The sequence below is a fragment of the Xenorhabdus sp. KJ12.1 genome (assembly GCF_963876495.1).
GTDB classification, from domain to species: domain Bacteria; phylum Pseudomonadota; class Gammaproteobacteria; order Enterobacterales; family Enterobacteriaceae; genus Xenorhabdus; species Xenorhabdus stockiae.
Genome location: NZ_CAWNQH010000046.1, coordinates 1 through 115,343, shown reverse-complemented (window position 1 = coordinate 115,343; position 115,343 = coordinate 1). Strand labels below are relative to the sequence as shown.

General features: G+C 41.8%; 76 protein-coding genes and 3 pseudogenes (1 of these 79 running past the window's edge). 50 read left to right on the top strand and 29 right to left on the bottom strand.

Annotated features, from left to right (window positions below):
* Positions 1–975, top strand: partial view of a murein biosynthesis integral membrane protein MurJ gene (gene murJ / locus AACS92_RS04655; protein WP_099110177.1) — the 3' portion only. 564 nt of this gene lie to the left of the window's left edge; only the last 975 of its 1,539 coding nucleotides appear in the window; its start codon lies off the left edge, out of view; the stop codon is at positions 973–975.
* Between the two features lie 64 nt (positions 976–1,039).
* On the opposite strand, the gene argS is transcribed toward murJ, so the two are convergent.
* On the bottom strand, positions 1,040–2,770 hold the full coding sequence (gene argS, locus AACS92_RS04650) for an arginine--tRNA ligase (protein WP_099110176.1): 1,731 nt from the start codon (positions 2,768–2,770) through the stop codon (positions 1,040–1,042).
* Between the two features lie 230 nt (positions 2,771–3,000).
* The gene (locus AACS92_RS21835; protein WP_369800389.1) at positions 3,001–3,183 is read right to left on the bottom strand and encodes a DUF4180 domain-containing protein; all 183 of its coding nucleotides are present in this window, start codon (positions 3,181–3,183) and stop codon (positions 3,001–3,003) included.
* A 552-nt stretch (positions 3,184–3,735) separates the two neighbouring features.
* Here AACS92_RS21835 and cutC point away from each other — a divergent pair.
* Positions 3,736–4,482 (top strand): copper homeostasis protein CutC, encoded by a 747-nt coding sequence (gene cutC / locus AACS92_RS04645; RefSeq protein ID WP_099110175.1) that lies wholly within the window; start codon positions 3,736–3,738, stop codon positions 4,480–4,482.
* A gap of 85 nt (positions 4,483–4,567) precedes the next feature.
* Here cutC and cmoB read toward each other — a convergent pair whose 3' ends face one another.
* The 3 genes from cmoB to AACS92_RS04630 all read right to left on the bottom strand — a co-directional run bounded on the left by cmoB (position 4,568) and on the right by AACS92_RS04630 (position 6,863).
* The gene (gene cmoB / locus AACS92_RS04640) at positions 4,568–5,539 is read right to left on the bottom strand and encodes a tRNA 5-methoxyuridine(34)/uridine 5-oxyacetic acid(34) synthase CmoB (RefSeq protein WP_099110174.1); all 972 of its coding nucleotides are present in this window, start codon (positions 5,537–5,539) and stop codon (positions 4,568–4,570) included.
* Complete coding sequence (cmoA, locus tag AACS92_RS04635) at positions 5,539–6,294, bottom strand: carboxy-S-adenosyl-L-methionine synthase CmoA (protein WP_099110173.1); 756 nt, start codon at positions 6,292–6,294, stop codon at positions 5,539–5,541. Before cmoA ends, cmoB begins: the two co-directional genes overlap by 1 nt.
* Before the next feature lie 170 nt (positions 6,295–6,464).
* The gene (locus AACS92_RS04630) at positions 6,465–6,863 is read right to left on the bottom strand and encodes an MAPEG family protein (protein WP_099110172.1); all 399 of its coding nucleotides are present in this window, start codon (positions 6,861–6,863) and stop codon (positions 6,465–6,467) included.
* Between the two features lie 265 nt (positions 6,864–7,128).
* Between AACS92_RS04630 and aspS the strand changes: the two genes are divergently transcribed.
* From aspS to AACS92_RS04595, 7 genes are all read left to right on the top strand, one after another.
* Entirely contained in the window at positions 7,129–8,898 is a 1,770-nt protein-coding gene (gene aspS / locus AACS92_RS04625) for an aspartate--tRNA ligase (RefSeq protein ID WP_099110171.1), read from the top strand.
* Positions 8,898–9,332: a dihydroneopterin triphosphate diphosphatase gene (gene nudB / locus AACS92_RS04620; RefSeq protein WP_099110170.1), complete on the top strand. Its 435-nt coding sequence runs from the start codon at positions 8,898–8,900 to the stop codon at positions 9,330–9,332. The genes aspS and nudB overlap by 1 nt, the downstream gene beginning before the upstream one ends.
* A 90-nt stretch (positions 9,333–9,422) precedes the next feature.
* Entirely contained in the window at positions 9,423–10,166 is a 744-nt protein-coding gene (locus tag AACS92_RS04615; protein ID WP_099110169.1) for a YebC/PmpR family DNA-binding transcriptional regulator, read from the top strand.
* A 149-nt stretch (positions 10,167–10,315) separates the two neighbouring features.
* Entirely contained in the window at positions 10,316–10,837 is a 522-nt protein-coding gene (ruvC, locus tag AACS92_RS04610; protein WP_099110168.1) for a crossover junction endodeoxyribonuclease RuvC, read from the top strand.
* A 91-nt stretch (positions 10,838–10,928) separates the two neighbouring features.
* Positions 10,929–11,546: a Holliday junction branch migration protein RuvA gene (ruvA, locus tag AACS92_RS04605; RefSeq protein ID WP_099110167.1), complete on the top strand. Its 618-nt coding sequence runs from the start codon at positions 10,929–10,931 to the stop codon at positions 11,544–11,546.
* Positions 11,547–11,562: 16 nt separating this feature from the next.
* Entirely contained in the window at positions 11,563–12,570 is a 1,008-nt protein-coding gene (gene ruvB, locus AACS92_RS04600; protein WP_099110166.1) for a Holliday junction branch migration DNA helicase RuvB, read from the top strand.
* A gap of 10 nt (positions 12,571–12,580) precedes the next feature.
* Complete coding sequence (locus AACS92_RS04595) at positions 12,581–13,342, top strand: aminoglycoside adenylyltransferase family protein (protein ID WP_099110165.1); 762 nt, start codon at positions 12,581–12,583, stop codon at positions 13,340–13,342.
* 226 nt (positions 13,343–13,568) lie between these two features.
* On the opposite strand, the gene znuB is transcribed toward AACS92_RS04595, so the two are convergent.
* Both znuB and znuC read right to left on the bottom strand, forming a co-directional pair.
* The gene (gene znuB, locus AACS92_RS04590; RefSeq protein WP_099110164.1) at positions 13,569–14,354 is read right to left on the bottom strand and encodes a zinc ABC transporter permease subunit ZnuB; all 786 of its coding nucleotides are present in this window, start codon (positions 14,352–14,354) and stop codon (positions 13,569–13,571) included.
* Entirely contained in the window at positions 14,351–15,109 is a 759-nt protein-coding gene (znuC, locus tag AACS92_RS04585; RefSeq protein WP_099110163.1) for a zinc ABC transporter ATP-binding protein ZnuC, read from the bottom strand. The genes znuB and znuC overlap by 4 nt, the downstream gene beginning before the upstream one ends.
* 92 nt (positions 15,110–15,201) lie before the next feature.
* On the opposite strand from znuC, the gene znuA reads away from it, so the two are divergent.
* The 3 genes from znuA (at position 15,202) to lpxM (ending at position 18,602) form a co-directional block, all read left to right on the top strand.
* Positions 15,202–16,158: a zinc ABC transporter substrate-binding protein ZnuA gene (gene znuA, locus AACS92_RS04580; protein ID WP_099110162.1), complete on the top strand. Its 957-nt coding sequence runs from the start codon at positions 15,202–15,204 to the stop codon at positions 16,156–16,158.
* Positions 16,159–16,179: 21 nt separating this feature from the next.
* A complete protein-coding gene (mepM, locus tag AACS92_RS04575) occupies positions 16,180–17,502 on the top strand; it encodes a murein DD-endopeptidase MepM (protein WP_099110161.1) in 1,323 nt (440 codons plus the stop codon).
* A gap of 131 nt (positions 17,503–17,633) precedes the next feature.
* Positions 17,634–18,602 (top strand): lauroyl-Kdo(2)-lipid IV(A) myristoyltransferase, encoded by a 969-nt coding sequence (gene lpxM, locus AACS92_RS04570; RefSeq protein WP_099110160.1) that lies wholly within the window; start codon positions 17,634–17,636, stop codon positions 18,600–18,602.
* A gap of 200 nt (positions 18,603–18,802) precedes the next feature.
* On the opposite strand, the gene AACS92_RS04565 is transcribed toward lpxM, so the two are convergent.
* Positions 18,803–19,126 (bottom strand): AzlD domain-containing protein, encoded by a 324-nt coding sequence (locus tag AACS92_RS04565; RefSeq protein WP_099110159.1) that lies wholly within the window; start codon positions 19,124–19,126, stop codon positions 18,803–18,805.
* Positions 19,126–19,788 (bottom strand): AzlC family ABC transporter permease, encoded by a 663-nt coding sequence (locus AACS92_RS04560; RefSeq protein ID WP_099110158.1) that lies wholly within the window; start codon positions 19,786–19,788, stop codon positions 19,126–19,128. Before AACS92_RS04560 ends, AACS92_RS04565 begins: the two co-directional genes overlap by 1 nt.
* Before the next feature lie 104 nt (positions 19,789–19,892).
* Between AACS92_RS04560 and AACS92_RS04555 the strand changes: the two genes are divergently transcribed.
* Positions 19,893–20,441: a helix-turn-helix domain-containing protein gene (locus tag AACS92_RS04555; RefSeq protein WP_099110157.1), complete on the top strand. Its 549-nt coding sequence runs from the start codon at positions 19,893–19,895 to the stop codon at positions 20,439–20,441.
* Between the two features lie 53 nt (positions 20,442–20,494).
* Here AACS92_RS04555 and pyk read toward each other — a convergent pair whose 3' ends face one another.
* Complete coding sequence (gene pyk, locus AACS92_RS04550) at positions 20,495–21,937, bottom strand: pyruvate kinase (protein ID WP_099110156.1); 1,443 nt, start codon at positions 21,935–21,937, stop codon at positions 20,495–20,497.
* Between the two features lie 185 nt (positions 21,938–22,122).
* Positions 22,123–22,971 (bottom strand): MurR/RpiR family transcriptional regulator, encoded by an 849-nt coding sequence (locus AACS92_RS04545; RefSeq protein ID WP_099110155.1) that lies wholly within the window; start codon positions 22,969–22,971, stop codon positions 22,123–22,125.
* 393 nt (positions 22,972–23,364) lie between these two features.
* On the opposite strand from AACS92_RS04545, the gene zwf reads away from it, so the two are divergent.
* The 3 genes from zwf (at position 23,365) to mdtI (ending at position 26,044) form a co-directional block, all read left to right on the top strand.
* Positions 23,365–24,840, top strand: a complete 1,476-nt coding sequence (gene zwf / locus AACS92_RS04540; RefSeq protein WP_099110154.1) for a glucose-6-phosphate dehydrogenase — start codon at positions 23,365–23,367, stop codon at positions 24,838–24,840.
* 513 nt (positions 24,841–25,353) lie between these two features.
* A complete protein-coding gene (gene mdtJ / locus AACS92_RS04535; RefSeq protein ID WP_099110153.1) occupies positions 25,354–25,710 on the top strand; it encodes a multidrug/spermidine efflux SMR transporter subunit MdtJ in 357 nt (118 codons plus the stop codon).
* Between the two features lies 1 nt (position 25,711).
* The gene (mdtI, locus tag AACS92_RS04530; RefSeq protein ID WP_099110152.1) at positions 25,712–26,044 is read left to right on the top strand and encodes a multidrug/spermidine efflux SMR transporter subunit MdtI; all 333 of its coding nucleotides are present in this window, start codon (positions 25,712–25,714) and stop codon (positions 26,042–26,044) included.
* Between the two features lie 94 nt (positions 26,045–26,138).
* Here mdtI and AACS92_RS04525 read toward each other — a convergent pair whose 3' ends face one another.
* Complete coding sequence (locus AACS92_RS04525; RefSeq protein WP_099110151.1) at positions 26,139–26,483, bottom strand: RidA family protein; 345 nt, start codon at positions 26,481–26,483, stop codon at positions 26,139–26,141.
* Between the two features lie 399 nt (positions 26,484–26,882).
* Between AACS92_RS04525 and AACS92_RS04520 the strand changes: the two genes are divergently transcribed.
* The 3 genes from AACS92_RS04520 to AACS92_RS04510 all read left to right on the top strand — a co-directional run bounded on the left by AACS92_RS04520 (position 26,883) and on the right by AACS92_RS04510 (position 30,364).
* Entirely contained in the window at positions 26,883–28,799 is a 1,917-nt protein-coding gene (locus tag AACS92_RS04520) for an ATP-dependent DNA helicase (protein WP_099110150.1), read from the top strand.
* A 65-nt stretch (positions 28,800–28,864) separates the two neighbouring features.
* Positions 28,865–29,560, top strand: a complete 696-nt coding sequence (gene tsaB, locus AACS92_RS04515; protein WP_099110149.1) for a tRNA (adenosine(37)-N6)-threonylcarbamoyltransferase complex dimerization subunit type 1 TsaB — start codon at positions 28,865–28,867, stop codon at positions 29,558–29,560.
* Between the two features lie 207 nt (positions 29,561–29,767).
* Positions 29,768–30,364, top strand: a complete 597-nt coding sequence (locus AACS92_RS04510) for a Slp family lipoprotein (protein ID WP_099110148.1) — start codon at positions 29,768–29,770, stop codon at positions 30,362–30,364.
* A gap of 50 nt (positions 30,365–30,414) precedes the next feature.
* Here AACS92_RS04510 and AACS92_RS04505 read toward each other — a convergent pair whose 3' ends face one another.
* A complete protein-coding gene (locus AACS92_RS04505; protein ID WP_169926611.1) occupies positions 30,415–31,581 on the bottom strand; it encodes an MFS transporter in 1,167 nt (388 codons plus the stop codon).
* A 611-nt stretch (positions 31,582–32,192) separates the two neighbouring features.
* Here AACS92_RS04505 and fadD point away from each other — a divergent pair.
* Complete coding sequence (gene fadD / locus AACS92_RS04500; protein ID WP_099110146.1) at positions 32,193–33,872, top strand: long-chain-fatty-acid--CoA ligase FadD; 1,680 nt, start codon at positions 32,193–32,195, stop codon at positions 33,870–33,872.
* A gap of 653 nt (positions 33,873–34,525) precedes the next feature.
* Positions 34,526–35,665 (top strand): ribonuclease D, encoded by a 1,140-nt coding sequence (gene rnd, locus AACS92_RS04495; RefSeq protein WP_241537945.1) that lies wholly within the window; start codon positions 34,526–34,528, stop codon positions 35,663–35,665.
* 92 nt (positions 35,666–35,757) lie between these two features.
* Here rnd and minE read toward each other — a convergent pair whose 3' ends face one another.
* From minE to minC, 3 genes are read right to left on the bottom strand one after another with little or no spacing between them, the layout of a single operon-like run.
* Complete coding sequence (minE, locus tag AACS92_RS04490) at positions 35,758–36,027, bottom strand: cell division topological specificity factor MinE (protein WP_099110144.1); 270 nt, start codon at positions 36,025–36,027, stop codon at positions 35,758–35,760.
* 3 nt (positions 36,028–36,030) lie between these two features.
* Positions 36,031–36,843 carry a septum site-determining protein MinD gene (minD, locus tag AACS92_RS04485; RefSeq protein ID WP_099110143.1) on the bottom strand — a complete coding sequence of 271 codons (813 nt, stop codon included), beginning with the start codon at positions 36,841–36,843 and terminating at the stop codon, positions 36,031–36,033.
* A gap of 23 nt (positions 36,844–36,866) precedes the next feature.
* Positions 36,867–37,550 carry a septum site-determining protein MinC gene (gene minC / locus AACS92_RS04480; RefSeq protein ID WP_099110142.1) on the bottom strand — a complete coding sequence of 228 codons (684 nt, stop codon included), beginning with the start codon at positions 37,548–37,550 and terminating at the stop codon, positions 36,867–36,869.
* 134 nt (positions 37,551–37,684) lie between these two features.
* On the opposite strand from minC, the gene AACS92_RS04475 reads away from it, so the two are divergent.
* From AACS92_RS04475 to AACS92_RS04440, 9 genes and pseudogenes are all read left to right on the top strand, one after another.
* Positions 37,685–37,957 (top strand): YcgL domain-containing protein, encoded by a 273-nt coding sequence (locus AACS92_RS04475; RefSeq protein WP_099110141.1) that lies wholly within the window; start codon positions 37,685–37,687, stop codon positions 37,955–37,957.
* A gap of 61 nt (positions 37,958–38,018) precedes the next feature.
* Positions 38,019–39,104: a lytic murein transglycosylase gene (locus AACS92_RS04470; protein ID WP_099110140.1), complete on the top strand. Its 1,086-nt coding sequence runs from the start codon at positions 38,019–38,021 to the stop codon at positions 39,102–39,104.
* A gap of 49 nt (positions 39,105–39,153) precedes the next feature.
* The gene (locus AACS92_RS04465) at positions 39,154–39,810 is read left to right on the top strand and encodes a fumarylacetoacetate hydrolase family protein (RefSeq protein WP_099110139.1); all 657 of its coding nucleotides are present in this window, start codon (positions 39,154–39,156) and stop codon (positions 39,808–39,810) included.
* An 18-nt stretch (positions 39,811–39,828) separates the two neighbouring features.
* On the top strand, positions 39,829–40,266 hold the full coding sequence (locus AACS92_RS04460; RefSeq protein ID WP_206601840.1) for a YcgN family cysteine cluster protein: 438 nt from the start codon (positions 39,829–39,831) through the stop codon (positions 40,264–40,266).
* A gap of 697 nt (positions 40,267–40,963) precedes the next feature.
* Entirely contained in the window at positions 40,964–41,233 is a 270-nt protein-coding gene (locus tag AACS92_RS04455) for a hypothetical protein (RefSeq protein WP_099110138.1), read from the top strand.
* A gap of 51 nt (positions 41,234–41,284) precedes the next feature.
* A pseudogene (locus AACS92_RS21830) lies at positions 41,285–41,382 on the top strand (lysis protein); the annotation flags it as partial.
* A gap of 937 nt (positions 41,383–42,319) precedes the next feature.
* Positions 42,320–43,315 carry an oxidoreductase gene (locus AACS92_RS04450; protein WP_099110136.1) on the top strand — a complete coding sequence of 332 codons (996 nt, stop codon included), beginning with the start codon at positions 42,320–42,322 and terminating at the stop codon, positions 43,313–43,315.
* A gap of 125 nt (positions 43,316–43,440) precedes the next feature.
* Positions 43,441–43,740, top strand: coding sequence for a type V toxin-antitoxin system endoribonuclease antitoxin GhoS (ghoS, locus tag AACS92_RS04445; protein WP_099110135.1), 300 nt, complete (start codon positions 43,441–43,443; stop codon positions 43,738–43,740).
* Positions 43,741–44,128: 388 nt separating this feature from the next.
* Positions 44,129–44,326 (top strand): hypothetical protein, encoded by a 198-nt coding sequence (locus AACS92_RS04440; protein ID WP_206602246.1) that lies wholly within the window; start codon positions 44,129–44,131, stop codon positions 44,324–44,326.
* 368 nt (positions 44,327–44,694) lie between these two features.
* Here AACS92_RS04440 and AACS92_RS04435 read toward each other — a convergent pair whose 3' ends face one another.
* Together AACS92_RS04435 and AACS92_RS04430 are read right to left on the bottom strand one after the other, a co-directional pair.
* Positions 44,695–45,129, bottom strand: a complete 435-nt coding sequence (locus AACS92_RS04435) for an META domain-containing protein (protein WP_099110134.1) — start codon at positions 45,127–45,129, stop codon at positions 44,695–44,697.
* A 23-nt stretch (positions 45,130–45,152) separates the two neighbouring features.
* Entirely contained in the window at positions 45,153–46,148 is a 996-nt protein-coding gene (locus AACS92_RS04430) for a 2-hydroxyacid dehydrogenase (protein WP_099110133.1), read from the bottom strand.
* Between the two features lie 309 nt (positions 46,149–46,457).
* On the opposite strand from AACS92_RS04430, the gene AACS92_RS04425 reads away from it, so the two are divergent.
* From AACS92_RS04425 to AACS92_RS04400, 6 genes are all read left to right on the top strand, one after another.
* Entirely contained in the window at positions 46,458–49,127 is a 2,670-nt protein-coding gene (locus AACS92_RS04425; protein ID WP_099110132.1) for a YdbH family protein, read from the top strand.
* A 200-nt stretch (positions 49,128–49,327) separates the two neighbouring features.
* Positions 49,328–53,047: an inverse autotransporter beta domain-containing protein gene (locus AACS92_RS04420; protein ID WP_099110131.1), complete on the top strand. Its 3,720-nt coding sequence runs from the start codon at positions 49,328–49,330 to the stop codon at positions 53,045–53,047.
* A 189-nt stretch (positions 53,048–53,236) separates the two neighbouring features.
* A complete protein-coding gene (locus tag AACS92_RS04415) occupies positions 53,237–55,156 on the top strand; it encodes a hypothetical protein (RefSeq protein WP_099110130.1) in 1,920 nt (639 codons plus the stop codon).
* Between the two features lie 86 nt (positions 55,157–55,242).
* Positions 55,243–56,745 carry a hypothetical protein gene (locus tag AACS92_RS04410; RefSeq protein ID WP_153044761.1) on the top strand — a complete coding sequence of 501 codons (1,503 nt, stop codon included), beginning with the start codon at positions 55,243–55,245 and terminating at the stop codon, positions 56,743–56,745.
* A 23-nt stretch (positions 56,746–56,768) separates the two neighbouring features.
* The gene (locus AACS92_RS04405) at positions 56,769–58,127 is read left to right on the top strand and encodes a hypothetical protein (RefSeq protein WP_099110128.1); all 1,359 of its coding nucleotides are present in this window, start codon (positions 56,769–56,771) and stop codon (positions 58,125–58,127) included.
* A 10-nt stretch (positions 58,128–58,137) separates the two neighbouring features.
* The gene (locus tag AACS92_RS04400) at positions 58,138–59,727 is read left to right on the top strand and encodes an Ig-like domain-containing protein (RefSeq protein WP_099110127.1); all 1,590 of its coding nucleotides are present in this window, start codon (positions 58,138–58,140) and stop codon (positions 59,725–59,727) included.
* 76 nt (positions 59,728–59,803) lie between these two features.
* On the opposite strand, the gene thrS is transcribed toward AACS92_RS04400, so the two are convergent.
* Complete coding sequence (gene thrS, locus AACS92_RS04395; RefSeq protein WP_099110126.1) at positions 59,804–60,988, bottom strand: threonine--tRNA ligase; 1,185 nt, start codon at positions 60,986–60,988, stop codon at positions 59,804–59,806.
* A gap of 394 nt (positions 60,989–61,382) precedes the next feature.
* On the opposite strand from thrS, the gene AACS92_RS04390 reads away from it, so the two are divergent.
* Positions 61,383–61,562 (top strand): YnbE family lipoprotein, encoded by a 180-nt coding sequence (locus AACS92_RS04390; protein ID WP_241537946.1) that lies wholly within the window; start codon positions 61,383–61,385, stop codon positions 61,560–61,562.
* Positions 61,563–61,573: 11 nt separating this feature from the next.
* The gene (locus AACS92_RS04385; protein ID WP_099110124.1) at positions 61,574–61,894 is read left to right on the top strand and encodes a YdbL family protein; all 321 of its coding nucleotides are present in this window, start codon (positions 61,574–61,576) and stop codon (positions 61,892–61,894) included.
* 45 nt (positions 61,895–61,939) lie between these two features.
* Here the strand turns inward: AACS92_RS04385 and AACS92_RS04380 are convergent, their stop codons facing one another.
* Positions 61,940–62,578: an FMN-dependent NADH-azoreductase gene (locus AACS92_RS04380; protein ID WP_099110123.1), complete on the bottom strand. Its 639-nt coding sequence runs from the start codon at positions 62,576–62,578 to the stop codon at positions 61,940–61,942.
* 358 nt (positions 62,579–62,936) lie between these two features.
* On the opposite strand from AACS92_RS04380, the gene hrpA reads away from it, so the two are divergent.
* Positions 62,937–66,842 carry an ATP-dependent RNA helicase HrpA gene (hrpA, locus tag AACS92_RS04375; protein ID WP_099110122.1) on the top strand — a complete coding sequence of 1,302 codons (3,906 nt, stop codon included), beginning with the start codon at positions 62,937–62,939 and terminating at the stop codon, positions 66,840–66,842.
* Between the two features lie 170 nt (positions 66,843–67,012).
* Here the strand turns inward: hrpA and AACS92_RS04370 are convergent, their stop codons facing one another.
* The 6 genes from AACS92_RS04370 to ydgH all read right to left on the bottom strand — a co-directional run bounded on the left by AACS92_RS04370 (position 67,013) and on the right by ydgH (position 75,773).
* The gene (locus AACS92_RS04370; RefSeq protein WP_099110121.1) at positions 67,013–68,035 is read right to left on the bottom strand and encodes a fimbrial protein; all 1,023 of its coding nucleotides are present in this window, start codon (positions 68,033–68,035) and stop codon (positions 67,013–67,015) included.
* Between the two features lie 49 nt (positions 68,036–68,084).
* Complete coding sequence (locus tag AACS92_RS04365) at positions 68,085–70,631, bottom strand: fimbria/pilus outer membrane usher protein (RefSeq protein ID WP_241537944.1); 2,547 nt, start codon at positions 70,629–70,631, stop codon at positions 68,085–68,087.
* A 34-nt stretch (positions 70,632–70,665) separates the two neighbouring features.
* A complete protein-coding gene (locus tag AACS92_RS04360; RefSeq protein ID WP_241537943.1) occupies positions 70,666–71,352 on the bottom strand; it encodes a fimbrial biogenesis chaperone in 687 nt (228 codons plus the stop codon).
* A gap of 125 nt (positions 71,353–71,477) precedes the next feature.
* Positions 71,478–72,002: a fimbrial protein gene (locus tag AACS92_RS04355; RefSeq protein ID WP_099110119.1), complete on the bottom strand. Its 525-nt coding sequence runs from the start codon at positions 72,000–72,002 to the stop codon at positions 71,478–71,480.
* 858 nt (positions 72,003–72,860) lie between these two features.
* Positions 72,861–74,252, bottom strand: a complete 1,392-nt coding sequence (locus AACS92_RS04350) for a basic amino acid/polyamine antiporter (protein ID WP_099110118.1) — start codon at positions 74,250–74,252, stop codon at positions 72,861–72,863.
* 567 nt (positions 74,253–74,819) lie between these two features.
* Positions 74,820–75,773, bottom strand: a complete 954-nt coding sequence (ydgH, locus tag AACS92_RS04345) for a DUF1471 family protein YdgH (RefSeq protein ID WP_099110117.1) — start codon at positions 75,771–75,773, stop codon at positions 74,820–74,822.
* 412 nt (positions 75,774–76,185) lie between these two features.
* On the opposite strand from ydgH, the gene pntA reads away from it, so the two are divergent.
* The 7 genes from pntA to AACS92_RS04310 all read left to right on the top strand — a co-directional run bounded on the left by pntA (position 76,186) and on the right by AACS92_RS04310 (position 91,825).
* Entirely contained in the window at positions 76,186–77,715 is a 1,530-nt protein-coding gene (gene pntA / locus AACS92_RS04340) for a Re/Si-specific NAD(P)(+) transhydrogenase subunit alpha (protein WP_099110116.1), read from the top strand.
* Between the two features lie 10 nt (positions 77,716–77,725).
* Positions 77,726–79,114 carry a Re/Si-specific NAD(P)(+) transhydrogenase subunit beta gene (gene pntB, locus AACS92_RS04335; protein WP_099110115.1) on the top strand — a complete coding sequence of 463 codons (1,389 nt, stop codon included), beginning with the start codon at positions 77,726–77,728 and terminating at the stop codon, positions 79,112–79,114.
* Positions 79,115–79,867: 753 nt separating this feature from the next.
* Positions 79,868–83,386, top strand: a complete 3,519-nt coding sequence (locus tag AACS92_RS04330) for a non-ribosomal peptide synthetase (RefSeq protein WP_099110114.1) — start codon at positions 79,868–79,870, stop codon at positions 83,384–83,386.
* Positions 83,383–88,089, top strand: a complete 4,707-nt coding sequence (locus tag AACS92_RS04325) for a non-ribosomal peptide synthetase (protein ID WP_099110113.1) — start codon at positions 83,383–83,385, stop codon at positions 88,087–88,089. Before AACS92_RS04330 ends, AACS92_RS04325 begins: the two co-directional genes overlap by 4 nt.
* The gene (locus AACS92_RS04320) at positions 88,086–89,669 is read left to right on the top strand and encodes a condensation domain-containing protein (protein WP_099110112.1); all 1,584 of its coding nucleotides are present in this window, start codon (positions 88,086–88,088) and stop codon (positions 89,667–89,669) included. Before AACS92_RS04325 ends, AACS92_RS04320 begins: the two co-directional genes overlap by 4 nt.
* 154 nt (positions 89,670–89,823) lie before the next feature.
* Entirely contained in the window at positions 89,824–90,378 is a 555-nt protein-coding gene (locus AACS92_RS04315) for a TetR/AcrR family transcriptional regulator (RefSeq protein ID WP_099110111.1), read from the top strand.
* Between the two features lie 217 nt (positions 90,379–90,595).
* A complete protein-coding gene (locus AACS92_RS04310) occupies positions 90,596–91,825 on the top strand; it encodes a multidrug effflux MFS transporter (RefSeq protein ID WP_099110110.1) in 1,230 nt (409 codons plus the stop codon).
* 117 nt (positions 91,826–91,942) lie between these two features.
* On the opposite strand, the gene AACS92_RS04305 is transcribed toward AACS92_RS04310, so the two are convergent.
* Positions 91,943–92,815, bottom strand: coding sequence for a LysR family transcriptional regulator (locus tag AACS92_RS04305; RefSeq protein WP_099110109.1), 873 nt, complete (start codon positions 92,813–92,815; stop codon positions 91,943–91,945).
* Positions 92,816–92,909: 94 nt separating this feature from the next.
* Between AACS92_RS04305 and AACS92_RS04300 the strand changes: the two genes are divergently transcribed.
* Both AACS92_RS04300 and AACS92_RS04295 read left to right on the top strand, forming a co-directional pair.
* Positions 92,910–93,896: a nitrilase family protein gene (locus AACS92_RS04300; RefSeq protein ID WP_099110108.1), complete on the top strand. Its 987-nt coding sequence runs from the start codon at positions 92,910–92,912 to the stop codon at positions 93,894–93,896.
* Between the two features lie 295 nt (positions 93,897–94,191).
* The gene (locus AACS92_RS04295; RefSeq protein ID WP_099110107.1) at positions 94,192–95,436 is read left to right on the top strand and encodes an aromatic amino acid transport family protein; all 1,245 of its coding nucleotides are present in this window, start codon (positions 94,192–94,194) and stop codon (positions 95,434–95,436) included.
* Between the two features lie 124 nt (positions 95,437–95,560).
* Here the strand turns inward: AACS92_RS04295 and AACS92_RS04290 are convergent, their stop codons facing one another.
* Complete coding sequence (locus AACS92_RS04290) at positions 95,561–97,654, bottom strand: prolyl oligopeptidase family serine peptidase (protein WP_099110182.1); 2,094 nt, start codon at positions 97,652–97,654, stop codon at positions 95,561–95,563.
* Between the two features lie 1,027 nt (positions 97,655–98,681).
* Between AACS92_RS04290 and AACS92_RS04285 the strand changes: the two are divergent.
* Both AACS92_RS04285 and AACS92_RS04280 read left to right on the top strand, forming a co-directional pair.
* A pseudogene (locus AACS92_RS04285) lies at positions 98,682–114,365 on the top strand (non-ribosomal peptide synthetase); the annotation flags it as partial.
* Positions 114,366–114,539: 174 nt separating this feature from the next.
* Complete coding sequence (locus AACS92_RS04280; RefSeq protein WP_099110105.1) at positions 114,540–115,109, top strand: hypothetical protein; 570 nt, start codon at positions 114,540–114,542, stop codon at positions 115,107–115,109.
* 124 nt (positions 115,110–115,233) lie between these two features.
* Here the strand turns inward: AACS92_RS04280 and AACS92_RS04275 are convergent.
* Positions 115,234–115,343: pseudogene (locus AACS92_RS04275) on the bottom strand (IS982 family transposase); the annotation flags it as partial.

Below are 115,343 nucleotides of genomic sequence, written 5' to 3'. Positions count from 1 at the left end.
CTAGGATGGGCTGTGGTTGCTGGTGGTATTTTGCAACTGGCTTACCAGCTCCCTCATCTGAAAAAAATAGGTATGTTAGTGCTGCCTCGGGTTTCTTTCCGTGATAGCGGTGTATGGCGTGTTATTCGCCAGATGGGACCGGCTATTCTCGGAGTATCAGTCAGCCAGATTTCTTTGATTATCAATACGATTTTTGCTTCATTTCTGGTTTCCGGCTCTGTTTCATGGATGTATTACGCTGATCGATTAATGGAATTACCTTCTGGTGTCTTAGGGGTCGCATTGGGAACGATTTTATTGCCATCTCTGGCGAAAAGTTTTTCCAGTGGAAATCATGATGAATACCGGAAACTGATGGATTGGGGGCTACGCCTTTGCTTTTTGCTGGCATTGCCTTGTGCTGTGGCATTGGGGATTTTGGCTGAACCATTAACAGTATCACTGTTTCAGTATGGTAATTTTTCTGCTTTTGATGCAGCCATGACACAACGGGCATTAATCGCCTATTGCTTTGGCTTAATGGGGTTGATCGTTGTTAAGGTTTTGGCTCCCGGTTTTTATTCCCGTCAGGATATTAAAACACCGGTCAAGATTGCGATTGCAACCTTGATTTTAACTCAGCTAATGAACCTTGCTTTTATCGGGCCTCTGAAACATGCAGGATTAGCCCTTTCCATTGGTTTAGCCGCCTGTTTCAATGCAGTGATGCTGTACTGGCAATTGCGTAAGCGTGAGATATTTAAACCATTAGCAGGATGGGGAATATTCTTGCTTAAATTGCTGGTGGCAATTGTAGTTATGGTTGGCGTTCTGCTGGCGATGCTATGGCTCATGCCGAACTGGGAACAGGGCAATATGGCAATGCGTTTGTTGAGATTGATGGGCGTTGTGGTTGCCGGGGCAGGCAGCTATTTTGCCACATTAGCTTTGTTGGGATTCCGGTTAAAGGATTTCGCACATCGGGGATTACAGTGATTATTTAATCTATTAGTGTGTTTAAATACCCCGCCGCAAACGGCGGGGTATTTTTATAGTTCGATTACATCCGTTCTACAGTTTGAATCCCCAGAGTATCCAGACCCTGCTTCAGGGTTTTTGCCGTCAGTAAAGCCAGTTTCAGTCGGCTCTGACGCAATTCTTCATTTTCCGCATTCAGGATTGGGCAGTGTTCGTAGAAACAGGAGAACAGGCCAGCCAGATCATACAGGTAAGCACACATCACATGTGGTGTCCCTTCACGAGCTACTGTTGTGATTGTTTCTTCGAATTGCAGAAGACGGGTAGCCAGCGTTTGCTCGCGTTCTTCATTCAGTACAACAGGCAGTGTCAGGCTGTTTTCATCGATTTCAGCGCGTTTGAAAATAGAGGAGACACGGGTATATGCATACTGCATATAAGGAGCAGTGTTGCCATCAAAAGCCAGCATATTATCCCAGTCAAATACATAGTCTGTTGTGCGGCTCTTGGAGAGATCGGCGTATTTTACTGCGCCAATACCAACTGCCTCGATAACTTTTTTAAGTTCATCTTCCGGCATATCCGGGTTTTTCTCACGGATAAGTGCATCTGCACGTTCAATGGCTTCATCCAGCAGATCAGCTAATTTCACTGTACCGCCAGCGCGGGTTTTGAATGGTTTGCCATCTTTGCCCAGCATCATGCCGAACATGTGATGTTCCAGTGACATGGATTCAGGGATGTAGCCGGCTTTGCGTACAATTGTCCAAGCCTGCATTAAATGTTGGTGCTGACGTGAATCGATGTAGTAGAGCACACGGTCAGCATTCAGGACTTCATGGCGGTATTTGGCACAGGCGATATCTGTCGTTGTATAGAGGTAGCCACCATCTTTTTTCTGGATGATAACGCCCATCGGTTCACCTTCTTTATTTTTGAATTCATCAAGGTAAACCACGGTTGCGCCATCACTTTCAACAGCAATACCACGTTGTTTCAGGTCAGCAACGACCCCCGGCAGCATATCGTTATAAAGGCTTTCGCCCATCACGTCTTTTTCTGTCAACGTGACATTCAGGCGGTCATAAGTTGCCTGATTCTGTGACATGGTTATCTCAACCAATTTACGCCACATATTGCGGCAATATTCATCACCACCTTGTAGTTTTACAACATAGCCGCGGGCGCGAATGGCAAATTCTTCGTCTTCGTCATAATTTTTCTTGGCGGCGCGATAAAATTCTTCCAAATCTTCTAATGCCATATCACTGGCATTTTCATTCTGTACTTTTTCCAGATAGGCGATCAGCATGCCGAACTGAGTACCCCAGTCACCAAGGTGGTTAGCACGAATAACTTTATGGCCGAGGAATTCAAGGGTACGCGCTGCAGCATCACCGATGATGGTTGAGCGGATATGACCAATATGCATCTGTTTAGCGACATTAGGAGCAGAATAATCGATAACGATAGTCTGTGGTTCTACAGGGGATACTCCCAGTTTTTCTGCTGTCAGCGCGTTTTCTACATTTGTGGCAACCCATGTTTTATCAAGGAAGATATTGATAAAACCCGGGCCCGCGATTTCAACTTTGCTGGCAATTCCTTGCAGATCCAGCAAATTGACAACTTTTTCTGCCAGTTGTCGTGGTGGCATACCAACTTTTTTCGCGGCCGCCATGACACCATTTGCTTGATAGTCACCAAATTGAGCTTTTGCAGATTGACGAACGTGAGCCTCACTATCGGCTGGAGCACCAGCTGCAATCAGCGCACTACTGATTTTTTCTGAAAGAATAGCCTGTATATTCACAGTGTTACCTTAAATTACGTGCCAAAACCCATACATTTTTATAATGCAGCATTTTCTGGCATGCGGGTTATGAGAAAATAACGGGGTTTATACCATATTCAATACCCTGCATGCTACTATCAGCCCAGTTGGCAGGGGGACTTTTTGTTTTTGCTTCTTCTTTTGGTGGATTCTTCGTCGAGGGAAGATATCTGATAGCATCATTAATCTCTGATACGAAGAAAAGCTGGTTATTCCGATGACTTTCCACAAACAAAATCACGCAAACTAGTACTGATATGGGGGCACTTCGTAATATCCCTTAAAATAGCGATTTTTACCCGATAATTAACGAATGCTTGCAGTATTTCGCCAGCAATTTCCGTTTTTAATATGAAGCCAGCAATATTTCTGCATTCATGACTAAGGATAATATTAATGGCATCCTGCCGTTAGCGGAAAGGCTCTGGGGTATCTGTAATATGGATAAATAATGTGTTTGTTATTACGCCAAAATAATAGAAATATTAATAATTATTATCCAATACAAAGAATTAATGAGTAATTATCATAATATACTCGCTTAAATTAAGAATTAGTGGTTGAACAAAATATGAGCCTCTATGCAGGCAATCATCACGCGGATAAAGAGTCATATAAATGTGATTAATACTCTGATATTTAGAAAATATTTAGCTAATTGATTTGTTTTGATGGATGTTCAGGTTGTTATAATTGTGCAGCTAATAGCTGATAATGCCACTGTGATCAAGCATTATTCTTTTTCTATCTATTAATCTTGATAAAAATGCGGACATATCAGCAAAATTGACTTTTTCATAACGATTTATCAGCAAAAAATTCTGTTCTTGTGATTTGCAATATGTCATTTTGAAAAATAGTTGTCATAGTTAATAAGTTCGCTAATGGAATATTTCGAATCTATTTATGACGCATTGACAGATTTGAATTCAGAGGAGGGGTTAATGCTAAAACTGGAAATTTGTTGTTATAGCGTAAATTGTGCACTTATTGCACAAGAGGCAGGAGCTGATCGAATCGAATTGTGTGCAGGGCCATTGGAAGGGGGGCTGACCCCCAGTATGGGAATATTAAAACAAGCGTTGCAATGTTTATCTATTCCTGTACATCCGATTGTTCGGCCCAGAGGCGGAGATTTTTGCTACAGTAAATTCGATTTTGAAGCGATGAAAAATGATGTTTCCTTTATCCGCGATATGGGGTTTCCCGGTGTTTCTTTCGGTATTTTGAACGAAGAAGGGAAAGTTGATATGTTGCGCATGAGGCAACTGATGTCTTTGGCTGGAGATATGGCTGTTACGTTCCATCGCGCTTTTGATATGTGTTGTGATCCGCTGTATACGCTGGAGCAGCTGACCGAACTGGGTGTAAAGCGGATATTAACTTCTGGTCAGCAAAGTAGTGCAGAGTTAGGCTTACATTTATTAAAAGAATTGGCGCAGGCCAGTCGTGGCCCTAGTATTATGCCGGGAGCGGGTGTCCGGGCCAGTAATATTAGTAAGTTTTTAGAAATTGGCGTGAAGGAAGTGCACAGCTCAGCAGGGAAGATTGTATCTTCTAAAATGGTCTACCGTAAGGCTGGTGTAAGAATGAATTCCGAAGACCGTGAAATAGAGGAATACACCAATTATAGTGTCGATCCTGAGTTAGTAGAATCCATGAAAGGAGTAATGATCCTGATTGATCATTAAATCCCGGCTAAAATCACCTCTGAACATTGAAGGTGTGAACTGCCACAACGAGCAATTCACACATCAATATTTAAATTTGCAGGTTTTAAGGCTTGCGGGCAATAAGAACGGCGCGCAATGGTGCCGGATAGCCTTCAATTGTTTTGCGCTGATCTGACGGGTCAAGGAAATCAGCCAAAGATTCGGTTTTCATCCACTCTGTCTGACGTTGCTCATCTGTCGTTGTCACGGCCTGATCAACGATCCTGACATCGACAAAACCACATTTTTCCAGCCATGTTTTCAACATTTCAGCTGAAGGAATAAAGTAAACATTGCGCATTTGCGCGTAACGTTCACCCGGGATTAGGCATTGATATTCATCTCCTTCAATGACTAAACTTTCCAGAATCAGCTCTCCGCCGGAGACTAACTGATTTTTCAACTGCCACAAATGGTCAAGAGGTGAACGGCGATGGTAAAGTACTCCCATGGAGAAGACAGTATCAAACGCTTTTAATTCAGGTAACTGTTCAATACCCAGTGGGAGTAGGTGAGCACGTTGGTCATTACCCAAGAGTTTTCTGACGGCTTCAAACTGGCAAAGGAAAAGTTGAGTAGGATCGATACCGACAACTAACCCCGCACCTTCACCCACCATACGCCACATGTGATAACCACTGCCACAACCGACATCAAGTATGGTTTTTCCTTCAAGAGGGGAGATATGTGGTAAAACACGATCCCATTTCCAATCAGAGCGCCATTCAGTATCAATTTCAACACCGTATAACGAAAAAGGCCCTTTGCGCCAGGGCATCAGGATTTTCAGTATATTGCGGATACGTGCTTTTTCACCATCGGGTAATTCGGGAATGTGTGTGGCGATGACACCGTTCTTCAGATCAAGGTGAGAGGGTTGAATTTCAGGCAAGTTTTCCAGATTCTTTAACCACGAACTGAATTGGCCGTGCAGTGAGGCTTTCTGCCAATGGTTTAATTGTGCCGGTAAGCATTCCAACCAATGGCTCAGATGGTTTTTGGCAATTAATTGATAAAAATTCCCGAAATCGATCATTATTCGGCTCCCTTAACAGCTAATAGTGAACCGAAATTGAAACACTGGAACCAGACTTCGCTATGCTGGAAACCGGCTTGTTTCAGGCGTGATTTATGCGTCTCAACAGAATCTGTCCGCATGACATTTTCCAGCATGCTGCGTTTTTGACTTATTTCCAGCTCACTGTAGCCATTAGCCCGTTTGAAGTCATGATGCATGCTGAACAGTAATTCACCAATGTTCTGATCTTCAAAATTGAACTTCTCAGACAGAACCAGAACGCCCCCGGGTTTTAGTCCGGTATAAATTTTATTTAATATTTTCTGGCGATCATCCGGCTGAAGAAACTGCAATGTGAAATTCAGTACCACCATTGAAGCATTTTGAATGTCGGTATCAAGAATATCCTGTTCGATGATTTCAACGGGAGTTTTTGCCTTGAAAGCATCAATATGACGGCGGCAGCGTTCGACCATAGCCGGTGAGTTATCAACAGCAATAATACGGCAGCCGTCAACATTAATATTGCGGCGAATAGATAAAGTGGCTGCACCGAGGGAGCAACCAAGATCATAAATCTGGCTGTCCGGCGTGACAAAGCGGCTTGCCAGCATGCCTATCATGGAGATGATATTTGAGTAACCAGGAATGGAGCGTTTCACCATATCTGGAAAGACTTCGGCAACACGTTCATCAAAACTCCAGTCACCTAAGTTAGCGATTGGAGCAGAAAACAGGCTGTCCCGTTGGTTGTGCGGATCTTGATTTGACATAACAACATTGATTTTGGAAACAATTAAGAATTGGCTATTCTAGCAGAATGCAGGAAAAGGCAGGAAGCGCTAATCTAATAGAACTGTTTTGAGCAGTAAGATCAGGTAGTAAAGATGCCAATTGAAATGAATAATTGGCCTCTTTAATAATCAGTCAATCCGGGGACTGGTTACGAATAAGGAGAAAATATTGGCTCCCAAGGCAAATAATATATGTTGGCAACAACCATTATGATCATTGACATAAAGGTCGCCCCCATACCCATTCGCCGCCATCGGAGTTCACGCTGCTTTAGGCCATAGAAATGCAATAACCTGCCAGCAAGTAGTAATATTCCGCAAATATGCAGCATCCAGACTGTTGCTCCATTCATTTCCATGACCAGTAACAGAAGTAAGGAAATAGGAATATATTCAACAGCATTACCATGAACGCGAATCGCTGTTTGTAATTCGTAAAAACCGCCATCACCATATGCAACCTGATACTGTGTTCTTAATTTAATCACATCAAGAGACAGTTTAATTAACAATAGTGCGCCCAATACAATATAAAGTGAGCTAACCATTTCTAACTCCATTGCCTAACCCAAAAACGGCTTACTGATGATAAACCTCAAAAGTAAAACTGTCGCTATAAATCATCATATTTAATGATAAATTGGATTTGGTTTATCTGATCGTGAAAATTGTCTTGTCATGAAACGTGTTATAGCCTTATCTCCAGATAGAATTTCCAGTATAATGGCTTCCTTTTTTGACAATTCTTCCTAAAAGAACAATGCCAAAATTTCCGCAGCAGAATGCATAACGAGCTGAGTAAAAGGATATTGTATGCGTACTAATTATTGTGGGCAGTTGAGCCGGGCCCATGAAGGCCAAAAAGTGACTTTATCAGGTTGGGTAAACCGCCGTCGTGATTTGGGTGGTCTTATTTTTATTGATATGCGAGATCGTGAAGGTATCGTTCAGGTATTTTTTGATCCGGATAGAAAAGACGCATTTGCTCAGGCTTCTGAACTGCGTAATGAGTTTTGTATTCAAATTACCGGGATTGTACGCGCCCGTCCTGACAGCCAGATCAATAAAGATATGGCGACAGGGGAAATTGAAGTTTTTGCTGAAAGTCTTGAAATCTTCAACCGTTCAGAGCCATTACCGCTGGATAGCAACCAAAACAACAGTGAAGAACAGCGCCTGAAATATCGCTATCTTGATCTGCGTCGCACGGAAATGTCTCAGCGTTTCAAAACTCGGGCAAAAATCACGAGTTTTGTCCGTCGCTTTATGGATGATGCTGGTTTTCTGGATGTGGAAACTCCGATGCTGACTAAAGCAACACCAGAAGGTGCGCGGGATTATCTGGTACCAAGCCGTGTACATAAAGGCAAATTTTATGCCCTGCCTCAGTCTCCACAGCTGTTCAAGCAATTGCTGATGATGTCCGGTTTTGACCGTTATTATCAAATCGTCAAATGTTTCCGTGATGAAGACCTGCGTGCTGATCGTCAGCCAGAATTCACTCAGATTGATGTTGAAACTTCATTTATGACCGCTGAGCAGGTTCGCGAAATCATGGAAAAAATGATCCGTGAACTGTGGCTGGAAATTCGTGGTGTCGATTTGGGGACTTTCCCTATCATGACGTTCGCTGAAGCCATGCGCCGCTTTGGCTCGGACAAACCGGATCTGCGTAACCCGCTGGAATTGGTTGATGTTGCTGATTTGGTTAAAGACGTTGAATTTGCTGTTTTTGCTGAACAGGCAAATAACCCTAAAGGACGTGTAGCAACCATTCGTGTGCCGGGTGGCGCTGAGCTGAGCCGCAAACAGATAGATGAATACGGCAAGTTTGTCGGGATCTATGGTGCGAAAGGATTGGCATGGATGAAGGTTAATAACCGTGCCGCTGGTCTGGAAGGTGTTCAAAGCCCGATTGCCAAGTTCCTGTCCGCAGAAGTGGTTGAGGGCTTGTTGTCCCGTACTAATGCACAAGACGGTGATATTCTGTTCTTCGGTGCTGATCAGAAAAATATCGTTACCGATGCCATGGGCGCACTGCGTCTGAAAGTGGGTCGTGACCTGAACCTGACTGATCTGACCAGCTGGAAACCGCTTTGGGTTGTTGATTTCCCAATGTTTGAAGGCGATGGAGAAGGTGGTCTGGCTGCAATGCACCATCCATTTACTTCTCCATGCGATATGTCTGCTGAAGATCTGGAAAGCAACCCTGAATCTGCTATTGCGAATGCATATGATATGGTTATCAATGGCTACGAAGTGGGTGGTGGTTCAGTCCGTATCCATCGTAATGAAATGCAGCAGGCGGTATTCCGCATTCTGGGTATCACCGAAGAAGAGCAACAGGAAAAATTCGGTTTCCTTCTGAATGCCCTGAAATATGGCACGCCTCCTCATGCAGGGCTGGCTTTTGGTCTGGATCGCCTCGTCATGTTGCTGACGGATACTGATAATATCCGTGATGTGATTGCATTCCCGAAAACAACCGCAGCAGCTTGTCTGATGACTGAAGCACCGGGTTACGCAAGTTCGGCAGCACTGGAAGAGTTAGCTATTTCGGTTACTAAAAAAGAGAGCGAATAATGGATTACAAGCGCCCTGAATCTGTGCTGGTTGTTATTTATGCTGCCGACAGCAAAAGGGTGCTGATGTTACAACGGCGGGACGATCCTGATTTCTGGCAATCCGTTACGGGGAGCCTCGAAGAGAACGAAAAGCCGTATGAAGCAGCGTTGCGTGAAGTGCAGGAAGAGATTGGGATTGATATTGTCAGTGCCAATCTTGAACTGATAGATTGTCAGCGCAGCCTCTATTATGAGATTTTTTCACATTTACGTTATCGATATGCTCCTGGGGTAACACGGAACAAAGAACACTGGTTTTTGCTGCCGTTGCCCGGGGAGTGCGAGATCCTGCTGACAGAGCATCTGGCTTCTCAATGGCTGGCAGTGGAAAAAGCTGCCAGCCTGACTAAGTCATGGAGTAATCAGCAGGCAATTGAAGAGTTTGTTATTTAGTCTGCTAAACCTGACAGATTTCACTTTACCACAGATAAAGCAGGTAAATTGGATGATGAAGGGTACAGACGTTTTATCGGAGATATTTTCATGGCAGGTCATAGTAAGTGGGCCAATACGAAGCACCGTAAAGCGGCGCAGGATGCAAAACGCGGTAAAATTTTCACTAAAATTATCCGTGAGTTAGTCACTGCGGCACGTTTGGGTGGCGGTGATCCTGACTCTAACCCACGTCTTCGCGCAGCGATTGACAAGGCGCTGTCCAATAACATGACTCGTGATACCTTAAACCGTGCTATTGCCCGTGGTGTGGGTAATGACGAGTCAGATAACATGGAAACCATCATTTATGAAGGTTATGGCCCGGGTGGTACAGCTGTAATGGTTGAGTGCCTGAGTGATAACCGTAACCGTACAGTTTCCGATGTTCGTCACGCATTCACCAAAACAGGCGGTAATTTGGGTACGGATGGTTCTGTTGCTTATCTGTTCACCAAAAAGGGTGTTATTTCTTATGCGCCGGGTCTGGATGAAGATGCTGTGATGGAAGCGGCTTTGGAAGCAGGCGCTGATGATGTTGAAACTTATGATGATGGTGCGATTGATGTCTATACTACACCAGAGAGTTTTGGTGAAGTTAAAGATGCACTGGATGCAGCGGGTTTCAAGGCTGATTCTGCCGAAGTTTCCATGATCCCATCAACGAAAGCAGAACTGGACGCAGAAACAGCACCTAAATTACTTCGTCTGATTGATATGCTTGAAGACTCTGACGACGTTCAAGAAGTTTATCACAATGGTGAAATTTCTGATGAAGTTGCAGCTTTGCTGTAATTCACATTAGGGTTCACAGCGTAGAGAAAGTGCACCTTATGTCAGGGCACTTTCTCTAACGTTTTTATTTATGCATTTTATTCCGGATTTCCTTATTCCATAGTTTTTATTCCATAGTTTTTATTCCATACAACAGGTGAATAAACAGCATGGCGGTTATTCTTGGTATAGACCCTGGTTCCAGAGTGACAGGGTATGGTGTTATCCGCCAGCAGGGACGACAGCTTATTTATCTTGGCAGCGGTTGTATCCGGACAAAAGTTGATGATCTTCCCGGTCGTTTACAGCGAATATATGCAGGTGTTGCTGAAATAATCACTCAATTCCAACCTGATGTTTTCGCAATAGAGCAAGTTTTTATGGCGAAAAATGCAGATTCAGCCTTAAAACTCGGGCAGGCGCGTGGTGTCGCTATTGTTGCGGCAGTTAATGGATCCATTCCTGTATTTGAGTATGCAGCACGTCAGGTGAAACAAACGGTTGTGGGCACCGGCGCTGCAGATAAAAGTCAGGTTCAGCATATGGTTCGTTCAATGCTGAAATTATCAGCCAATCCGCAGGCTGATGCGGCAGATGCTTTAGCGATTGCGATTACACATTGTCATATGAGCCAGAATTTACTCCGTATGGGCAATGCGAGGTTAAATTTAGCGCGAGGGCGTCTGAAATAACCTTTCAATTGTTTTGGCTGGATATGCATCCAGCTTTTTTTATGCTATAAGCTTTATCGAATCATTTATTTTTATTTTCAGGGGGTAAGTAGTGATAGGGCGTTTGAGAGGAACTGTATTGGAAAAACAGCCACCACTGGTTTTGTTAGAAACGAATGGTGTAGGTTATGAAGTTCATATGCCAATGACCTGCTTCTATGAACTACCTGAAATTGGTCAGGAAGCCATATTATTCACTCAGTTCATTGTGCGGGAAGATGCTCAACTATTATATGGTTTTAATGATAAGCAAGAGCGTGCTCTTTTCCGTGAACTGATTAAAGTCAATGGCGTTGGGCCAAAACTGGCACTGGCGATCCTTTCTGGTATGTCTGCTCAGCAATTTGTTACTGCTATTGAGCAGGAGGCTATTTCTTCTCTGGTTAAGTTACCGGGAGTGGGTAAAAAAACAGCGGAAAGATTAGTCGTAGAAATGAAAGATCGTTTTAAAGGGCTTAACGGCGATCTGTTCAATCAAAATAGCGATATTAATTTGCCAGCAGCAACTCAACCAGCTAATTCCGATGCTGATATTGAAGCAGAAGCTGCGGCAGCTCTGGTTTCACTGGGATATAAACCACAGGAAGCAAGCAGAATGGTCAGCAAAGTGGCTAAACCGGGTGCAGATTGTGAAACCCTTATCCGAGAAGCGCTTCGTGCGGCTCTATAATGGCAGGAGTTAAGTGATGATTGAAGCTGATCGTCTGGTTTCAGCAGAAATTCTGCAAGATGATGAGGCGGTTGATCGCGCTATCAGGCCAAAATTCTTATCTGAATATGTTGGTCAGCCTCATGTCTGTGAGCAAATGGAGATTTTTATTCAGGCTGCACGGCAGAGGGGGGATGCGTTAGATCATTTGCTGATTTTTGGCCCTCCCGGGTTGGGTAAAACTACGCTGGCGAATATCGTTGCCAACGAAATGGGTGTGAATCTGCGTACAACTTCAGGGCCAGTATTGGAAAAAGCAGGCGATCTTGCTGCAATGCTGACGAATCTTGAACCCCATGACGTTCTGTTTATTGACGAAATCCACCGTTTATCTCCGGTTGTAGAAGAAATTCTTTATCCGGCGATGGAAGACTATCAGTTGGATATCATGATTGGCGAAGGGCCGGCTGCCCGTTCAATCAAGATTGATTTGCCTCCGTTTACATTAGTCGGTGCTACAACCCGTGCCGGTTCTTTAACTTCTCCTTTGCGCGATCGATTCGGTATTGTGCAGCGCCTTGAATTTTATAATGTCGATGATTTGCAAAGTATCGTTTCCCGTAGTGCCCGTTATATGGGGTTGGAGATTTCAGACGATGGGGCAAGGCAAATTGCCATGCGTTCCCGTGGAACGCCGCGTATTACAAACCGTTTGCTGCGGCGGGTACGTGACTTTGCTCAGGTAAAAGGTGATGGTTCAGTTGACAATGATATCGCCGCTAAAGCCCTTGATATGCTGAATGTGGATTCAGCGGGTTTTGATTATCTTGACCGCAAATTATTGGTTGCCATTATCGATAAATTTATGGGCGGCCCGGTTGGTTTGGATAACATCGCCGCAGCTATTGGTGAAGAGCGGGAAACCATAGAAGATGTTCTGGAACCTTTTCTTATCCAGCAGGGCTTTATCCAGCGTACACCACGGGGCCGAATAGCAACCAACCATGCTTATCGGCATTTTGGCTTGAGCAAAGAAAGCGAGTAAAAATTACTTAATGACTACTCCTCCTGAAGCAGATAATGCATTGTTAATCCTCCAGAGGAGATTAGCTGAGTCGCTGGTGGCTGTTTACCTTCATGGTTCGGCTGTGGCAGGAGGTCTTCGTCCAAATAGTGACGTAGATTTATTGGTAGTTGTTAATAAACCGCTGACGACTGAAATCCGGGAATGTCTTGCTGCTGATTTAATGCTGATATCGGGCCGATATCCTTCTGATCCTGATGGACGTCGCCCGGTTGAACTGATTGTTTTTTTGCTCACTGATCTGAGAGCATCGCATTATCCTGCCCGAAGCGAGTTCATGTATGGCGAATGGCTACGTCATCAATGTGAACAAGGAAAAATGCTTAAACCTGTTTATGATCCAGAACTAATTTTAGTGTTGGCTCAGTCACGACAGGAAGCGATCCCTCTGATTGGCCCACCCGTAAGCGATCTACTTCCAGTTATTCCAAAGGCGGAGATTCATCGGGCTATTAAAGATGTTCTGCCGGGCTTAATTGAGACCTTACAGGGAGACGAACGTAATGTTCTGTTAACGTTGGCGCGTATGTGGAGAACGTTAGTTACCGGAGAGTTTGTTCCTAAGGATATTGCTGCTGACTGGGCAGCGGCACGTCTTCCTGTTATGCAATCCACAGTCTTGGCTGATGCGAGGAAGGCTTATTTGAGTGGGAATGAAGAAGATTGGGAGAGTCGTCAGCAGGAACTTCATATTACGATAAGTTCTCTGCGTGACTGTGTGATGAAGAGTTAATAACATCTGATCATGCTACTAGCATTAATATTAAGACTATTTGTTAAATCTTTTATAGAGTGACATTATTACTGCTTTATAATTCAATATCGCTGTCTCTGGTTAATCAATAAATTGATATCATGAGCAATTTTGGCTTAGATAAAAAGTCCCATAATTATTAAAGCCATAATAAAAGGGCCATAATTATTAAAATTATGACCCAACTATTTATTTGGTCAAAAAGTTAACTTTTTGCCTTACAAGTTAAACTTAAAGCAAATAACACTGCAGCACAAAGCACAACAGAAGGCCCTGCTGGTGTGTTATAAAACGCGGATAAAGTCAATCCGCCGGTAACGGAAAACATACCTATACCAATTGCACAAATTGCCATCTGTTCAGGTGTACGAGCAAAACGACGAGCAGTAGCTGCCGGGATAATAAGTAAGGAAGTGATTATCAGCGCTCCGACGAATTTCATTGCCAGTCCGATAGTCAGTGCAGTGACCAGCATCAACAATACACGTAACCGCTGAATATTAACTCCATCAACGAAAGCCAGATCCTGACTGACGGTCATTGACAGTAAAGCACGCCATTGCCATGCCAGTAATCCAGCCACAATAACAACACCTGCCGTAATCAGCCAGAGGTCTTCATACGTTACAGAAAGTAGGTCACCGAACAAATAAGCCATCAGATCAACTCGGATGCCGCTCATAAAGCTGACAACCACTAAACCCAGTGATAATGCGCTATGAGCCATAATACCCAGTAACGTATCAACGGCTAATTGTGGGCGTTTTTCCAGCCAGACCAGAATAACAGCCAGTATCAGTGTCACTGCAATCACCGCATAAAACGGATTCACATCTAACAGGAAGCCGAATGCCACACCAAGCAATGAAGCATGGGCCAGTGTATCGCCAAAATAGGACATTCTGCGCCAGACAACAAAAGAGCCAAGAGGCCCTGCGGCAATCGCCAATAAAACTCCGGCCAGCCAGCCCGGAAATAGTAGTTCGATCATTGGCGAGGCTCTCCACCCTTTTTCAAAATAATTTTCCCTCTTAAATCGTGATGATGATTATGATGGTGGCGATAAATTGCTAGCTGTTCGGCACCGCGGTGACCAAACATAGCAATAAATTCCGGATGCATGGATACCACTTCTGGGGTACCTGAACAGCAAATGTGTTGATTAAGGCATAAAACCTCGTCTGTTTTCGCCATCACCAAGTGCAGGTCATGCGATACCATAAGGACAGCGCAATTTAGTTCTGTTCTGATTTGATTAATTAAATCATAAAGTGCTAATTGACCATTCACATCCACACCTTGTGTCGGTTCATCGAGAACCAGCAGTTGAGGATGATTGAGTAATGCTCTGGCGAGCAAAACTCGTTGAGTTTCTCCTCCTGATAGTTTTTGCATGGGTTGCTGCAATAAATGAGCAGCTTTGACTCGTTCTAAAACAGGGGTGATATCGGCTGATTTAACCCCCGGTTTAAGCATCATGAAGCGTTTAACAGTCAAAGGAAGAGTAGGGTCAAGATTTAATTTTTGTGGAACGTATCCTATCCTTAGTGTTTGGTTGTGCTCAATGACACCGGAAGTAGGACGAATTAATCCTAGAACAATGCGTACTAACGTTGATTTGCCGGCTCCATTTGGGCCGATTAACGTCAGGATCTTACCTTGTGTAAGGCTGAAAGAAATATTGTTTAATACCGTGCGGCTACCAAACTTAACCGTAATGTTTTTCAGGGTGATCATAATTGGCATGTTACATAACAGGCATGTTAAAAGTGTCTTGCAGAATCATTGGAATGTTATAATATAACATTTTTAGATTCTATGCATGGGATATTCATAATATGTTACACAAACCACAAAGATACGCGCATACATTTTTTCGTCAGGCAGCTCTGATTTCTGTGCTGACTGCGGGTATTAATTATTCTGCACAGGCGGATGTTGTCACATCTATTCGTCCTCTGGGCTTTATTGCTGCAGCTATTGCTGATGGTGTAACTGAGACGCAGGTACTTTTGCCTGATGGCGCCTCTCCACATGATTACGCTTTAAGGCCTTCGGATATCCGCAAACTTGATCAGGCGGATTTGGTTGTCTGGATTGGCCCGGATATGGAAACATTTTTAGCGAAGCCAATAGAGAAAACTGCACAAAATAAACAACTGGAATTGGCGAATTTACCTACCATCAAACCTTTATTACTGAAAAATAGCGAAGATAAACATGATTCAGGTGAATCGAATCAGCATAAACATGAAACAGATCACGAACATCATCACCATGGCCAATATAATATGCATATTTGGTTGTCACCAAACATTGCACAGAAGGCTGCTCAGGCGATATATACCCGTCTTGTCGAGCGATATCCTCAACATAAGCAACAATTAGAAGTAAACCTACGTAAATTCAATGGACAGCTTGTACAAACTGACAAGAATATTACAGATATGCTAAAACCCGCGTTAGGGAAGGGGTATTTCGTTTTTCATGACGCTTATGGCTATTTTGAAAAACACTATAAGTTGACACCGTTGGGTGTTTTTACTGTTAACCCTGAAATACAACCTGGTGCGCAGAGATTACATAACATACGAACACAATTGGTTGAGCAAAAAGCGAAGTGTATTTTTGCTGAGCCTCAATTCAGGCCAGCCGTCATTCATGCCGTTGCAAAAGGTACTGATGTACGTATTGGAACACTTGACCCATTGGGAAGCGGCATTGTATTGAATAAAGACAGTTATATGAAATTTATAACTCAGTTGTCAGAACAATACTCGAGCTGCCTGAATTAATATAATAAGGAATTATAAATAGTGCAGCAGATGGTTAAAACTATCGTTCTGGTATATAACAACCTGCCTAGACCACACAAAATCATGCTTGGTTCTTTGACATTGGTCACTTTAGCTGTGGCTGTGTGGCGTCCGGTTGTTTATCACGAACAAGAAGAAAGAATGGAAAGATCGGGGAGTATCACCATCACAGCTCCCAGCACTATCCCTGATGCAACAGATGACACGATTGGTGATAGTAATGAGCAGTTCTCTGATGAAGGGATCAGAGATGAGGAAAATGAATCGGAAGCCGCTGTAAATGTTCCTCATAAATATGTTGTTTCCAGTGGTGATACCTTAAGTTCTATTTTAAATCAGTTTGGTATTGATTCGTCCGATATTGCTTTATTGGCGAATCAGAATAAGGCACTGCGTGGCCTGAATATTGGTCAGTCATTATCATGGACTGTCGATGAAAACGGCGGTCTGAAAACGTTAACATGGGAAATGTCGCGTCGTGAGACACGGGTTTATACTCGTGAAGGTGATATCTTCAAAGAAACAAAAGAGTTTCAGAAAGGTGAGTGGGTAAACAGTGTCATAAAAGGCGCTGTGAATGGTAACTTTACCGGAAGTGCTTTAGCCGCAGGGTTAACCAGCAGCGAAGCAAGGGATGTGACTAAAGCGCTTCAATGGCAGATCGATTTCCGCAAGCTACGAAAAGGTGATCAGTTTTCTGTATTACTGTCCCGCGAAATGCTTGGCGGAAAAAGTGAACAGAGCCAGCTATTGGGTGTTCGCTTACGAAGTGGTGGTAACGACTATTATGCATTCCGGGCTGATGATGGTCGTTTTTACGATAGTAATGCATCTGGTTTGGAGCGTGGTTTTTTACGTTTCCCAACAACAAAACAATTCCGGGTCTCTTCTCCTTTTAATCCGCGTCGTTTAAATCCTGTCACGGGAAGAGTGACAGCTCATAGAGGCGTTGATTTTGCCATGCCTGTAGGAACACCTGTTCTGGCTGTTGGTGATGGCGAAGTTATTGTTGCCAAATTTGATGGTGCAGCGGGTAATTTCATTGCTATCCGGCATGGTCGTCAGTACACAACCCGATATATGCACTTAAGAAAGTTATTGGTAAAACCGGGCCAAAAAGTGAAACGTGGTGAGCGTATTGGTCTGTCAGGTAACACTGGCCGCACAACTGGTCCTCATTTGCATTTTGAATTCTGGGATAATCAGCAGCCGGTGAATCCATTGACTGCAAAATTACCTCGTTCCGGCGGGTTAAGTGGTAAAGATCGTTCGGAATATATTGCGATGGTTAAGGAGCTTAAACCGCAACTATCACTAAATTAAAAATCCAGATTGTTAACACATAAAAGCGGATGATTGGTATCATCCGCTTTTATCTTTTATGTTATGTTTGTTGAAAACAGATTGAAAACAAATGATTTGGAAGTTTATGTTGGAGCCAGCAGAGTTAGCTCATGAATAAAGAAAAAGATACAGATAGCAAACTGGGTTATATCCCAACGTTTCATTTATCCTATTTGCACCCTCGTTATTGGGGTATTTGGGCTGGTGTTGGAATATTGGCGGGTTTGGCTTATATCCCCGCTAAATGGCGTGACCCTTTGCTGGCTAAAATAGGCGTTTTTGCTGGCCGGAAGGCAAAAAGTGCCCGGCGAAGAGCGAAAATTAATCTGCTGTATTGTTTTCCTGAATTATCAGAACAACAGCACGAAATATTAATCGACAAAATGTTCGCAACAGCGCCACAATCTTTTGTTATGCTTGCCGAGCTTTGCCTGAGAGGTGTGGAGCCTACACTACAACGCACTCAGTGGCATGGAGAGGAAATCACTCAGGCTTTAAAAGAGCAGGGCAAAAATGTCATTTTTATGATCCCACATGGTTGGGCTATCGATATTCCGGCCATGTTATTGGCTGCTCGGGGTCAACCAATATCAGGCATGTTTCATCACCAGAGTAATCCGGTGGCTGATTATTTATGGAACAAGGCGCGTTGCTATTTTGGCGGCCGCTTACATTCCCGTGATGCGGGTATAAAGCCTTTTATTGCATCAGTGCGTCAGGGATATTGGGGATATTATCTGCCGGATCAGGATCATGGCGAAGAACACAGTGAGTTTGTCGACTTTTTTGCGACTTATAAAGCTACTCTGCCTGCTGTCGGGCGCCTGATGAAAGTGTGTAAAGCGGCAATTGTTCCTTTGTTTCCGGTTTATAACTGCGAAACGCATCAACTGGATATTTATATTCGTCCACCGATGGACGATATAGCAGAGCAGGATGATGCTTATATCGCCCGCCGTATGAATCAGGAATTGGAAGAATTGGTGAAGCCTAATCCTGAGCAATATACTTGGATATTGAAATTGCTTAAAACCCGTAAAGAGGGTGATATCGAGCCTTATAAAAGGAAAGATATTTGATTTAATATACACAATGGATTTCAAGATGCGTCGCGGCGGCAAGGGAGCAAGTCTCCAGGAACATAGATAACTATGTGACTGAGGTGAACGAACGCAGCCAACAAAGAGGCAACTTGAAAGACGAAGTATATAATAATCAGGGGTAGAAGCCGCCCCTGATTATTATCGAGTAAATACTATTTTGTAAATTTAAGCGCTTTTTAATTTATTCCTGCATAGCGTAGTAATGCAGTTATGAACGCCGCCGACAGAATTACCACAATTAAAGGCACTTTTCTCCAGGCCAGAAATACCGCGATAACAACACCCAATACACGCGCCATACCCGCAAAATGTTCACTTTCGTAGAAAGTTGCAGCCAGTGCTACAGCGAACAACAATGTAGTTGCAGCATCAGAAAGTAGTGCCTGAGAACGCTCAGATAAAGCTAACTTATTACCCAGTTTTGCTCCACCGAAACGCATTAAATAAGTGCCAAGCGATAGTATTGCAATACCAATAATAATCAGAGAGTAATCAGCCATTATTTTTTCCTCGCGAATAAGCCCAATAACGACAGCAGAACCGGTAAACCCACGGGAACAAAAGGCACAACGGAAAGTGAAAGTGCTGCTCCGCTGGAAGCACGAATAAGTGACGTTTTATTCTTGAATGCAGGGATCACCATCGCCAGCAGTATGGTTGGAAAGACCGCATCTAGACCAATCGTTTCTGGTGCAGGGATAAATTTGCCAACTGTACCGCCAATAAGAACACCTAATGGCCAGAATAGAGCGACTCCGATACCACAAAACCAGTATGCGGCCTTACGTTGCTCGGGAGTCGATTGTGACAGGCCGAATACCACACTCTCATCGTTCATAATATGGCAGCCGAAAAACTTTGCTTTACCTTTTCCGACTAATTCACGTACCGCTACACCAAAAGGTAAATGACGAGCATTTACCAATAAACCCGCAGCTGCCGCAGCAAGTGGATTACCACCACTGGCAATAATACCGATAAACATAAACTCAGATGCGCCTGCCAGCACGAATGTGGATAACACAAGAGGAAGCCATAATGGAAAGCCATAAGCAATGGCGAGCGATCCGTAAGAAATTCCAACAACGCCGACAGCCAGATAAACCAGAAATATTGCTTTTTTTATCTCTCCTGACAAACAGGAAAAATGGTGTGTGAACATATACATTTACCCATATCGAACAAAATTACATTATAATGAACAGTATTAAAACGCAGGTCAAGATGAACATTTTGTTCATTAAAATGAACAATGGAGCAGCAATAATGACACAGCCAATCAGCATAATTGCGAAGAGTTTAGTTCGTGAACGTGCGCGAAGTGGTCTTTCGCTGACGGAAGTAGCGCGGCGCGCAGGTATTGCTAAATCTACACTTTCACAGCTGGAAGCAGGGAATGGAAATCCCAGTCTTGAAACGCTTTGGGCATTGTGTGTGGCATTAAATATTCCTTTTGCCCGTTTGCTGGAACCTCAAAGTAATAAAACGCAAGTGATCCGACGTGGTGAAGGAACTAAAGTCACGGCTGAACAGGCAAACTATCAGGCAACTTTATTGGCAACCTGTCCACCGGGCGCTCGTCGCGATATCTATTTACTGATGACTCAGCCGGGAGCCGATCGCCTTTCAGATCCGCATCCAGCCGGTTCGATAGAGCATATTATTGTTACGAAAGGTCGGGCTTTGGTGGGGCTAACAGAAGCCCCGGAAGAATTAAGTGAAGGCGATTACATCTGTTATCCGGCAGATCAGGAGCATATATTTAAGGCACTGGAGCCAGATACACAGGCGATATTAGTTGCTGAACAAAATTAATATTATTTTGTTATTCTGCGCGTTTTTGAGATCGCGCAGAATAAGCATTTGCGTTATTCGACTTCAAGCACACGACAAGTATTGGTACTGCCGATAGTTCCCATCTGATCCCCCTGAGTGACCAGCACCAAATCGCCAGGAGCTAAGTAACCTCTGTCGCGCAGGCGGCTGACTGCTTCACTCGCCGCGGCAATACCATCAATGTGGCTGCTACAATAAACCGGTGTGACACCGCGGTATAATGCAGTACGGTTCAGCGTTGATTCATGGCGCGACATAGAGAAAATAGGCAGACCGGAGCTGATACGTGACATCATACGTGCTGTACGACCTGATTCGGTCATAGCGATAATGGCCTTGACCCCTTTCAGGTGATTGGCTGCATACATTGCAGACATTGAGATAGCTTCTTCAATACTGTCAAATGTGATATCCATCCGATGCTTGGATGCATTGATCCCCGGCATTTTTTCTGCGCCCAGGCAGACTTGAGCCATTGCTGCAACAGTTTCTGCTGGATATTGACCCGCCGCTGTTTCCGCAGATAGCATAACCGCATCAGTACCATCAAGGACTGCATTGGCAACATCCATCACTTCCGCTCGTGTTGGCATTGGGTTGGTAATCATCGATTCCATCATCTGAGTCGCTGTGATTACGACACGATTCAGTTGACGAGCGCGACGAATAAGTTTTTTCTGGACTCCAACTAATTCAGGATCGCCGATTTCAACACCCAAATCGCCACGGGCTACCATGACTACATCAGATGCCAGAATAATTTCATCGATAATTTCATCGCTGCTGACCGCTTCAGCACGTTCTACTTTGGCTACAATTTGCGTTTCGCAGCCAGCGTCCCGTGCCAACCGGCGGGCATAATTCAGATCTTCACCAGAGCGGGGGAAAGAGACTGCAAGATAATCAACGCCGATTTTTGCGGCAGTGATGATATCTTCTTTGTCTTTCTCTGTCAGTGCTTCGGCAGATAAGCCGCCACCCTGTTTATTAATACCTTTGTTATTGGAAAGCGGGCCGCCTACAGTCACTTCTGTAAATACTTTCATGCCCTGCACATCAAGTACTTTTAATTGAACTCGTCCATCATCCAGCAGCAGAATATTGCCGGTTGTGACATCTGATGGCAGTCCTTTATAATCAATACCGACTTTTTCTTTATCACCTTCTCCTTTTCCTAAGTTGGCATCAAGCAGGAATTTATCCCCGATATTGAGGAATATTTTCCCTTCTTTAAACGTCGATATACGTATTTTAGGGCCTTGTAGATCACCAAGGATAGCAACATGGCAACCCAGCCGGGCTGCTATTTCCCGTACTTTGTTTGCGCGCAGGATATGATCTTCTGCGGTACCATGAGAAAAATTAAGGCGGACAACATTGGCTCCCGCATTGATCACTTTCTCTAAATTGTTGTCACGATCTGTAGCAGGACCAAGTGTAGTGACGATTTTAGTTCTTCTGAGCCGTCTGGACATGTATTACTCCGTTGACCTGTAAAGTATGGATGCTTGGTTACCGTGAGATAACCATACAACTTTTTTGATTATCAACCCCGAAATATGTGTAGTATGCATGATATTGACGGGGATAAACTTTCCATTATGCTATCAGGCTGGAGAGTTGATAAATAGTGAACAAAAACACAGTCTATTTTTATGCTTTAGTCGTGCTTATCAAACCGCGAATTGCGTAATGCTTCCTTGACTTTCTTCAAGTTATCTCTGAATTTTGAACCCCTGCGCAATGTAAAACCCGTTGCCAGCACGTCAATGATGGTAAGCTGAGCAATCCGGGAAACCATTGGCATATAAATATCGGTATCTTCGGGAACATCCAGCAGAATAGAGAGAGTGGCTTCCTGTGCCAGCAATGAATCTGTTGAAGTGATGGCAATTACTGTTGCGTCATTTTCACGGGCAAGTCTGGCCAGTTCTACCAGATTTTTAGTCCTTCCTGTATGAGAAATCAGCACGACAACATCACCTTCAGTACTGTTAATGCAGCTCATTCGCTGCATTACAACATCATCAAAATAGCTGACAGGGATGTTAAAGCGGAAAAATTTGTTCATGGCATCGTGTGCGACAGCAGCAGAAGCACCCAGACCAAAAAAAGAGAGTTTTCTTGCCTGTGTCAGCAGGTCAACAGCACGGTTAATGGTTGCGATATCCAGATTACTCTTGACTGTTTCCAGATTAGCCATCACCGATTCGAAAATTTTATTGGTATAAGAGGTGACGCTGTCACTTTCTTCCACATTACGATTTACATAAGGAGTGCCATTCGCCAGACTTTGTGCCAAATGCAGTTTAAAATCAGGAAAGCCTTTGGTATTCAGGCGACGGCAAAAACGATTAACCGTAGGTTCACTGACATTCGCCATTTTTGCCAGAGTAGCGATACTTGAATGAATGGCAGTATTGGGTGAGTCGAGAATGACCTGCGCAACTTTTTTCTCAGACTTACTCAAAACATCAAGGCTATTTTGGAGCCGTTCCAGTGTGTTCATAAGACGCAGTTAAACCTCGGTTTTAACGATTTCATTAACAGGGGAAATCTATGTAATTTTCGTGAAAATATACTACTTGTTATTGAAAGCTGGCAGAGGTAAAAGTCAATAACTTGATATTTTTCATGAAAATATGACAAACATCTAACTTTCAACTTGGTAAGATTACTTCTTACTCGTAGTAAATTTTCACCTGATTACCACTTTCTGATGCAAATATCATTCATAATACAAGATGAAATGTAAAAATTTATGCACAGTGAGTCAGGTAGTAAGATTCATGCAGGCCATCATGATCTAGGAATGAAGTATTTACTGCATATAACCAAAAGAGTACATTACCTGCAATTTCTGTAAAAAAATTACAATATCCCGTAATTGAGGAGATGCAACATGGCGGTGACGTCTACAGCTCAGGCTTGTGATTTGGTGATTTTTGGGGCAAAAGGAGACTTAGCACGCCGGAAATTAATGCCTTCCCTTTATCAGTTGGAGAAAGCGGGGTATATCCATCCGGATACCCGTATTATCGGGGTTGGTCGCGCTGACTGGGATAAAAAAGCCTATACAAAGTTGGTTGAAGAAGCATTAACGACATTTATGTCTGAAAAACTGGACCCGGAATTATGGAAGAAACTCAGTTCGCGTCTGGAATTCTGTAATCTGGATGTCAACGAGACGGAACATTTCTCCCGACTGGCTAAAATTCTCAATCAGGATAAATTACCTGCCATTCATTACTTTGCTATGCCTCCAAGCACCTTTGGCTCTGTCTGCCATGGGTTGGGTGTTGCGGGATTGAATAAAGAACCCAATCGTGTCGTGATGGAAAAACCATTGGGTACAGATCTTGCCTCTTCTCGTGCTATCAATGATGAAGTAGCAAAATATTTCAGTGAAAATCAGATTTACCGCATCGACCATTATCTGGGTAAAGAAACCGTACTGAACCTGCTGGCGTTACGTTTTGCTAACTCTTTGTTTGTTAATAACTGGGATCATCGCACAATAGATCATGTGCAAATTACAGTTGCTGAAGAGGTTGGTATTGAAGGGCGCTGGGGATATTTCGATCAGGCCGGCCAGATGCGGGATATGATCCAGAATCATTTGCTGCAAATCTTGACCATGATTGCTATGTCACCTCCGTCTGATTTGTCCGCAGATCGTATTCGTGATGAAAAAGTTAAAGTGCTTCGTTCATTGCGCCGGATTGACCATACTAATGTACGGGAAAAAACAGTTCGCGGGCAATATACTGCCGGATTTGTGCATGGTAAAAAGGTTCCAGGTTATCTGGAAGAAGAAGGGGCAAATAAGGCCAGCAAAACGGAATCCTTTGTTTCGGTTCGTGTCGATATTGATGACTGGCGTTGGTCGGGGGTGCCTTTCTATCTGAGAACGGGTAAACGCTTACCGGCGAAATGCTCTGAGGTTGTGGTTTATTTTAAAGAGCCTGCATTAAATCTGTTTGCTGGCTCTTATCAGCAGTTACCTCAAAATAAGCTGACTATCCGTTTACAACCGGATGAAGGCATTGATATTGAAGTGCTGAATAAAGCACCGGGGCTGGAGCATAAGCACCGTTTACAGACAACAAAACTTGATTTGAGCTTCTCTGAAACATTCAATCAAACCCACCTTGCTGATGCCTATGAGCGCTTATTGCTGGAAGCAATGCGCGGTATTCAGGCACTGTTCGTCCGTCGGGATGAAGTGGAAGAAGCCTGGAAATGGGTTGATTCCATTATGGAAGCATGGGCGGCGGATAACGAGCCTCCAAAACCTTATCAGGCAGGCACCTGGGGACCGGTTGCCTCTATTGCGATGATCACCCGTGATGGGCGCTCATGGAATGAGTTTGAATAACTAAATATCATTGGATCTGGCCGCGTTAGCGGTCAGATCCTGCTCGCACTATCCATATATTGTTTAAGCTAACTCAAATGAGTTAAGTGATTTCATTAATTGTGTTTATTGTTTGAATATGCTAAAAATAGAGCGCAATCAGTTACACCACTAATATGAGGGTTCGTAGTATATTACACAGTGATTACCGTGTGATGAAAGAATAAAACATCATGAATAGCGCCAAAAGCGTAAAAATCCAACGTAGTACCAAAATTCAAAGCAATACCCACGTCTTATTCCTCTCAGCTATTTTATCCAGCGAACACTACTGGTGCGGCGCACTTTAGCTTCTTTTTTCTCCTATTAACCGGTTTGTTCCGGAAAATTCTAGCGACTTTTCAGTCAATTATTAGTCAACTAATTATTTGCCAAAATATCAGGCTTTTTTGATATCGCATTTTTAGGTGATGTTATTGGCATGAATAGTTTGATGTCTTGGCATGCCTATTTGGTATGTTTGGGAGAAAAAAAATGATTTATTGGATATTTCTTGCACTGGCGATTGTGACAGAGGTTATTGGTACGCTGTCCATGAAGCAAGCCAGTATTTCAGGTGATTTCACCGGTATGTTTGTGATGTATTTCATGATCACAACGTCTTATATTTTATTAGCAATAGCGGTTAAGAAAGTTGCTTTGGGTGTTGCTTATGCTCTGTGGGAAGGGATCGGTATCCTGTTTATTACAGCGTTTAGTGTGTTGTGGTTTGATGAATCACTGTCACCCATGAAAGTAGGTGGGTTGTCACTGCTGATAGTGGGTATTGCACTCATTAAAGCAGGTGCAAAAAAAGCACCAAAACTCCAGATGAAAGAGAAGGAGGCATAATATGCTGGCGCATTTTGAATGGTGGCATATCGCTTTTCTGATTCTGGCTGTTTGTTTAGAAATTGTGGCAAATATTTTGTTGAAACTCTCCAATGGATTCGAGCGCTTCTGGATGGGTATTTTATCGCTGGTGGCTGTTTTAGGTGCATTCAGTGCACTGGCACAAGCGGTAAAAGGTATTGAACTTTCCATTGCATATGCGCTTTGGGGAGCATTCGGAATTATTGCTACAGTTGCGGCGGGTTGGATTATGTTTAACCAGCGTCTGAATTTTAAGGGATGGGGAGGAATTGTGTTATTGTTGATCGGTATGGTTATGATCAAGATGGCATAAATTCAGTTCAAATCTGACTGCTAAAATGGCATTGAATAAGTTAATAACTTTCAATGCCATAAATTTCATTTCAGTATTAGAACAATACTAGAGCTTAACAAGCTGCAATGATTTTGATTTCCACTTTGTATTTTGGATGCATCAACTCAGCCTGAACAGTGCAACGTACAGGCGCATTGCCTGCAACAACCCAGTCATCCCAAGCGGCATTCATGCCTGCAAAATCGGCCTTATCAGCCAGAAAAATTGTTGCATCAATGATTTTACTTTTGTTTGAACCCAGACGTCGCAACATAGCATCAATATCAGACAATGTATTGGCGGTCTGCGCTGTGATATCACCATCCAGATTTGCTGGCACACTGGTATAATAAATGGTGTCGTTGTGGATAACAGCTTCTGACCAACGGGTATCTGGGTCAATGCGTTTAATTGTCATTTAATTTCCTGTTGATTGGATCAATTTTGATCCTGAATTGGCGGGTTATTACCCCTGTAAAAGGTCTATGGAAATAAACCCATAGCCCATTTTATCCTGATAGGGGTGTTCATTATTGTAATGTCATAACCTGTTGTCCAGCTCCGTCTGTAAGCTCTTGATTATCACAATTCACAGGGATATATCAGGACGTAATGTTTGCGATAAATGTTTGGGATTAAAGTTAATATCTATCCATTCCTTGAGTAATAAAAGGGCGCTGCTAATACATACTGTCATTTTGCGCTGTGCATCTGCAGACTAGCGGCATTTTTAGGTGAAATGAATTATCCTGATCTTAATTTCTATGTTTATATTATGATTTTTAAATCAATCTTATTCTATTAAAAGAGACGATCTGTGTCAGACGATTTTGCAGAAAATGGCATACTTGCCAAAACCATACAGGGCTTTAAACCCCGCGATGCGCAACGGGAAATGTCTTCTGCGATTACTGCGGCAATTCAAAATAAGCAACAGTTAGTGGTAGAAGCGGGGACAGGAACGGGGAAAACTTTTGCCTATCTGGTACCTGCATTGCGATCGGGCAAGAAAGTGATTATTTCCACAGGTTCAAAGGCGTTACAGGATCAACTCTATAGCCGGGATTTGCCTGCTATTACTGATTCGCTGGCATTTTCCGGTCGTCTGGCACTGCTAAAAGGACGTTCAAATTATTTATGCCTTGAGCGCCTTGAACAGCAATCAATCGGTGGCTCTCAACTTGAGCCAGAAACACTCTCAGAAATAATTACGCTGAAAAATTGGTCGTCACAAACCGAAGATGGTGATATCAGTACTTGTCATAAAATTGCGGAAGACAGCACTGTCTGGCCGTTGGTAACAAGCACTAATGATAACTGCCTTGGTCGCGACTGCCCGAATTATCAGGAGTGTTTTGTACTGAAAGCCCGCCGTAGGGCGATGGAAGCAGATATTGTCATCGTCAATCATCATCTATTTATGGCGGATGCAGTTGTCAAAGATACCGGATTTGGCGAATTAATTCCGCAGGCGGAAGTGATGATTTTTGATGAGGCGCACCAAATTCCTGACATTGCCAGCCAGTATTTTGGGCAGCAGTTAAGCAGCCGACAATTACTGGATTTATCCCGGGATATCATCATGGCTTACCGCACGGAAGTCAGGGATCAGGCTCAGTTACAAAAAAGTGCGGATCGACTGAGCCAGAGTACGCAAGATTTTCGTTTAGAACTCGGAGAAAACAGTTATCGTGGTAATCTCCGTGAAGTTTTGCAGCAGCAACATATTAAGCGGGCATTGGTGCGGCTGGATGATGCACTGGAACTTTGTTATGACGTTATGAAACTGTCACTGGGACGTTCAGCAATGCTGGATGCAGCTTTTGAACGGGCTACAATCTATCGTAACCGTCTTAAAAGACTGATTGATGTGACTGTGCCTGATTATAGTTACTGGTTTGAAAGTTATGGGCGGCATTTTTTGCTGGCTTTAACGCCTCTATCTGTCTCTGATAAATTCAGTGAGATGATCCGTGAACAATCCGGTTGTTGGGTTTTCACATCAGCAACGTTGTCAGTTAACGATCAACTCGAACATTTCACCGCGCGTCTGGGGTTAAAACAGGCTCAAACTTTACTCCTTCCCAGCCCGTTTGATTATCAGCGCCAAATGTTATTGTGTGTTCCGCGTCATTTACCACTACCTAATCAGAATGGTGGGGCGAAATGGTTAGCGGGTATGTTAAAGCCACTGATCGAAAGTAATAAAGGGCGCTGTTTTTTCCTGTGTACTTCCCACCAAATGATGCGCAGTTTGGCTGAAGAATTCCGGGCAAGTATGACATTACCTGTATTGGTACAGGGCGAAACCAGTAAGGGAAAATTATTGTCACAATTTCTCGCAGCAGGTAATGCTTTGCTGGTGGCCACCGGAAGTTTTTGGGAAGGCGTAGATGTGCGAGGTGATGCACTATCCTGTGTCATTATCGATAAATTACCTTTTACAGCGCCGGATGATCCGCTACTTAAAGCGAGAATTGAAGACTGCCAACATAAAGGGGGAGATGCTTTCAGTGAAGTTCAGCTTCCTGATGCCGTACTTAGCCTGAAACAGGGAGTCGGGCGTTTGATTCGTGATGTTGATGATTATGGCGTGGTAGTCATTTGTGATAATCGACTAGTCATGCGCCCTTATGGTGAAGTCTTTCTCAACAGTCTGCCTCCATCTCCCCGTACCCGGGATCTGTCGAAAGCGGTGGAATTTCTTAAATCCCGTCAATCACAGTCGCAGTAAAATCTCTGGGGGTATGATAGCATAGCCCCCCTTATTTCGAATTCTATTCTTGCCGGAGTTAAGGCATGTCCACACGGATTTTAGCTATTGATACTGCAACTGAAGCATGTTCTGTTGCACTTTGGAATGATGGTCTCATCGAGGCGCAGTTTGAAATTTCCCCACGGGAACATACTCAACGTATTCTACCTATGGTGGAGGCGGTATTGTCCAAAGGTTGTATAAAGTTACAACAATTGGATGCACTGGCATTTGGCAGAGGGCCGGGCAGTTTTACTGGTGTGCGTATTGGAGTGGGAATTGCTCAGGGGCTGGCCTTAGGAGCTGATCTGCCAATGATAGGTGTTTCTTCCCTGAAGACAATGGCTCAGGGGGTATTCCGTCTTAAAAATATATCGAATGTCTTGGTTGCCATTGATGCCCGTATGGGAGAGGTTTATTGGGCACAGTATACCCGTGATGAACAGGGTAAATGGTCAGGGGATGAAACTGAATCTGTGTTAAAACCTGAGCAGGCACAGTCCATCATGTCTAATTTAACAGGGGAATGGGCAATCGCTGGAACAGGATGGGAAGCTTATCCTCTATTACTGGAAAACCACTTAACTTTAATTCCGGGAGATATGGCGTTACCTCATGCAGAAGATATGCTGCCGTTAGCTGTTCAGATGTGGAAAGAGGGGGAGGCAACCGCAGTTGAGCTGGCAGAGCCCGTTTATCTACGTAATGAAGTCACATGGAAAAAATTACCGGGCCGCTAAAATTATTCAGGTAACTTTAGGGGAGAGGTTGCATAAATTTAATGCAACTTGTAGCGGAAACTGGTGTCCATGAAATATTGATATCCATAAAAACAGGACTGGCTATACCCACCGTCTTTCAGGTTGTATCTCAGCCAAAGAAGAGGCAATCTGAAAGACGAAGAAGTCGCATTCTCTGATTTTTTTCCTGTATGGGAGGTATTTATTATGCTCAATGGAACATACTGTCGGGTCATATTGCAATCTATTGTATTTATTGGGGCAATGGCACTCATCGGTTGTGCATCAGTTCCGGACTCAATAAAAGGAGCGACTAAACACCCGGAGGAAAACCTGATTAGTGTCAAAAACAAACCCGATTTATATATTGGGCATGAAGGGCGCTTTGGTGGAAAAGTCCTAAGCGTCTTAAATGAAAAAGGACGGACACGGTTAGAAATTTCAACAATGCCACTGGCAAGTAATGCTGCTCCTCTTATTGGTACTCCTTCACTCGGTCGGCTTTATGCTTACGTGAATTATTTTCTGGAGCCTACTGATTTCAAGAACCATTATGTGACTGTTGTTGGCTTGATTACGGGAATAGAAAAAGGAAAAGTCGGGGATAGTCCATATAACTATGTTGTGATGAATGTTAATGGTTTTAAACGCTGGCATGAAATAAGACGTATTTCATTACCATCTTCAGTAGGGAATATGTGGGGTTATTATGGTGAACCCTATTTTAATGAATGGATAGAACGTCCAGAAATTCAGTCTGCGCCTGTTGAAACTATCTTGACTGAAAAACATCCAGCCGAGTGATAAAGGTGGTCTCATGTTTGTTACAAATATGAGACTACTTTAAATAAATACTAAATTGTATTTTTACCAGACCGGAATCGTAAAGAAAAATATATTACAAACAAAAGGATAGTAAAAATCATGAAAATATTAATTAACTGATGAAACTCAGTTATATGAAATAAATCAAAACATATCATAAATACGCCGGTGAAACTCATTTTTAATGCACCCTGTAAAGCACTGGCAGCACCTTTATTCTTAGTTACATTCTCCATGCATAACATCAATGATAAAGGGGCAATAACACCTGATACTGTGGCTAATAAAAAAGAGAATATCATAATATTAATGGGTGTTTCTAAGTTTTGTAATGAGAAAAAAATAAGAATAAAGCTATAAAATATGAGTGATAGCAAATAGAGTTTTTTAGACGTTATTTTTATAAATTGCCTTCCTAACAACCATGATCCGAAAATAATTCCAGCAGCATAAATAATGAAGAATAGGCTGTTTTCTATCGGGCTATAGCCAATTTTATGAAAAATATAAGGAGAAGTGGAGTAATAGCCTATTGTATAAGAAAAAATGAGTGATGATGCAATGCTGAATGCAATAAATTGTATATTTTTTGCCAATTGAATATATGGCGTTAGGAATGTTGACGGTTTTGGTTCCTTTTTCTTCGTTTCACCCATTGTGAGTAAGGTAATAATTAGACCAATAAAATAAATAACAGCCAGTGTAAAAAAGGATATATGCCAGTTATATTTCATTTGTAGCCAGCCTCCAAAGACAGGGGCAAGAGCCGGAGATAGCTGGCTGGACATTGAAAAATAAGAAAATGCTTTTTTCAATTTTATACTTTCCTGAAAGATATCAACGATAATAGCCCTTGAGATAACAGTAAAACTAGCTGCACCAAATGCTGTAATTATTCTGGACAAATAGAGGTAACTGATTTTTTCGCTATAGTCTGATAAGAACAGACCAATAATAGAAATGGCAAACCCGATAACAACAGCAGGTTTTCTACCATAGCGATCACTGATACTGCCATAAAAAAACTGAGAAATACCCAGTATTGCCATATAAACTACAATTAAATTTTTGATGCTTTCTTGTGAAGCATTGAGTTCTTTTAAAATAAAAGGTAGTGAAGGATTAAAAAAATCAACAGCCATTAAACCAACAACGAGTAAAAAGCATGAAAAAAGAATTGTTTTTTGTTCGTTCATTAAAGTACCTTCACTTCTACATGACTCGTACATGTAAATTTTATTGCTGATGACAAAATACCCGTTTGATCACACCTAGGTTATTCACGAATAAAATGATTTTGTCCTAATATAGTGAAAAAATTATCAATACAAGATAAACAATACCGAAGTGTTTATTAGGTCAAGAAGTGTACACATTAGATTTCAGAATACGTGATGGTGGCGAGGGAGCGTAGTTAACGCATTATTTTGTTTGAATGTTAACCAGTAACATGCGAATAACCCTTAATAATTATCGGGCATTGGTTTACATTGTTTATAACTATTTGGAATAATGATATGGGTTTTCGGCAAAAATAACTAAATCAGTGTATAATTAGTGAATTATACATCTAAATACTAGTTATGTTATTAACTATTTGATAAATAATAAAAACATAGGGGCGGCATAAGCTGCCTTATTTTTTAGCAGCGATAATAAAGTATTAAATTAGTGATGTGTATCGCCAACCTGAACAATGTTCCTTTTCAAACTGGTACGCTGAGTTAATAATTTGTTAAATACACAGGTCTGGTTTTTGTTTCATGGTCAATGGTTACACAGCAATTAGATTTCAGGAGTACTCAACTTGGAAAAAGTCTGGCTAAAACATTATCCGGCGGATGTTCCGGCAGAAATCGATCCCGATCGTTATTCATCATTGATTGAAATGTTTGAAAATGCCGTGGCGAACTATGCTGATCAGGTCGCATTTATTAATATGGGTGAGGTTCTCACTTTCCGCAAACTGGAAGAGCGTAGTCGTGCCTTTGCTGCTTATTTACAAAATGGATTGGGGCTTAAAAAAGGCGATCGTGTGGCATTAATGATGCCGAATCTACTGCAATATCCCATTGCTCTTTTTGGTATTCTGCGTGCGGGGATGATTGTTGTTAATGTAAACCCACTGTATACCCCACGAGAATTGGAGCATCAACTGACTGACAGTGGTACTTCAGCTATAGTTATTGTCTCTAATTTTGCACATACCTTAGAAAAAATAGTTTTCAATACTCCGGTCAAGCATGTCATTCTGACTCGCATGGGTGACCAGTTATCCCGTCCAAAAGGGACTCTTGTAGATTTCGTCGTAAAATATATTAAACGGCTTGTTCCGAAATATCACTTGCCGGATGCAATTTCATTTCGCAGCGTTATCCACAAGGGTTATCGCATGCAGTATGTCAAACCAGAGGTAAATAACGAAGATTTGGCATTTCTGCAATATACCGGAGGTACAACAGGTGTGGCAAAAGGCGCCGTGTTGACCCACCGGAATATGTTAGCGAACCTTGAACAGGTTAAAGCCAGTTATTCATCGTTGTTACGTCCCAAACAAGAACTGGTTGTCACGGCGTTGCCGCTATACCATATTTTTGCTCTTACTATAAATTGCCTGCTGTTCACTGAATTGGGTGGTCGGAACTTATTGATTACCAATCCGCGGGATGTGAACGCAACGGTTAAAGAGCTTTCCCGTTATAAATTTACCGCATTGTCTGGCGTGAATACGTTATTTAATGCCTGGATGAATAATGCGGAATTCCAGAAACTGGATTTTTCTGCATTACGTCTGGCTGTCGGTGGTGGTATGGCAGTGCAGAGCGCGGTTGCGGATAAGTGGCAAAAATTGACAGGTTGCCATTTACTCGAAGGATATGGCCTGACTGAGTGTGCACCTTTAGTGTCTGCTAACCCACATAATCTGGATCATCATAGTGGCAGCATTGGTTTCCCGATTCCTTCAACAGATATTAGGCTGATGGATGACAGTGGGAATGAGGTTCCTATGGGAGAGGCTGGTGAAATGTGGGTTCGTGGGCCTCAGGTAATGAAAGGTTACTGGAATCGCCCTGATGCAACCGCTGAGGTATTAAAAGACGGCTGGCTGGCAACAGGGGATATTGCCAATCTGGATGAAAAAGGCTTCCTGCATATTGTTGATCGGAAAAAAGATATGATTCTGGTTTCCGGTTTCAATGTCTATCCGAATGAAGTGGAAGATGTTGTTTCATCACACCCCAAAGTGTTGGAGTCAGCGGCAATCGGTGTTCCGAACGAAAACTCAGGTGAAACGGTTAAAATCTTTGTTGTTCGTAAAGATCCTAGTTTAACTGAGGATGAACTTAAAACACACTGCCGACGTTATTTAACTGCTTATAAGGTGCCTAAAATTATCGAATTCCGTGATGAATTACCGAAATCGAATGTAGGTAAAATTCTTCGTAAAGAACTGCGTAAAGAAGAAATAGAAAAAGCAGAAAAATAGCTTAGAGAGTGTTCAGAAAGGCAATTGACATTGCCTATTACGTCAGCAATGCCGGTAAAACCGGCGTTGTTGTATCTTGCTGATCGGTGTTGGTTATCGATTCTAAAATTTCTAAATTATAGAATAAGCTGCTCCGTTCTTGAGATACTTTTTTAAGATCAGGAGTAGGATTTTATAAACAGGTATGGCATTAACTTCCTTGAATTGATTGAATAATCTTACTTGCCTAATCAGTAGATGGCACATGTCCTGCCTGTTTCCTTTCTGCATTAGCCGGAATAATTCCAGATCAATCAAGCATAGTATTATCTCAAAATGATATTTTGAAAGTCATAGAAGAATAAAGGTCATCGTGTTTGAGATAATCTTTTCAAAGTTGTGGTAAGTGGAAACTATGTTTAATACTATAGAATGCATAAATGGCTATCTAATTAAAAGTGTGTACTTTATCTTTCAAGTTGCTTCTTTGTTAGCTGCGTTCATTCACTCTAGTCGCATAGTTATCTATGTTCCCGTGATGAGCCCCCTTACCGCCGCGATGTATCTTGAAATCCATTGTGTATAGAGGTTTTTGTTGTTTGTACAAATCTATGTGCACTTTTATTTTTTAGCATTCAATTATTCACAACAAATTGTATTTAAAGGATATTTTATTGTTTAGTTGTAATTATCAGTTAATCACATCCGATGCCCAGTTACAGTCCATCTGTGATCGGGCCAAACAACATGCAAAAATTGCGCTGGATACAGAATTTGTACGCACAAGGACATATTATCCCCAATTAGGTTTGATTCAACTGTTTGATGGAGAAGAACTTTCTCTGATTGACCCCCTTGAAATTTCTCAATGGCAGCCTTTACGCGAGTTATTGACTGATCCGAATGTTGTAAAATTCATTCATGCTGGCAGTGAAGATTTGGAAGTTTTTTGGAATAGCTTTCAGTGCATGCCTACTCCGATCATAGATACTCAGGTATTGGCGGCATTTATTGGGCATCCTTTGTCGTGCGGGTTTGCAACATTGGTTTCAGAATATTTGCATGTAGAGCTGGATAAAAGCGAATCGCGTACCGATTGGCTGGCTCGTCCGCTCAGTGAAAAGCAATGTGAATATGCGGCGGCGGATGTTTATTATCTCTTGCCTTTGGCTGATATTCTGATGACAGCCACAGAGCAGGCGGGTTATATGGACGCAGCAAAAGATGAAAGCGAACTGATTGTACAGCGTCGCAAAGAGATCTTAATGCCGGAGTCTGCATACAAAGATATCAGTAATGCCAACCAACTACGCCCAAGGCAATTAGCCTGTTTAAAAAAACTGGCTGCATGGCGTTTGAATCAGGCTCGTGAACGGGATTTGGCTGTTAATTTTGTTATTCGTGAAGAAAACTTGTGGCAGGTGGCGCGTTATATGCCAACTTCACTGGGCGAGTTGGATGCTTTGGGGTTAAGTGGGCAGGAAATTCGTTGTCATGGGCGTCGGTTACTGGCAATGGTAGCAGAATGCCGGGAGCTTTCAGATGAAGAATGCCCTGAATTAATTAAAAACTTAGTTGATTACCCTGAGTATCGTAAAGCGTTTAAAGAAATAAAATCACTGATAAATAGGGTCAGTGAACCACACCAATTTTGCGCTGAATTATTGGCATCCCGCCGTCAGATTAATCAATTACTCAGTGCTCACTGGAAACTGAAATCATCAGAAAGTCTACCTGAGTTATTACGGGGCTGGCGGAATAAACTATTGGCTGAACAGATTGCTGAAATATTAGCTGATTACCCAGTTCAGTGATCCATTTGTCTGAACTGAAATCGGGATGTTTATACATCCCGATTACTTTCGGGAAATCACGCGCTTAAATTAAATAGCACTATTTGATAGCGTTATTTTGGCGATTCCTCAATCTCCGGTAATGTTACATTGAGTTCCAGTACGGAGATATCATCATTCTTTTGCTCAAACTGTACAGAAAGCATATCCGGGTCAATTTGTACATATTTACAAATGACAGCCAGAATATCGCGTTTCATTTCGGGCAAATAGGCAGGCTCAGTATCACCACGGCGCCGTTCTGCCACGATGATTTGTAGCCGTTCCTTGGCAATATTGGCTGTCGACTTTTTTCTCGACAGGAAGAAATCTAACAAAGCCATGCGTTACCCTCCAAACAGGCGTTTCAAAAAGCCCTTTTTTTCTTCCTCAATGTAGCGGAAAGGCCGCTCTTCACCGAGTAAACGTAAAACTGTGTCTTCGTATGCCTTACCTGCATCAGACTCTTTATCCAGAATAACTGGCTCTCCCTGGTTCGAAGAGCGTAAAACAGATTGATCTTCAGGAATGACACCGATTAAAGGAATACACAAAATTTCCAGAACATCTTCCATGCTCAGCATATCGCCACGGTTCACACGACCTGGGTTATAACGGGTCAACAAAAGATGCTCTTTGATAGGGTCTTCACCCCGTTCAGCCCGACGTGATTTAGATGCGAGAATACCTAAAATTCGATCCGAATCGCGCACAGATGAAACTTCCGGATTTGTTGTAATAATAGCTTCATCGGCAAAGTAGAGAGCCATCAAGGCACCACTTTCAATACCCGCTGGTGAATCACAGATAATAAATTCAAACCCTTGCTGAGTTAATTCATTCAAGATTTTTTCGACACCATCACGGGTGAGAGCGTCTTTATCCCGAGTCTGAGAAGCAGGCAGAATATATAAATTCTCTGTGCGCTTATCTTTTATCAGCGCTTGATTTAATGTGGCGTCACCTTGGATCACGTTAACGAAGTCAAAAACCACACGGCGCTCACATCCCATGATGAGATCGAGATTACGCAGCCCGATATCAAAATCAATGACTACGGTTTTTTTCCCTTTTTGTGCGAGGCCGGTAGCAATGGCCGCGCTTGAAGTGGTTTTGCCAACGCCACCTTTACCAGATGTAACAACAATAATGCGTGCCATGAAGCGATTCCTTGTTATAAGGGCTAGATTAAGGTTTCAATAGTTAATTCATTATTTACCAGACGTAATTTCACCGCTTTACCAGCAAAATTATCTGGAATTTCATCACTGAGCCAATATTGGCCGGCAATAGAGGTTAGCTCAGCATTTAAATGGGTGCAGAAAATCTGGCTTTCTTGATCGCCAGATGCGCCTGCTAATACACGCCCACGTAGCACGCCATATATATGAATATTTCCGTCAGCGATTAATTCTGCACCAGCACTGACATTACTGGTAACAATAAGATCGCTATTCGGAGCATAAATTCTTTGTCCTGAACGAACAGGCGTATTAATTATACGAGTTTTTTTGAAAATAGGTTCAGGTGGCTTATTTTCTTCAGTACGAATTTTCTGGCTTTTCCCTTCTTTTAATAAAGGGAGTTCCGCTTCCAACACAATTTTCCGCTGTTCTTCATCCTGGCAGCCGCTGATGCCAACAATACGTAGCCCGCTAGATTCAACCACACGATGTAGAGCAAGAAGGTCTGCACCAGCAGGGAGATGGGATATATTGATAACAACTGGAGCATTTTTCAGGAATTCGGGCGCTTGCTCCAATTTTTCCTGTATGGCCTTTTGAATGATATCCGGCTGGTCATCATGCAAATGAACGACCGAAAGCGTAAAATTACTGCCTTTTAGCTCAATTGGCGATTGTGACATCGATATTCAGACTCAGCAAGGTTAAGTTCCATGGAACAACTCCAAGGATACGATATTCTTAAATATAATAAGCATGTTATAGTTACTGAATTATTCAAGCAAGTCGCAGTGTTAATTAAAAAGAGTTTATGACAATGATTTGTGTAATCTATAGAAGTCCAAAGCGTGAACAAACATATCTCTATCTTACAAAAAAAGGAGATTTTTCCTCTGTTCCTGAAGAGTTATTGAAAGCTTTTGGCGAACCACAATTTTCTATGATGATTTCGTTATCAGAAAGAAAAAAATTAGCTAATGCGGATATTGAAAAAGTAAAAGCGGCATTGAGTGAGCAGGGTTTTTACTTGCAGGTTCCCCCTCCCGTTGAAAGTTTAATCAATGAACATCTGGCAGCAGCCAAATCATGAAAAAAATCGTCATCCGAAGAGCCACGGGTAGTGGCTTGATCCTGAATTAAGAGGGTGATTTATGAAATTAATCATCAAGGTACCTTTATTATTGAGTGTAATACTGCTGGCTGGGTGTATTTCACCCGATAAAAAAATACAGCAGGATTCAGGGTTGACGGTTTTATCTCAAGTGGATGTGAAGGTATTGGAACAGCAGTTTCCACGTGCTTCACGTGAACCATCGCAATTTCCGGCTTATGTGACTTTAATCAGACAGCAGGCGAGGAAACAGGGGTTCAGTGAGGAGACCTTAAAACGGGCATTTGCTGATATACACTTTATTCCACGGGTCATTAAATCAGATCGTAATCAGCCAGAGAAAAAAGCGACTCTGGATGAGTATCTGAAACGTGTTTTGCTTGACTGGAAAATAAAACAGGGTGTTGAACAATATCAGAATAATTCCCTGCAATTAGAAAGGGTCGGCCGCAAATATGGTATCCCTGAATCTTATATTGTCGCCTTATGGGGGCTGGAGAGCGGGTTTGGCCGTATGCAGGGTAAGGAAGATGTTATATCCGCATTGTCTACGCTTGCTTTTGAAGGGCGGCGGGAAGATTTCTTTATCAAACAGCTTCTGGCCGCTCTTGAGATTATAGAGAAAAAATACATTGGCGCAGACCAGACTCTGAAAGGTTCTTGGGCTGGAGCGATGGGGCAAAGCCAGTTTATGCCGACTTCGTATCTGACTTATGCCGCAGATGGTAATGGTGACGGAAAGATCGATATCTGGAACAGCAAGGAAGATGTTTTTGCTTCCACCGCTAATTACCTGCATAAAGAAGGATGGCAAAAAGGACTACCGTGGGGTTTTGCCGTTTCATTGCCGGATAATTTTGATAACGCGCTGGAAGGCGTTAAGGCGGAGCAGGGTAAATCGATTTCACAATGGCAGTCATTGGGTGTTTTTGCTCCTGAATTTGCACAATTACCTGCTAAAACCAACGGTTGGATTATAATCACTGATGGGGTCGAGCCGCAGGCGTTTTGGGTGACGCAAAATTTCCGTACTATTATGCACTGGAATCGTTCTTACTATTTTGCCCTCAGTGTTGGTATGATGGCTGACGGTATCGAACAGAGAATGCGTCATCTCACTCATTAAATATCAGAGCCTGAGTAATCAGGCTGATGACAGTTTAAGGAAGAGTACTATGTACCAGCATAGAGACTGGCAGGGGGCACTGCTGGATTTTCCTGCTAATAAAGTTGTTTGCGTTGGCAGTAACTACGCTAAGCATATTAAAGAGATGGGTTCCAGTATCACTGATGAGCCGGTGATATTTATTAAACCCGAAACTGCGCTTTGTGATTTGCGCCAACCCATATCTATTCCGGAAAAATTGGGGGCAGTGCACCATGAAGTAGAGCTGGCGGTTTTAATCGGTTCGACACTTAAAAATGCCAATGAGGAACGTGTCAGTAACGCCATTGCTGGTTTTGCTGTTGCGTTAGATCTGACACTGCGTGATTTACAGCGTGAATTTAAACAATCAGGCCAACCGTGGGAGAAGAGTAAAGCATTTGATGGTTCATGCCCGATCTCAGGTTTTATTCCGGTTAATGTCTTTGAAGATCCACAGAACGTCCGTCTTTCTCTGACAGTAAATGGCGAATTACGTCAAAACGGCAATACGAGTGACATGCGAACGCCAATCATCCCTTTGATTAGCTACATGTCACAATTTTTTACCCTTCGCCCCGGTGACATTATTCTGACCGGAACACCTGAGGGAGTAGGGGCTTTAAAATCTGGTGATGTTCTGAACGTTTCTCTTAATGAACACGTTTTAACTACCAGAGTGATTTAATGATGAGGAATGGCAGCAATTATGTCTCAACCTTTCTGGCAGATGAAAACCTTGGAACAAATGACCGATCAGGAGTGGGAAGCTCTGTGTGATGGTTGTGGTCAGTGTTGTCTGCACAAGTTGATGGATGAAGACACTGATGAAATTTATTTCACCAATGTCGCCTGTAATCAGCTGAATATCAAAACCTGCCAATGCAGAAATTATGAAGATCGTTTCAGTTATGAACCTGACTGTATAAAACTGACTCGTGAAAACATGGTGACTTTTGAGTGGTTACCCACAACCTGTGCTTATCGTCTGATTGACGAAGGAAAAGGCCTTTTGCCGTGGCACCCGTTAGTCAGCGGTTCAAAATCAGCCATGCACGCAGAACGCATTTCTGTCAGGCATATTGCTGTACGTGAGGTTGATGTAGTGGATTGGGAAGACCATATCTTGAATAAGCCTGAGTAGGCATTTTACTTATTGATATAAAATGGAATTTATATCATAGAGTAGATGCTTGGGGCATTCCACGTAGCTCCAGATGATCCCGGAGGATAGCAATCACCGCCTTTTCCGTTTATGGCTGTTTTTCGAGGAACAAAAACGAATATGCATTCGTCAGTACGGACTCGGCCAAATTCGTGAAGAGTCGGTATTCACTGCTAAGACCCATAATTGAGTAGATACAGTTATATCAAGAGTAAATCTAAATTCTAGGTCGAACGCTTTAAATAATGGGAGGGATATTACTACTTCCAAAATTTTCCATATTATTCCCATTTATTTATTTGGTTGACGTATTTTATAAATGGAGTTTTGGGTTTTGATATATCCATCAGTTTTATAAGTTTCGGCATTCTGCATTAATTAAGTTATTATTTCTGTGCTGTCAGAAAATCGTTGCTTACTGTCATTTAATATTTTCCCGAATGTTACTTATTTTTCTTCGTTATTTTTACAGGAGTTAGTTAATTCTATTTTAGTAGTGTATTATTACGATGATTTGTTTGAAAATCAGCGAATGAGGATTATTTATTAAATTCATTTTTCACTTCTGGTCTCCTGATTTATTACTTTAGTGTATTGGGCGTACAAAATTTGATGATTTAAAAAAATACATTAGGAGTAGTATTTAAAAACCATTTCTAAAAAATAGAGGTGATATATGGTATGGGTAGTTGATGACGAACGTGCCGAATGGGCACAAATACCACGTGCTGCCGAAAATAAATATGATGAATGGGTGAGAATTATAGTAGAAAATAATAGATCTCCAAGTGATGCCGCACGTGATATAGGAGACTCCAATTTTAAAATGTTGAGCGGTGCAACCGAGTTATATACCATCAGACTTAGTCAGAGGCACAGAGTTTTATTTACAATAGATAGTGTTAATGAAATAGTTAGGGTTCTTCAGGTGGGTGGGCATACTTAGCAATATTGGCTACCTAATAAAAATCGACTGTCGGGTCATTTAAATAGGTGAACCGCTATCAGAAACTATTGGTTACTCAGAGAACACATCGCAACCTCTGAGCAAATGATTCTGGGGTGCAGGAGTATTTTAGGGTGCAGTGTTGGTGAATTGGAAAGAGTAAAAGGGAGGTTGGAACACTTCCACCTCCCTCAGTTTTATGATGAACAAGTCCCTCCTGGATACAGTGTGCATACAAGTTGACAGTCTCTATATTCTGGGCTGCCTGGAGCGTATAAATCTGAACAAATATTGGCATAAGTCTGCATTGAGGCTAAAAGAGTCGTGCCAGCCACTAGGCAAAGAAGAACGTATTTTCTCAAAGGTATCCTCCACATCGGTTACATCATTACTATCGAAAAAACTGGTAAATCTAATAAACCCATCACACAGCAACAACAAGCGAATAATTCTTAACAATTAGTTATCCATTGAAACTAAAGTCAATATTTCTTCACCCATTCCCTGAGTGGTTAAAGGAATATCCAAGCCATCACATTCCGTGGTGGTTTTATATCTGAATGTCACTGTGCATTACACGCGTATTCAAAGAACAACAACAGGCTGGAACTTATCTATATTGCTGATAAGGTGAATAAGAACGGCAGTATCACGATTGTGAACCATGAGATATTCCGGAAGATTGTCGTTTGGATGTCCGTATTCAGATGCCGGAGAATTCAGTGTGGAATGTGACGCAGAAGATGGTAAAGGCTGCCACTGATAGTGAACAGACTGAGCAGATGGATTAAAAGTGTGATTAACCCTCAGAAAATTGCAGGTTAGAATTTTAGTTATTTATTTTATTTCTTGGAGAGGAGCATAACGCGATTCTATTTTAACGTTGACATAAAAGTCACCGGAATTATCTTCATAATGGGTACCCTATATACCTTTTCATAATAGTGAGAGTATCAGCATGCGGTGTTCCTTACCCCGCGTGTCACGCGGAGTAAGGTGTACTCCTATCATTTTGAACAGCTATTTAGCATAAGCCTGCATTAAAGCTAAATGATTCGAACCTGCTATTAAGGAGTGAACGCTAGCATGAAAGATTCAATAACCTCATTATTCAAGCCATTTGACTTCGGTACCCTGAAATTACGAAACCGTCTTGTTATGGCTTCAATAGAGCAGGAGCGTTCATCCGGAGAAGTGTCAGCTAACGAAGGCGCTGGACTGGTTATCGCGGAGGCTTCCTATATCAATCATCCATCCGCTGGAGAAATAATGGATTTACCCCGCTTAGAATCTGGTTCAGAAGCATACTTTTCTGAAATGGTTAAGGCCATACATGCTACTGGTGGAGTTATTTTTGCGCAATTATTTCATCAGGGTGCCGATGATTCAGAGCGATTTGACCCGTCACTGGCCTGGAGCCCGTCGGGGTTTTCTGCCACACGTGGCTCATATGGTAAGGTCATGACGCTGGACGACATTGATGAGATTATTGCTGCTTTTGCGGAAGCGGCCGGCTTCGCCCAATCAGTAGGGTTCGATGGCGTAGAAATTCATGGTGCACACGGCTATCTGATAGACCAGTTCCTTTGGGCAAATACCAATCGTCGCGAAGATGTATGGGGCGGAACCATACGTAATCGTGCGCAATTTGCGGCGCAGATAATCGCTGCGGTGCGTAGAGCTACCGGCCGTTTGTTCCCGATCTCTTTCTTATTTTCACAATGGAAGGTCGGTGCCAATAATGCGGCTATTGCAACCAGTCCGCAGGACTTAGAAATCTTGCTTGATCCGATTGTTCAGGCTGGTGTAACCATATTGCATGCTTCGGATGGTCATTTCGACCAACCCGCTTTTCGGAATTCAGATCGTAGTTTAGCTGTATGGGCCAAAGAATTGACAGAACTTCCTACCATTGCAGGTGGTTCGATCGATTTATCATTATCAGGGAGGCCAGCCTATAGTTCTGACTTAGAGATACTAATATGGCAGTTAGATAACCAGCAAATTGACTTAGTGGCTGTCGGGCGGAAATTGTTTTCTGAACCAACCTGGGTTTCAGAACTACAGAGATTGTCGCAATAACCGCCATAAATATCTCCGGTGCTTAAATTGCCATTAATGCCAAATTTCTTCTCGTTTTTCTCACTTTTATCAGAGAAGAAAAACTGATAGTTTGACTATTTGGCAGTCAAGACAAGGAAAGAGAAATGGCAAGTTATCTAATTCGAGTGGAACTGTATGGTACGGGGTCTGCGGGATATGAAAAGCTACATAAAAGGATGGTAGGCAATCAGTTCAGTCGCTCTATACGTTTCCCCGATGGAAAGTGGCATCGCCTTCCAAGTGGAACGTATATTGGTAATTCTTCATTAGGCTCTCTTCAACTGGCAGAAAAAATTAAATCTATTGCTAAGTCTTATTCAAGCAAAGACCCTTCCATATTTGTCTGTACTTACAGTAACTGGAGCGCAGCGCTGTATATTGATAAGGAACATCCAGAAAACTGATTAATCCAGTAAATAAAAAATGACAGCCTGAAAAATAAACTAATGTAGGTGAATTTTTTTATATTTCAAATTAATAAACCAGTAATAAATAATAGAATAGCTTTCGATTCAGTGAACAAATATATAGGGATACATTGGTAAAGTCATACCATGAGACCTAACAGCCTTGACTGTGTTGCTGCAAATGTTTGTTTGATAATGAGGGAGTCGAAAAATGAACAGTAACTGGATGTGTTATATGAAATTTTTAGGTTTCTGGGTTACAGTAACGTTAATGATCGGGATTATGTTGTCATAATGAATGATTATGATATAGGTTTTATAACCTCGCTTTGGCGAGGTTTTTTTACATTTGAACAGTAACATTATTTATTGCAGGAGCTTTATTTTGGGAAAGAATTTGGCTGACTCTGATCTCAATAATATATCGAAAGAGCAATTAATTGAAGAAATCAAGAAACTCAGGGAAGGAATAAGAGAGCACAGAGATTCATCCGGCCATGATCTTTGCTGGTATCATCCTGATTTATGCGGATTGTTGCCAGAATATAAACAGACAGAAATTGAAGTCCCGGACTGGCCGTAGTTTATGCGTGGTTGTACTCGCTATCGCCAGTCGTTAGATGAAAAGTGTCCATCTGCCATCAGAATTAAAGTAGAATTTGACGATGACAAATAAGACAGACACTCTTGTTAGGTAATCAGTTATTAGAAAACAGATTACCCGACATATGCGGGTAATCCTGATTTTTTTAACTGTAATTCTTCGTCTTTCAAGTTGCCTTTTTGTTGGCTGCACGAGTTACCGTTTTATAAACATGCGGTTATCTATGCTCCAGGGAATGGCTAAGAGGCCAGTCTCTGACTGGAAAACCACGTTCCCTTTTTTTCTTCGAGGCATCTTGAACTCTATAATATCGATGACAAAGAATAAAATAACTTTAGCTTATTGCATTATTGAGCCGGTTTTCTCAAAGTATAAACCAGCTTGTTTCTGTTATTTTTCAGTGTTAATTGCCTGTCTTTTAAATTCACTGCTGCGCCGTGGGCCAGAATATCAATAATGACCCGATCCCATTTGTTGAGCTTTTCATTAACACAGAATATGTCGGACTTAGTCAATTTGTTGACGATTAAAACATTATCCTTTAATTCACCTACTCCCATAAAGTTGTTACACATTGTTCCGGAAACAAACATGTTTTTACCAAATGTGATGGATAGCTTTGTATCTTCTTTATTGGATACATTCTCACCATTAACGCTGACTAACGCAAATTTATGGTGCTGCAAATCTCTGGCAGTTACATTTCCTGTGGCACTTACCCCTGTGGATTGACATGCTGTAAGTAACAAGATGGCGACCGCTAACGGAATCGCTCTGTTCATTTTATCTCCTGATGTTTATTACTTCATCCAACGAGATTCGGGCAGGGTTCACCAGAAGTTAATTGTTGGATACTTTGTAACGTTGTTTCACTGATACTGGTTAATGCTTCTTCTGTCAAAAATGCCTGATGGCCTGTGAATAAGACATTATGGCAGGAGGATAAACGGCGGAAAATATCATCTTGAATAACGTCATTTGATTTATCTTCAAAGAATAAATCGCGTTCGTTCTCATATACATCCATGCCTAATGCGCCAATTTTCTGTTGTTTCAATGCGTTGATTGCAGCAACAGAATCAATCAATGCGCCCCGGCTGGTGTTGATGATCATTACACCATCTTTCATTTTACTGAACGCAATTTCATCCAGTAAGTGATGGTTTTCCGGAGTCATTGGACAATGTAGTGAGATCACATCAGATTCAGCATACAGAGTATCCAAATCCACATATTTCACACCAAGTTCTAATGCTTCCTTATTTGGGTAAGGATCATGTGCTAATAAGTGCATACCGAAACCTTTCAGTATTTTTAAGGTAGCAAGGCCAATTTTCCCGGTACCGATAATACCTGCGGTGCGGTTATACATGTTGAACCCAGTCAGGCCTTCAAGGGAGAAGTTGGCATCGCGGGTACGCTGATAAGCACGATGAATACGTCTGTTCAGGCATAGCATTAACCCGACTGTATGTTCAGCAACGGATTCCGGTGAATAGGCCGGTACGCGAACAACCTGAATGCCGAGTTCTTTAGCTGCATCTAAATCAACATTATTAAAACCGGCACAACGTAATGCCAGAATTTTGATGTTCATTTCTGCCAGTTCTTGCAGGACTTCACGTCCGCCATCATCATTGACGAAAATACAGACAGCATCAGCCCCAACAGCATTTTTAGCAGTTTGTGGGCTAAGGGGAAAATCAAAGAACTCGATATGATAATCAAGGCCAAGTTTTTGGTTGAGTAATTCAAAATGTTTACGATCGTATTGCTTTGTACTGTAAACAGCAACTTTCATAACTTTATCTCCGGTACTTTATTGACTGTGTGGTGCTTAATTTTACTTGAGCTACTCATTGAACTTTCCGGTTCATAGAGTTACCTGTTGTTTTTCAAGCCTCCTCCTTGATGACTAAGCAAATTTGTTCTCTTGCCACTATGAGCTGGCTTGAAATACATTAGGCATATAGTTTTGAGCTATGTTTTCGTCCTTGCCATGGTGATGCAACTTGAAATTCATCGGTATAATAAACCGACTCATAGTTTTCCATGAGATTATCATAACAGGAAGTTATATTCAGACTGAAAAAGAAGAGTTCGATAATAAATGATCAGGATATTAAAAGCGTTCGCAGTCATGGTAATACTACTGGTGTTATTAGTGTTGACAGGATGGTTCACTCTTTCTCACTGGTTACCATTGATTGCCAGCCATTGGTTACCACAGGGAATGACGCTTTCTTTGACTCAGCCCAAATGGACAAATAACAGATTACAGCTTGATAGCCTAACCGTGCAGGTACAAAAATGTGAACTCATAAAGTTATCTGGTTTATCTGCCGGATATTTGCCAAAGCAACGGGCAGAAGGCAAGTATTGGGATATTCATGTTGCTAATGTTTATAGCCAGAGTGAGTGCTTGTCACAATTACCGACAACGCAAAAGCAGTCAGCTCCCGTATCCGTTGATGAGATCTTATCTTCCATTCCTGCAATTAAATTAGTTATTGACCATGTTGCTCTTTCTCCGTGGCAGGAATTTGCCGGAAAGCTTCAGTTTGATTCATCTTCTCACCAGCAAACGCTCTCTTATCAGGGGAGTCAGTTAAAATTATCGGCTGATATTACAGATAAAAAATACCTGAACGTTCACCAATTTTTTGCAAAATTACCCCACCAGACTATTAGCCTGAATGGTAGTTTTTCATTGCCATTGGATATCAACAAGTTACCGGAACAGGGCAGAATAACGGGGCAGTTGTCTATCGGGCAGTTTCCTGAACCTTTGGTGATGTTACTGGAATGGAAAGGGCAGAATGGAAAATTCACTATCACTCAGGAACCCAGCCAATTAGACAAAAACAACAAGAGTAAGCCGCAGATATGGGCTGAATTACCGTGGTCGTTCAATCAGTCTCAATTTGTTATCCAGCACGGTAAATGGCAATGGCTGGGAGCAGGGCAGCCATTATCCGGGAGAGTTAATTTTACTCTCGAAGACTGGAAGAAAGGTTTTAATGGTAGTCAGATTAGTGGAAAAGTGAATCTGATCACACAGGGAGAATTTGGTAAGGGCAATGTGGTTCTTTCCATGCAACCGACAAGGGTAAACCTAACAAATACACATATTCCTCTCCAACTGACAGGGCAGATGAATAGTGAGCAAATGATCATGACAATGTCATTGCCGACAGTCATAACAGGCTCATTAGCTGATCCGAAGATAACATTCAAGCCCGGTTCTCTGTTCCGTGTCTGGGGGAAAGTCAGCGAAAATTTTATTATCAAAGAAGCCAGATTACCTTTGGCAGGAACCTACCTTACCCGTAATGGTTTTACAGGCCGTTTACAGGCAATAGTCACTGCAAAAGAAAACTATTGGGGAACTTTCAGACTCCATTTTGATGGAATGGCCGAAAATTTTATTCCCGATCATGGAAACTGGAACTGGCGTTATTGGGGGAACGGTGATTTACCGCCGTTGCAGGCTAAATGGGATATATCGGGTAAAGGAAACTGGAATCAGTCACAGATAGCGATAAGTGAACTCAATACAGGGTTTGATACTATCAGTTATGGTCTTGTAAAAATGAAAGCCCCTCGTTTGCTGCTGATAAAGCCGTTGATATGGAATCGTTCTATAACCCAGCCAGAATTAGTGGGAGAACTGCAACTTTCTGCTTTGAGAACTGATTTTCGTTCCGGTGGCTTTTTACCGCCAGTTAATTTCAGGGCAACAGTAACGGGTCAGTCACCTGATAATTTTATGTTAAATGGTAAATTGCAGGCTAAGGGAATAGGGCCGATTCCAATTTATGGTCGTTGGGATGGAGTCAGGCTAAGAGGAGAGGCGCGTTGGCCAAGGCAGTCATTGCTGGCGTTTCAGACTCTTATTCCCGCGGATCTGGGGATTACAGTGCGTAGCGGGAATATCTATGCGCAGGCAGCATTTTCTGCCGCAAAAGGGCAAGGTTTACGTGCTGGTGGGCACTGGGTAGTCAAAAATGCAGGCATCTGGCTGAAAGATGGAAGTATTGACGGGCTGGATTTTGTATTACCGTGGCGTTTACAGGAACAAACCTGGCAATTAGGTATTACATCGCCGGTTCAGTTACGGGTTAAAACAATCAATAGCCTATTCGAGATGAATCATGTTTCTGCCGATTTGCAGGGTTATTATCCCCCGACTGAGATTCAGCCACTAACATTATCCAATGTGAATATTGATATGCTGGATGGTGGTCTCAAATTAGATAAATTACAGTTCCCACAAAAACAGCCTGCGGTACTGAGTTTTAATCATCTGAATGTGAGTAAGTTATTTCATGTATTGAAAGTGAAGCAACTTGCTATGTCAGGAAAAATCAGTGGTGAATTACCGCTGTTATTAAATGATAAGCAGTGGCTTATTAAGCAGGGCTGGATCGCTAACGAGGGTGGTCTGACATTAAGGCTTGATAAAGATACGGTTGATTCAATAGGAAAAAATGATTTAACGGCCGGTTTAGCAATGGATTGGCTACGTTATTTGGAAATCAGCCACTCTAAAGCGAATGTAACACTGGATAATCTGGGTATTTTGGTCATGCACTCAGAGATAAACGGTGTTAATCCAGTCGTGGATAAAAAGCGTGAAGTCAGGCTGAGCTACCGGCATGAAGAGAATATTTTTCAGCTATGGCGCAGCCTGCGATTTGGCAGTAGTTTAGAGGAATGGTTAGAGAAAAATATTGCTTTTTCAGATCGAGAGTATTCACTTGATATGCTCGAGCAATGAGGCAGTTTACTTAATTAATTTTAGGAAAAAGCAGAATGGCGTACTGATTATGTGATAGATATTCTTACGTTAAATGATGCTAATTTAAATTTTCTTACTAATATTATTAATGGTAATACGTGGATGTTATTAACGAGATTAAAATTTAAGTGAAAGTCTCAACTGATAAGTTGGTATAAAAATTTTTGAGGTGTTTATACATGCAATCATACGCAAGTAAGATCATCGTTTTTTTTGTGCTACTTTATATGTTACTTATGCCTTCTACGCTCAGTAATGCATCTGTGGAAGAGAACATAAAATATGAAGAGTTTTATACTCATGCACAGAAAAATAATGACACCTTAGAAACTGATATGCCAAATGTACTTTTTAGTAATATTCAAACAGTAAATCATGTTTTATCTTCTTCTTATTCAGAGCTTACCGAACAAGCAGAGTACTTTGCTTTGGATAAACTTAACAGTACCGTATCTTCTAAAGCTCAAAAATGGTTATCACAATTTGGTGCTGTCAAAATTAATTTAGGATTAGACCGAGAATGGACACTAAAGAATAACTCTATTGATATCTTACTGCCAATTTATGATAACAAAGTTGATTGGTTGCTTTTTTCTCAGCTGGGTTATCGTAATAAAGATAGTAGAAATACGATTAATCTAGGTTTGGGGGGGCGCTATTTTGATAATAACTGGATGTATGGATTAAATACTTTTTATGATCATGATGTTACTGGTAGAAATCAACGACTCGGACTGGGAGGGGAGATTTGGAGTGATTATACTAAACTTTCCGCTAATGTTTATCATCGTTTAAGTGATTGGCAAGAATCTAGGAACTTTGAAGATTATTATGAGCGCCCTGCCACGGGTTATGATATCAATAGTGAGTTTTTCTTGTCAGCTTATCCTAATTTGGGAATGAAGCTGACCTATGAGCAATATTTTGGTGATAATGTCACTTTATTCAACAGCGAGACGAAACAGAAAAATCCCAGTCAAGCTAAGTTAGGCCTGACATATACTCCGATCCCACTGGTTACTATCGGTGTTGATTATCGGCAGGGTGAAAAAGGTCATACTGAAACCCAGTTTCTGGCAAACCTAAATTATAAATTTGGGATTCCGCTGGATACTCAATTATCACCCGATAATGTTGCCTCAATGCGGACTTTAGTGGGTAGTCGTTACGATTTGGTAGAAAGAAACAATAATATTATTTTAGATCATAAAAAAAGAGAACAGGATGAATTTTTAAAAATGGATACCATTATTGGATATGGTCAGCAGGAGATACCTATTAATGCACCTATCCGATCTCATGCAAATATTAAACACATTGGCTGGTTCGTGACAGATAAAGAATTTAAAAATAACAAAGGAAAGCTTTCTTCTGATTCAGGAAAGAGTATTGTCGTCACGTTGCCCACTTATCAGGAAACGCATAAAAGCGATTATATGCTTGATATCGTATTTACAGATAATCAGAACAGAAAGAAAGTTATTCAGGTACCTATAAGGGTTTTGCAATTTTTAGTGGATGGGAAAATAAATATTATTCCTCCTGAATCTCCAAAAACGACAGATAGTGCAAAAAATGGATATACATTTAGCAATCCTATTATTACTTATGAAGGTTTACCTGCTGGAGAATTTGTCAAGAATGCGACAATTGATAAGGTGATTTGGAGTACGAATCCAGCCTTAGGTAATGAATCTGGTTTACATTTTGAATGGAATAATAAACAGGCAAAAACGAATGAGAATGGTGAGCTTGCAATATTAACAGATGAAAAAGAGCAATTAATACCTAATATCTTATTCAGCGAAAAGCCACATGACAAAGTTGAAGTCTACATACAATTGGATGGAGCAACAAAGCAACCAATAGGTTCTGTAAGTTTTAGTCCATATCATATTCGTGATGGTCTGACAGTAAATCCTAAAAGTCCTTTAATTGTAGGTGATGAAAAATCTTATACATTCAGCGCTACAGTTGTTGATCGTCAGGGTAACCCGCTAATTAAGCAGTCGATTAAAGATGTAATATGGAAAGCAATCGATGATAAAGGGAAATCAGTTAAGTTAACTACAGAAGCAGATAGCACAAATGATTCTGGAGAGTTAATTGCTACATTAGATAGCTCGAAACCACTTAGTGGTGTAAAGGTTTCACTGTCTATTAAAAATCAGGCTGCCGTTACCGCTGATCCGGTATCAATTAAGTCTGAAAAGGATAATATTGATGTCGTATGCGAAGCGACTAGTGGTGAAAGGCCGGTATTAGTTAGCGAAACCTATACCTGTAAGGCAACAGTGAGCGATGAGAATAGTAAAGGAGTGGCAGGAAAAATAGTAAATTGGTCAGTTAAAGGTAGTTCTAATCTTCGATTTACACACTCCCAGTCAGAAACCGATAGAAATGGAATAGCAAAGACAACATTAACCAGTTCCACAGAGGTTTCTAATACTGATGTTGCCATCATTGCTTCGGTTGCTCATCATGGGCAAGGAGAATCAAAGGGATCTATTAATTTTATCTGGCCGGAAATCTCCATAGAACCTTCACCTGTTAAGGGCAGACAGGATCAATACTCGCTTACGGCAACCGTCTGGCGTGAAAAAGATAATACCGTATATAAAGGGCAGGGAATTAAATTTTCTTGGACTAAGCCGCAACTTAAAGATGGTAGCGATGCACCATCTTATGTCGAGCTATCTACTCGACAGGGAACCCCATTACCGAGTATCCCACAACAAGTAAATCCCAATAACGGTACCCTGACAGCAGAAATTACTAGCCATGAGTCTGTGCAGGTGAAAGCGTGTATGAATATTGAAGGCAAAAATCATGCTTCGCCGACATGCTCAGCTATGATGAATATAGTTCCGCCAGAATACGAAATTGCTAGTGTTGAATTAATTGGTTCCAAAAAAATATTGATGGGTAATGGCCAGGAAGAATTTCATTACAAGGCAAAGATCATTAATAAAAATGATAAGGAAAAAATCATTTCTTATCAAGTTATCCAAGGTGTACAGTGGATGCACGATCATGAAAAAATTCCAAAAGAAAGATTCCCTCAACCGGAAGCTTATTCGCCTACCAACAAGGATAAATTTACAACAGATCAGGATGGTTATTTGTATGCCAGACTAAAAAGTCGAGTTGGTGTTGAAAACGTGAAGGTGTCATTAAAAATATCTGATGCTCCACAGGTAGAAACAAATAATGAGAACGAAGTGGCGTTCACGCCTGTGACTCTACCTGCGGTATTGTATATTTATGATGAATATACAGATAAAAATAAGTATTTTGATAATAAAGATGGCAAACGTCATCCAAATAATATTTTTAGTTCTTTGAGAGGGGAATTAAGAGAATCTGAAATCTCTGGCTCCTTTGATAAAGATGAAAATAAAATCACTTATGGTATATCTGATGTTAATTCACCTATCTTTGGCACGAATATGTTATCATTTGGTACTGGAAGTGGGCCTATAGAATTTATTGCCCCAGGTTCAGCCACAATAACAGTTAAAATAACAAAACAAACAGGAGAAATTCAACTCTATGAATACAAAATGTCTGCCATTAAAATGCTGGAACTGCCTGCTGATGGATATAAAAATGTAACTGGCGATATCCATTGTAACACTGGCTCAGTTGCTAATAAAATACCTAAGCTGTTTTTAGATAAGGACGTCTCTGATTCTGCTAACATTTATAGTTTGTATAATGAATTTGGTAATTTATATAATTGGGGTGTTTTTAGGGATATTACGAAAGTAGAGGGAGATACGATTGTAGTAGAGAGTAGCGATCCTTCTACTAATGGTGAGTTTAGAATTTATGATTTTGACAAAAACACCTTTGATAATAAGTCAAAGGGGATTGTTTTATGCTATATACAAGTATAAAATTCCACATAACATAACATAACATAACATAAAATTTACCAATGAAAAAAAGTTATCTAATGATAACTTTTTTTCATTGGTTTTTGGGTTGTTATACCTTTAATGTGGATTGAGTTAGATGTTAGTGGTTTACATTAAAGAATGTATTTTCCCTTCATGATTATTCATTAAAAATGAGGTAATTAAACAATGGCTGCAAATAACACGCTAATAATTTCAGGAATAAAAAGTAGTGACTTAATTATAGGGCAGCATATAACCTTTATTGTAACACTAAGTTCAAGTGAAAATATTGCAATGAAAAAAAAAGTAACAATCAAGGAAGGTCATAGTGAAAATATAAAATTCGACCATGATTCTGTTGATCTTAGTTACGAGCCGGGCAACCATACAGCAACTGCAACGTTCGGATTTAAAATTCTTCCGAACGCAATAAATAATCCAAACATTTCATTTGAAGTAGATACTAATGCTACTGCTGGTGGAGTTAATTTCCACTCTAAATCATTTTCAGATAAAGCGAAAACAGCTATAGTTGATATAAAAAAACCAATGGATATTTCAATTAATAAGAATGCTGATTTAGTGATAGGCCAGCATGTTAGTTTTACTGTGACATTAAGTTCGGATAAACCTATTAGTTTGGCGGCAAATATAACTATCAGTAATAAAAGTCCCAATATACAATTTGATCAACCTTCTGCTAATCTTGGCTACGATCCTACATTTAAACATGCTAATGCAAAGTTAGGATTTACAGTACTTGAGGGTACAACCGATAATTCAGAAATTAAATTTAATGTAGATACTACGGCAACGTCTGGTGGAGCTGCTTTTTCATCTGTACTATTTCAAGGTACAGCTAATGAAATTGATAAAAAATCATTATCACTTTTTATTACAAATCCGGTTTTAAAAACAGTATTGCCAGAGGGTGGTCCGATATCAGAAACAAATAATTTCACGCCGATAACTGCAACTTTGAAAAGCACATCTGGGAAGTCATTGGCTTATACACCTGTATTTATCACATCAACTGTTTCACATAAAATGACAGATTTTAAATTTAAGAAAGCTGATGAAACAACTAATATTAACCTTGAAAAAATAGGACCAAGTGAAGGCTTAATGTTAACCTCAGATAGCACAGGGTTAGTTAAATTTTATCTCTATCCTAAATTGTCAGAAATAGCCATCCTTACTCTTAGGACTATCATTTTAAATGATGTAGCTGATGTTTTGGCCAAACAAATTATTTATGCTGTCAATTATAAGGATCCGGGATATATGGATTCTATAGGCTATCCAACTATCGATGGATTTACTATGGGAGATTTATCTGCAGACCAAGGAATAAGAGAATTTTATACAATGGTAAGTAGTTATGATCAAGCAGCTGTTAATGATGCAATATTATTTTTTGTTGATGGTGAATATACAGGGCATTCTGTGCATTTACATAATTTAAGTGAGCAGTTAGATCAATATAATATACCTCTTCCTTATTCTATATTTAAAGAAAATAAATCATCTCAATTTTCTTATGCTGCAGTTAAAACTAGTGGAGATATATTCTATTCTGAAGTATTAACATTAAATTATATAGGCGGTATTCCTTATGAACCAGATCCAGGCGTTAAAAGAAAATTTAATCCTTGTATAGTTCATACCAGCCTTGGTGTTGGGCCAGATAATATCATACCATCAGGTATGGGTAACTATATTAATTATGGTGCCATAATGAAATACCCTGGATATCCACACCGTGGAATATTTATTGAGATTGTAAGATCTGATCCTAAATTTATTAATTTGCCAGAAGGCACAAAAGCTGTTCCATTAGATATAAAAGATATTACCCTGATAATGTATATTAACTCAGATGGAAACAGTTTTCAAAAACCGTATACTCAACAAATTAAGCTGGCTGACATTGGTGGTCCTGGTAATAAAAACTCTATTTTTTTCCATATTCCCTATAATGATATAGTTAATATACACGGGAATGGTTATATATATTTTGACTATCAGTTTTATCAAGATGATAAGTTAGAGCATGGTGCCATATGGAATTCGAGCATTGAAACAGTCCCAGTTCCTGGTGAGTAAAGTAGTCATTAAAAATATTAGAAATGAGCGCTGATTATAACAGCGCTCTTCAATATAATATTTATAATAAAAAGGAAAATAAAAATATGGCTGGAAAAATGGGATTTTCTTTACCTAAAACGGGTAATTTAATAATAGGGCAAAGTTTTTTATTTACAGTAACCCTGACATCTAATGAAAATATAGATGATAATTCTACAATTTCATTTTATGGAAATGAAAGCATTACTGTTCCACTCGATGATATTCCTCTGGTTATAGAAAGTAATAAAAAAAAGGCTACAGCAACGGTCACTTTAACTGTATCCAATACACTATTGGAAAATGAAAAAATTTCTTTCCGAGTTAAAACATCGTTAAATGGTTTTCAATCCAATATATTACAATATACCGCAAAAAAAATCGACCCTGATTCATTGAGACTAAATGTTGATAATAGTTTCTTGTCTATTCCGATATCATTTAATGTTTCTCAAGTCGGTTCTATATTAACTAAAATTCATACGGTTATAAGAGATGAAGATGGCGGAGTATTGTCAGGAGTGCCTGTATTTATAAAATCTAACATTGTTAATCAGTTGGAAGAAGTTGATATTTATCATAAGGATAAAGTAACAAGAATAGACATTAATGAATTTATTAATTATCAGGGATTTTTCGTAAACTCAGATGAGAAAGGAGTATTGGAGTTTTATATTTTTCCGAAAAAATCTCTATCACTAGTTATTCAATTGTCTTCTATAATACCAAACTCAACTGATTTTAAATTTGCGAAAAAACCTATATTTATAATTGTTGATGATGTTAAAATTTACCGGCAACCTCTAATCGTTGTTACGGCCATTGGCGATAATTTAACGTCAAATGGAGAAAGTAAATTTTGGGTAGATATATCCCCGTGTGATGATTATGAGCTTGGCGATTTTTTGTTGTTTTTTGTTAATAATGAATATAAATCCTATTCTAGGATACTTAATATAAATCAACATAATCCATGTTTAATGGAGTTACCCTATTTTATTTTAAATAAAGATGAGCTATCAAAATTATCCTATTTATTAATTAAATCAAGTGGGAATGTAATAGCTAAATCCAGCCATGCAGATGTTATTTATAGAGGAAGACCAAATAAACCGTGGACAGATATTTACAGAATGTACGAGCCTTGTCAGGTTTATTCTAGCTCTGATGAAATAATAGAGCAGGGAGGTTCTATTATTAACAATAATACATCTGATCATGCCAAAAATCCAGATGATGCAGGTTTGTTTGTCAGAATTATAGGCACTAATGATAATAGCGATGGGTCTAAGGTTAAATTGGGTTCAAAAGTTTTTTTAACTTTATATATTAATTCAAGCACCAGAACGGTAAAACACGTTTTTACAGATAATATGCCCTATCAACCAGATAAAATAGGTGGTAAAACAGCAACATTAAAATTTAATATACCTTATGAATTATTAAAGAACAATCTAGCATTTCCCTATAGTGATGGAGAGATTTTTTTTGATTATCAAATTGGTCATGATGATGATAGCGATGTAACTTATGGCGGAATTTGGTCAGGTTATATTGTTATATTTTGAAATAAATTTCATAGAGGTGGATTATGAACAATAAAGATACTTTATCACGACCCGAATTTCCTCAAAAAAATTCAGATGGAATAATTAACGTTCCTGAAATCATAGCGATGTGCACTAACTATATTATGATGAAAGTGAATAAATATCAAGGAGTAGAGGTATTAGATAAAATAGATGGAGAAATTTACTTAAAAAATAACACTAAGGCCAAAGTGAAAAGTATTACCCATCATATAACACCAGAAGAGCCAGAACGTGATTTTTATATTTTATTGTTTGATGTAAATAAAATAGACATATCTGGAGTATGTGAAGCTAAATACACAGTGACAAATTTACATAAAGAACATCTTTATTCTAAAACGTCGTTAGTCACAATTATAGGGGGTGGTCATATGGCTTCATCTGATAATGAAATAATTTTCCGTGATGCTAAAAAATCAAAGTTGTACTTACATGATATTAATCTAGAAGGAGGAGTAAGAGTTCGGGCTAAATTTAAAGGTTTGGTTAATTATGATTCTATAGTTATTTCAGCTAAATTTTTGGGGGATTTTGATGAACAAGTGAAGGAGCTAAATTCTGGCCAACTTACATTACATGGCGATGATATAACAAATGGTTATGTGGATTATACATTCAAGATAGATGGAATTAATTTTTTGGAGGTTAAATCGGTTATTGCCAAATTTTCTGCCCCTGGTAAGGGTATAGAGTCTGATTATACGAGCGTTTTTATTTTTAATGATTTAGATACTGTCAATGTTAAAGTGCAAACAACCAAAAATATTGGTTCTATTGATAGTGAACATGCAGATATAAAGCCTTTTTTAACAGCAGTTATATATACGGGTTCAAATAGTAAACCAATTCATGCACGATTAACGAATGCTTATTTTGGTGATAATGATGGTGAAAATAATATTGTATTGGATAATATAAATGAGAAAGGGGTTGGCTATCTTCATATTTATAGTGAAGATATTTCTAAAAATAGCGTGCTAATTCTTAATTATGAAGATCCTGTTATTGCATATAAAGTTCCTTTGGATTTTTCAACTTGGATGCTATCTTCAGATGAGGGGCTAACTTATACCTATAGCTCTTATGGTGTCGCTGATGGTATGTGTCAGTGTTTTCTTCTTATTAAAATATCATCAGATAAAATCACTGATATTATAGTGGAATTTGAGAGTGTAGATATTAAAATTAATGGTGGTAATAATGTTCTGGAAATACCTAATCCTGATAAAAATAAAGTGTTAGTCTATAATTTAACATCATTTAAAGCAGTGCGGAGTGCTTTTACTATTAATGTCAAGGGTATTTCTATAGAACAAATTAATAATACTATTGTTTTTGTCGACCCCCTTACACTTTGAGTAAAATAATATGAAAATTTCAATTAATTTTTTTCCATCAATTAAACTTTTCCAAGGAAGGCCTGCGATTAAAATTAAAATCCTGGCTTACGAATCATCAATAGCAATGCCTGAATTAAACTTAATTTTTGAATGCACACTAGGTAGTTTTGTGGTTAACGGTCAGGACACAGATCAAAAAAAATTACTTGGTTGTACAGATGGCTCTGGGGAAACCTCTGTTTTTATAGTGGGCCCAGATATAGGCGGTGATGGAAAATTAACAGTCTCTTTTCAAGAGAATAGTAACCCAATTGGTCATCAACCTTACCACTTTGAAGCTACAGCACACTACGCACTTAATTTTAATGTCATTGGTGATTACGCAATGGCTGATGGTATACAGAGTAATAAGGTTCAGGCTATTCTGACAGGAACCGGTCCAGTGGTTCACCTCGATAATCGAAAATTAAACTTGAGTATTACTGGAGCTGCGTCATTTGAACAGAATAAAATTACTCAGGCTACTTCTATAGAAACGGATTCAAAAGGAAATGCAAACTTTGAACTTTATGACACAAATGCAGCAGGTGAAACGGTCACTCTTACTGGTGTAATGGATGGCAGTAAAGCAGAACCAACAATTATAAACATCAATTTTCAAGCTAATCTGGATTGTGAGGCTTCACCTCCCAGTGATGGACAATACATTAGAACGATCTTTGTTTATACTATTGGTGATCATACGTATCTTTTGCGTCAGCGTAAATGTGATCACTTAGTAAGTGTACATAAGCTGCTTACAGGTGGGTTACAGGGAGAGCAAGTTTCTACTGGCCAGAAGTGGGTTAATTTTTATGATTTATTATTTCCTTTTACCCTCGGAGACGAACAATATGTTTTTGGGTTAGCTAAAGTTTTTATTAACTCATCCACAAGTGCCTATAAGTCCTATTGGATAATTGCAAAGTTGGATGAAAAAGGGAATAAAGTAATTGTAGATCATGATTATTATGATTGTAGTTATGATGTGGGATTTGCATATAGGTCTGGTAAAGACCAATTTATTTATCTTCACAGTAATGATATTAATGATAATGGTCAATATCCTTATATTATACAAAAAATCCTTCCTGATGGAAAAATGGTACGAACTCCAACAGAGGAAAAAAGCTGGGATTGTTTCTATGGAGCTACATTCTTTTTTTCAATGGAAGATAAGGAATATATATATATACACACAAAAGACCCTAGCCTGAAGGCTTTTGCTTATGAATTGAATAAAGATGGGACAGTAGGTGAGCAAAGCATGTCTAATACTTGGGAATATTATTATTATCCAGAATTTGCGTATTATATTGGTGGCACACATTATTACGCAGGACAAAGATTTTATGATAACTATTGGTTTATCAGTTATATAAAGAGTGGGGGAGTACCTGAAGCTCAAATTGAAGGTGAAAATAAATGGGATACAGATTACCAATATATGATTCCATTTTCTATTGACGGAAACCAATATTTTCTGAGACAAGATCAGAGTGAAAGCCACTGGTATATTACACAGCTTATCGCTGGAACTAATATGGGAGATGATACTGACAATAGTGATAATCATTAATATGATTGATTTAGTTAACATTGATAATTTTACAAAAGTTGGTCATTGATTTAAAAATGGCCAACTTTTCAAGTTATCACGCTTTCCTGTAAACCATTAACTGCTCAAGCAGCTGCTCTTTCCCCACACTAGAGATAATTTTCCCCCGACGCAGAGCAACCTGATCTGTTTTCATTTCCTGCTCTCCGACAATCAGAATATTGGGGATCTTCAACTGATGAAATCGCCTGACTTTATGAGCAACAGAACTATTACTATGATCAGTTAATACAGGTAAATCCGCAGAATTGAGTGAACAGACCAGTGCATTGGCATAATCGATAGCTGCTTCACACACTGTTGCGATTGCAACGGGTAATGGATGTACCCATTCTGGCAATGCGCCCTGAGTGCTTTCCAGTAACACGCCGATCCAGCGCTCTATTGAGCCATATATGACCTGATGTAAAATTACCGGGTGTTCTTTCTCGCCGGACGAATTTGTATAAGCAATATCGAAGCGTTCCGGGAGGTTAAAATCCAGCTGTATTGTTCCGCACTGCCATTCACGTTCCATATTATCCTTAAGAGCCAGCTCGATTTTGGGGCCATAAAATGCGCCTTCACCGATTTGTATTTCGAAATCAACAGATTGCTCTCGGCATACATCAATTAATATTTGTTCAGCTTTCTGCCATAAAATTTTATCGCCGAGAGCAGACTCTGGCCGAGTAGAAATTCTGACTAAAAGTTGATGATAACCATACTGGCTGTACACAAGCTTAGCTCTATTCAGAAAATTAATTACCTCAGCTTGAATTTGTGACCATGTACAAAAGACATGGGCATCGTCCTGAGTAAATTGGCGCAATCTCAGGCAGCCATTCAATGCCCCAGAGGGTTCATTACGATGGACTAAACCAAACTCGAACAGTTTTATGGGGAGTTCCCTGTAGCTATGCACACCACGTTTGAACAGTAAAATATGCGCCGGGCAGGACATTGGTTTTAAGGCATAATCCGACATACTTTCCTGACCACCGCCGAAAAACATATCCTCTTTGTACATAGCAAGATGACCTGAAGTCTGCCATAACTCTTTTTTCAAAAACTGAGGTGTACGGACTTCCTGAAAGCCATGCTGTTGGTAAATTTTCCGCATATGCTGTTGAATATTTTGAAATAGCCGCCAGCCGTTCGGATGCCAGAAAATCATTCCCGGCCCTTGGGGTTCTGAATGAAACAAATCAAGTTGTTGTGCAATCTCACGATGAGTTTTCATAGCTTCTCCTGTTATGAAACTCTGAGCGAAACGCATAAGGCAGGTATGAAAAAACCCTCTGGCGAGTCGCTCAGAGGGTTTTTAAAAATTCTGTCGAGACTACCCCCCGAACAACCTAGTGGTTTCGGTGGTGGTAGTTTGTTGAGCTGGCATGGCCAGAATGAAGATTGATTTAATTTTCATAATGTTTAAGTTTTTAGCAATCTGCATAGAAAAAAGCAAGTGGAAATTATAGGTAAAAAGTTCTATATCCAATGAGTTTCGAATTCCCTAAGAGATTACTGTGTTTTAATACTTTGCTCTGTACCGTAGAATTATCGCTGAACTGGAATAGTTTGGTGTTTTTAACCGGGAGTAATAATAAATGATAACAAAGCGTGGGTTCAGATTAACGATGATCATTGGTGGCATGGCGTTAATTTGCGTAGGTTTGGTTGGGTGTATCAGGCTGGAAGTTGCAACACCGGATAAGCCCATCAATATTAATATGAATGTGAAAATTGAACATGAAATTCATATTAAAGTCGATCGGCAGATTGAAGATATGCTCAAAAATAACTCTGACTTATTCTAAGGAGTGAGAATATGAAAAAAACAGGAGTGATACTTTGGTTAAGCCTGCTGTTTAGCTCTTTTGCAATGAGTATGACGCTGGATGAAGCAAAACAACAAGGTCTGGTAGGTGAAACATTCAGCGGATATCTGGCTCCTGTCAGGAATACTAAGGATGCACTTTCCGTAGTTAAGCAAATCAATAGTGAACGGGAAAAAAAGTATGCGGAGATTGCGGCGCAAAATAATATAACTACCGATCAAGTGGCGAGAATAGCGGGTGAAAAGCTGGTTAGTCGTGCAGGAGCAGGGGAATATGTGCGCGGTATTAATGGCAACTGGTTGAAGAAATAAAGCGTGCCATTTTTAGGCTGGCACGCACCAGTAGTAACAACAGAATCAGGCTGCGATTTCTTCAGATTGTTCCTGCTTTATTTTTTCTATAATTTCAATTATTGCATTGTGAGAGTTTTGGTGTGCCTGATGTGCCAGTTCTTCGCCTAACGCAATCCCTTCTGCAAAGACGAATTTAACATCAGTAATACCAATAAACTCCAAGAAAATCTGTAGGTATGGAGTTATCAAATCTTTTGGTGTTTGCTGATAAATGCCTCCACGGGTGGTTAGCACAATAACACGTTTTCCTTTCAACAAGCCTTCTGAGCCTGATTCAGTATAGCGGAAAGTAATACCAGCACGAGCAATCAAATCAAAGTAGTTTTTTAATTGTGCAGGAATAGAGAAATTATACATTGGCGCAGTGATTACAATAACATCATGTGCCTTTAATTCGGCGATCAATTCATCAGATAGTGCCATCGCCATTTTTTGACGCTCTGTCAGTTCTGCCCCACTTGGGCGCATAGCACCTAATAGTTCCCCATCCAGTACCGGAACTGGTTCCTCAGCTAAATTACGGATGGTGATGTGACTATCTGCATGGCTGGCGGACCATTGCTCAATAAAATTATCTGCCATTTTATTGCTTTGTGAATTTTGCGCCAAAATGCTGGATTTCAGAACCAGTAATTTACTCATTTTTCATTCCTTAATTCGTTACTGTAACTAATACACTGTCAATGGTTTCTATAGGTCAGGCATTTTAATGGGATTGTCATTCAGTAAATAGCGCAATATTTCGAGGTTAGTATTCAAAATTATTGAACATCAGATTGAGTCATCGGTTTTTAACCTGAAAGATGAGGGAAATAAATGCGTTTATATGCAGTACATTGAAATACTCAAGATATGTTACACTTCTGATAGCCCAGTTATAAAACCCTATCCTATAACTCAATTTACTAGAATACCTTGATAGTAAAAGAAATTTTGACAATAAAGTGTGTTTCAGAAAAACAGCACTACTCAATTAAGAACGTCACAAGGATTTATCACAGTGGAATTACCTTTAACAGCGACGATTGCTGAATTATACGCTGAACTTGAGCACACGCCGTTGCGTGACCAGTTCCGTTTAAGAAAACGTTTACAGGGAGCTGCAAAAATAAAAAATCAGGCTTCCTTACAGGCTGTAGCACAATCTATTGCTGCGGATATTACTACAGCAAAACAAAAAGTTATTAATCGTCAAACGGCATGTCCTACGATTAAATATCCTGAAAACCTGCCTGTTAGCCAGAAAAAAGATGATATCTATAAAGCGATCAGGGATAACCAGGTTGTTATTATTGCTGGTGAAACAGGATCTGGTAAAACCACCCAGATCCCTAAAATATGTCTTGAACTTGGCAGGGGGATTAAAGGGCTTATCGGGCATACTCAACCCCGCCGTTTAGCGGCTCGTTCAGTGGCCAACCGTATTGCCGATGAACTGGAGACATCACTGGGTTCAGCGGTCGGTTATAAGGTTCGTTTTAATGATCAGGTGAGTGAGAATACACTGGTCAAATTAATGACTGACGGTATTTTGCTGGCGGAATTGCAGCAGGATAGACTGTTATTACAGTACGATACACTGATTATCGATGAAGCCCATGAACGTAGCCTGAACATCGATTTTATTATGGGATATCTGCGTCAATTATTGCCGAAACGTCCCGATCTGAAAGTGATTATTACCTCTGCAACCATTGATCCTGAACGGTTTTCCCGTCATTTCAGTAATGCGCCTATTATTGAAGTTTCAGGTCGCACTTACCCGGTGGAAGTTCGTTATCGGCCAATAACAGGGGATGATAATGACAACGATAGGGATCAGCTAGAAGCTATCATTGATGCGGTAGAAGAATTAGGCCGCGAAAGTGCGGGTGATATTCTGGTATTTATGAGCGGAGAGCGTGAAATCCGTGATACCGCCGATGCACTTAGTAAGCAGAATTTTAAGCATACCGAAATTTTGCCTCTGTTTGCTCGTCTCTCCAATAACGAACAAAACCGGATCTTCCAGTCTCATGTCGGGCGCCGAATTATTTTAGCCACTAACGTAGCTGAAACCTCATTGACTGTACCGGGCATTAAATATGTTATCGATACTGGCTATGCGCGTATCAGCCGATATAGTTATCGAACCAAAGTTCAGCGTTTGCCGATAGAGCCAATTTCTCAGGCATCAGCTAATCAACGAAAAGGTCGTTGTGGTCGTGTTTCTGACGGGATTTGTATTCGACTCTATTCCGAAGATGATTATTTATCCCGTCCCGAATTTACTGATCCTGAAATTCTGCGTACCAATCTGGCATCCGTTATTTTGCAGATGACTTCGATTGGATTGGGGGATGTCAGTGCGTTCCCGTTTGTTGAAGCGCCGGATAAACGTAATATTCAGGATGGTGTCCGATTATTGGAAGAGCTGGGTGCTATCGATACAGAGTCTTCAACCGATGGTACTTACCGACTGACGCAAATGGGGCGGCAGTTGGCGCAGTTACCGATCGATCCCCGTTTGGCTCGCATGGTGCTGGAAGCCCGAACACATGGTTGTGTGCGTGAAGTCATGGTGATTACTGCGGCATTATCCATTCAGGATCCGCGGGAAAGGCCGCTGGAAAAACAGCAGGCTTCGGATGAAAAACACCGCCGTTTTGCTGATAAAGACTCAGATTTTATCGCTTTCCTGAAATTGTGGGATTTTTTGACAGAACAGCAAAAAGAACTATCCAGTTCTCAATTCCGCAAACTGTGTCGTCAGGATTATCTGAATTACCTGCGTGTCAGAGAATGGCAGGATGTGTACACGCAATTGCGGCAGGTAGTCAAAGAAATTGGTATTCCGGTTAACAGCCAGGAAGCGGATTACCGCAGTATCCATATTGCGTTACTGACCGGGCTTTTATCCCATATCGGTCAGAAAGATGTCGAGAAACAGGAATATACCGGTGCCCGTAACGCCCGTTTTTCCATCTTTCCGGGGTCGGGATTATTTAAAAAACCGCCTAAATGGGGAATGGTGGCGGAGCTGGTGGAAACCAGCCGCCTCTGGGGACGCATTGCCGCCCGCATTGAACCAGAATGGATAGAGCCTCTGGCATCGCATCTGATTAAGCGTCATTACAGTGAACCACACTGGCAAAAATCTCAGGGTGCGGTAATGGCATCAGAGAAAGTCACTTTATATGGATTGCCGATAGTGATGGGGCGTTTGGTCAATTACAGTCAGATTGATCCGATGCTGTGCCGCGAATTATTTATCCGCCATGCGCTGGTGGAAGGGGACTGGCAAACCCGCCATTCATTCTTCCGTGCTAATCTCAAATTACGTGAAGAAGTCGAAGAGCTGGAACACAAATCCCGCCGTCGGGATATTTTGGTGGATGATGAGACATTATTCAGCTTCTATGATCAGCGGATTGGCAAGGACGTAGTTTCATCCCGTCATTTTGACCGCTGGTGGAAGACAGTAAGCAAAGATCAGCCAGAATTGCTCAATTTTGAAAAGAGCATGTTGATTAAAGGAGATGCCAATAAAGTTAGTGTGTTGGATTACCCCAATTACTGGTATCAGGATAATTTAAAATTCCGTTTAACTTATCAGTTTGAACCGGGGACAGATGCTGATGGGGTCACGGTGCATATTCCATTGCCAGTATTAAATCAGGTCAGAGATGAGGGATTTGACTGGCAAATTCCGGGAATTCGTCATGAATTGGTCGTGGCATTAATTAAATCGTTACCGAAGCCGATCCGCCGTAATTTCGTACCAGCACCTAATTACGCACAGGCATTTCTGGAGCGGGTAACTCAGCCACAGGCAACATTACTGGAAAGTCTTGAAAAAGAATTTCGTCGCATGACAGGAGTGACGTTGTCACGTGATGACTGGCAATTAGAGCAGGTTCCGGATCATTTGAAAATGACTTTCCGTATTATTGGAGAGAAAAACAAAACGCTGGCGGAAGGAAAAGATCTTTCGGCACTGAAGCTGAAACTGAAAGATAAAGTACAGGAAACACTTTCAGCCGTAGCAGATGATGGTATTGAACAAAGCGGGCTGCATATCTGGAGTTTTGGCGAATTACCTGAACGCTATGAGCAGAAACGAGGTGGCTATTCGGTTAAAGCATTCCCGGCGCTGGTGGATGAAAAAGACAGTATCGGTATTAAATTGTTTGAAACTGAATCTGAACAGCTTAATGCTATGTGGGAAGGAACCCGTCGGTTACTGTTGCTGAATATTCCATCACCGATAAAATACCTGCATGAAAAACTGCCGAATAAATCTAAGTTGGGGCTATATTTTAACCCATATGGAAAAGTTCTGGATTTGATTGATGACTGTATTTCCTGCGGTGTGGACAAATTAATTGCAGAAAATGGTGGCCCGGCATGGAATGAACAGGCATTTTCAGATTTGCAGGATAAAGTTCGGGCTGATTTGAATGATGCAGTGGTCGAGATTGCCAAACAGGTCGAGCAGATCCTGACAACGGTATTCGCCATTAATAAACGCCTGAAAGGGCGGGTCGATATCTCTCTGGCATTAGCACTATCTGATATCAAAGCGCAAATCTCCGGTCTGGTCTTTAGAGGTTTCGTCACCGCCCACGGTTGGAAACGTCTGGCAGATGTATTGCGTTACCTGAATGGTATTGAACGCCGCTTGGAAAAACTGGCTATTGATATAAACAGGGATAGGGCGCATATGAGTCGGATTGAATATATTCAGCAACAATGGCAGCAATGGTTGGCTAAGCTTTCTGTTCAGCAAAAACAGTTACCGGAAGTAAAAGAAATCCGCTGGATGATTGAAGAACTGCGTATCAGCCTGTTTGCTCAACAGCTGGGTACAGCCTATCCGATATCTGATAAGCGTATTGTGCAGGCGATGGAGAATATTGCTTCGTAGTAGTTTAGGGGCTGTAGAATTTTAATAATTAGGATCTACAAGCCCCTGTATTTATTTTTACCATTCTCGATCCTGACGAACACCGAATTCATTTATTCGCGAATGAGTATGAAAATGGCTGCATGCCAATTCATGCAACCATCTGAAAAGTAATAAAGAAAAAATATTATTTACTGATAAGTCAGTGTAATCGTCGCTGTTGCATTGGCTTTACCCGGTGTTACCCGTGCTTCAGTCTGAATATAACGGGCTTGCATCGGAAGAGAGAAATGTCTTACTTGATCGCTGGGCTGAAGGACAATGGATTCACCTTGCGATAAGAATCGATTGAGAAAAATAATTTGTAAACCCACGCCTCTTGCTGTGACGTTGTCACTATCTTGATCCAATGCCCAGATATTAGAATAACCATTTTTTGCCGGACGTCCATCCAGTCTCATAGTGGCTTTTGCATTTGCATCGCAGTCCAGCTCTAAGTTGAAGTCTTTTGTCCGAGTAGCACTATGCATACCGCGAAATTCACTAGTTTTAACTTCCCCCATATTAACGAGAGTTGTTTTATGTGTTAGGGAACAACTCGGAATAGGAGTAATAATATTCGTTTGTTCTAAATAAAAAGTATGAATGATATTACTATGTCCCATTCTGGCTCGGGTCAGAATCCTACCTTCAATTTTTCCTGAACCTGTGGTTGGTGCAATTTTGATTAATTGTACTGTTAAATATCCCCATGTTTCACCACAGTAATAATATGGTTGACTAGCTCTTTGAGGAGGGGAGCATGTAAATGGATTGTCAGACCACCTAGGAAACCAGTCAATACCATAACCAGTCGGTCCCCAATTATTTATTCTAATACCAATACCCGGTACACCTGATTCATAAATAGCATCATAGTTGTAGTGTGCCTTCGGAAAGTCGGGTGGATCCCATGACGTAGGAACTCGAAAATTACAGTGAGCGATATAGCCCTTTCTGTTTAATTGGTCTAAAAACACCTCTTTGATGGTTGTCCCGATTGGATGATCTTTTGACACTATGATATTACCGCCAAAAGAAATTTTTGTTTCATCGCCGGTAAATCCTTGCATAAAGTGGCATGAGTAACCTCCATAATCGGCCTGACTGGCAAAACTACTCATCATGCCGATGATAAATATACTCGCCAATAATAATTTTAAGCCCTTAACCATAATTCATTTCCATAATAGGTAAAAATATCAAACATATGATCAATAGTTGTTATTCACAGGTGGCATCTAACATGTACAGGCCGGATTTTGGTATTGTTTTTGGAAGTTGATAATTAACCCGGCATTCCTGAGTATCTTTATAACCCCATTTCACCCATATCTGACCAGATTCAGGAATACCACTCATATAGGCCTGCCCATCATTACTGACAATAGTGCTGCTGGGTTCATCTGACTCATTTTGTTGAACTAATGTAGCTGTTGCACCAAATGGAACTTCTTTTCCTTTGTGAGAAAGGCTCAGCAAAACGCGATAACCAATACGAGTCTGGAAATCGGCCAGTGTCAGAGCACCTTGAGTAGGAACAATAGTTTGTGTGCTGATATCGATATCAACATTGTCTCCCATTGAATAGGTATCTAAAGAGATCCGATTTTTGCGATAGCTACTGGCATAAGGAACAATCGCATAACCTCTCCCGTCAGTTGCAATCCCAGTCTGATTCTGGACTTTAATACCTTTAGCGCCATTGGCTCGGACTAACACCAATGTATCCCCCAATGATTGAGAGAAAGTTATACCGTAGGGATGTGCGACGACTCCGCCATTGAGGCTGTAATTTAACTGCTTGGATTGTCTGTTATAGTTATAACCAACGCCAACCTGACCATAAGCACCTTTATATTCTGTAGTGAGGTTTCCACCAATACCTGTGTTACGGTTATCGTAATTTTGCTGAATACTGTAAGCCAGATTGTTATCTTCCAGCGCTGTTCCACTTAAGCTGACCTGATGAGATGTATCTCCTTTTTTATTATTAGTTATGTTATAGCTGGCCCAGCTATTTTTTAGCCATCGATCAAGAGGGATTTGTAGGCTGAGCGAGATAATCTGATCTTTATGATTCGTTCCCGGCAAACTATTATAGGAGTAATTCAGCGTGTAATTGACAGAATTGTAGCTGTTACTGTAACCGGCACTGATATTCCTTTCATAGCCTTTCTGCGACCAATAATCCTGTTGAAAAGCAGATAAATAAACACCGCCTAAATCACCTAAAGACTGGTTGACATGCATTTGCAGTTTACTGCGTTTGTTGGTGTTGTAGCGATTATTGCTGGTAATATCAAATTCATTAACTTCTTTGAAATCATAGAAATTGTGAGTCGAATAACGATAACCGGCTATCGTTAAACTGGTGCCAGTCAGGGTAAGATCTTTTGCATATTGAAACCGATATGATTGCCCGGATGCACGTATATCTGAAGTTAATTCTGATTTAGCATGTGTCACATCAAAAGAAAATGAACCCCAATCATAGAGACTGTAACCGGTTCCCAAAGCAATGGACTGGTAATTTTTTGAGAAAATTGTTCCACCGTATAGCGTGACATTATTGGAAAGCCCGTAACTGGCTGTACCTTGTACGAAATAAGGTGTTTTACTGTGTTGAGCAGAAGAACGGTATTTTCCGAATGCCAAAGAATGGCGCAGACTCTTTTCCCGCAGCATCACAGGTACAGCCGAAAAAGGTTGCACAGAACGATGTTGTTTTCCGTCGGCTTCTTTAACGATAATTTCTAAATCGCCACTGGCAGTTGTTGGGTACAGGTCATTGATGATGAAAGGTCCGGGAGGAACATAGGTTTCGTAGATAATGTAACCATTTTGCTTAATCGTCACCTGAGCATTACTTTGTGCAATTCCCCGTATCGTTGGTGCGAAACCTCTCAGACTATCAGGCAGCATATTATCATCTGAAACCAGTTGCATACCGCGAAACTGAAAACCGTCAAAAATAGGTGAGGGGGTATAACTATCACCCAAAGTCAATTGGCTTTTCAGAGAATGAATATCACGTTGTAAATAAGTATTCAGGCTTCGCCATTTATTGTTCTGGCTGCTGTAAGTTGCGTAATTTCGTAAACGCCAGGCATCCCAGTTGGCACCACTTCTGAGATTAAGAAAATTATGACTGTTTGAACCTGATTGACCATCCAGCCAATTTGTAGAACCACTATAACTATAATTAACTTGTAAGGAAGTTAATCCCTGCTGCCATAAATGAGGAGGCACATAATCTCTTACTTTGTTATGCAGAGCAGCTTGAGGAATACTGATATCCAGACGCTGTTTGTTAAAATCGAAAGAAGATGATGCAGAATCAATATATTGACTAAGGTCTGTGATTTCGGTCTCTGGTGATAAAGCCGCTAAAGCCGGGAATAAATCGACATTGACTCCCATTTCTTTTAGCTGCTTTAGGGTAATTCTGGGAGATAACTTATTATTCACCAGAACAAACTCAACATTACCGGTATCTACTTTTTCCCTGTTGAGATAAGTATCGACCCAATAGCGTCCCGGCGGCTGTTGATCGTCCTGCATAAAAATTGACAAATCAATATCTTCGGGAAAGCCGGAAAGTGTTTCCAGTGCATTGATATTGAAATAGTCTTCTCCGTAAACCTTATCGGAAAACAAAAGCCATATTGTTGCCAATATACATAAGAATGCTTTTATTGGTTTGAAAAATAACACCAAATTATCAGAAATATTGTATTGAAGATAATGGCGGCTGTTATCCATAATCATTTTCTAGTCCTGATAGATTGTATGAAAGTTATACTCAAAAAATATGCTTTTCTTCAGGTGTTATTCCGCCAAAATCATTAATGGTTTTCCAGGATACCTGATTGATATTTTTAATAGGAATATCCCAGCTCTGCTGACCAAAAGGAGGGAGCATACCGGCTGTCTGGATCTCATGGTTTTTTGAAGCATTCCCAATGCCAAGATAAGCAAAAGAAATATAGTATGGTGTAGGGTTCTCGGCTGTCAGTTTGTTGCCTTCAACCTTGAATTTCAGTGCCTTATAGGCAATGGAAGCGTCTTCTGCCAGTTGAGTGGGGCGGTAAAATAACTTAAAGCGTGATCTTACAGTGATTTGTAACTGATTTTCTTCAGATTTTACTGTTGCCGGAATAGATTTAACATTTAGCCAGAATAGAGATTCTCTGTCAGCTGGTAAATTATCACCGGTTTTTACAATTCGTAATACTGTCTCATTTCCGGCTGTTAATTTAAAAAGTGGGGGAGTAACAATAAACGGTGTCTTAGTTTCATCATTCTCTCCCTGAATCCAGGATTGAATAAGATAAGAAATATCTGTTTCCGGATTACTGATAGAGATAGATGTTTCTTTTCTGTCACCGTTATAAACAACACGAGTACCACCGATAATGACACCAGCAAAAGTAGTATTAATGCTGAAAGTGCAGATGATAATAAAAATCAAAATACGAAAGTATTTCAAAATAGATACTCCGATAATATTATTTATTATGGTTATATATTAATTAATGTAATTGAGTTGTTATTACCATTCACTGGTTATAGTGAATGGTAATAGTTCTTAATTAAATATTTTATTATATATTTTTAGTTATAGTCGATAGTAAAGCTAGCTACTGCATTACCAGTACCCGGAGTCACTGTTGCTTTAGTTGCAACATACCTAGCAACAAACTCCAGCTCAGCACCATTATTTTTGATGTCTTTTTGAGAAGAGGATCTTGCCATGGCAATTGGAGTGTTACTATTCGGTTCATAAATGCCAATAGCAATACCATCAGCGGCTCCAGATGCTGTATTTTCTAGCGCTAAAAGATTTTTATTAATATTATCAGGCTGTCCATCAAATTTAACACTAGCATGTTTATTAGCTTCTGGACACTTAGTAAGTTTAATACTGAAATGTGTTGCAGCTGCGGTACTACCGATTCCGTTAAATGCGGTAGTGTTAATTTCCCCCATATTTACGGTCTGATTTTTGGTATTTTGAGTAATTTCACATGAAGAAGAGATTATTTTTCCTTTAAATTTGATTTGTCCATCTTCCGCATGTGCTAAAGGCATAAATACAGATGAAATGAATAAGGATGAAATAATTAACTTGGTTTTCATTTTTAATATATCCCATCCCTGGTGTATGAATACAGCAGGGATATAGCTGATTTAATTAACATTAAAGCCGTACAAATATAATACAGCAAATGAGTAGTCTAAGTTGATATCTGAAAGACGGTACAAGAAGATACCAAAGTTCTCTATCCGACAGATATTGCAAAGCATATAGTAGCGATCAATTACCAAAGGTCAAAATAATAACTCGACAAAGCACAATATTCGAAACATTATTCCGTCAACTTTCCATTAATAGAATTGTAATTCAGAAAATTGAATATTTTTCAATCTTGAATGTATTTTTATTCTATTTTATAAGTTTAACTATTAATTTCGGGAAATCTCAGAAAATAAATATGAAGATAAAAGTGCTTATTTTTGTAGTTTTATATTTTTCCTATATATTTAACTAAATATTATTTATTTGTGACGCAAGTCGCAAAATTAGCATTAATGCCTAATATTTAGCATTAGTCAGCTTCTTAAGCTATTTTTTTTCAAAAAAAGCAAGACTTCAAACCAACTCAAGTTAACTGGCTGTTAATAATAACTGGTATGACATGATTTGTATGATGAATACTATTAAAAAATAGTGTAACAGCGAAACTGAATAAATATTTATGTATAGGTTATTTTACCTCCAATAAAGCCCAATGTTAGTTACAACATACTTTTGAAAGAAACCTAAAATAACACTCATTAATACCGAGTACAAAAAAGCTTAGCGAGGTTTATTTTCAAAAAATGGCGCGAGGAAAAAACAAAAAGAAATATTTTGAGGATTGTTGGAGGGGAGAGAACAACTTCTCTCCCTATCTTTAACAAAGAATGCAGTTTAGGAAATATGCTGTAAATATTTTAGTGCATCAGTAACCATGTAGAAGGAATTGTAGTCAATAATAAAACAGCAATTGCAGATTTCTCTATTTTATTCAGTCTACTACTATCATCCATTTGCTTGCGTGCATATAGAAAAACAAGTAATCCTGGTGCATATAGGATGACCGAAAGCAGCAAATGCATTAAGCCAGAGGCATAAAGCAGCCATAAGCCATACATGCAAGCACCTGTAGCAATAAATAGTAAGACGCGGTTACTACGCTCAAAAGCAACTTTTGCTAAAAATGCACCGACTAAAAAGTAAGGTACGAGCACCATTTCTGATGCGATAGAAAGCAGGGTATTGTAATCGCTTCCACTTAACCAGATTAAAACCAGAGCAACCTGAACAGCACCATTTGTGATCCACAATGAAGATGCTGGCGCTTTTTTGTCATTTTGCTTGCTAAATATTTTAGGAAATGAGTTATGTAAAGAAGCAATGAAGGGTACTTCTGCCGCCATGATTGTCCAGCTCAGGTAAGCACCACAGACAGAAACAATTAAACCCGCAACAATAATGAACTGGCCTGCTGAGCCAATTAATCCTACCATCAGGTTTGCCATAGAAGGATTACGTATTGCAGCCAGTTCCGGTCTGGTGACCAGACCCAGAGAGAGCAGGGTAACCAGCACATAAACGCCTAATGCTGAAATCACAGCCAGTAAGGTCGCAATTCCAATATCTTTACGCCTTTTAGCTCTACCTGAAACGACAACTGCACCTTCAACACCAATAAAAACCCATAGGGTTATCAGCATGGTATTTTTGACTTGTTCCCAGACAGGAACCCCCATTTCAATGCCAGTAAAATCAAATGTAAATACATCCATTTTAAAGGCCATGATGGCCAGAATAATGAATATCCCTAAAGGTAACAGCTTGGCCATTGTTGCTAATTTATTGACGCCAGCCGCTGTTTGTACGCCTCTGAGTACAAGCCAGTGAACAAACCAAAGCAAAACAGATTCGCCGATCAACGCCTGCCAGGTATTCCCATCGCCCAAAATTACGGAATGTTCGGTATCAGTAAAAAAGCTTAATGCAGCAAAGACAATGACTAAGTAAGAAACATTAGCAATGATTGCGCAAAACCAATATCCCCATGCAGAACAGAACCCGACTAATTCACCAAAACCTTCTCTGGCATAGGTAAAAATTCCGCCATCCAAATCAGGACGCAAACGAGACAATAAAAGTAAAGAAATGGCTAAAAAGAGAATGCCTATGCCTGTGATCCCCCAACCTATCATTAAGGCAGCGGGACTTCCTGCGTTTGCCATATTTTGTGGCAAGCTGAATACACCCGCTCCAACCATTGAACTGAAGACTAATGCGGTCAGAGAAGTGAGGCCTAATTTTTTTTCCAAAGATACGTTCCTAAAAGTCAGATAAAATCAACACGATTAGCCAGAACACTTATTCTGAATATCGAACACATATTGGACATTTATTGCATCCATGCGATGGAATGCAGAAATATTCAGTGGTTAAATCTAAAAACAGGGGGATTTTACGGAGTGAAAGGGCTGTATGCAATGGAAAATTATGCAAAAAAACACAAAATTTATGCATAAAAATCTTCATTTCCTAATGAAATAAACAAAAAATAGTTTTCTGACGTTTGATATTCATCGGATTGTCAGTGATATCACAGTAGTAATGAAATGGTACAGTCAACAGAGACAATTTCTAAGGTGACAGGGATGCTATTTCAAAAAGGAGGTTAATGTTCATATTATAAACATTATTAATAAGATAGAATTTATTTTACTTTTAATAAACAAAAGATAAACATTTTGGGAAATTATTTAACTAAAAGACAGATAATGAATCTTATAGATATTACAAAAAGTAGATATATAGATGTGAAAGCAACAGAGGAGGAAGAATAAAAGAAGTACACATTATTAATGCATACTTCTTTGGTGAGGCTGTTATTTAAACAGATCTGCGCTAATGGTAACGTTTCCACCATTAGACTGCCACTCACGAGTAACATGGTAATATTTTGCCCCTTTTTCTGCGGCACGCTTAGCGACCTGATAAGAGACTTCAGGCGCAGTTGTGTAATAACCGGAGAAAGTAATAGAGTCAAAAGGTACCATTTGGGCGGCAGAGGCTTTATTCAGTTCTTCTATTTTGGTTCCGTTCGGTAGAGTTACAGTGTAACGCCCACCTTTTGATGACTGGGTTTCAAAAAAACGACCAACGATATTACTGGTTGATGTTGATGAAGCGACACCCGGGATTTCTACTTTTTCAGCAGCTTCTCCACCTTGTGCTAAAGCCTGACGTCCTGCTTCAGAATCAGCCGGGATCACCGCCTTATTAGACTGAACCTGACGTTTTGGCGCATCCTCTTTATAGACATAAGCAGTGACGACCTGATTACCTCCATTGTTTGGTGCAATATCACGGGCAATAAAGAAAGACGCAGCATTTTTCTTTTTAGCTGCTTTGGCGAGAGCTTCTTTCAGGTCGGGGTCAGTCGGGAAATAACCACTCACGGTTACTGTATCGAAAGGTTCCAGAATAATAGCTTCAGTTTTAGGCAGTTCTTTAATTCCTCGATAAATACGATATTGAGTCGTCTTATCTACTTTTTCTGCATCCTTATGATATAGGTCAGCAACAACACGTAAATTACCGCTTCCATTAAAATCATCCAGACTTTGAATATAGAAACTGTCAGCGCCTTTTTTATCAGCCTGACGGGAAACAGCATCGGCTGCTTCATAGATCGCATTAAAACGCCCGGTTACTGTAATTCGTTCAAAGGGTTTAATCTCAGCAGCTTTCTCTGGTGTTAATTCTTTCGCCGCATTTGCCGTGGTAATTGTCGTTAAGGAGAAGATCGCTGTTGCGATGATCGTAGTTTTCAGCTTCATAAAAAATCCTTTCGCCTTGCGCATTAAAATATTTATAACGTGCTGAACATTGTTCTTTATCACATAGCTTGCAATTATTGCATGTAATAATGTTAATTGTCGCAAAAATTTATTCTATCTAAATAACTGCTTACCTATTTTTGGTAGATGTCGCTAATAATTTTAATAAAAATAGCGATTTATATAAAAAGCATCATGGCTTACATTAAGGGTTGTTTTGCTTTCTACAAAAACGATTATCCACAATGTTGTATTTTTCATGTGATATTATTTCATTTGTTATCACTGAGTGCTTTGTTGATAAATCTCATTGATAGGTTTTACTGATAGTAGTAATAACAACAATCGAATCGTTAAATTAGCTTCAGCAGGTAATAATCAGCAATATTTCATTCTTAGAGAAGGAAACATTATGCATATTGGTGTACCAAAAGAACGATACCCCAATGAGGCTCGGGTTGCTGCTACACCGTCAACTGTAGAGCAATTACTGAAATTGGGATTTAATGTAGTCGTTGAGTCAGGAGCAGGGCATCTAGCCAGTTTTGATGATAATGCTTACCAAAAAGCAGGGGCTGTGATTGCAGAAAATAATGAAGTCTGGCAATCAGATATTATTTTTAAAATCAACGCGCCGGAAGAGAGCGAAATCTCCTTAATGAAGGAAGGCGCTACGCTGCTTAGTTTTATCTGGCCAGCACAGAACCCTCAATTAATGGATAAGTTATCAGAGCGCAATATTACCGTTATGGCAATGGATTCTGTTCCGAGAATTTCCCGCGCTCAGTCACTGGATGCTTTGAGCTCAATGGCGAATATTGCTGGTTATCGTGCCATTGTTGAAGTCGCTCATGAGTTTGGCCGTTTTTTCACTGGGCAAATTACCGCTGCCGGTAAAGTAGCACCCGCTAAGGTTATGATTATTGGTGCTGGTGTTGCGGGCCTTGCAGCCATTGGAGCAGCAGGTAGTCTTGGTGCTGTGGTTCGTGCTTTCGATACTCGTCCTGAGGTTAAGGAACAAGTGCAAAGCATGGGCGCTGAATTCCTTGAATTGAACTTTAAAGAAGAAGCCGGTAGCGGAGACGGTTATGCAAAAGTGATGTCAGAAGCCTTTATCAAGGCGGAGATGGAACTTTTCTCTGCTCAGGCAAAAGAAGTGGATATTATCGTTACAACAGCGTTAATTCCGGGTAAGCCAGCACCAAAGTTGATTACTAAAAAAATGGTTGAATCGATGAAACCGGGTAGTGTCATTGTCGATTTGGCTGCACAAAATGGCGGAAACTGTGAACTGACAGAAGCCGACAAACTTGTTGTGACAGATAATGGCGTCAAGATCATTGGTTATACCGATTTACCCAGCCGTTTACCTACTCAGTCATCACAGTTGTACAGTACCAATCTCGTTAACCTGATGAAATTGCTGTGCAAAGAGAAAAACGGTGAGATTACTATTGACTTCGACGATGTCGTTATCCGTGGCGTTACCGTTATTAAAGAAGGTGAGATCACATGGCCAGCGCCGCCAATTCAGGTCTCAGCGCAACCTCCCAAGCCTGAACCCATCAGGAAAGAAGATAAACTTGTTGAAAAGCCCAAATCTCCGTGGCTGAAATATGGATTACTGGCGCTGGCAATGATTCTTTTTGGCTGGCTGGCAAATGTTGCGCCAAAAGAGTTTTTATCCCACTTTACCGTATTTGCTCTATCTTGCGTGGTTGGGTACTACGTTGTATGGAATGTCAGTCATTCATTACATACTCCACTTATGTCAGTTACCAATGCTATCTCTGGGATCATCGTTGTCGGAGCCGTGTTGCAAATAGGTGAAGGTGGTTGGATCAGTTTCTTTTCTTTCATTGCAGTGCTGATCGCCAGTATCAATATCTTTGGTGGCTTCACTGTTACACAACGTATGCTGAAAATGTTTCGGAAAGGATAAGGGGTAACTTATGTCGAACGGAGTAGTCACTGCGGCATACATTGTTGCTGCTATCTTATTTATTTTCAGTCTCGCCGGTCTTTCACGTCATGAAAGTTCGAGACGAGGCAATATCTTTGGCATTATCGGAATGGCGATCGCCCTGATAGCGACTATCTTGGGGCCTGATACAGGAAAAGTGGGTTGGCTTATTCTGGCGATGATTATTGGTGCAGTTATTGGTATTCGTCTCGCTAAGAAAGTAGAGATGACGGAAATGCCCGAATTAGTTGCCATCTTACATAGTTTTGTTGGTCTGGCGGCTGTTTTGGTAGGTTTCAACAGTTTTATTGCCCATGATATTTTTGCTGATGCCATTATGGAAAACATTCATCTGACAGAAGTTTTCCTTGGGATCTTTATCGGTGCAATAACCTTCACTGGTTCAGTTGTGGCATTTGGTAAATTACGCGGGAAAATTTCCTCAAAGCCATTAATGCTGCCTCATCGCCATAAACTTAATCTGGCCGCTTTAATTGTCTCTTTTGTACTAATGGTTATCTTTATCAAAACGGAGAGTGGCGGTTTACAGGTTTTTGTCATGCTAGCCATGACTGCGATTGCCTTAGCATTTGGCTGGCATCTGGTTGCATCCATTGGCGGTGCAGATATGCCGGTTGTGATTTCCATGCTGAACTCCTATTCAGGCTGGGCCGCCGCTGCCGCTGGTTTTATGCTGAGTAATGATCTGTTGATAGTAACAGGTGCTTTAGTCGGTTCATCAGGGGCAATCCTCTCTTATATTATGTGTAAAGCGATGAATCGTTCCTTTATTAGCGTTATCGCTGGGGGTTTTGGTAGTGATGGCGTCTCAACGGGCGATGATCAGGAAATGGGAGAATATCGAGAAACAACCGCAGAAGAGGTCGCTGAACTATTGAGGAATTCCACTTCAGTCATTATTACCCCAGGGTATGGTATGGCTGTTGCTCAGGCTCAATATCCGGTACATGACATTACAGCAAAATTGAGAGAAAAAGGAATCAATGTTCGTTTTGGTATTCATCCAGTGGCGGGACGTTTGCCGGGTCATATGAATGTATTACTGGCAGAAGCCAAAGTACCTTATGATATCGTTTTAGAAATGGACGAAATCAATGATGATTTTGCTGAAACAGATACCGTTCTGGTTATTGGTGCCAATGACACAGTTAATCCGGCTGCACAGGAAGATCCAAACAGCCCGATTGCGGGAATGCCTGTATTGGAAGTCTGGAAAGCGCAAAATGCGATTGTTTTCAAGCGCTCGATGAATACCGGCTATGCAGGCGTACAAAATCCACTGTTCTTTAAAGATAATACACAAATGTTATTTGGTGACGCAAAAGCAAGTGTTGATGCAATATTACGCGCACTATAAACATAAATACCCATAAATTAAAAAAATCGCCTTGAATCAACATTCAAGGCGATTTTTTTAATTCTTAAAATGATTCTCCAATTATACTCTGACTTTTAATTGAACATGTGAAGGTGAGATCCTTTTCTATTTATGAGGTGTGATTTAATCATATTTTGTGGTGAAATATTTCACTATAAAAATAGTTACAGATGAACCATGAAAAATTTATGAACGTTATTGTGTCAGGTTGGGAAAAAGAGCGAATCAGTAATTTTTACCACTAAAATATTTAGAAGAAAATTAATAATAGAATGGGTAAAGAGTAAATATATAAATAAAAACATCCTTATGGATGAGGTTCCTTTTCCATTTTCCATTATCAAATTTAACATAGGTTTTATAATTACTTATCTATTAAAAAATATTATGATTTTATTTTGTTTTTGATAACCAAGTCAAACAATAAATTTGATGGATTTTAATGATGGTATGTTAAGATAAACATCAATCGATTCTTATTATTAATTGAATGCCATGAAAAAAATACAACAAAACAATCTAAATCTTAAAAACATAAAAGTAACAACCTCGCTCCATTTAAAGCCGCAAGAAAAATAGCCTTATAATATTTGTTAAAGTTCACATTAAAAATATAAGGTCATTTATCCTTCTGAAGAAAAATAATTAAAACAAACTCATTTGATGGATTAATCTTTTATATAAAAAGATTAATAAAATATGTTTTAAATTATTTCATATAAAAGGTGACATATGAAGAATGCCGCTCAAATTGTGGATGAGGCTTTAAATCAAGGGATTACTCTGTTTGTGGCTGATAACCGATTACAATATGAAACCAGCCGAGATAATATCCCGGAAGAATTATTAAATGAGTGGAAATACTATAGGCAAGATTTGATCGATTTCCTGCAACAACTCGATGCAAAAGAAGAAACACAAACATATCAATTGCAGAATATTCAACGAAATAGTAATGCTGAGCATTATCCACTTTCATTTGCTCAGCAACGCTTGTGGTTTATCGATCAACTTACTGATGGCAGTCCTCAATACAACTGCCCCGGCTATCTGAGATTAAGGGAAAAACTCAATGTAAATGCCTTTAAGGCGGCGGTAAAAACATTACTCGAACGTCATGAAGCATTACGCACCTGCTTTAAGGTTATAGATAATGAACCACGGCAGGTTCTGGTGACTTCCTATGATTTACCTATCACGCAGCATGATTTGACGATGCTCTCTGAAAATGAGAAAGAACACCATATTCAACAATTCAGCAAAGAAGAGGATAACCAAGTTTTTAATCTTAGTGCTGACCTAATGTTACGTATTCGGCTAATAAAACGAGCTGAAAATGATTATGTCGTTCTCTATACCATCCACCATATTGCTTGTGATAGCTGGTCAATAGAAATCTTTATTCATGAACTTATCACATTATATAAGGCTTACTCTCAGGGAATGACCAACCCGTTACCAGAACTAAAAATCCAATATAGTGATTATGCTCAGTGGCAAAAAAATTGGCTGCAAGGGGATATTCTGGAAAAACAACTGGATTACTGGAATAACCAGTTATCAGGTATTTCTCCGTTGCACCGTTTTCCACTGGATAATCCACGGCCAGAACAACAGAGCTTCAAAGGGCTTCTTAAAGAACAACATATCTCAAAAGATCTGGCGCAGGAGATCAAAACATTATGTCACCAACATGAAGTCACATTATTTATGTTTCTGGAGACTGCTTTTGCTGTCTTACTGAGCCGTTACAGTAATGAAAAAGATATTCTGGTAGGAACGCCGCTTGCAGGAAGAACTCATCATGACATTGAACCTCTGATTGGTTTTTTTGTTAACTCTCTGGTGATCAGAACCGATTTATCTGGCCAGCCTACATTCAGTGAATTATTAAAGCGAAATAGCCGCACTATTCTCGATGCTTATGAACATCAGGATCTGCCATTTCAAATGTTGGTAGAGAAAATCAGTCCGGGAAGGAATCTAAATTATAACCCTGTATTTCAAATTGCGTTTACGCTGGAAAATACCCAGCGGGATGGGACATTGGTGCGGGATAATAATATTGAGACCGAAGAACGTCTACTTTTGAAAACCCGGTTTGATTTAGAAATTCATATTTATGAAGAAGAGGGTGGCGGGTTATCCCTTTTATGGGTTTATGACAGTAGTCTGTTTAACGATATTACTCTTGAAAGATTGCTTGCCAGTTATGAAACGCTGCTTACTAATATTGTCAGCATGATGAAGCCACGTATCGGCTCAGATCTGATATATAAAGAGCTTTCTGTTCATGCTATTCCACTGCTAACTGAAGCTGAAATACATACTTTATCCCAATGGAATGGGAGACAGGAATATAATCCGTATAGTGGCTGTTTTCATGAGTTATTTGAGAAACAAGCTGCCGGATATCCTGAAAAAACCGCCGTTGTTTTTGGTAGTGATTCATTGAGTTATCAGGAGCTGAACCAACAGGCTAACCAGCTGGCACACTATCTGATAGCACAAAAGATTAAACCAGAAACATTAGTTGCACTCTGTATTCCCCGTTCAATACGCGCATTAGTTGCACTGCTGGGCGTCATTAAAGCCGGGGGAGCATATGTGCCGTTAGATCCTGATTATCCGGTATCCCGTCTCCAATATATGCTGGAACACAGCGAAGCAGAATTTATTCTGACAGAAACGAGTCTGATAGAAAAACTCCCGATTAGTCAGCAGAAAATTGTCTGTTTGGATACCGAGGCAATACAGTCACAATTGCAGCAAATGCCTATCGACAATATTACTGAACGCCCATTCCCGCTGACGGAAAATAATCTGGCTTACGTTATTTATACATCCGGCTCTACCGGAAAACCGAAAGGCGTTATGTTGGAGCATAAAGGATGGGTCAATCTGGCACTGTCACAAGCGAAATTATTTGGTGTTGATACGCATAGCCGGGGATTACAGTTCGCGTCATGGAGCTTTGATGCCATGATCTTAGAAATATCTATGACACTGGCGTATGGCGCAACACTTTACTTAATTTCAGAAGCCCAGCAGCATTCTCCTGAATGTCTGGACGAACTCGTTGAAAAACATCAAATCACCCATGCTGTATTACCTCCTGCTTTATTGCCTTACCTGAACTTTAACAAATGGTGTTCTGTTTCAACCTTGCTTTTAGCGGGAGAAGCTGTACCTCCACAACTCTCTGTTCACTGGTCACAGAATAGGAGGCTGTTTAACGTATATGGCCCGACAGAGTGTACAGCCATCGTAACTTCAAGCTTATTAACTGATGAAAAAATTACAATCGGGAAACCGTTGCCGAATATTCTTATGCGTATCCTTGATCCATCAGGGAATCAGGTGCCTATTGGTGTTGCGGGAGAATTATGTATTGGTGGTGTTCAACTGGCGCGCGGCTATTTGAATGCACCTGAAATGGACGCAATCAAATTTATTAAATATTGCAATGAACAAACGGATGAATCCCAGCCTCAACGTTTATACCGAACGGGAGATTTAGCTCGTTGGTTATCTGATGGCAATATCGAATTTATCGGTCGGATTGACTCTCAGGTCAAAATAAGAGGATTCAGGATTGAGTTAGGAGAAATTGAAACCGCACTGAGTGGACATGAAGCTTTAAGTAGTGCTGTAGTTATTACATATGGAGAAGACAAAGATAAAAGGTTGGTTGCCTATGTTTGCCCGACTATCAGCTGGTTGGAAGAAAGAGGCTTGCAATTTGATACCGAAGATATCTCCCAATACTCAGTGATTAAAGCTGAACTTTCAAAATTACTCGAATCTGCACTAAAAAAACAATTACCCGAATATATGGTTCCCAGCCTTTATATTCCTCTAGAGCAAATGCCACTGACACTCAATAACAAGGTGGATAAAAAAGCGTTGCCAGCGCCGAATAGCAGTGATTTTCATCAACAAGATTATGTTGCACCAAGAAATGAAATAGAGAAAAAAATCGGCCAATTATGGGAAGAAGTGCTGGGTATCAGTCAGCCCGGTATTCATGACAACTTTTTTATACTGGGCGGTCATTCCCTCCAGGCAACTCGTCTTATCAGTTCAATACGCAATGAACTGGAGATTGAAATACCACTAAGCAGTGTCTTTGAACATCCGACACTTGAGCAGTTATCAACAATCATCGAGATCCACCTTGTGAAAGAAAAGAGAAAACATTTCCAGACTGAGCAAGAAAAAACACAAAAACTATTGGAAGGTCATATATGAAAAATGCAGCTAAGATTGTGAACGAAGCTTTAAATCAAGGAATTACTCTATTTGTTAGCGATAATAAACTAAAATATAAAACCAATCGTGATAGTATTCCATCTGAATTACTTGAAGAGTGGAAACAGCATAAACAAGAATTGATTGATTTTCTGACTCAGCTTGAATCAGAAGAAGAATCGGATAATCACCGATTACAGGATATACCTCGTTATGAGCGTGCTGAACATTACCCACTTTCATTTGCTCAACAGCGTTTGTGGTTAATTGACCAGCTTACTGAAGGTAGCCCTCAGTATAACTGTTCTGGCGATTTCAGATTACGTGAATCAATCGATCTTAAAGCCTTTGAAATGGCAGTAGGGGAATTGCTAAAACGCCATGAATCTTTACGTACTCATTTTAAAATAATTGATAACGAACCACGTCAAGTGATTTCTGATTCTTATGATTTGCCCATTACACACTACGATCTAACCGCACTCTCACAAACCGAGCAAGAATATCGGGTTAAACAACTCGGTGAAAATGAATGGAAGCAACCTGTTAACCTCAGTACAGACCTGATGCTACGTCTTCGCTTATTAAAATTGGCAGAAGATGATTATGTGATTCTCTATACGATCCACCATATTGCCTGTGATGGTTGGTCACTGGGGATCTTTCTTCATGAGATCCTCTCGCTATATCGGGCATATTGCCGAGGTGAAGAAAACCCTCTGCCACCGTTAAATGTCCAATATACTGATTACGCTCGTTGGCAAAGAGAATGGCTGCAAGGCGATATACTGGAAAAACAACTTAATTATTGGCAAAACCAATTATCTGGTGCGACGTTAGTTCACCACTTTCCACTGGATAATCCCCGACCAGAAAAACAGAATCTTGAAGGATTTTTACATCCACAGCGTATTTCAAAGAGCTTGACTCAGGAAATCAGGGCACTGTGCGCAAAACAGGGCGTGACATTATTTATGTTTCTGGAAACTGCATTTGCCGTACTGTTGAGTCGCTACAGTAATGAGAAGGATATTCTGATTGGCATGCCGCTGGCCGGGCGCAGACACCGGGATACAGAGTCCCTGATTGGTTTTTTCGTCAATTCAATGGTAATCAGGACGGATTTATCTGGTCAGCTGACATTCAGTGAACTGTTAAAACAGAATAGCCGTACTATTCTGGATGCCTATGCAAATCAGGATCTGCCTTTTGAAATGCTGGTGGAAAAACTGAGCCCGGAACGAAACTTAAATCATAACCCTATTTTCCAGATTATGTTTGCTGTGCAGAATAACCAGCGCAATACAACACTGGATCAAGGCAGTGTGATTGAAGATGGTGAGCGCTCGCTTCTGACAACTCGATTTGATTTGGAAGTCCATATATATGAAGAAGAAAGTGAAGGTGAGCTATCAATTCAGTGGATCGCGGATACCAGCCTATTCAATATAGCAACCCTTGACAGACTACTAGCCAATTATGAAACATTGTTGACTAACATTGTTAATGTGATGAATCATCATACCGGTAACAGCGAACCATCAGTCCATGATATTCCATTACTGGCAGACTCTGAACGAAACACCTTACTTCATCAGTGGGGCGAGCCACAGGTTTCTTACCCAACAGGGAAATGTTTCCACGAACTCTTCGAAGATCAGGTATCAATACACCCTGAAAAAAATGCATTAATCTTTGGTACTGATTCTCTGAGTTATCAGTCGTTAAATGAGCAATCCAATCAATTAGCACACTACTTGATTCAGCAGGGTATTAAACCGGATACGTTGGTTGCGCTTTGTGTACCAAGATCATTACAGGCGGTTGTAGCGCTGCTGGGGATTCTTAAAGCGGGTGGGGTTTATGTACCTTTAGACCCTAGCTATCCTAAAGCCCGTCTTCAATACATGTTAGAGCACAGTGAAGTTGAATTTATCCTGACTGAAACGCAAGAGGTAGAAACACTGCCTATCACGCAGCAGAAAGTCATTTGTTTAGATACTGATACGATACAATTGCAGTTACAACAAATGCCTAGGGGTAATATCACCGAAAATGAGCGGCCATATCCACTGACAGAAAATAATCTGGCTTATGTCATCTATACTTCTGGCTCAACCGGCAAACCGAAAGGCGTTATGCTGGAGCATAAAGGGTGGGTTAATCTGGCTCTCTCACAGGATGTTTTATTTGACGTTAACTCAAATATTCGTGTATTGCAGTTCGCCTCCTGGAGTTTTGACGCCATGATTCTGGAAATGTCTATGACATTAGCCTATGGCTCAACACTGTATCTTATTTCTGAAACTCAGCGGCGTTCCCCTGAATTGTTGGATGAAATTGTTGAAAAACATCAGGTAACCCATGCAGTTTTACCACCTGCATTGCTTCCTCATCTTAATTTTGATAAATGGCGTTCTGTTTCAACACTACTTTTGGCCGGTGAAGCCGTGCTGCCGCAAATCGCTGTTCAATGGTCGCAGAATAGACAATTGTTCAATGTGTATGGCCCGACAGAATGTACCTCTATCGTTACTACGGCTTTATTAACTGACGAACGTATTACTATTGGAAAACCTTTACCTAACGTAGTCATGCGGGTTCTTGATCCAGAAGGTAATCTGGTTCCTATGGGAGTTATCGGAGAGTTGCATATCGGTGGTGTTCAATTGGCACGGGGTTACCGCAACTCACCGGAAATCACAGCAAAACAATTTATTCGTGATCCATTCAGCTCACATTCAACGAATGAGCGGGAAAACAGACTGTATCGTACTGGCGATTTAGTTCGCTGGACACACGATGGTCAATTAGAATTTATCGGTCGCATTGACTCTCAGGTTAAAATTCGTAGCCATCGTATAGAGTTAGGTGAAATAGAATCTGTTTTGAGTAAGCATAACGCCTTAAGTAGCGCTTCTGTGATCGCTTATGGGCAGGATGAAGATAAAAAACTCATTGCATATGTTTGCCCAAGCGCAGAGTGGTTAGGTAAAAAAGCCACTGAATTTAACGCACACAGTGTAGATAACTGGACAGAAATTTTTGATGAACAATACCGTCAAACGGATAATACACAAAAAGACCACACAGATAATGCAGTGACAGCAGAAAGTGATTTTGGTGGTTGGATGAACAGTTACACTGAACAGCCAATTGCCGTTGAACAAATGGAAGAATGGTTAGCTGACATAATGAAGCGGATTGACTCCCTGAATCCTCACCGTTTACTGGAAATTGGCTGTGGTAGTGGATTATTGCTATATCGCTATGCTGAACAATGTGAATCAGTAGTCGCTACCGATATATCGTCTGAGGTGTTAAATCGTCACCAACATATGCTGCAACAGCGTGGCTGGTCACATGTGGAACTCAGAAGAGGGGATGCTCTCAATTCAGGAACATTACATACTGGCGAATTTGATTCTGTCGTAATTAACTCCGTTGTCCAGTATTTCCCTAATGTTCAGTATCTGGAAAAAATGCTTGAGCAAATAATACCTGCATTGACAGCAGGAGGAAAAATTCTGCTGGGCGATATCCGCAACTTAGATCTCTTAACCGCTCACGCGACTGCAATAGAACAAAGTCGTCTCAATGGACAACGTATTCAGGTGGGTTCGCTGGCAAATCGTATTCAGCGGCGTTTACAGCAGGAACCGGAATTTTTACTCAGCCCAACTTATTTTGCCCAATTGCCGGAACGTTACCCAGAAATCAGCCGGGTTGATATTCTGGTGAAGCGGGGTGTGGGTGACAATGAAATGATGCGTTATCGCTATGACGTCATATTACATAAAAGAGATGAAAATACAGGATCTCTCTGTGAACGTTCGATAAATTGGCACAATTTTGATTCTTTGGAAAACCTGAAAAACAGACTACAGGCAGGAACAGAAGAGACATTTGGTATTTCAGGTATTCCTAATGTCAGAATTAAAGATGAGTTTGTGTTGGCAGAAGGGTTACGCCACTGGCCCGCCAACCAGATAATCACCCCCCCGGAAAATGCCAGCAGCTTTTCTCCACAAGCATTAAAACAGATTCAGGAACTCGAATCCTTACTGCAATATGCTGAACAATGCGGTTATCAGTGTGGCGTGACATGGTCACAACAGCAACCTGATTTACTGGATATTATTTTCAGCCGGGGCGAATTACCTCCTGTGCTGGCGCGTACTGAATACAATCAGGTACATTTGGCGAATTATCCGCAAATCTCTGCCATTAATGGCGAACTTTCAGAATTACTGGAATCGGCCCTGAAACAGCAATTGCCAGAGTATATGGTTCCCAGCCTTTATATTCCTCTGGAACGAATGCCACTTTCGTTAAATAACAAAGTGGATAAAAAAGCGCTGCCAGTCCCAAATGAAGATGATTTACGTCGGCAAACCTATGTCGCTCCTAGAAGTGAAATAGAAATTAAGATCAGTCAGTTGTGGAGAAAATTACTTAACGTTAATCAAGTCGGCATTTATGACAATTTCTTCACTCTCGGAGGGCACTCACTTCAGGCAACTCGTTTTATTAGTTCGATACGCAACGATTTAGGAATAGAAGTACCATTAAGAAGCGTGTTTGAACACCCGACACTTGAACAATTATCGCAAATTATCACCATTCATCTTCTCAAAGAAAAAAGAAAACATTTTCAGGCAGAGCAAAATTCATCTCAGGAATATTTAAGAGGTGAAATATGATAGATGCAGCGCAGATTGTGGATGAAGCGTTAGAGCAGGGGATTACTCTATTTGTTGTTAACAATCGGTTACAATACGAAACCAGTCGTGACAGCATTCCCACTGAATTGCTCAATAAGTGGAAACAACATAAACAAGAGTTGATTGATTTTCTTAATCAGCTTGATTCAGAAGAACAAACTAAAATACACGTTGTTCGGGGTGAGATTCGCAACAATGATAAGCATGAAATATCTAATGGAAAAGTGCCTATTTCTTATAGCCAGAAAATGTTTTGGCATTTTGTTGAAGAAAAATTATTGGAGGATTGTTTCCACGTACCAATTGCTCTACTAATGGAGGGAGAGCTGGATCACTGTGTTTTGGAAAAAAGTTTAAATACCATTTTAGAGCGACATGAAAGTTTACGTTTTAAATTTTATAAGGAAGATGAACAGATCTTCATACAGCCTGATAACAGCATGAAAATAAACCTTCAAGTTATCAAAGAGTTTTCAAAAGGAATGGCGAAGGAAAAAATTGGTATTGAAGTTAATAAACTTTGGCAAACTAAATTAAGAATACCTTTTGATGTTTACAATGATCCACTAATCAGGACATTCTTAATTCCTATATCGGAAAAAATAACGGTATTATTGATTGATATCCATCATATTATTTCCGATGGATGGTCTGTCAATATCATTATGAATGAGTTTAAAGAATTATATACGGCCTACTCACTTGGACAAGAAAATCCGTTAGCACCAATTGCCATGCAATATTCTGGTTATATTTATTATTTACAACAAAGTCATACTACTGAGGCAGTTAAAAAACAGATTGAATTTTGGCAGAAACAATTTTCAGATGTTATTGCTGAACGCGAGTTTCCAATTTCCTTCAGCAAACATCCGGCGACAAAATATCGGTCTCATGCCCGTTTAATTAAAACTCCAGACTCACTAAATAAAGTTGTTTTACAATATTGTGAAGATCATAATATTACGCCATATATGTTGTTTATGGCGTTGTTTCATACATGTCTTTTTATGCATTACGGGGGGTCTAAACATATCACTTCTTCACCAAAAGCTGATCGTCCTCGCATAGAAATGTATCAAACAATAGGATTATTTTTGGATGATATTATGGTCAAATCGACCATAAGTAAAGAAATGAGCCTACAAGAAATTATTAATCAGGTCAGTCAATATATTTATAGTGCCATAGATAATTCAAGTGCCCACATTTCTTCTTTAATTGACTCTGTGGGTGAAAAAATAATAGATAATATTTTTAATGTTGTGTTCAATTATATAGATATTAAAAGTTTATATGATTTCATCGATATATCTAAAGATGGAAAATTATCATTGCCAAATCTTGATGTTGAATTGATAGAAGTTGAAGTGATTCCTTTTGAATCACTCGGGATGAATTTATTATATATGCCGGAAAGTATAGAGTGTGAGCTGAATTACAACCCGGAACTGTATACAGAAGAGACGATTGATAGCCTGTCTACATATTATGAACGACTACTCAATGTCATCGTATCTGGTCAGGAAAAAGAGAGTATCAGCCAGTTTTATGGATAAAATCTTATCGTGAACGACGAAAGATGCGTGGCTTCAGGGATGAAGCCTTTCATCGCTATGAAATCCGAATTCTGTTTGGTGTATTGCCTTTAATTGAAATAATGTTATTTTCTACGACCTTTTAAAAAGTAAGATATTAGATTGGTGTGCAGATATGTATGAGGAACTTAGCCCAAAGGGAAAAGCAAAATATAATCAAATTCTTGATGCCGTTCAGATCGTTATTTGCCGGGATGGTATTTATGAGTGTAATCATCGGGCAGTGGCATCAGAAGCAGGGGTTCCGCTTGGAACAACAACATATTATTTTAAAACACTGGATGATATGTTAAGCGCAGCGCTAGAAAAATACTTTAATAACTTCATAGAGTTGTCACATAACTGGTTTCAAGAGTCGCTATTTGAAGATCCGGCCGAAAATCTGACGGAGTTCATCTCATGGACATTCGCAGATTATTCACGCTTAAAGTCAGAATATGAGCTTTACGTTGCGGCTATCTCCCGGCCATCTTTAAGGCCACTTGCCGTTAACTGGATGCAGGCAACAAAAGACATCATTTCTCAATACATCACTAACGATGAATCAAAAGCCAAAGCGCTCACCGCTGTTTTGGATGCTTTCTTTCTTCAGTCTCTATTAACCGGAGATAGTAATTTCAGCAAAAAAGAGTACATCAGGCCATTTATCAGCAAAATTTTGTCAGATTGAGTATGTATCAGCTCGATGAATTTCAGGATACGCAGCGACGGGCAGGGAAGCAATAAATTCATCGGAAAGGAGTTTACTCCACCAAAAACAATCTTCTGTTTATAACTCTATTGCACGTGAGTTTTTATCTTCCACAGTGTTCAGCTCGGTTGTGTGAATAATTGTACTTATGTACAATTATCATTTTCGAGCAGCATAGAGAAGATTAGATAAGGTTATGAGTAGATTTGAGCAAAATAAAATACCGGCATTTGCCCTGTTTTTGTTGGCGTTAATGACTGCTTTTGATGTGATGGCAATCGATATGTACTTGCCAGCATTTAATGCGATAAAAGAAAGTTTAAATACAGAGCTTGTTAAGGTAGAAACTTCATTATCCCTGTTTTTAGTAGGGTTAGCTATCGGGCAGGGAATGTTAGGGCCGGTGATTGATTATTATGGACGAAGAACACCTTTATTATTAGGTATTCTTATTTTTTCACTGGCCTCTTTACTCACTTCAACTACTGATGACATCGTGCTTTTCAATATAGGCAGAATTGTTCAAGGGTTATCAGGAGCTGTTACTTTAGTCGTCCCTCGGGCAATCATCTCTGATACATGTGATGCACATACTTCGGCACGACTCTTTACCATTTTGATGCAAATCGTTGTGATTGGGCCAATAATTGCTCCGCCATTGGGTAGTATCCTTCTTTCTGTTTTTGGCTGGAGAGCGATATTCCTGATGTTATTTGCTTTATCGTTTTTCACGCTTATTGCTGCATATCGTTTTATTCCAGAATCTCTGCCGAAAGAGAACAGGGAAACAGGTAGCCTGTCAAAGCAATTATATTCGTATATTAAAGTTACTAAAAATTCATATTTCCTTATGAATGTATTTTCTTCAAGTTTCGTTATGGGGACATTATTTGCCTATATAAATTCATCGGCATTTATTTTCCTGAATCACTTTGGGTTCACACCTAAAGTATACAGTTATTTCTTTGCAGCCAATGCGGTTGGTATGGTCTTCTTCGGTTTCATTAATATGAAACTACTGAAATTCTATAAAGCTGCTGTTGTGCTGAAATGGTCTTTATTGGCTAACCTGTTTTTTGTCATGCTATTGCTGATTTCGGTAACTACAGGATTGACATCAATATACTTAGTCATTCCATTGTTATTTATGTCAGTAGCAACACTCAGCTTATTATTCGGGAATGGAATATCCGTTACGATGAACAGCGTCTCAAGAGCTGAAACAGGAACTGCATCTGCTGTTTTAGGGATGATTCAGTATCTGTTTGGTGGATTTGCAGGTTTATTAGTGGGTTTATTAAATAATGGAACCTTGTCAGGAATTGCTCTCACTATGTTTATTTGTTCAACCGGAGCATTAGTGACATATCAAATGGCAAAGCAGCCAAAGGGTAAAAATGATACTGCGGAAGCTCTGGTGAAGTAACCCGCAATACTAAAAAACATTGCTGAAAAATAGAGTAAGAGTTGGTTAATGATTTTTTTCATAATCAACTCTTAAAATCTCCAGATTTTGAAGGTAAGGCTTTGCATGACTGAATCTTTAAAGTAGAGAGGGCGTCAATACCATATTAATAAAATTATCCCGCAAGCAATCCTTAATCTCTGGATTCCAGGCGATCCCTATCTGCCACCTAGTGTATATCCCGTCGAGGGGCACGAGCTTTACGCCCATAGGTAAAATATGATTGACTCCGGCTGGTAGTAAAGCAACCCCATTTCCGGCAGCAACCAGTGCCAGTAAAGTCTGAATATCGTCAGCAGCAGATACAGTTCGGGCATTAAGCTTATTTTCTCTGAGAAAAATGGCTATCTGAGCCACTAGCCTGTGCCCGCGATGTGGCGAAATTTGCAGGAGTTGATGTGCATTCAGTACATTCTGAATATTGGTTGGGTCTATGTGAAGCGTTGTATTTACAGCAAGAACCAGTTTTTCTTCCATTAGTGATTCTGCTTTCAGTTTCTCCGGTACAGGAAGACGTACAAACCCAGCTTGAAGTTGGCCTTCCAGTAGCATTTGGTATTGCACTTCGGAAGGAATGTCGTTCAAGAAAATTTCCACATCAGGAAACAAGTTGCGAAAAGCTGTTACCTTGACGGGAGCAAGCTGAAATGCCGATACACCAAATCCCAGAAGTAATTTACCAACATTTCCTTTCTGCATCTGGCTCACAAATTCGCCAAAATCATCATGCTGCTTGAGTAATTCGCAAGCCCTAGACAAAAGTTGCTGCCCAGCAGTTGTTAGTCTGGCACCGTGACGCCCACGTTTAAACAATTTAAATCCGACAAGATTCTCCAGTGTCTGAATTTGTTTTGTCAGAGCCGGTTGTGTCAGACAAAGAATTTCCGCCGCTGCGCGATATTGCCCTTTCTGAGCCAGAATGGCGAATGCACGTAATAGTTTTATATCCATTCCAGTTAGTTATCAAATCCAGAAAAATTGTGATTATACAGTGCGTTGTCTATTTGGTGAAATACTCATCACTTTCTGGTTGAGGAGACGTGTTATGAAACAGAGTATTCAGGTAGCCACCGTTCAGTTCTGCCACCGAGCTAATGACAAGCAATATAACTTATCGGTTATGGAAGAATTCATTCATCAGGCTGGAGAACAGCATATAAAAATACTGGCTTTCCCTGAAATGTGCATTACCGGTTACTGGCATGTGCCAGATCTTACAGGCGAAGAAGTGATGCTTCTGGCTGAACGAATTGATGGTAGCCTATCTTTGTCACGTATCATTTTACTAGCAAAAAAATATGAAATGGCAATAGGCGCAGGACTTATCGAACTGGGCGAAGATGAGCAATTTTATAATGCTTACGCGGTATGTATGCCCGATGGTCAGATACATGTGCATCGCAAACTTCATGCATTTGAGCGCCCTGACTTCGCTAGTGGGAATAGTTTTACTGTGTTTGATACCCCTTGGGACATAAAAGTTGGAGTTCTTATCTGTTGGGATAACAATTTGGTTGAAAATGTACGGGCAACAGCACTTCTTGGTGCTGATATCCTGATGGCTCCTCACCAGACGGGAGGCACTAATTCTCGTAGCCCTTACGGCATGAAACCAATTCCGGTTACTCTCTGGGAAAACAGGCACAAAAATCCAGATGCTCTGGAGGCTGCATTTCGTGGCGATAATGGCCGCGGCTGGTTAATGCGCTGGTTGCCTGCACGGGCACATGATAATGGTTTATTTATCTTGTTCAGCAATGGTGTTGGGTTGGATAACGGAGAAATCCGTACAGGCAATGCTATGGTTATCGATCCCTATGGTCGTATTATTGAAGAAACTACTTCTTTTGAAAATACCATGATAACGGCTTGCCTTGATCTGGAATTACTTACTATGTCCACAGGAATGAGGTGGATCCATGGCCGAAGGCCTGAACTGTATCATCTTTTGTGCGAACCTCAGGGATATGAACGCGATGCACGAAGTGCACGATTCTCTACAGAGATTCCTTTTTTGAAAAAAAACCAGTAAAAATGTCGTAATTTTGTAGTATTTATCAGGTTATTATTAATTCTGAAAATACATATCTAATAGGTATCCAGTACACCATGAATATTGACTGACTCCACAAAAAATTACCCTCAATAAAATACTTGAGTGCAGTAATAAGCTTTTTTTCATGGGTTTTCCTTATCTAAAATTTTTCCTCTTATTTTACGCTAAACTCTAATACGGATAATTAAGAGCAAAGTGTACTAGTGAGCTGTTAACCACCGTGAAATTAACTTATCCCCGGTGGCTAGCGCACCGGGATAAAGGAGGATGAATGTCTTCTGATAACACCAGTATTTCTTCGGCGCTTGCCTCTGGAGAGTTAGCGCCGGTTCCCGGTAATTCACTGAGTTTTCTCGAAGGTGTAGCGATGATAGTCGGCACCAATATCGGCGCAGGTTTGCTGTCCATTGCTTATGCTTCACGAAAGGCCGGCTTTTTGCCGCTGATGTTCTGGCTGGTGCTGGTGGGGGTACTGACCACCATTACTATGCTGTATGTTGCTGAATCTACGCTGCGCACCCGCGCTCACTTACAACTTAGTGGGCTGGCAAGGCGATATGTCAGTGGGGTGGGTGCTTGGGTAATGTTTTTTTCAGTATGCATCAACAGCGTTGGTGCGCTGACCGCTTATATGAGCGGCAGTGGCAAACTGTTACAGTCGTTGCTGGGCATCTCACCGACATTAGGTAGCCTGTTGTTCTTCGTACCAGCAGCAGGAGTATTGTACCTCGGACTGAAAGCAATTGGCCGTGGTGAAAAGTTTATCAGTATTGGCATGTTGGTCATGCTATTAACGTTAGTAGTAGCAACGTTGCTGAAAGACACTACTCAGATGCGCTACCTGCTGGATGGTGACTGGCTTTTTATGGTGCCGTTATTCAATGTTGTGGTGTTTAGTTTTTCGGCACAGTACATCGTACCGGAAATGGCGCGTGGCTTTGCCGATAAGCCAGAACAACTACCGAAGGCGATTATTATTGGTATGGCAGTGATCTTTGTGCTGCTAGCGATGGTGCCGATGTCTGTGATTGCCCTTAATGGTCTAGACAATATCTCTGAGGTAGTGACGATTTCCTGGGGACAAGCGTTGGGAGAGTGGGCATTCTTCTCTACTAACCTGTTTGCATTATGTGCAATCTTAACCTCTTACTGGGGATTGGGCGGCAGTTTCCTGACTAATATCTTCGATAAATTCCGGCTGGGTAATGACGAACAACCATTGCGTCGTTTCGGCGTGCTGTTGTTGGTGGCTGTGCCACCGTTCGTGCTGGCTTACAGCGGACTTGTGTCATTTGTTAATGCTCTGTATTTCGCTGGTGTATTCAGTGGTGTGATTCTATCAATCATGCCGATATTGATTTTACGTGGCGCTCGGAAATACGGCGATCATACTCCATGCTGGCAATGCAGCTGGATCACGCATCCATTGCTGCAAATAAGCATTGTGCTGCTGTATTTGGCCAGCGCAGTGTATGCCATCGCTTCATTGTTCGGCTATCTGCCAGCAGGGTGGTAATTTCTCTTTTCTCTTCTTTATCCTACTAAAATACCTCACAAAAAAGAGTTAGCTACCAGTAGCTAACTCCCTATCTCAAAAATATATTGGCGAAATTAATAACTCAGAATTGTTCACCTTACGTTTATGTCGTCGGTGTCTTGTTATTCAGATGAGACCACATAAATTCACTGAACATTGTATTCTGGAATGCTGTCTGTTTTTTATCGGCCGCAGCGCTGTGTCCTCCCACGGTATTTTCATAAAAATAGACTTGCTGGTAACCCATCTTCTGCATACGTGCTGCCATTTTACGTGCATGCGACGGATGAACTCGGTCATCACTGGTTGCGGTGTAGAACAATACGGGTGGATAGGCCACGTGTTCCTTAATATTGTGATACGGCGAGAAGGTTTTGATATATGCCCACTGATCCGGCTGGCTCGGATCGCCGTATTCGGCAATCCATGAGGCACCAGCGGAAAGCTGGCTATAACGCTGCATATCCAACAGAGGTACACCACAGACTATGCAACCGAACAGTTGCGGATACAGAGTCAGCATATTGCCGACCAGCAAACCCCCGTTGCTGCGGCCACGAGCTCCAAGATGTTTTGATGATGTTACTTTTCGTGCAATCAGATCTTGCGCTACCGCAGCGAAATCTTCATAGGCGCGGTGGCGATTTTGCATGAGAGCGGCCTGATGCCAGGCCGGGCCATATTCACCACCGCCACGGATATTGGCGACGACATAAACACCACCACGCCCCAGCCAAGTTAACCCTTCAGTGCCTATATAGTTTGGCAGTAGCGATATTTCGAAGCCTCCGTAACCGTTCAGCAGCGTCGGATTGCTGCCGTTCAGTTTAAGGCCTTTAGCTGAGATCTGGAAATATGGCACACGGGTTCCGTCTTTTGACCGGGCAAAATGTTGACTGACCTGATAGTTGCCAGCATCAAAATCTTTTGGTCCCTGTTTCAATAGCTCCGCTTCACTACCGTCAAGATTGCCTATATACAGCGAGGCCGGATGCAGGAAATTATTGATGGTCAGGAAGTAATCATTGGTTTCCTCATCAATACCGGTGGCGGAAATATTGCTCATGCTACCCGGATTGCCCAGAGGTTGCCGTTGCCAGCTATTACCCCGCGGCGTTAATACTTCAAGCCGGTTTACGACATTATCCATAATGCTGAGGATAAGGTGATCACGCGTACTACTGTAGCCACTCAGCGCCGTCTGCTCATTGGGCGTGAAAAGCACCTGTAACTCACGCTTACCTGCCAAATAATCGTCGAAGTTCGCTGCCAGCAAAGCACCGGACGGATAGCGTTTCCCTCCCACATCCCAGTCTTTACTCGGTCTTATCAAAAGCCATTCACGGTGGCTATTAATTTCTGCGTCTTCAGGGATATCAATCCTGACTTTCTGATTCTGTTTTGTCAGTAAGAAATATTCACGACGATAAAAATCCAGACTACGGCCTACATAATCACGCTCAAAGCCGGGTGTGCGCTCACGATAGGCGAATACCGCCATATCTTCCGGCTTGGCTTCATACAGTGTTTCGGCTGCACTCAATGGTGTACCACGCTGCCAGCGTTTAGCGATTCGCGCATAGCCGGACTGAGTCATTGAACCGGGGCCAAAATCAGTAGCGATAAACACGGTGTCTTTATCAATCCATGACACTCTGCTTTTGGCTACAGGGACATTGAATCCATTCTCAACGAACCGCTTATTCTCCAGATCAAATTCACGGATTTCGACAGCATCTCCACCATCCGGTGACAGCTTCATCAGGCAGTAGCGATATTCTGGTGCCAGAGGCTGTAAACCGTGGTAGAGCCAATCCTTACCTTCTTCCTTACCCAGTGCGTCAATATCCAGCACTGTTTCCCATGCTGGTTTGGCCTTACGGTACTCTTGCAGCGTGGTACGCCGAAGCAGGCCGCGAGGGTTAGCCTGATCCTGCCAGAAGTTATAGTAGTAATCGCCATGCTTATTGACCCACGGGATCCGAGTGTCTTTATTAAGGATATTCAGTACCTGCTGCTCTAACTTACGAAAACCTCCCCCCTGAGTATAACGCGCGATGGTGCGCTGGTTTTCCTGCTTTACCCACCGTTGCGCGGACTCACCCTGTAGATCTTCCAGCCACAGGAATTCATCGCTGGTGATAACCCCGTTGTCTGCGGCTATTGCAAAACGAATACTGCCGGGCAGGGCCGCCATTGCAAAGACGCCTCCTGCGGTTTGCGCACAGATTTTAATAAACTTGCGTCGATTAGTAACTGGCAAAATCAAGCTCCTTCTAATAGTGAAAAATAAAATAAGCGTTATTTCCAACATATATTTCAGCATGAAGAAAATAGAAACATTTTCTTTACGTGAATAAATAGGGCTTTCAGACAGCATTATATCTCTAATGTTAACGTTATTTTATTTTTATATTGAGTTTTATGATGTCAAAACACTGAGAATTTCTAGATATTATCGACAGAGCAGAGCTTTGTATTGTTCGTTTTTTCAGCCTAATTAATCTTGATTATATTTTGTCAAGAAATTATCTATATCATTTTTTATTATCATGACTGTATATTTTAGGTGTTAATATCAATGATGGATCATGTCCAAAATGTTTTTTATTAATATAAAATAATATACCGTAAATTATTTTATAATTGTGATCGTTTCATTTTGTCACTAAATTTACTCATGATTTAAAACAGTGACTAAATTTGAAAGTGACAAAATAGGATATGGTTATTTTTTATTGGTGATGATTTTAACTTACTGATTTCATATGAAATAGTTTATTTTTGATATTAATCATAAGTGTGAAAAATACAGTAATGACTTGTCGAAATTTCCTATCGATATATTCAATCCATCCGTTTTCATTTAGTTGTGTAATTAAGCGCCTATTAATAAAAATTGCGGTAGATCAAAGACGTTTATCTAAGAACAGGGAAAAAATGAAATAACTTCTCCCAATTTATTAAGTGAGCTGTTTATTCCGTTGTGGCGGGGATGACTGCTGCCTGATTTTTGGTTGGCAGATTATTAACCGAAATGGAAAAACTAATACCTGAGAGAAAATGTTTCCTGAGTATATTTCGATACTCGGCGTGCCCGTTCTTATTTTCTCAAAAAATAAAACAAAACAATTGTGATAGTTACCTGACGTAAATAAGCAATTTAAAAACAGCAGATATAACAGTTTTCAAATATCCAATAGATTCGTTGAGGTAGTAAAAAAATGAAAGACAGCATTACCAGCAAGAATAATATTCTTGAAGCTGGGGTAGTGGATATGTCGTCAGAAAAAATGAGTGATGACATATTTACAGAAAAGTTTAATGGCTTATCTGAGACTGAATATTCTCTGTTGCCGGAAATCTGCAACTCCACGGAAACCCCGTATCCTGACCATCTATGTATTCATCAGTTATTTGAACAACAGGCTGAGAGAACGCCAACTGCCACAGCATTAATTGCCGGCAATCAAATACTGAATTATGCGGAGCTGAATGCTCAGGCTAACAGGTTAGCGGCTCAACTGATTGAACAGGGTATTTGTCCGGGTGATCATGTAGCGATTCTGTTGGAGCGTTCCATTGAATTGGTGGTAGCTCAGTTAGCTATTCTCAAGTCTGGTGCGGTTTATGTTCCTATTGACCCGAATGTGCCGGATGAACGGAAAAACTGGCTGATAAGCGATTGTTCCGCCAAATTACTGTTGACTGATATACAGATGGCGACCCCGGCTGAATTAGTTGTTCCCCGGCTCAGTCTTACCCTCGCAACAGAACCTATTGGAAAAGAAGAATATCGCAATCCTGATTTACGGGATACCAGTACCGGGCCAGCGTATATCATGTATACCTCTGGTTCGACGGGTCTACCGAAAGGCGTCATTGTGCCACACCGGGCTGTTGTCCGGCTGGTTATTAATAATGGTTATGCTGATATTAAATCTGATGATCGCATTGCTTTTGCCGCTAATCCGGCTTTCGATGCCAGTACTTTTGAAGTCTGGGCACCACTGCTCAACGGAGCTGCGCTGGTGGTTATCGATCATACTACGTTACTGACTCCACCGGATTTTGTTCAGGCTTTACAGACTCACAGTATTACTATTCTATGGATGAGCGTCGGGTTGTTTAACCGTCTGGCTGACGAGTTATCTCCGGTGCTGCCTCAGCTTAAGCTATTGCTGGTTGGAGGAGATGTCCTCGATCCGCATATTATTGCTCAGGTGCTGTGTAAAAATCCGCCACAAAAATTATTGAATGCTTACGGCCCGAGTGAGGGAACCACGTTTACCACGACCTACCATATTCACGAGTTAGCATCGGGCATAACCTCTATTCCTATTGGTCGGCCCATTGCCAACACGCGAGTTTATTTGCTGGACTCTGATGGGCAACCGACAGCACCGGGAATGACGGGTGAAATTTATATCGGGGGTGATGGCGTAGCCTGTGGTTATCTCAATCGCCCGGAATTGAACGCCGAGCGCTTTCTCATCGATCCGTTTAGTGAAAAAGCAAATGCTCGCATGTACCGAACCGGAGATCTGGCTCGTTATCTACCGGATGGCAATCTGGAGTTTCTGGGGCGTAATGACCAACAGGTTAAAATCCGTGGTTTCCGCATTGAACCGGGGGAAATTGAAACCCGGCTGGTGGAATATCCGGCGATACGTGAAGCCGTCGTGCTGGCTTCAGGAGAGGGGCAGGACAAACAACTTATTGCTTATGTGTTGACTCACGAGGATCACGGATTAGCTACTCGCCTGCGTGAACATCTTAGTATGCGGTTACCGGATTATATGGTGCCGGTGGCCTTTGTGCGTCTGGATGAATTCCCGCTGACGCCGAATGGTAAATTGGATCGCCGGGCATTACCGACTCCGGGAGAAGATGATTTCGCCCGTCAGATCTATGAAGCACCTCTGGGAGAAATGGAAATTGTGCTGGCAACCCTTTGGCGTGAATTACTGGGTATACAGCGTATTAGCCGGCATGACAGTTTCTTTGCTCTTGGCGGTCATTCATTGCTTGGCGTACGGATGATTGAACGCCTGCACAGTCTGGGGTTAACTCTGGCTGCCAGTAATCTATTCCAGTGTCCGGTGCTGTCAGAATTGGCTCAAACTTTGGAAAAACATCAGGCGGTAGTGATACCACCGAATGCGATTACGCCGACGGCCACGATGCTGACTCCGGCAATGTTGCCACTGATTGATCTGAACCAATCTGAGATTGACCTTATTGTTGAGCAGGTGCCGGGCGGGATCGCTAATATTCAGGATATTTATGCTCTGTCACCATTACAGGACGGTATCCTGTTCCATCATTTGTTGGCAAAGGAAGGTGACCCGTATTTGCTGGCTTATCCGATGGTTTTTGCTGACCGTGCGCTGCTTGATCGCTATCTGGCGGCCGTGCAAAAGGTGGTTGACCGCCACGATATCCTGCGAACCGCTTTTATCTGGCAGGGATTATCTACACCAGCACAGGTAGTCTGGCGTCAGGCGTCTTTATCGGTCACTGAACTGACCTTGTCCCCGGCTGACGGGCCAGTCAGTGAGCAATTGGCTCACCGTTTTGACCCTCGCCGGTATCGCTTTGAGCTAAATCAGGCTCCATTATTACGCTTTGTTGTATCACAAGAGATTGATGGTCGCTGGCATGTGTTGCAATTACAGCATCACCTGATTGGCGACCATACGACAATGGAAGTGATGCACCGCGAAGTGCAGGCTTGTTTGACCGGGCAGGATGATCATCTGCCGATACCGGTACCATTCCGCAATCTGGTGGCACAGGCCAGACTGAACAGCAATCAGGCAGAACATACCCGTTTCTTTACCGACATACTGGCTGATGTCGATGAGCCAACGCTGCCGTTTGGCTTAACCGAAATACATCGTGATGGTTCGCAGGTAACACAATCGCACCGGATGTTAGCGCCGGAATTAAATAATCGTCTCCGTCAGCAGGCAAAACGTCTGGGTGTTAGTGTGGCAACTTTGTGTCATCTGGCTTGGGCACAGGTACTGGCGCGTACCAGCGGGCAGGGCAAAGTGGTGTTTGGTACTGTACTGTTCGGACGCATGGCGGCGGGGGAAGGGGCTGACAATGGCATGGGGCTGTTTATCAACACCTTGCCGTTGCGGCTGGATATCGATGATACATCGGTACACAACAGCATACGGTTGGTACAGTCACGGCTGGCTCGGTTACTGGATTATGAACATGCTTCATTGGCGCAGGCTCAGCGTTGTAGTGGTGTTGCCGGCGGTACGCCGCTGTTTAGTGCATTGTTGAACTATCGGCATAATGATCAACCGATTATTCCGCATGAAGTCTTACCGGGGATTGAATTTTTAGGGGAACAGGAGCGGACTAACTATCCACTTGTACTGTCAGTGGAAGATGGCGGCTCTGCTCTGGGGCTGACTGCGCAGGTAGTACAGCCATTTGAGCCGGATCGGATATGTGGTTATATGCAACAGGCGCTGGAAAGTCTGGCAGAAGCGCTGGAATGGGCACCGGAAACACCGGTACGGGCACTGAATATTTTGCCTGAAACGGAACGTACGTTATTGCTGGAAGGCTGGAACGCGACTGAAACAGTCTATCCTGAGCAGTTATGTATTCATCAGTTATTTGAACAACAGGTAGAAAAAACACCAGATGCTACAGCGCTGGTATATGAAGGGCAGACTCTTAGCTATGCTGAATTGAATGCTCATGCCAATCGATTAGCGCATCAACTGATTGCATTGGGAATGGCACCGGAACAACGGGTGGCGATCTGCATGGCTAGTTCTCTGACGCGAGTGGTGAGCTTGCTGGCGGTACTGAAAGCAGGTGGTGCTTATGTCCCACTCGATCCCGCTTATCCGGGGGAACGTTTGACACATATCCTGAATGATGCGGCTCCCTCAATCATATTAGCCGATGCAACCGGACGTATTGCGTTAGGTGAGGAAGCGCTTATCGGGCTGACTTTGCTTGAACCAAGTATCTTATCTGGTGCTTTATCCGATCAACCGGATAACAACCCGCAAATATTAGTGCTAACCTCACACCATTTGGCCTGTGTGATTTACACTTCCGGTTCGACAGGTGTGCCTAAAGGAGTGATGGTTGAACATCGTGGGTTGGTCAATCTTATTCAGGATAAAATCAGCCAGTTCAGCATTCATTCCGATAGCCGGGTGTTGCAGTTCGCTTCGTTTGGTTTTGATGCCAGTGTCTGGGAAACCATGATGGCGTTGAATAGTGGCGCTAATCTGGTTATTCCGGCGGATAGGGTTCGTCAGGATCCTCAGCGCCTCTGGCATTTTCTGGAAGAGCAATCGGTAACACATGCTTGTCTGACTCCGGCGCTATTACGGGACGGCGCTGATTTACCTGCGCTAACGATAAAGCCGACCATAATATTAGGTGGTGAAGCCCCCAGCCCAACACTTCTCCAGACATTGAGCCGTCAGGCAACTGTATTTAATGCCTATGGCCCGACAGAAATTACCGTATGTGCCAGTCACTGGCGCTGTCCGTTAAATTATACCGATACACTAGCCCCTATTGGACGCCCGACAGCGAATACCCGTTTTTATCTGCTGGATGATGGTGGCCAACCAGTGCCATTAGGGGCAGTGGGGGAGCTCTATATTGGCGGTGACGGTGTAACGCGTGGTTATCTCAATCGCCCTGATCTGACTGACGAACGTTTTCTGGCAGATCCATTTACTCACGTTGTTGATGCGCGTATGTATCGTACTGGCGATTTGGCCCGTTATTTACCCGATGGCAATCTGGTCTTTGTTGGCCGCAATGATCAACAGGTGAAAATCCGTGGTTTTCGGATTGAGCCGGGTGAGATTGAAGCCCGGTTAACCGAATATCCGGCTGTGCGCGAAGCGTGGGTACTGGCGCAGGGTGACGGGCAGGAAAAACGCCTGATCGCTTATGTTGTAATAGAAGATGCTGAGGCAGAAAAAGATAACGGATTAGCTACCCGTCTGCGTGAATATCTGAGTGCTATCTTGCCTGATTATATGGTGCCGGCAGCGTTTGTGCGTCTGGATGCTTTCCCGCTGACACCGAACGGTAAACTGGATCGACAGGCATTGCCAGTACCGAAGCAGAGCGCATTTGCCCGTCAGATTTACGCAGCACCACAAGGGGAAACCGAAACTACACTGGCGGCTATCTGGAGCGAATTACTAGGTATTGAGCAGATTAGCCGATATGACAACTTTTTTGCGTTAGGTGGTCATTCGCTGCTGGCAGTACGGGTGATGAATCGCCTCGCTGCTTTAGGTGTTGAATTACCGCTGGCTGCCTTATTTACATCACCGTCACTGATAGCTTTTGCGGAGAAAATCAGTGCGCAGCGTAATGAGGAAAAGGATAATTTATCTGACATTATCCCCGTATCCCGTGACCGTAATAATAGTAGCCCTTTACCGTTGTCATTTGCTCAGCAGCGTTTATGGTTTTTGGCGCAGTTTGATGGGGTCAGTGATACCTATCATATTCCGCTGGCACTGTACTTGCGGGGTAAGCTTAATATTTCCGCATGGCAACAGGCGCTGAATCGTCTGTTTGCCCGTCATGAAGCACTGCGTTCCGTCTTCATTATGGTTAACGGTCAACCTCAGGTTGAGCTGTTGCCAGCGGAATTGACTCTGCCAGTGAAGCAATACGACCTACGTCATCTGCCTGATGTCGATAAGCAACTTAACATTTTGTGTACACAGGAAGCAGAAACACCGTTTGATCTTGCCCGTGGCCCTTTAATCCGTTGTGCACTCATACAGCGGGCCAATGAGGATTATGTCTTCTTACTGACTCAGCATCACATTGTGTCTGATGGCTGGTCGTTAGAGATATTGAAATCAGAGCTGAGTGCCCTTTATTCGGCTTGCCTGAATGAACAGCCTGATCCATTACCTCCTTTGGTAATTCAATATCCTGATTATGCCGCTTGGCAACGTAAAGTGTTCTCCGATGAAAAAATGCGAGCGCACAGTGATTATTGGCGTCGTACGCTGGCTGATGCGCCAGTATTACTGGAGTTACCCACAGACCACCCTCGTCCTTCCCGACAGTCATTTAGTGGCGGCCGGATACCGGTACAGATTGATGCTACGTTGGTACAGGAACTGAAACAGCTGGGACAGCAACATGACAGCACTCTATTCATGGTATTGCTGACTGCCTGGGCTGCATTATTGTCGCGTCTATCCGGGCAGGATGATCTGGTGATTGGTATTCCGAGTGCCAACCGCAATCGGCGGGATATCGAGCCACTGATCGGTTTTTTTGTTAATACGCTGGCATTGCGTATTGATTTATCCGGTACGGATTCATTCGGCACATTGGACATGGAGACGCTGCTTGGGCGTGTACGGCAGACGACACTGAGCGCACAGGAGCATCAGGATTTGCCTTTTGAGCAAGTGGTTGAGATCGTACAACCACCACGCAGACCAGAACATACTCCGCTATTTCAGGTCATGTTTGCCTGGCAGGAGAATGACACGCAAGAGTGGAAACTGCCGGGCTTAGCGGTGACTCCCGTTGTACAGGGATACGATATCGCTAAATTCGATCTACAACTGGAGCTGACAGAAAAGGCGGGAGAAGTTGTTGGGGAACTGAATTATTCTTCTGCTTTGTTTGACCCTGAAACAATTGAAAGGCAGGTCGGCTATTTACAGACCTTATTACAGGCGATGGTAAGCCATCCTCAACAATCCATCACTACCGTAGATATTTTATCACCTGCTGAGCGGACACTATTGCTGGAAACCTGGAATGCCCCTGTAGCGCCATATCCTGAACAGTTGTGCATTCATCAACTGTTTGAACAGCAGGTCGAACAAACTCCGGATGCCATCGCGGTAAGGTATGAAAACCAGACAGTGAGTTATGCTGAATTGAATGCCCGATCTAACCGATTAGCACATCAATTAATTGCATTAGGTGTAATTCCAGATCAGCTTGTCGCGATTTGTGTGACACGTTCACCAGAGAGAATAGTGAGCTTGTTGGCGGTGTTGAAAGCGGGTGGGGCTTATGTGCCATTAGATCCCGCTTACCCGGGCGAGCGTTTGGCTTATCTGCTCACTGATGCTGCCCCCACTATTTTGCTGGCAGATGATATCGGTCGGTCGGCTCTGGGTGAAGAAACCCTGAAAACACTGACTGTACTCGATCCAAATACTCAGCCAAATCAGCCTGACAGTAATCCGTGTGTCCCTGAACTGACCTCTAAGCACTTGGCATATGTGATCTACACCTCTGGCTCCACGGGTAAACCGAAAGGAGTAATGATTGAACATCAGGGGGTGGTTAACCTGACGCTGGAACAAAGTGCCCGGCTTAATATCAGTGCAACCAGTCGGGTATTGCAGTTTGCCTCATTTGGTTTTGATGCCAGCGTCTGGGAAATCATGATGGCGCTGAGTAGTGGGGCTATGCTGGTTATTCCGACAGAAACTATCCGGCAGGATGCCCATCGTCTCTGGCATTATCTGGAAGAGCAATCGGTAACGCACGCGTGTCTGACTCCGGCTATGTTTCATGATGGTGCTGGTTTGCCGGAAATAGCCATAAAACCCACATTAATCTTCGCAGGAGAAACACCGGCTTCTGCCTTATTTAAGGCATTATGCGGTCGGGCTAATTTGTTCAATGCGTATGGCCCGACAGAAATCACCGTCGGTGCCACCATCTGGAACTGCCCGCCAGATTATACGGGAAGATTAATTCCCATCGGCAAGCCAACCGTTAACAAACGTATTTATTTGTTGGACAAATATGGTCAGCCAGTGCCGCAGGGTGCGGTAGGTGAGTTATATATCAGCGGCGTAGGTGTGGCCCGTGGTTATCTTAATCGCCCTGATTTGACCGCCGAACGTTTCTTACCGGATCCGTTTAGCGATGATGCTGATGCTCGTATGTATCGCTCAGGGGATTTAGTCCGTTATCTACCGAATGGCAATCTGGTCTTTGTTGGCCGCAATGACCAACAGGTGAAAATTCGCGGATTCCGGATTGAGCCGGGAGAAATCGAGGCGCATTTAACCGAACATCCGGCAGTCAGTGAAGCACTGGTACTGGCGCTGGGGGAGGGTCAGGATAAGCGTCTGGTTGCCTATATAGTGGCAAACAGAACGGATAACGAACTGGCCACCAGCCTACGTGAATATCTGAGTGCTATTTTGCCTGATTATATGGTGCCGGCAGCGTTTGTGCGTCTGGATGCCTTCCCGCTGACTCCTAACGGTAAACTGGATCGACAGGCGTTACCGGCTCCTGATCAACATGCTTTTGCCCGTCAGGTTTATGAAGCTCCACAAGGTGAAGCTGAATGCGCGCTTGCCACTATCTGGAGCGAATTGCTGGAGGTTGAACAGATAAGCCGGCATGACAGTTTCTTTGCGTTGGGCGGTCACTCTTTGCTCGCTGTACGGATGATTGAACGTTTGCGAAATAGGGGGCTGGGCTTATCGATTCAAACACTATTCGAATCCCCGACACTCTGCATTCTGGCTCAGTCTCTGGCGCAACATTGTGAAATCACAATACCCGAAAACAGTATTACACCGGATACTACGACGCTGACGCCGGAAATGTTGCCGCTGATTGATCTGACTCAATCTGAAATTGACCGTGTAGCTGAACAAGTTCCGGGAGGAATTGCCAATATTCAGGATATCTATGGTTTGTCACCGTTACAGGATGGCATTTTATTCCACCATTTATTGGCAAAAGAAGGCGATCCTTACCTCCTGATAACCCAACAGGCTTTTGCGGATAGGTCTTTGCTGGACTGTTATCTGAGTGCCGTGCAACAGGTCGTTGACCGCCATGATATCTTACGTACCGCTTTTATTTGGGAAGGGTTATCCGTTCCGGCTCAGGTCGTTTGCCGTCAGGTTCCTTTATTCATCACAGAGCTGACGCTCGATCCGGCTGACGGGGCAATCAGTGACCAATTGTCTCAACGCTTTGATCCGCGCCAGCAACGTATTGACCTGAGCAAAGCTCCGTTGTTGCGCTTTGTCATTACTCAGAATACAGATGGCCGCTGGATCCTGCTACAGCTACTGCATCACCTTATTGGCGACCATACCACGCTGGAGGTGATGAACAGTGAAGTACAGGCGTATCTGGCTGGTCGGGGAGATAGCCTGCCGGCTTCGACGCCATTCCGTCATTTGGTGGCTCAAGCCCGGTTAGGAACCAGCCAGCCGGAGCATACCCGTTTCTTTACCGATATGCTGATGGCAGTGGATGAGCCAACGTTGCCGTTCGGCTGGGCAGAAGTACACCATGACGGTTCGAAAGTGGCAGAATCACATAGAATGTTAACGTCTGCACTGAATCTTCGTTTGCGTCATCAGGCCCGGCGTTTGGGTGTCAGCGTGGCTGCACTGTGTCATCTGGCCTGGGCGCAGGTGTTGTCGCGCACCAGTGGTCAGAAGCAAGTGGTGTTTGGCACGGTATTATTCGGGCGCATGGCTGCCGGTGAAGGTGCCGATAATGGCATGGGGCTGTTTATCAATACGTTACCATTACGTTTGGATATGGATGAAACTTCCGTGCTGGAGAGTGTACAAATCGCCCATACCCGATTAGCAGGATTATTAGCGCATGAACATGCTTCACTGGCGCTGGCACAGCGTTGTAGTGGAGTCGCCAGTGGCACACCGCTGTTTAATGCGCTGCTGAATTATCGGCATAATACACAACCAGTCATGCTGGATGAAACCACCAGCGGAATTGAGCTTCTTGATGCACAGGAACGGACTAACTACCCGTTTGTGTTGTCAGTAGAAGATGGTGGTTCTGATTTGGGGCTGACTGCGCAGGTAATACAGCCATTTAATCCGGAAAGGTTGTGTGATTATATGCAACAGGCGTTGGAAAGCCTGACTGAAGCACTTGAGCAAGCACCGGAAATGCCAGTACAGATGTTGGAAATCCTGCCTGAATCAGAACGGAATTTATTGCTGCAAACATGGAACGCGACAGAAACCGAATACCCTGACCAGTTGTGTATCCATCAACTGTTTGAGCAACAGGTTGAATGTGCACCAGACGCTACCGCGTTAGTGTACGAAGATCAATCTGTTAGCTACGCAGAATTGAATGTTCGGGCTAACCGGCTGGCCCACCAGCTTATCGAACTGGGTGTTGTACCGGATCAGCGGGTGGCTATTTGCATGGCAAGTTCACCGGCGCGAATAGTCGGGTTATTGGCAGTATTAAAAGCGGGGGGAGCATATGTACCATTGGATCCGGCTTATCCGGGCGAGCGCCTGAACCATATTTTGTGCGATGCTGAACCGGCTATCTTATTAGCCGATAATACCGGACGCTCAGCGTTATCAGGCCAGGCACAAGATGAGCAATCAGCACAAATGATTGCGCAGTTAATTGTACTCGACCCGAATTCATTACCCGAACAGCCGGATAATAATCTGCAAAATAATCCGCAAATCGCTGCATTAACCTCCAGTCATCTGGCGTATGTGATCTACACCTCTGGCTCTACGGGTAAGCCGAAAGGGGTAATGGTTGAGCATCGTGGGCTCGTCAACCTTATTCGGGATAAGATCAGCCAGTTCGGTATTCATCCCCATAGCCGGATGTTGCAATTCGCTTCATTTGGTTTCGATGCCAGTACATGGGAAATTATGATGGCATTGGGAAGCGGCGCCAGTCTGGTTATTCCGGATAATACTGTTCGTCATGACCCTTGTCGTCTCTGGCATTATCTGGAAGAACAGGCAGTCACTCACGCTTGCCTGACCCCGGCTCTGTTGCAGGACGGTGCTGATTTACCGGCATTGAAGATAAAACCGACTATTATTTTAGGCGGTGAAGCACCCAACCCGTTACTTATCCGGACACTGAGCCGTCAGGCAGCCGTATTTAATGCTTATGGCCCGACAGAAATAACCATTTGCGCTACCGTTTGGCACTGTCTGCCAGACTATCAGGGAGAGCAAATCCCTATTGGACGCCCAACTGCTAATACCCGGATTTATCTGTTGGATACCTGCCACCAGCCAGTTCCTTTAGGCGCGGTGGGTGAGTTGTATATTGGCGGTGACGGTGTAACGCGTGGTTACTTCAATCGTCCTGAATTGACGGCTGAACACTTCATTACAGATCCATTTAGCAATAAACCGAATGCACGGATGTACCGAACCGGCGATTTAGCCCGTTATTTGCCGGATGGTAATCTGGTCTTTGTTGGTCGCAACGATCAACAGATCAAAATCCGTGGATTCCGGATTGAACCGGGGGAAATTGAAGCCCGGTTGACTGAATATTCCGCAGTACGGGAAGCATTAGTTTTGGCATTAGGTCATGAACAGGATAAACGGCTGGTGGCTTATGTGGTGGCAGAAGCGGATGATGGACTGGTGAGTCTTCTGCGTGAATATTTGAGCACGTTATTGCCTGATTATATGGTGCCGTCGGCCTTTGTACGTCTGGATGCCTTCCCGTTGACCCCTAACGGTAAACTGGATCGCCGGGCGTTACCGATGCCGGGAGAGGACGCATTTGCGCGTCAGGTTTACGCAGAGCCACAAGGGGAAACAGAAATTGCACTCGCCGCTATCTGGCATGACTTACTGGGCGTTGAGCAAATCAGCCGATATGACAGTTTCTTCGCACTGGGTGGTCATTCATTGCTCGCAGTGCGCATGGTCGAACGGTTGCGGAGTCTGGGCTTAACGCTGGCAGTGCGTGATTTGTTTCAATCTCCTGTGTTGTCTGAACTTGCCCAAACCTTGACACAAAATCAGGGGGAAGGTGTACCAGCCAATGTTATTACACCGGAAACGACTGAACTAACTCCCGAGATGTTACCGTTAATTGATCTCACTCAGCCTGAAATTGATCACATCATTGAACAGATACCGGGCGGGATTGCCAATATTCAGGATATCTATGCGCTGTCGCCGCTACAGGATGGCATTTTGTTCCACCATTTATTGGCAAACGAAGGTGACCCGTATTTACTGGCTGGCCAGATGGCTTTTGCGAACCGGACTCTGCTGGATCGTTATCTGAATGCCGTTCAACAAGTTATTAATCGGCATGATATCTTACGTACTGCTTTTATCTGGGAAGGGTTATCCGTTCCTGCTCAGGTGGTTTGCCGTCAGGCACGATTATCAGTGACTGAACTGACACTCGATTCCGTGAATGGGCCAGTGAGTAAACAGTTAGCTCAACGTTTTGATCCCCGTCACTATCGCCTTGATTTGGGGCAAGCGCCATTGCTACGTTTTGTTGTGGCACAAGAAACGGATGGTCGCTGGATTGTATTGCAACTGATGCATCATCTGATTGGCGACCATACCGCATTAGATGTGATGAGCCATGAAGTGCAGGCCTATCTTGACGGACAAAAAAACAATCTGCCCGTACCGCCACCTTTCCGCAATCTGGTTGCTCAGGCTCGATTGGGAGTCAGTCAGGAGCAGCATGTTCGTTTCTTTACCGATATGCTGGCTGAGGTGAATGAACCAACGTTGCCATTCGGATTGACAGAAGTTCACCATGATGGCTCACAAATCACAGAATCTCACCGGATGTTAACCGCAGAATTGAATAACCGTTTACGCAATCAGGCTCGGCGACGGGGTGTCAGCCTGGCCGCCTTATGTCATTTAGCGTGGGCGCAGGTGCTGGCGCGTACCAGTGGGCAGGAAAAAGTCGTATTTGGTACGGTGTTATTCGGGCGCATGGCTGCCGGTGAAGGTGCCGACAATGGCATGGGGCTGTTTATCAATACCTTACCGCTGCGACTGGATATGGATAATACTCCGGTACAAGATAGCGTACAGATGGCACATCGCTGGCTGGCAGGGTTATTGACACATGAACATGCGTCGTTGGCACTGGCACAGCGTTGCAGTGGAGTGCAGGGCGGAACCCCATTATTCAGTACCTTGCTGAACTACCGCCATAATGCATTGCCGATGACCTCGAATGAAATCATGGACGGTGTTGAATTCCTTGGTGCACAGGAACGAACTAATTATCCTTTTACACTGTCAGTGGAAGATTTTGGCGAATCATTGGGATTAACTGCACAAATTGTTCAGCCATTTGATCCAGAAAGGGTATGTAGTTATATGCAACGGGCGCTGGAAAGTTTGGTTGAGGCGCTAGAACAGGCACCGGAAATACCTGTGCGGATGCTGCAAATTCTGCCAGAGTCAGAGCGGAATTTGTTGCTGCAAACATGGAACGCGACGGAAACCGCATATCCTGACCAACGGTGTATTCATCAATTGTTTGAGCAACAAGTTGAGAATACACCGAACGCCACCGCCTTGGTGCATGAAGGACAGACAATTAGCTATGCGGAATTAAATGGCCGTGCTAACCGGCTGGCCCACCAGCTTATCGAACTGGGTATACAACCTGATCAACGGGTGGCAGTTTGCGTGAAGCGTTCACCATCAAGCATAACGGGGCTATTGGCAGTATTGAAAGCGGGGGGAGCATATGTACCACTGGATCCCGCCTATCCCGGCGATCGTCTGGTTTATATGCTGAATGATGCTGCTCCGCTGGTGGTATTGGCAGATAGTACCGGTCGGGCAGTATTGGGTGAGGAAGCTATCGCGAAATTAACGATAATTAACCCGAATGATATTCGGCCTGACCAACCGAATCATAATCCACAGGTTTCGGCGTTAACATCACGACATCTGGCTTATGTGATTTATACTTCCGGTTCGACGGGAATGCCGAAAGGCGTGATGGTTGAACACCGAGGATTCGTTAACCTTATTCAGGATAAAATCAACCAGTTTGCCATTCATTCTCATAGCCGGATGTTGCAATTTGCTTCATTTGGCTTCGATGCCAGTGTCTGGGAAATTATAATGGCTTTGTGTAGTGGAGCTACTCTGGATATTCCTGCTGATGCAGTTCGTCAGGATCCTCAGCTCTTTTGGCGTTATCTGGAAGAACATTCGATAACTCATGCCTGCCTGACACCAGCGCTGCTGCAGGATGGTGCTGATTTACCGGAGATAAATATCAGGCCAACCTTAATATTGGGCGGTGAAGCGCCAAACCCTGCGCTAATCCAGACATTACGCAACCGGGCAACTGTATTCAATGCTTATGGCCCAACAGAAATCACGGTATGTGCTACTGTCTGGCGTTGCCCATCAGACTATCAGAATGGTTTTATTCCTATCGGGCGTCCGACAGCTAACACTCAGATTTATCTGCTGGATAATGATGGACAACCAGTACCATTGGGGGTAGTGGGGGAGATATACATCGGTGGTGACGGTGTAACGCGAGGCTACCTCAATCGCCCTGATTTGACTGCTGAACGTTTTCTGGTGAACCCATTTAGTCAGACACCGGATGCACGGATGTACCGAACCGGCGATTTAGCCCGTTATTTGCCGGATGGTAATCTGGTTTTTGTTGGCCGCAACGATCAACAGATCAAAATCCGTGGATTCCGGATTGAACCGGGGGAAATCGAAGCCCGACTGACGGAATACCCGACAGTGCGTGAAGCTATCGTATTGGCGCAGGGTGAAGGGCAGAATAAACGGTTGGTGGCCTATGTAGTGACAGATGTGGCAGATAAGGATAGCGGGCTGGTGAATTCTCTACGAGAATATTTGAGTGCTTCGCTGCCTGATTATATGGTACCCGCCGCCTTTGTATGTCTGGATGCTTTCCCGCTGACCCCTAATGGTAAGCTGGATCGCCGGTCTCTGCCGGAACCTGATCAGAATGCCTTTGCTCATCAAGCTTATGAAGCACCGCGAGGAGAGGTTGAGATAACACTGGCTGCTATCTGGCGTGAATTACTGGGGATTGAGAAAATAGGCCGACATGACAATTTCTTTGCACTGGGAGGGCATTCGTTGCTCGCTATGCGAATGATAAACCTTGCCGCAGATCGTGGTTTGATGTGTACATTGAATCACCTATTCCAATTCCCTGTGCTGGCTGAACTGGTATCAAAAATGACATTAGATCCACTGTCTCAACCGCAAAGCAGTGCGATACCCGTTCGCTCATCCGGAATGGAACCACCACTATTTTTTGTTCCCAGTGGTATGAATGACTACTCTTATGTTTTTGGGTTATCTCAATACATTAATCCCAGCTATCCGGTCTATGTATTACCCTGGCCTTCCGTCAATGAAGAGCAGGTATCAACTATTGAAGCGTTAGCGGACAAAATGATTACTTTTATGAAATCGGTTCAACCGGAAGGCCGATACCGAATCTATGGCTACTCTTCTGGTGGTGTATTAGCTTATGTCATTGCCCAACAACTGTTAAATGCCGGTGAGACTGTCGATTTTCTGGGGTTGATTGATACGCCTGCTCCTCACTGCTTTAAGCAGCAAATCATTCAGCCAAAACTCCAGTTCCTTGCTGAACTGGCAAAACAGTCGGGTGGGGAGCATGAAGAGAAGATAGCGATATTGCATCAGAAAATTGATCAGTTAGGTTTGGTTCAATTTATTGCCGCAGCACAGAAGTTAGAACTCTATCCGGCGAACCTCCGCCCTGATTTGATCGCAAGGCGTTGGGAACAGATGGGAAGTTATGTGCAAATGATTAAAGCCTATGAACCAGAAGTATTGGAGATAATGCTCCACCAATTCTACGCAACAGAGCCTTACCCGCAAATTCCTTTCGTTACGGAAACTCTATTACCTTCTTTAAGTATGGAGCCATCGTTAGGCTGGGAGCAGGTTGTACCTGATACTTTACTCCAACTGACACCTGTACCAGGCGACCATTTTAGCCTGATGGAAGACAGCACGAATAAAGTTATTTTGGCTAAAACCTTAAGCAGGGCACTGGAAATGAATTGTGAAGTGGAGGCGGTGTAATACTAGTGATGTTGCAGAAATAGCAAGCAACCATTAATAACAATAATGCCCGGTCAATAATATTTACAATGACCGGGCATCTTTTATTTAATCATCATGGAATTATATGAGGTATGGCGACTAATATTGAATGTTAAAAAAGATAATAATTGACAGAGTAGATTTATGCTATAAATGTCTGAGCGTTATCAGGCGGTAATAAATAATGATAATTTTCCAAAAAACATTCCAATCAACACAAAGAGGATTGATATGTTAACTTTTAATGAACGCGTTAATATAGGGATCAATATAACTAAAGAGAAATTAGCTCGTTATGATCCTTCTTTTGTGCAAATAAAAATGAGCGGAACCAATGACGCTGACGTGTACAATAAACTGATAAATGATATTAGCGAATTAAAATCAATGAGTCTAGTATTTAGACTTAATAATTTCGGTCCACATGACCCGGGTGGTGCGTCGATTGATGAGATTTCACCGGGAAAATTTGCAGAACCACAAACTTCTTGGATAGTAGATGGAGTATATAAAAATCTTGATTGGCCTTTTCGTGTAACTTTAGAGGAAGCATTTCAATTGAAATTGGAACATGGCTATACCTCATCGTTTTGGTACGCCCAAGCTCAAAAATTATTAGCACCTAAGCATACAATAGTTACGAAATCATGTTTTGTTTTTCTCCAATGTGACGAATCAAAAATTTTTATTGATGCATTGACTAAAGAAGTTGTAAAAAGATGAATAATCAAAATGTTATATTAATTCGTTAACCAAAGAAGTTAGAAAAAATCATCACTCAGGTTTACTTCTCAGATAGGTTTCTGTCGTATTAATATGACAGAAACCTAAATAACCCCAATTCCGCTTAAGCTATTGCTGAAATATCTTCTTCTGAGTAGAAAATTTTCAGTGATGGCTTTTTCTCTTTAAGGCAGTAAGCAATCAATCCCGTTAAAATGGTTAACAAAAAACCGG

What these genes read in the sequence shown, in the direction of transcription:
- ruvB (WP_099110166.1), top strand. Translation starts at nt 11,563, where the DNA reads ATGATTGAAGCTGATCGTCTGGTTTCAGCAGAAATTCTGCAAGATGAT.
- AACS92_RS04455 (WP_099110138.1), top strand. Translation starts at nt 40,964, where the DNA reads ATGGTATGGGTAGTTGATGACGAACGTGCCGAATGGGCACAAATACCA.
- cmoB (WP_099110174.1), bottom strand. Translation starts at nt 5,539, where the DNA reads ATGATCGATTTCGGGAATTTTTATCAATTAATTGCCAAAAACCATCTG.
- AACS92_RS04365 (WP_241537944.1), bottom strand. Translation starts at nt 70,631, where the DNA reads ATGATTATGGATAACAGCCGCCATTATCTTCAATACAATATTTCTGAT.
- AACS92_RS04510 (WP_099110148.1), top strand. Translation starts at nt 29,768, where the DNA reads ATGCTCAATGGAACATACTGTCGGGTCATATTGCAATCTATTGTATTT.
- minE (WP_099110144.1), bottom strand. Translation starts at nt 36,027, where the DNA reads ATGGCTTTGTTAGATTTCTTCCTGTCGAGAAAAAAGTCGACAGCCAAT.
- AACS92_RS04310 (WP_099110110.1), top strand. Translation starts at nt 90,596, where the DNA reads ATGAGTAGATTTGAGCAAAATAAAATACCGGCATTTGCCCTGTTTTTG.
- ruvC (WP_099110168.1), top strand. Translation starts at nt 10,316, where the DNA reads ATGGCGGTTATTCTTGGTATAGACCCTGGTTCCAGAGTGACAGGGTAT.
- cutC (WP_099110175.1), top strand. Translation starts at nt 3,736, where the DNA reads ATGCTAAAACTGGAAATTTGTTGTTATAGCGTAAATTGTGCACTTATT.
- mdtJ (WP_099110153.1), top strand. Translation starts at nt 25,354, where the DNA reads ATGATTTATTGGATATTTCTTGCACTGGCGATTGTGACAGAGGTTATT.
- AACS92_RS04320 (WP_099110112.1), top strand. Translation starts at nt 88,086, where the DNA reads ATGATAGATGCAGCGCAGATTGTGGATGAAGCGTTAGAGCAGGGGATT.
- lpxM (WP_099110160.1), top strand. Translation starts at nt 17,634, where the DNA reads ATGAATAAAGAAAAAGATACAGATAGCAAACTGGGTTATATCCCAACG.
- AACS92_RS04410 (WP_153044761.1), top strand. Translation starts at nt 55,243, where the DNA reads ATGGCTGGAAAAATGGGATTTTCTTTACCTAAAACGGGTAATTTAATA.
- AACS92_RS04545 (WP_099110155.1), bottom strand. Translation starts at nt 22,971, where the DNA reads ATGAACACACTGGAACGGCTCCAAAATAGCCTTGATGTTTTGAGTAAG.
- AACS92_RS04430 (WP_099110133.1), bottom strand. Translation starts at nt 46,148, where the DNA reads ATGAAAGTTGCTGTTTACAGTACAAAGCAATACGATCGTAAACATTTT.
- minC (WP_099110142.1), bottom strand. Translation starts at nt 37,550, where the DNA reads ATGTCACAATCGCCAATTGAGCTAAAAGGCAGTAATTTTACGCTTTCG.
- minD (WP_099110143.1), bottom strand. Translation starts at nt 36,843, where the DNA reads ATGGCACGCATTATTGTTGTTACATCTGGTAAAGGTGGCGTTGGCAAA.
- AACS92_RS04420 (WP_099110131.1), top strand. Translation starts at nt 49,328, where the DNA reads ATGCAATCATACGCAAGTAAGATCATCGTTTTTTTTGTGCTACTTTAT.
- AACS92_RS04330 (WP_099110114.1), top strand. Translation starts at nt 79,868, where the DNA reads ATGAAGAATGCCGCTCAAATTGTGGATGAGGCTTTAAATCAAGGGATT.
- AACS92_RS04450 (WP_099110136.1), top strand. Translation starts at nt 42,320, where the DNA reads ATGAAAGATTCAATAACCTCATTATTCAAGCCATTTGACTTCGGTACC.
- AACS92_RS04295 (WP_099110107.1), top strand. Translation starts at nt 94,192, where the DNA reads ATGTCTTCTGATAACACCAGTATTTCTTCGGCGCTTGCCTCTGGAGAG.
- AACS92_RS04470 (WP_099110140.1), top strand. Translation starts at nt 38,019, where the DNA reads ATGAAATTAATCATCAAGGTACCTTTATTATTGAGTGTAATACTGCTG.
- AACS92_RS04290 (WP_099110182.1), bottom strand. Translation starts at nt 97,654, where the DNA reads ATGGCGGCCCTGCCCGGCAGTATTCGTTTTGCAATAGCCGCAGACAAC.
- AACS92_RS04505 (WP_169926611.1), bottom strand. Translation starts at nt 31,581, where the DNA reads ATGAACGAACAAAAAACAATTCTTTTTTCATGCTTTTTACTCGTTGTT.
- AACS92_RS04390 (WP_241537946.1), top strand. Translation starts at nt 61,383, where the DNA reads ATGATCATTGGTGGCATGGCGTTAATTTGCGTAGGTTTGGTTGGGTGT.
- AACS92_RS04435 (WP_099110134.1), bottom strand. Translation starts at nt 45,129, where the DNA reads ATGAACAGAGCGATTCCGTTAGCGGTCGCCATCTTGTTACTTACAGCA.
- ghoS (WP_099110135.1), top strand. Translation starts at nt 43,441, where the DNA reads ATGGCAAGTTATCTAATTCGAGTGGAACTGTATGGTACGGGGTCTGCG.
- AACS92_RS04315 (WP_099110111.1), top strand. Translation starts at nt 89,824, where the DNA reads ATGTATGAGGAACTTAGCCCAAAGGGAAAAGCAAAATATAATCAAATT.
- AACS92_RS04370 (WP_099110121.1), bottom strand. Translation starts at nt 68,035, where the DNA reads ATGGTTAAGGGCTTAAAATTATTATTGGCGAGTATATTTATCATCGGC.
- AACS92_RS04380 (WP_099110123.1), bottom strand. Translation starts at nt 62,578, where the DNA reads ATGAGTAAATTACTGGTTCTGAAATCCAGCATTTTGGCGCAAAATTCA.
- AACS92_RS04300 (WP_099110108.1), top strand. Translation starts at nt 92,910, where the DNA reads ATGAAACAGAGTATTCAGGTAGCCACCGTTCAGTTCTGCCACCGAGCT.
- AACS92_RS04425 (WP_099110132.1), top strand. Translation starts at nt 46,458, where the DNA reads ATGATCAGGATATTAAAAGCGTTCGCAGTCATGGTAATACTACTGGTG.
- AACS92_RS04565 (WP_099110159.1), bottom strand. Translation starts at nt 19,126, where the DNA reads ATGGCTGATTACTCTCTGATTATTATTGGTATTGCAATACTATCGCTT.
- znuC (WP_099110163.1), bottom strand. Translation starts at nt 15,109, where the DNA reads ATGCCAATTATGATCACCCTGAAAAACATTACGGTTAAGTTTGGTAGC.
- pyk (WP_099110156.1), bottom strand. Translation starts at nt 21,937, where the DNA reads ATGTCCAGACGGCTCAGAAGAACTAAAATCGTCACTACACTTGGTCCT.
- znuA (WP_099110162.1), top strand. Translation starts at nt 15,202, where the DNA reads ATGTTACACAAACCACAAAGATACGCGCATACATTTTTTCGTCAGGCA.
- pntB (WP_099110115.1), top strand. Translation starts at nt 77,726, where the DNA reads ATGTCGAACGGAGTAGTCACTGCGGCATACATTGTTGCTGCTATCTTA.
- mdtI (WP_099110152.1), top strand. Translation starts at nt 25,712, where the DNA reads ATGCTGGCGCATTTTGAATGGTGGCATATCGCTTTTCTGATTCTGGCT.
- AACS92_RS04595 (WP_099110165.1), top strand. Translation starts at nt 12,581, where the DNA reads ATGACTACTCCTCCTGAAGCAGATAATGCATTGTTAATCCTCCAGAGG.
- AACS92_RS04385 (WP_099110124.1), top strand. Translation starts at nt 61,574, where the DNA reads ATGAAAAAAACAGGAGTGATACTTTGGTTAAGCCTGCTGTTTAGCTCT.
- ydgH (WP_099110117.1), bottom strand. Translation starts at nt 75,773, where the DNA reads ATGAAGCTGAAAACTACGATCATCGCAACAGCGATCTTCTCCTTAACG.
- AACS92_RS04280 (WP_099110105.1), top strand. Translation starts at nt 114,540, where the DNA reads ATGTCTGAGCGTTATCAGGCGGTAATAAATAATGATAATTTTCCAAAA.
- AACS92_RS04555 (WP_099110157.1), top strand. Translation starts at nt 19,893, where the DNA reads ATGACACAGCCAATCAGCATAATTGCGAAGAGTTTAGTTCGTGAACGT.
- AACS92_RS04615 (WP_099110169.1), top strand. Translation starts at nt 9,423, where the DNA reads ATGGCAGGTCATAGTAAGTGGGCCAATACGAAGCACCGTAAAGCGGCG.
- AACS92_RS04405 (WP_099110128.1), top strand. Translation starts at nt 56,769, where the DNA reads ATGAACAATAAAGATACTTTATCACGACCCGAATTTCCTCAAAAAAAT.
- AACS92_RS04400 (WP_099110127.1), top strand. Translation starts at nt 58,138, where the DNA reads ATGAAAATTTCAATTAATTTTTTTCCATCAATTAAACTTTTCCAAGGA.
- tsaB (WP_099110149.1), top strand. Translation starts at nt 28,865, where the DNA reads ATGTCCACACGGATTTTAGCTATTGATACTGCAACTGAAGCATGTTCT.
- AACS92_RS04630 (WP_099110172.1), bottom strand. Translation starts at nt 6,863, where the DNA reads ATGGTTAGCTCACTTTATATTGTATTGGGCGCACTATTGTTAATTAAA.
- cmoA (WP_099110173.1), bottom strand. Translation starts at nt 6,294, where the DNA reads ATGTCAAATCAAGATCCGCACAACCAACGGGACAGCCTGTTTTCTGCT.
- AACS92_RS04475 (WP_099110141.1), top strand. Translation starts at nt 37,685, where the DNA reads ATGATTTGTGTAATCTATAGAAGTCCAAAGCGTGAACAAACATATCTC.
- AACS92_RS04465 (WP_099110139.1), top strand. Translation starts at nt 39,154, where the DNA reads ATGTACCAGCATAGAGACTGGCAGGGGGCACTGCTGGATTTTCCTGCT.
- thrS (WP_099110126.1), bottom strand. Translation starts at nt 60,988, where the DNA reads ATGAAAACTCATCGTGAGATTGCACAACAACTTGATTTGTTTCATTCA.
- AACS92_RS04415 (WP_099110130.1), top strand. Translation starts at nt 53,237, where the DNA reads ATGGCTGCAAATAACACGCTAATAATTTCAGGAATAAAAAGTAGTGAC.
- AACS92_RS04355 (WP_099110119.1), bottom strand. Translation starts at nt 72,002, where the DNA reads ATGAAAACCAAGTTAATTATTTCATCCTTATTCATTTCATCTGTATTT.
- AACS92_RS04525 (WP_099110151.1), bottom strand. Translation starts at nt 26,483, where the DNA reads ATGACAATTAAACGCATTGACCCAGATACCCGTTGGTCAGAAGCTGTT.
- pntA (WP_099110116.1), top strand. Translation starts at nt 76,186, where the DNA reads ATGCATATTGGTGTACCAAAAGAACGATACCCCAATGAGGCTCGGGTT.
- aspS (WP_099110171.1), top strand. Translation starts at nt 7,129, where the DNA reads ATGCGTACTAATTATTGTGGGCAGTTGAGCCGGGCCCATGAAGGCCAA.
- znuB (WP_099110164.1), bottom strand. Translation starts at nt 14,354, where the DNA reads ATGATCGAACTACTATTTCCGGGCTGGCTGGCCGGAGTTTTATTGGCG.
- zwf (WP_099110154.1), top strand. Translation starts at nt 23,365, where the DNA reads ATGGCGGTGACGTCTACAGCTCAGGCTTGTGATTTGGTGATTTTTGGG.
- AACS92_RS04560 (WP_099110158.1), bottom strand. Translation starts at nt 19,788, where the DNA reads ATGTTCACACACCATTTTTCCTGTTTGTCAGGAGAGATAAAAAAAGCA.
- nudB (WP_099110170.1), top strand. Translation starts at nt 8,898, where the DNA reads ATGGATTACAAGCGCCCTGAATCTGTGCTGGTTGTTATTTATGCTGCC.
- AACS92_RS04325 (WP_099110113.1), top strand. Translation starts at nt 83,383, where the DNA reads ATGAAAAATGCAGCTAAGATTGTGAACGAAGCTTTAAATCAAGGAATT.
- AACS92_RS04305 (WP_099110109.1), bottom strand. Translation starts at nt 92,815, where the DNA reads ATGGATATAAAACTATTACGTGCATTCGCCATTCTGGCTCAGAAAGGG.